The sequence below is a fragment of the Thioalkalivibrio sp. ALMg11 genome, from assembly GCF_000377905.1.
Lineage (GTDB): Bacteria > Pseudomonadota > Gammaproteobacteria > Ectothiorhodospirales > Ectothiorhodospiraceae > Thioalkalivibrio.
This window is the reverse complement of the sequence record NZ_KB898871.1, coordinates 316,241-427,553: the sequence shown is the minus strand read 5'-3', so window position 1 is coordinate 427,553 and position 111,313 is coordinate 316,241. Positions and strand designations below refer to the sequence as shown.

Annotated in this window: 114 protein-coding genes and 1 riboswitch (2 of these 115 cut by a window edge); of the genes, 37 read left to right on the top strand and 77 right to left on the bottom strand. The window is 66.7% G+C overall.

Annotated elements, in window-relative coordinates:
- Together glyS and glyQ are read right to left on the bottom strand one after the other, a co-directional pair.
- A protein-coding gene (glyS, locus tag D578_RS0102060; protein ID WP_018948353.1) for a glycine--tRNA ligase subunit beta crosses the window boundary here: on the bottom strand, positions 1–1,641 show its 5' portion. 441 nt of this gene lie to the left of the window's left edge; 1,641 of the gene's 2,082 nt are visible here — the first part of the coding sequence; the start codon lies at positions 1,639–1,641; the stop codon falls past the left edge of the window.
- Positions 1,642–1,712: 71 nt separating this feature from the next.
- Complete coding sequence (gene glyQ, locus D578_RS0102055; RefSeq protein WP_018948352.1) at positions 1,713–2,657, bottom strand: glycine--tRNA ligase subunit alpha; 945 nt, start codon at positions 2,655–2,657, stop codon at positions 1,713–1,715.
- An 86-nt stretch (positions 2,658–2,743) separates the two neighbouring features.
- On the opposite strand from glyQ, the gene D578_RS0102050 reads away from it, so the two are divergent.
- Positions 2,744–3,997 carry a cation diffusion facilitator family transporter gene (locus tag D578_RS0102050; RefSeq protein ID WP_018948351.1) on the top strand — a complete coding sequence of 418 codons (1,254 nt, stop codon included), beginning with the start codon at positions 2,744–2,746 and terminating at the stop codon, positions 3,995–3,997.
- Positions 3,998–4,215: 218 nt separating this feature from the next.
- On the top strand, positions 4,216–5,625 hold the full coding sequence (gene glnA / locus D578_RS0102045) for a glutamate--ammonia ligase (RefSeq protein WP_018948350.1): 1,410 nt from the start codon (positions 4,216–4,218) through the stop codon (positions 5,623–5,625).
- 262 nt (positions 5,626–5,887) lie between these two features.
- Here the strand turns inward: glnA and asnB are convergent, their stop codons facing one another.
- From asnB to D578_RS0102005, 8 genes are all read right to left on the bottom strand, one after another.
- Positions 5,888–7,906: an asparagine synthase (glutamine-hydrolyzing) gene (asnB, locus tag D578_RS0102040; RefSeq protein WP_018948349.1), complete on the bottom strand. Its 2,019-nt coding sequence runs from the start codon at positions 7,904–7,906 to the stop codon at positions 5,888–5,890.
- A 96-nt stretch (positions 7,907–8,002) separates the two neighbouring features.
- The gene (locus D578_RS0102035; RefSeq protein WP_026289124.1) at positions 8,003–9,085 is read right to left on the bottom strand and encodes an aspartate carbamoyltransferase; all 1,083 of its coding nucleotides are present in this window, start codon (positions 9,083–9,085) and stop codon (positions 8,003–8,005) included.
- The gene (locus tag D578_RS16245; protein ID WP_018948347.1) at positions 9,073–9,195 is read right to left on the bottom strand and encodes a hypothetical protein; all 123 of its coding nucleotides are present in this window, start codon (positions 9,193–9,195) and stop codon (positions 9,073–9,075) included. Before D578_RS16245 ends, D578_RS0102035 begins: the two co-directional genes overlap by 13 nt.
- A complete protein-coding gene (locus tag D578_RS0102025) occupies positions 9,192–10,649 on the bottom strand; it encodes a sodium:solute symporter family protein (protein WP_018948346.1) in 1,458 nt (485 codons plus the stop codon). The genes D578_RS16245 and D578_RS0102025 overlap by 4 nt, the downstream gene beginning before the upstream one ends.
- Positions 10,646–11,389, bottom strand: a complete 744-nt coding sequence (locus D578_RS0102020; RefSeq protein ID WP_018948345.1) for a cysteine hydrolase family protein — start codon at positions 11,387–11,389, stop codon at positions 10,646–10,648. The genes D578_RS0102025 and D578_RS0102020 overlap by 4 nt, the downstream gene beginning before the upstream one ends.
- A 25-nt stretch (positions 11,390–11,414) precedes the next feature.
- Positions 11,415–12,656: a Zn-dependent hydrolase gene (locus tag D578_RS0102015; RefSeq protein WP_018948344.1), complete on the bottom strand. Its 1,242-nt coding sequence runs from the start codon at positions 12,654–12,656 to the stop codon at positions 11,415–11,417.
- A gap of 81 nt (positions 12,657–12,737) precedes the next feature.
- Complete coding sequence (locus D578_RS0102010) at positions 12,738–13,145, bottom strand: hypothetical protein (RefSeq protein ID WP_018948343.1); 408 nt, start codon at positions 13,143–13,145, stop codon at positions 12,738–12,740.
- A 22-nt stretch (positions 13,146–13,167) separates the two neighbouring features.
- Positions 13,168–13,704, bottom strand: coding sequence for a MarR family winged helix-turn-helix transcriptional regulator (locus D578_RS0102005; protein ID WP_018948342.1), 537 nt, complete (start codon positions 13,702–13,704; stop codon positions 13,168–13,170).
- Between the two features lie 389 nt (positions 13,705–14,093).
- Here D578_RS0102005 and D578_RS0102000 point away from each other — a divergent pair, with 389 nt between their 5' ends.
- Positions 14,094–15,134: a porin gene (locus tag D578_RS0102000; RefSeq protein WP_018948341.1), complete on the top strand. Its 1,041-nt coding sequence runs from the start codon at positions 14,094–14,096 to the stop codon at positions 15,132–15,134.
- An 87-nt stretch (positions 15,135–15,221) separates the two neighbouring features.
- On the opposite strand, the gene D578_RS0101995 is transcribed toward D578_RS0102000, so the two are convergent.
- Both D578_RS0101995 and D578_RS0101990 read right to left on the bottom strand, forming a co-directional pair.
- Positions 15,222–16,631 (bottom strand): AmpG family muropeptide MFS transporter, encoded by a 1,410-nt coding sequence (locus D578_RS0101995; RefSeq protein ID WP_018948340.1) that lies wholly within the window; start codon positions 16,629–16,631, stop codon positions 15,222–15,224.
- 36 nt (positions 16,632–16,667) lie between these two features.
- Positions 16,668–17,444: an exodeoxyribonuclease III gene (locus tag D578_RS0101990; protein WP_255349546.1), complete on the bottom strand. Its 777-nt coding sequence runs from the start codon at positions 17,442–17,444 to the stop codon at positions 16,668–16,670.
- Between the two features lie 103 nt (positions 17,445–17,547).
- Between D578_RS0101990 and pyrE the strand changes: the two genes are divergently transcribed.
- Positions 17,548–18,183: an orotate phosphoribosyltransferase gene (pyrE, locus tag D578_RS0101985; protein WP_018948338.1), complete on the top strand. Its 636-nt coding sequence runs from the start codon at positions 17,548–17,550 to the stop codon at positions 18,181–18,183.
- Positions 18,184–18,249: 66 nt separating this feature from the next.
- Here pyrE and D578_RS0101980 read toward each other — a convergent pair whose 3' ends face one another.
- The 14 genes from D578_RS0101980 to D578_RS16015 form a co-directional block, all read right to left on the bottom strand.
- Positions 18,250–18,606 carry a cupin domain-containing protein gene (locus tag D578_RS0101980; RefSeq protein WP_018948337.1) on the bottom strand — a complete coding sequence of 119 codons (357 nt, stop codon included), beginning with the start codon at positions 18,604–18,606 and terminating at the stop codon, positions 18,250–18,252.
- A 13-nt stretch (positions 18,607–18,619) separates the two neighbouring features.
- A complete protein-coding gene (gpmI, locus tag D578_RS0101975) occupies positions 18,620–20,170 on the bottom strand; it encodes a 2,3-bisphosphoglycerate-independent phosphoglycerate mutase (RefSeq protein WP_018948336.1) in 1,551 nt (516 codons plus the stop codon).
- A gap of 102 nt (positions 20,171–20,272) precedes the next feature.
- The gene (gene tatC / locus D578_RS0101970; RefSeq protein WP_018948335.1) at positions 20,273–21,463 is read right to left on the bottom strand and encodes a twin-arginine translocase subunit TatC; all 1,191 of its coding nucleotides are present in this window, start codon (positions 21,461–21,463) and stop codon (positions 20,273–20,275) included.
- Positions 21,460–22,161 carry a Sec-independent protein translocase protein TatB gene (tatB, locus tag D578_RS0101965; RefSeq protein ID WP_018948334.1) on the bottom strand — a complete coding sequence of 234 codons (702 nt, stop codon included), beginning with the start codon at positions 22,159–22,161 and terminating at the stop codon, positions 21,460–21,462. Before tatB ends, tatC begins: the two co-directional genes overlap by 4 nt.
- 44 nt (positions 22,162–22,205) lie before the next feature.
- Complete coding sequence (tatA, locus tag D578_RS0101960) at positions 22,206–22,496, bottom strand: twin-arginine translocase TatA/TatE family subunit (protein WP_018948333.1); 291 nt, start codon at positions 22,494–22,496, stop codon at positions 22,206–22,208.
- 72 nt (positions 22,497–22,568) lie between these two features.
- A complete protein-coding gene (locus D578_RS0101955; RefSeq protein ID WP_018948332.1) occupies positions 22,569–22,937 on the bottom strand; it encodes a phosphoribosyl-ATP diphosphatase in 369 nt (122 codons plus the stop codon).
- Positions 22,934–23,728: an imidazole glycerol phosphate synthase subunit HisF gene (hisF, locus tag D578_RS0101950; protein ID WP_018948331.1), complete on the bottom strand. Its 795-nt coding sequence runs from the start codon at positions 23,726–23,728 to the stop codon at positions 22,934–22,936. Before hisF ends, D578_RS0101955 begins: the two co-directional genes overlap by 4 nt.
- 1 nt (position 23,729) lies before the next feature.
- Positions 23,730–24,458: a 1-(5-phosphoribosyl)-5-[(5-phosphoribosylamino)methylideneamino]imidazole-4-carboxamide isomerase gene (gene hisA / locus D578_RS0101945; protein WP_018948330.1), complete on the bottom strand. Its 729-nt coding sequence runs from the start codon at positions 24,456–24,458 to the stop codon at positions 23,730–23,732.
- 10 nt (positions 24,459–24,468) lie between these two features.
- Positions 24,469–25,125 (bottom strand): imidazole glycerol phosphate synthase subunit HisH, encoded by a 657-nt coding sequence (hisH, locus tag D578_RS0101940; protein WP_018948329.1) that lies wholly within the window; start codon positions 25,123–25,125, stop codon positions 24,469–24,471.
- Positions 25,126–25,149: 24 nt separating this feature from the next.
- Complete coding sequence (gene hisB, locus D578_RS0101935; RefSeq protein WP_018948328.1) at positions 25,150–25,743, bottom strand: imidazoleglycerol-phosphate dehydratase HisB; 594 nt, start codon at positions 25,741–25,743, stop codon at positions 25,150–25,152.
- Between the two features lie 129 nt (positions 25,744–25,872).
- Complete coding sequence (locus tag D578_RS0101930; RefSeq protein WP_018948327.1) at positions 25,873–26,250, bottom strand: hypothetical protein; 378 nt, start codon at positions 26,248–26,250, stop codon at positions 25,873–25,875.
- Between the two features lie 137 nt (positions 26,251–26,387).
- On the bottom strand, positions 26,388–26,672 hold the full coding sequence (gene soxZ, locus D578_RS0101925; protein ID WP_018948326.1) for a thiosulfate oxidation carrier complex protein SoxZ: 285 nt from the start codon (positions 26,670–26,672) through the stop codon (positions 26,388–26,390).
- A gap of 46 nt (positions 26,673–26,718) precedes the next feature.
- Positions 26,719–27,189, bottom strand: a complete 471-nt coding sequence (gene soxY, locus D578_RS0101920; RefSeq protein WP_018948325.1) for a thiosulfate oxidation carrier protein SoxY — start codon at positions 27,187–27,189, stop codon at positions 26,719–26,721.
- Positions 27,186–27,446, bottom strand: coding sequence for a hypothetical protein (locus D578_RS16015; protein WP_196800650.1), 261 nt, complete (start codon positions 27,444–27,446; stop codon positions 27,186–27,188). Before D578_RS16015 ends, soxY begins: the two co-directional genes overlap by 4 nt.
- Before the next feature lie 79 nt (positions 27,447–27,525).
- Between D578_RS16015 and D578_RS15175 the strand changes: the two genes are divergently transcribed.
- From D578_RS15175 to hslU, 8 genes are all read left to right on the top strand, one after another.
- Entirely contained in the window at positions 27,526–27,660 is a 135-nt protein-coding gene (locus tag D578_RS15175; RefSeq protein WP_018144932.1) for a lipoprotein, read from the top strand.
- Complete coding sequence (gene lysA, locus D578_RS0101910) at positions 27,661–28,950, top strand: diaminopimelate decarboxylase (protein ID WP_018948324.1); 1,290 nt, start codon at positions 27,661–27,663, stop codon at positions 28,948–28,950.
- Positions 28,947–29,621 carry a trans-aconitate 2-methyltransferase gene (locus tag D578_RS0101905; RefSeq protein ID WP_018948323.1) on the top strand — a complete coding sequence of 225 codons (675 nt, stop codon included), beginning with the start codon at positions 28,947–28,949 and terminating at the stop codon, positions 29,619–29,621. Before lysA ends, D578_RS0101905 begins: the two co-directional genes overlap by 4 nt.
- Positions 29,621–30,457 carry a diaminopimelate epimerase gene (gene dapF, locus D578_RS0101900; RefSeq protein WP_018948322.1) on the top strand — a complete coding sequence of 279 codons (837 nt, stop codon included), beginning with the start codon at positions 29,621–29,623 and terminating at the stop codon, positions 30,455–30,457. Before D578_RS0101905 ends, dapF begins: the two co-directional genes overlap by 1 nt.
- Positions 30,454–31,197, top strand: coding sequence for a DUF484 family protein (locus D578_RS0101895; RefSeq protein WP_018948321.1), 744 nt, complete (start codon positions 30,454–30,456; stop codon positions 31,195–31,197). Before dapF ends, D578_RS0101895 begins: the two co-directional genes overlap by 4 nt.
- Positions 31,169–32,092 carry a tyrosine recombinase XerC gene (gene xerC / locus D578_RS0101890; protein WP_018948320.1) on the top strand — a complete coding sequence of 308 codons (924 nt, stop codon included), beginning with the start codon at positions 31,169–31,171 and terminating at the stop codon, positions 32,090–32,092. Before D578_RS0101895 ends, xerC begins: the two co-directional genes overlap by 29 nt.
- A 95-nt stretch (positions 32,093–32,187) precedes the next feature.
- The gene (gene hslV, locus D578_RS0101885) at positions 32,188–32,730 is read left to right on the top strand and encodes an ATP-dependent protease subunit HslV (protein WP_018948319.1); all 543 of its coding nucleotides are present in this window, start codon (positions 32,188–32,190) and stop codon (positions 32,728–32,730) included.
- Between the two features lie 41 nt (positions 32,731–32,771).
- Positions 32,772–34,106, top strand: a complete 1,335-nt coding sequence (gene hslU / locus D578_RS0101880) for an ATP-dependent protease ATPase subunit HslU (protein ID WP_018948318.1) — start codon at positions 32,772–32,774, stop codon at positions 34,104–34,106.
- A gap of 43 nt (positions 34,107–34,149) precedes the next feature.
- On the opposite strand, the gene D578_RS0101875 is transcribed toward hslU, so the two are convergent.
- On the bottom strand, positions 34,150–35,061 hold the full coding sequence (locus D578_RS0101875; RefSeq protein WP_018948317.1) for a lysophospholipid acyltransferase family protein: 912 nt from the start codon (positions 35,059–35,061) through the stop codon (positions 34,150–34,152).
- Positions 35,054–35,842, bottom strand: coding sequence for a tRNA 2-thiocytidine(32) synthetase TtcA (locus D578_RS0101870; protein ID WP_018948316.1), 789 nt, complete (start codon positions 35,840–35,842; stop codon positions 35,054–35,056). The genes D578_RS0101875 and D578_RS0101870 overlap by 8 nt, the downstream gene beginning before the upstream one ends.
- A 230-nt stretch (positions 35,843–36,072) precedes the next feature.
- Between D578_RS0101870 and D578_RS0101865 the strand changes: the two genes are divergently transcribed.
- The 3 genes from D578_RS0101865 to dtd all read left to right on the top strand — a co-directional run bounded on the left by D578_RS0101865 (position 36,073) and on the right by dtd (position 37,902).
- Positions 36,073–36,384, top strand: a complete 312-nt coding sequence (locus D578_RS0101865; RefSeq protein WP_018948315.1) for a hypothetical protein — start codon at positions 36,073–36,075, stop codon at positions 36,382–36,384.
- Between the two features lie 88 nt (positions 36,385–36,472).
- Entirely contained in the window at positions 36,473–37,459 is a 987-nt protein-coding gene (gene pip, locus D578_RS0101860) for a prolyl aminopeptidase (protein WP_018948314.1), read from the top strand.
- Positions 37,456–37,902: a D-aminoacyl-tRNA deacylase gene (dtd, locus tag D578_RS0101855; protein ID WP_018948313.1), complete on the top strand. Its 447-nt coding sequence runs from the start codon at positions 37,456–37,458 to the stop codon at positions 37,900–37,902. Before pip ends, dtd begins: the two co-directional genes overlap by 4 nt.
- A gap of 327 nt (positions 37,903–38,229) precedes the next feature.
- On the opposite strand, the gene D578_RS0101850 is transcribed toward dtd, so the two are convergent.
- The 21 genes from D578_RS0101850 to rpmH all read right to left on the bottom strand — a co-directional run bounded on the left by D578_RS0101850 (position 38,230) and on the right by rpmH (position 57,292).
- Positions 38,230–38,526, bottom strand: coding sequence for a hypothetical protein (locus D578_RS0101850; RefSeq protein ID WP_018144945.1), 297 nt, complete (start codon positions 38,524–38,526; stop codon positions 38,230–38,232).
- Positions 38,527–38,629: 103 nt separating this feature from the next.
- A complete protein-coding gene (gene glmS / locus D578_RS0101845) occupies positions 38,630–40,480 on the bottom strand; it encodes a glutamine--fructose-6-phosphate transaminase (isomerizing) (protein WP_018948312.1) in 1,851 nt (616 codons plus the stop codon).
- Between the two features lie 3 nt (positions 40,481–40,483).
- Positions 40,484–41,818 (bottom strand): bifunctional UDP-N-acetylglucosamine diphosphorylase/glucosamine-1-phosphate N-acetyltransferase GlmU, encoded by a 1,335-nt coding sequence (gene glmU, locus D578_RS0101840; protein ID WP_018948311.1) that lies wholly within the window; start codon positions 41,816–41,818, stop codon positions 40,484–40,486.
- Positions 41,819–41,945: 127 nt separating this feature from the next.
- Complete coding sequence (locus D578_RS0101835; RefSeq protein WP_018948310.1) at positions 41,946–42,365, bottom strand: F0F1 ATP synthase subunit epsilon; 420 nt, start codon at positions 42,363–42,365, stop codon at positions 41,946–41,948.
- Positions 42,366–42,378: 13 nt separating this feature from the next.
- Positions 42,379–43,755, bottom strand: a complete 1,377-nt coding sequence (gene atpD / locus D578_RS0101830; protein ID WP_018948309.1) for a F0F1 ATP synthase subunit beta — start codon at positions 43,753–43,755, stop codon at positions 42,379–42,381.
- 58 nt (positions 43,756–43,813) lie between these two features.
- Positions 43,814–44,674: a F0F1 ATP synthase subunit gamma gene (gene atpG / locus D578_RS0101825; RefSeq protein WP_018948308.1), complete on the bottom strand. Its 861-nt coding sequence runs from the start codon at positions 44,672–44,674 to the stop codon at positions 43,814–43,816.
- A 12-nt stretch (positions 44,675–44,686) separates the two neighbouring features.
- The gene (atpA, locus tag D578_RS0101820; protein ID WP_018948307.1) at positions 44,687–46,228 is read right to left on the bottom strand and encodes a F0F1 ATP synthase subunit alpha; all 1,542 of its coding nucleotides are present in this window, start codon (positions 46,226–46,228) and stop codon (positions 44,687–44,689) included.
- A 13-nt stretch (positions 46,229–46,241) separates the two neighbouring features.
- Positions 46,242–46,778, bottom strand: a complete 537-nt coding sequence (locus D578_RS0101815) for a F0F1 ATP synthase subunit delta (RefSeq protein WP_018948306.1) — start codon at positions 46,776–46,778, stop codon at positions 46,242–46,244.
- Positions 46,779–46,787: 9 nt separating this feature from the next.
- Positions 46,788–47,258 (bottom strand): F0F1 ATP synthase subunit B, encoded by a 471-nt coding sequence (locus D578_RS0101810; protein ID WP_018948305.1) that lies wholly within the window; start codon positions 47,256–47,258, stop codon positions 46,788–46,790.
- Positions 47,259–47,312: 54 nt separating this feature from the next.
- Positions 47,313–47,549 (bottom strand): F0F1 ATP synthase subunit C, encoded by a 237-nt coding sequence (gene atpE / locus D578_RS0101805; RefSeq protein WP_012983953.1) that lies wholly within the window; start codon positions 47,547–47,549, stop codon positions 47,313–47,315.
- A gap of 53 nt (positions 47,550–47,602) precedes the next feature.
- Positions 47,603–48,445 (bottom strand): F0F1 ATP synthase subunit A, encoded by an 843-nt coding sequence (gene atpB / locus D578_RS0101800; protein WP_026287973.1) that lies wholly within the window; start codon positions 48,443–48,445, stop codon positions 47,603–47,605.
- Between the two features lie 31 nt (positions 48,446–48,476).
- The gene (locus D578_RS0101795) at positions 48,477–48,863 is read right to left on the bottom strand and encodes an ATP synthase subunit I (RefSeq protein WP_018948304.1); all 387 of its coding nucleotides are present in this window, start codon (positions 48,861–48,863) and stop codon (positions 48,477–48,479) included.
- Positions 48,864–48,972: 109 nt separating this feature from the next.
- Positions 48,973–49,815, bottom strand: coding sequence for a ParB/RepB/Spo0J family partition protein (locus D578_RS0101790; RefSeq protein WP_026289123.1), 843 nt, complete (start codon positions 49,813–49,815; stop codon positions 48,973–48,975).
- A 46-nt stretch (positions 49,816–49,861) separates the two neighbouring features.
- Positions 49,862–50,617: a ParA family protein gene (locus D578_RS0101785; protein WP_018168793.1), complete on the bottom strand. Its 756-nt coding sequence runs from the start codon at positions 50,615–50,617 to the stop codon at positions 49,862–49,864.
- The gene (gene rsmG, locus D578_RS0101780; RefSeq protein ID WP_018948302.1) at positions 50,614–51,243 is read right to left on the bottom strand and encodes a 16S rRNA (guanine(527)-N(7))-methyltransferase RsmG; all 630 of its coding nucleotides are present in this window, start codon (positions 51,241–51,243) and stop codon (positions 50,614–50,616) included. Before rsmG ends, D578_RS0101785 begins: the two co-directional genes overlap by 4 nt.
- On the bottom strand, positions 51,233–53,107 hold the full coding sequence (gene mnmG, locus D578_RS0101775; protein ID WP_018948301.1) for a tRNA uridine-5-carboxymethylaminomethyl(34) synthesis enzyme MnmG: 1,875 nt from the start codon (positions 53,105–53,107) through the stop codon (positions 51,233–51,235). The genes rsmG and mnmG overlap by 11 nt, the downstream gene beginning before the upstream one ends.
- 387 nt (positions 53,108–53,494) lie before the next feature.
- Complete coding sequence (gene mnmE / locus D578_RS0101770; RefSeq protein ID WP_018948300.1) at positions 53,495–54,811, bottom strand: tRNA uridine-5-carboxymethylaminomethyl(34) synthesis GTPase MnmE; 1,317 nt, start codon at positions 54,809–54,811, stop codon at positions 53,495–53,497.
- Between the two features lie 7 nt (positions 54,812–54,818).
- Positions 54,819–56,519 (bottom strand): membrane protein insertase YidC, encoded by a 1,701-nt coding sequence (yidC, locus tag D578_RS0101765; protein WP_042798305.1) that lies wholly within the window; start codon positions 56,517–56,519, stop codon positions 54,819–54,821.
- A gap of 8 nt (positions 56,520–56,527) precedes the next feature.
- Positions 56,528–56,785 carry a membrane protein insertion efficiency factor YidD gene (gene yidD, locus D578_RS0101760; protein ID WP_018948298.1) on the bottom strand — a complete coding sequence of 86 codons (258 nt, stop codon included), beginning with the start codon at positions 56,783–56,785 and terminating at the stop codon, positions 56,528–56,530.
- Positions 56,782–57,135 carry a ribonuclease P protein component gene (rnpA, locus tag D578_RS0101755; protein WP_018948297.1) on the bottom strand — a complete coding sequence of 118 codons (354 nt, stop codon included), beginning with the start codon at positions 57,133–57,135 and terminating at the stop codon, positions 56,782–56,784. Before rnpA ends, yidD begins: the two co-directional genes overlap by 4 nt.
- Positions 57,136–57,157: 22 nt before the next feature.
- The gene (rpmH, locus tag D578_RS0101750) at positions 57,158–57,292 is read right to left on the bottom strand and encodes a 50S ribosomal protein L34 (RefSeq protein WP_018141118.1); all 135 of its coding nucleotides are present in this window, start codon (positions 57,290–57,292) and stop codon (positions 57,158–57,160) included.
- 154 nt (positions 57,293–57,446) lie between these two features.
- Between rpmH and dnaA the strand changes: the two genes are divergently transcribed.
- The 9 genes from dnaA to D578_RS0101705 all read left to right on the top strand — a co-directional run bounded on the left by dnaA (position 57,447) and on the right by D578_RS0101705 (position 69,764).
- Complete coding sequence (gene dnaA, locus D578_RS0101745; RefSeq protein ID WP_018948296.1) at positions 57,447–58,820, top strand: chromosomal replication initiator protein DnaA; 1,374 nt, start codon at positions 57,447–57,449, stop codon at positions 58,818–58,820.
- A gap of 242 nt (positions 58,821–59,062) precedes the next feature.
- A complete protein-coding gene (gene dnaN / locus D578_RS0101740; RefSeq protein WP_018948295.1) occupies positions 59,063–60,166 on the top strand; it encodes a DNA polymerase III subunit beta in 1,104 nt (367 codons plus the stop codon).
- A 13-nt stretch (positions 60,167–60,179) separates the two neighbouring features.
- Positions 60,180–61,262, top strand: a complete 1,083-nt coding sequence (locus tag D578_RS0101735) for a DNA replication/repair protein RecF (protein ID WP_018948294.1) — start codon at positions 60,180–60,182, stop codon at positions 61,260–61,262.
- A 115-nt stretch (positions 61,263–61,377) separates the two neighbouring features.
- Positions 61,378–63,807 (top strand): DNA topoisomerase (ATP-hydrolyzing) subunit B, encoded by a 2,430-nt coding sequence (gene gyrB / locus D578_RS0101730; RefSeq protein WP_018948293.1) that lies wholly within the window; start codon positions 61,378–61,380, stop codon positions 63,805–63,807.
- A gap of 36 nt (positions 63,808–63,843) precedes the next feature.
- Positions 63,844–64,362, top strand: a complete 519-nt coding sequence (locus tag D578_RS0101725; RefSeq protein ID WP_018948292.1) for a hypothetical protein — start codon at positions 63,844–63,846, stop codon at positions 64,360–64,362.
- A 93-nt stretch (positions 64,363–64,455) separates the two neighbouring features.
- Positions 64,456–66,507, top strand: a complete 2,052-nt coding sequence (locus D578_RS0101720) for a M3 family metallopeptidase (RefSeq protein ID WP_018948291.1) — start codon at positions 64,456–64,458, stop codon at positions 66,505–66,507.
- A complete protein-coding gene (xth, locus tag D578_RS0101715) occupies positions 66,504–67,271 on the top strand; it encodes an exodeoxyribonuclease III (protein WP_018948290.1) in 768 nt (255 codons plus the stop codon). The genes D578_RS0101720 and xth overlap by 4 nt, the downstream gene beginning before the upstream one ends.
- A gap of 45 nt (positions 67,272–67,316) precedes the next feature.
- Entirely contained in the window at positions 67,317–68,780 is a 1,464-nt protein-coding gene (gene ubiD, locus D578_RS0101710) for a 4-hydroxy-3-polyprenylbenzoate decarboxylase (RefSeq protein ID WP_018948289.1), read from the top strand.
- A 3-nt stretch (positions 68,781–68,783) separates the two neighbouring features.
- Positions 68,784–69,764 carry an alpha/beta fold hydrolase gene (locus D578_RS0101705; protein WP_026289121.1) on the top strand — a complete coding sequence of 327 codons (981 nt, stop codon included), beginning with the start codon at positions 68,784–68,786 and terminating at the stop codon, positions 69,762–69,764.
- Here the strand turns inward: D578_RS0101705 and D578_RS0101700 are convergent.
- Positions 69,761–70,345 (bottom strand): hypothetical protein, encoded by a 585-nt coding sequence (locus tag D578_RS0101700; protein ID WP_018948287.1) that lies wholly within the window; start codon positions 70,343–70,345, stop codon positions 69,761–69,763. The genes D578_RS0101705 and D578_RS0101700 overlap by 4 nt on opposite strands.
- Before the next feature lie 155 nt (positions 70,346–70,500).
- Between D578_RS0101700 and D578_RS0101695 the strand changes: the two genes are divergently transcribed.
- Complete coding sequence (locus D578_RS0101695) at positions 70,501–71,529, top strand: CDP-6-deoxy-delta-3,4-glucoseen reductase (protein ID WP_018948286.1); 1,029 nt, start codon at positions 70,501–70,503, stop codon at positions 71,527–71,529.
- 282 nt (positions 71,530–71,811) lie between these two features.
- Here D578_RS0101695 and D578_RS0101690 read toward each other — a convergent pair whose 3' ends face one another.
- The 4 genes from D578_RS0101690 to D578_RS0101675 all read right to left on the bottom strand — a co-directional run bounded on the left by D578_RS0101690 (position 71,812) and on the right by D578_RS0101675 (position 75,433).
- Positions 71,812–72,642 (bottom strand): uroporphyrinogen-III synthase, encoded by an 831-nt coding sequence (locus tag D578_RS0101690; protein ID WP_018948285.1) that lies wholly within the window; start codon positions 72,640–72,642, stop codon positions 71,812–71,814.
- Positions 72,643–72,646: 4 nt separating this feature from the next.
- On the bottom strand, positions 72,647–73,591 hold the full coding sequence (gene hemC / locus D578_RS0101685; protein WP_081617312.1) for a hydroxymethylbilane synthase: 945 nt from the start codon (positions 73,589–73,591) through the stop codon (positions 72,647–72,649).
- A gap of 103 nt (positions 73,592–73,694) precedes the next feature.
- The gene (locus D578_RS0101680; protein WP_018948283.1) at positions 73,695–74,417 is read right to left on the bottom strand and encodes a LytTR family DNA-binding domain-containing protein; all 723 of its coding nucleotides are present in this window, start codon (positions 74,415–74,417) and stop codon (positions 73,695–73,697) included.
- A complete protein-coding gene (locus tag D578_RS0101675) occupies positions 74,414–75,433 on the bottom strand; it encodes a sensor histidine kinase (RefSeq protein WP_018948282.1) in 1,020 nt (339 codons plus the stop codon). The genes D578_RS0101680 and D578_RS0101675 overlap by 4 nt, the downstream gene beginning before the upstream one ends.
- A gap of 113 nt (positions 75,434–75,546) precedes the next feature.
- On the opposite strand from D578_RS0101675, the gene argH reads away from it, so the two are divergent.
- The gene (gene argH / locus D578_RS0101670; protein WP_018948281.1) at positions 75,547–76,995 is read left to right on the top strand and encodes an argininosuccinate lyase; all 1,449 of its coding nucleotides are present in this window, start codon (positions 75,547–75,549) and stop codon (positions 76,993–76,995) included.
- Between the two features lie 67 nt (positions 76,996–77,062).
- Here argH and D578_RS0101665 read toward each other — a convergent pair whose 3' ends face one another.
- The gene (locus D578_RS0101665) at positions 77,063–77,566 is read right to left on the bottom strand and encodes a hypothetical protein (RefSeq protein ID WP_026289120.1); all 504 of its coding nucleotides are present in this window, start codon (positions 77,564–77,566) and stop codon (positions 77,063–77,065) included.
- A 145-nt stretch (positions 77,567–77,711) separates the two neighbouring features.
- Between D578_RS0101665 and D578_RS0101660 the strand changes: the two genes are divergently transcribed.
- Positions 77,712–79,220: a YdiU family protein gene (locus D578_RS0101660; RefSeq protein WP_018948279.1), complete on the top strand. Its 1,509-nt coding sequence runs from the start codon at positions 77,712–77,714 to the stop codon at positions 79,218–79,220.
- A gap of 54 nt (positions 79,221–79,274) precedes the next feature.
- Here D578_RS0101660 and D578_RS0101655 read toward each other — a convergent pair whose 3' ends face one another.
- Both D578_RS0101655 and D578_RS0101650 read right to left on the bottom strand, forming a co-directional pair.
- Complete coding sequence (locus tag D578_RS0101655) at positions 79,275–80,528, bottom strand: inorganic phosphate transporter (RefSeq protein WP_018948278.1); 1,254 nt, start codon at positions 80,526–80,528, stop codon at positions 79,275–79,277.
- Between the two features lie 31 nt (positions 80,529–80,559).
- Positions 80,560–81,240, bottom strand: coding sequence for a TIGR00153 family protein (locus tag D578_RS0101650; RefSeq protein WP_018948277.1), 681 nt, complete (start codon positions 81,238–81,240; stop codon positions 80,560–80,562).
- A 101-nt stretch (positions 81,241–81,341) separates the two neighbouring features.
- Positions 81,342–81,439: riboswitch (TPP riboswitch) on the top strand.
- An 81-nt stretch (positions 81,440–81,520) separates the two neighbouring features.
- On the opposite strand from D578_RS0101650, the gene thiC reads away from it, so the two are divergent.
- Positions 81,521–83,410: a phosphomethylpyrimidine synthase ThiC gene (gene thiC / locus D578_RS0101645; protein ID WP_018948276.1), complete on the top strand. Its 1,890-nt coding sequence runs from the start codon at positions 81,521–81,523 to the stop codon at positions 83,408–83,410.
- Positions 83,411–83,774: 364 nt separating this feature from the next.
- Here thiC and D578_RS0101640 read toward each other — a convergent pair whose 3' ends face one another.
- Positions 83,775–84,161, bottom strand: coding sequence for a DUF5362 family protein (locus D578_RS0101640; RefSeq protein WP_018948275.1), 387 nt, complete (start codon positions 84,159–84,161; stop codon positions 83,775–83,777).
- Between the two features lie 213 nt (positions 84,162–84,374).
- Between D578_RS0101640 and D578_RS0101635 the strand changes: the two genes are divergently transcribed.
- Together D578_RS0101635 and D578_RS0101630 are read left to right on the top strand one after the other, a co-directional pair.
- On the top strand, positions 84,375–84,860 hold the full coding sequence (locus tag D578_RS0101635; protein WP_026289119.1) for an FHA domain-containing protein: 486 nt from the start codon (positions 84,375–84,377) through the stop codon (positions 84,858–84,860).
- A 20-nt stretch (positions 84,861–84,880) separates the two neighbouring features.
- Positions 84,881–86,602, top strand: coding sequence for a serine/threonine-protein kinase (locus D578_RS0101630; RefSeq protein WP_018948273.1), 1,722 nt, complete (start codon positions 84,881–84,883; stop codon positions 86,600–86,602).
- Here the strand turns inward: D578_RS0101630 and D578_RS0101625 are convergent.
- From D578_RS0101625 to D578_RS0101615, 3 genes are all read right to left on the bottom strand, one after another.
- Positions 86,599–87,648, bottom strand: coding sequence for a LysM domain-containing protein (locus D578_RS0101625; RefSeq protein WP_018948272.1), 1,050 nt, complete (start codon positions 87,646–87,648; stop codon positions 86,599–86,601). The two genes, D578_RS0101630 and D578_RS0101625, sit on opposite strands and share 4 nt — an antisense overlap.
- Positions 87,649–87,695: 47 nt before the next feature.
- Positions 87,696–88,532, bottom strand: coding sequence for a PP2C family serine/threonine-protein phosphatase (locus D578_RS0101620; RefSeq protein WP_026289118.1), 837 nt, complete (start codon positions 88,530–88,532; stop codon positions 87,696–87,698).
- A 94-nt stretch (positions 88,533–88,626) separates the two neighbouring features.
- A complete protein-coding gene (locus D578_RS0101615) occupies positions 88,627–89,577 on the bottom strand; it encodes a PDC sensor domain-containing protein (protein WP_018948270.1) in 951 nt (316 codons plus the stop codon).
- A 170-nt stretch (positions 89,578–89,747) separates the two neighbouring features.
- Here D578_RS0101615 and D578_RS0101610 point away from each other — a divergent pair, with 170 nt between their 5' ends.
- Entirely contained in the window at positions 89,748–90,251 is a 504-nt protein-coding gene (locus tag D578_RS0101610; RefSeq protein WP_196800652.1) for a GNAT family N-acetyltransferase, read from the top strand.
- Positions 90,252–90,253: 2 nt separating this feature from the next.
- On the opposite strand, the gene D578_RS0101605 is transcribed toward D578_RS0101610, so the two are convergent.
- The 8 genes from D578_RS0101605 to D578_RS0101570 form a co-directional block, all read right to left on the bottom strand.
- Entirely contained in the window at positions 90,254–90,460 is a 207-nt protein-coding gene (locus D578_RS0101605; protein ID WP_018948268.1) for a hypothetical protein, read from the bottom strand.
- A 52-nt stretch (positions 90,461–90,512) separates the two neighbouring features.
- Complete coding sequence (gene hypE, locus D578_RS0101600) at positions 90,513–91,517, bottom strand: hydrogenase expression/formation protein HypE (RefSeq protein WP_018948267.1); 1,005 nt, start codon at positions 91,515–91,517, stop codon at positions 90,513–90,515.
- The gene (hypD, locus tag D578_RS0101595) at positions 91,514–92,599 is read right to left on the bottom strand and encodes a hydrogenase formation protein HypD (protein WP_018948266.1); all 1,086 of its coding nucleotides are present in this window, start codon (positions 92,597–92,599) and stop codon (positions 91,514–91,516) included. The genes hypE and hypD overlap by 4 nt, the downstream gene beginning before the upstream one ends.
- Complete coding sequence (locus D578_RS0101590; protein ID WP_018948265.1) at positions 92,596–92,850, bottom strand: HypC/HybG/HupF family hydrogenase formation chaperone; 255 nt, start codon at positions 92,848–92,850, stop codon at positions 92,596–92,598. The genes hypD and D578_RS0101590 overlap by 4 nt, the downstream gene beginning before the upstream one ends.
- 4 nt (positions 92,851–92,854) lie before the next feature.
- Positions 92,855–95,134, bottom strand: coding sequence for a carbamoyltransferase HypF (hypF, locus tag D578_RS0101585; RefSeq protein ID WP_042798317.1), 2,280 nt, complete (start codon positions 95,132–95,134; stop codon positions 92,855–92,857).
- Positions 95,135–95,160: 26 nt separating this feature from the next.
- Positions 95,161–95,421: a hydrogenase maturation nickel metallochaperone HypA gene (locus tag D578_RS0101580; protein WP_018948263.1), complete on the bottom strand. Its 261-nt coding sequence runs from the start codon at positions 95,419–95,421 to the stop codon at positions 95,161–95,163.
- Between the two features lie 60 nt (positions 95,422–95,481).
- A complete protein-coding gene (locus tag D578_RS0101575; protein ID WP_018948262.1) occupies positions 95,482–95,775 on the bottom strand; it encodes a DUF3024 domain-containing protein in 294 nt (97 codons plus the stop codon).
- Between the two features lie 146 nt (positions 95,776–95,921).
- Positions 95,922–96,854: a sigma-54-dependent Fis family transcriptional regulator gene (locus tag D578_RS0101570; RefSeq protein ID WP_026289117.1), complete on the bottom strand. Its 933-nt coding sequence runs from the start codon at positions 96,852–96,854 to the stop codon at positions 95,922–95,924.
- 333 nt (positions 96,855–97,187) lie between these two features.
- On the opposite strand from D578_RS0101570, the gene D578_RS0101565 reads away from it, so the two are divergent.
- From D578_RS0101565 to D578_RS0101555, 3 genes are all read left to right on the top strand, one after another.
- Positions 97,188–99,170 (top strand): TonB-dependent copper receptor, encoded by a 1,983-nt coding sequence (locus tag D578_RS0101565; RefSeq protein ID WP_018948260.1) that lies wholly within the window; start codon positions 97,188–97,190, stop codon positions 99,168–99,170.
- Between the two features lie 53 nt (positions 99,171–99,223).
- The gene (locus D578_RS0101560; RefSeq protein WP_018948259.1) at positions 99,224–99,745 is read left to right on the top strand and encodes a copper chaperone PCu(A)C; all 522 of its coding nucleotides are present in this window, start codon (positions 99,224–99,226) and stop codon (positions 99,743–99,745) included.
- 100 nt (positions 99,746–99,845) lie between these two features.
- Entirely contained in the window at positions 99,846–100,163 is a 318-nt protein-coding gene (locus D578_RS0101555) for a response regulator transcription factor (protein WP_018948258.1), read from the top strand.
- Positions 100,164–100,196: 33 nt separating this feature from the next.
- Here the strand turns inward: D578_RS0101555 and D578_RS0101550 are convergent, their stop codons facing one another.
- Positions 100,197–101,330, bottom strand: coding sequence for an acyl-CoA desaturase (locus D578_RS0101550; protein ID WP_042798316.1), 1,134 nt, complete (start codon positions 101,328–101,330; stop codon positions 100,197–100,199).
- A gap of 270 nt (positions 101,331–101,600) precedes the next feature.
- Between D578_RS0101550 and gdhA the strand changes: the two genes are divergently transcribed.
- Entirely contained in the window at positions 101,601–102,950 is a 1,350-nt protein-coding gene (gene gdhA / locus D578_RS0101545) for an NADP-specific glutamate dehydrogenase (RefSeq protein ID WP_018948256.1), read from the top strand.
- Positions 102,951–103,089: 139 nt separating this feature from the next.
- On the opposite strand, the gene D578_RS0101540 is transcribed toward gdhA, so the two are convergent.
- From D578_RS0101540 to D578_RS0101510, 7 genes are all read right to left on the bottom strand, one after another.
- The gene (locus tag D578_RS0101540) at positions 103,090–104,097 is read right to left on the bottom strand and encodes a chemotaxis protein CheB (protein WP_018948255.1); all 1,008 of its coding nucleotides are present in this window, start codon (positions 104,095–104,097) and stop codon (positions 103,090–103,092) included.
- 229 nt (positions 104,098–104,326) lie between these two features.
- Positions 104,327–104,989, bottom strand: a complete 663-nt coding sequence (locus D578_RS0101535) for a hydrogenase maturation protease (protein ID WP_026289116.1) — start codon at positions 104,987–104,989, stop codon at positions 104,327–104,329.
- A 42-nt stretch (positions 104,990–105,031) separates the two neighbouring features.
- Entirely contained in the window at positions 105,032–106,330 is a 1,299-nt protein-coding gene (locus D578_RS0101530) for a Ni/Fe hydrogenase subunit alpha (protein WP_018948253.1), read from the bottom strand.
- Positions 106,327–107,139 carry an oxidoreductase gene (locus D578_RS0101525; RefSeq protein WP_018948252.1) on the bottom strand — a complete coding sequence of 271 codons (813 nt, stop codon included), beginning with the start codon at positions 107,137–107,139 and terminating at the stop codon, positions 106,327–106,329. Before D578_RS0101525 ends, D578_RS0101530 begins: the two co-directional genes overlap by 4 nt.
- Entirely contained in the window at positions 107,136–108,011 is an 876-nt protein-coding gene (locus tag D578_RS0101520) for an FAD/NAD(P)-binding protein (protein ID WP_018948251.1), read from the bottom strand. Before D578_RS0101520 ends, D578_RS0101525 begins: the two co-directional genes overlap by 4 nt.
- A complete protein-coding gene (locus tag D578_RS0101515) occupies positions 108,001–108,474 on the bottom strand; it encodes a cyclic nucleotide-binding domain-containing protein (protein WP_018948250.1) in 474 nt (157 codons plus the stop codon). Before D578_RS0101515 ends, D578_RS0101520 begins: the two co-directional genes overlap by 11 nt.
- Positions 108,471–109,583, bottom strand: coding sequence for a sulfite reductase subunit A (locus D578_RS0101510; protein ID WP_018948249.1), 1,113 nt, complete (start codon positions 109,581–109,583; stop codon positions 108,471–108,473). Before D578_RS0101510 ends, D578_RS0101515 begins: the two co-directional genes overlap by 4 nt.
- A 188-nt stretch (positions 109,584–109,771) precedes the next feature.
- Between D578_RS0101510 and D578_RS0101505 the strand changes: the two genes are divergently transcribed.
- Both D578_RS0101505 and D578_RS0101500 read left to right on the top strand, forming a co-directional pair.
- Positions 109,772–111,094, top strand: coding sequence for an acetyl-CoA carboxylase biotin carboxylase subunit family protein (locus tag D578_RS0101505; protein ID WP_026289115.1), 1,323 nt, complete (start codon positions 109,772–109,774; stop codon positions 111,092–111,094).
- A protein-coding gene (locus D578_RS0101500; protein WP_018948247.1) for a CocE/NonD family hydrolase crosses the window boundary here: on the top strand, positions 111,091–111,313 show its start. It continues 1,805 nt past the right edge of the window; 223 of the gene's 2,028 nt are visible here — the first part of the coding sequence; the start codon lies at positions 111,091–111,093; its stop codon lies off the right edge, out of view. Before D578_RS0101505 ends, D578_RS0101500 begins: the two co-directional genes overlap by 4 nt.

Below are 111,313 nucleotides of genomic sequence, written 5' to 3'. Positions count from 1 at the left end.
GGTCTCGTGCGCCTGACCCTGCTCCAGCAGGTAGCCGCGCAGGCGCTCCAGGATGTACTCGCGCACCGGTTCAACGGCCTGATCGGCCTCCGGCACACGCTCGCGAATCGGTTCGGCGGCGGCCTGCAGCAGCGGGGTCAGGGCCAGCGGCACTTCGCGCTCGACCAGGATACGCACCAGCCCCAGCGCGGCGCGGCGCAGGGCAAACGGGTCCTTGGTGCCACTGGGCTGCTTGCCGATCGCGAAGATCCCGACCAGGGTGTCGAGGCGATCGGCCAGCGCCAGCGCCTGGGCCAGCGGGGCGTCCGGCAGCTCGGAGCCGGACTGGCGCGGCCAGTAATGCTGCTCGATCGCGGCGGCGACGGTCTCGTCCTCGCGGTCGTGCAGGGCGTAATAGCGACCCATCGTGCCCTGCAGATCGGTGAACTCGAACACCATCTGGGTGACCAGGTCGCACTTGGCCAGGCGTGCCGCGCGCGCGGCGAGGTTCGCATCCAGGTCCATCAACCCGGCGAGGCGCTGCATCAACGCCTCGAGCCGCGCCGACTTGTCGCGCAGCGTGCCCAGGCGCTTCTCGAACACCACCGAGTCCAGCGCCTCCAGACGTTCCTCCAGGCGCTTCTTGCGGTCCTGCTGCCAGAAGAACTCGGCATCGGCGAAGCGCGGGCGTAGCACGCGCTCGTTGCCATCGCGCACCGCGTGCGGGTCGCGCGACTCGATGTTGCTGATCACGATGAAATGCGGCTGCATCCGGCCGGCCTCGTCGACCACCGGGAAGTATTTCTGGTTGTCCTGCATGGTGGAGATCAGCGCCTCCTGCGGAACATCCAGGAAACGCGGATCAAAGCCGCCGGTCAGGGCCACCGGCCACTCGACCAGCGCAGTCACCTCGTCCAGCAGGTCCGCATCCACCAGCGCGCGCCCGCCCAGGGCCTTCGCCTGCTCGTGGACCTGCTCGAGGATGCGCTCGCGGCGCGCCTCGAAGGACGGCTCGACAAACCCCGGACTGCGCAGCCGCTCCGCGTAGTCACTGCCGCGCTTGAGCTCCAGGGCGCCGGGCTGATGGAAGCGGTGGCCGTGGGTCACCCGACCGGACGCTTGTTCCAGCACCGTCATCTCCAGCACGTCGGGCCCGTGCAGGACGACCAGCCAGTGCGCGGGCCGCACGAATTCGGTACGGCTGCTGCCCCAGCGCATGCGCTTGGGTGTGGGCAGGGCGTCCAGCGCGGCCTCCAGCATCTCCGGCAGCAGTTCACCGAGGGCGCGCCCCGGCTGCAGCTGGCGAAACACCAGGTACTCGCCCTTGTCGGTGGTCTCGCGCTCCAGGCGCTCGACCTCGACACCACAGGATCGGGCAAAGCCCAGTACCGCCCTGGTCGGCTCGCCGGCGTCGTCAAAGGCCGCTGCCACCGCCGGGCCGCGGCGCTCCTGCAGCTGATCCGGTTGGCGCGCAGGCACGTTCGGGAACAGCACGGCCAGGCGCCGCGGGGTGGCGAAGGTCTCGGGATCGCCCGGTTCCAGCCCGGCGTCGCGCAGGCGGGTGGTCAGCCCCTCGGCCAGGGCATCGCGCAGGCGCGCGAGCGCGGTCGGGGGCAGCTCCTCGGTGCCAAGTTCGATCAGGAGTTCGCGGGCTTCGGCCATGTCGGGTCCAGGTTGGGTCCAGTACGCGCCACGCGACCCATGGGGGGCCGGCCGGCGCGGGATTGCGGGATTCAGGCGGCGTCGGGCTTGTTCGCGTCGTCGTCGGCACACAGCGGGAAGCCCAGGGCCTCGCGCGAGTCGTAATACTTCCGGGCGACGTTCCGCGACAGCTCACGCACGCGCAGGATGTAGCGCTGCCGCTCGGTGACCGAGATCGCGCCGCGCGCATCCAGCAGGTTGAAACTGTGCGAGGCGCGCAGCATCTGCTCGTAGGCCGGCAATGGCAGGCCCAGCTCGATCATGCGATCGCTCTCGGTCGCGTGCTGATCGAACGCGGCGAACAGGGCGTCGCGGTCGGCGTGCTCGAAGTTGTAGGTGGACTGCTCCACCTCGTTCTGGTGGTAGACGTCGCCATAGGTAATCGCGCGGCCGTCCGGGCCGTTGGTCCAGACCAGGTCGTAGACGCTTTCCACCCCCTGCAGGTACATCGCCAGGCGCTCGAGGCCGTAGGTGATCTCGCCGGAGACCGGGTGACAGTCGAGCCCGCCGACCTGCTGGAAGTAGGTGAACTGGGTCACCTCCATGCCGTTGAGCCAGACCTCCCAGCCCAGCCCCCAGGCGCCGAGGGTCGGGGACTCCCAGTTGTCCTCCACGAAGCGGACGTCATGGGTCAGGGTGTCGAACCCGAGCGCCTCCAGCGAGCCCAGGTAGAGCGCCTGGATGTCCGGCGGCGAGGGCTTCAGCAGGACCTGAAACTGGTAGTAGTGCTGCAGACGGTTGGGGTTGTCGCCGTAGCGCCCGTCGGTCGGGCGGCGGCTCGGCTGCACATAGGCCGCACGCCACGGCTCCGGTCCGATGGAGCGCAGGAAGGTCGCCGGGTGGAAGGTGCCCGCGCCCATCTCCATGTCGTACGGCTGCAGGACCACACAGCCGTGGTCATTCCAGTAGTCCTGCAGGCGACGGATCAGGTCCTGGAAGGTCGGACTGCTGCTGGGCGGGGTGCGTTCTTGCGACATGCGGGATCCCGGGTCAGGGCAAAGCCGACAGTATATCGGCCCGGCTTCGGCCGCGGCCACCGCTCGCGTTGGCGCGGGCGTTTTGCATGCAGCCGAAGCGCGCCCATACTGGGGCCTTGATTCTGTTCGGGAGAGCGGCCCTGAGCGACCCCCTCGCCAATTCCGGGCCTTCGGTCACGCCGGAGAACAGCCAGCGCTATCGCGATACCCGCCGGGTCACACTGGTGGGCGCGACCGTGAACAGCTTCCTCGCCGTGGCGCAGCTGGTCAGTGGCTGGCTGCTCAACTCCCAGGCCCTGGTGGCGGACGGCGTGCACACCCTGTCGGACCTGATCACCGACGGCGTGGTGCTGTTCGCCGCCAGCAAGGCCGCCGCCTCACCCGATCAGGAACATCCCTACGGTCACGCGCGGATCGAAACCCTGGCGACGGTGATCGTCGGGGTCTTTCTGGCGCTCGCGGGCCTGGCAATTGCCTGGGCCGCCGGCAACCGCCTGGTCGAGCCCGAGGCCATGACCGGCCCCGCGAACATGGCGATCGCCTTTGCCCTGCTGACCCTGGTGGCCAAGGAAAGCCTGTACCAGTACACCCACCGGGTGGCGAAGCGCCTGCACTCGCGGATGCTGGATGCCAATGCCTGGCACCACCGCACGGACGCGATCTCGTCTCTATTCGTACTGGTCGGGGTGGCCGCGGCGGTCGCCGGCTTCCCGTGGGCGGACGCTTTGGCGGCGCTGATCGTGGCGCTGTTCATCCTGCATGTCGCCGGGCGCCTGATCGTGCGTAGCGCGGCGGAGCTGATCGACACGGCCCTGGAGCCGGAGAAGGTCGAGCGCATCCATCGAACAATCCTGGATGTGCCCGGGGTCAAGGATGCGCACATGCTGCGCACCCGCCGCCACGGCAGCGAGGTGGTCGTGGACGTGCATATCCAGGTCGCGCCGATGATCTCGGTCTCCGAGGGTCACCGGATCGCCGATGCGGTGTTCCACGCTGTGACCGACGACCATGACCGGGTGAACGACATCACCGTGCACGTGGACCCGGAGAATGACGCGGACCAGGCCCGGAGCTCCACGCTGCCACTGCGCCCGACACTGGTGGAGGCCCTGCGCGAGGCCTGGGCCGACACCCCGGAGCTGGAGGCGGTGGAGCACCTGTCGCTGCATTATCTCGGCGGGCGGGTGCACATGACGCTGACCCTGCGCCTTGACGGGGCAACCACACCCGCTGACCTCGAGGCCCGCGCCCAGGCCCTGGCCGACCGGCTGCACCGCCATCCCGGGGTAGGCGACATGCTGGGCGATGTCACGCTACTCTATCGCCCCTGCACTCATTAGGTGCGCGCCACCAGGGTGCGCACGAAACTTGTGCAAATAAAGCACCACATTAGTGCAATCAGGACGCGGCGGGGTGCCCCAGGTGCCCGTTTTTCGCGCGCCCGGGCCAAACAGGACCGGATGGCATGATGCCTGCATAATGAACCGCGACGCCGCGCAAGGCCCGACGAGCCGGCCGGCCACCTTTGAATACCCAAGTAAAGACCAAGGAGATCCCCATGTCCGCAGCCGACGTGCTGAACCAGATCAAGGAAAAGGAAGTTCGCTTCATCGACTTCCGTTTTACCGACTCCAAGGGCAAGGAACAGCATGTGACCGTGCCGGCCCACGAAATCAAGGAAGATACCTTCGAGGAAGGCAAGATGTTCGATGGCTCCTCGATCTCCGGCTGGAAGGGGATCAACGAGTCCGACATGATCCTGATGCCTGATGCCGAATCGGCCGTCCTCGATCCGTTCTTCGAAGACATGACCATGAACATCCGCTGCGACGTGGTCGAGCCGGCCACCATGCAGGGCTACGATCGCTGCCCGCGCTCCCTGGCGCGCCGCGCCGAGGCCTACCTGCAGAGCACCGGCATCGCCGACACCGCGCTGTTCGGCCCGGAGAACGAGTTCTTCATCTTTGACGATGTGAAGTGGGGCACCACCCTGTCCGGCTCCTACTGCCGCGTGGATTCCCAGGAGGCCTCCTGGAACTCCGAGCGCGTCTACGAGGACGGCAACATCGGTCACCGCCCGGGCGTGAAGGGCGGCTACTTCCCGGTCCCGCCGGTCGACAGCCTGCACGACATTCGCTCCACCATGTGCGAAGTGATGACCGAGATGGGCCTGGAGACCGAGGTGCACCACCACGAGGTGGCGACCGCCGGCCAGTGCGAGATCGGCGTGGGTCCCGCGACCCTGACGCAGAAGGCCGACGAGGTGCAGATCCTCAAGTACGTGATCCAGAACGTGGCCCACGTCCACGGCAAGACCGCGACCTTCATGCCCAAGCCGATCGTTGGTGACAACGGTTCCGGCATGCATGTGCACCAGTCGCTGTCCAAGGACGGCAAGAACCTGTTCTCCGGTGACCTGTACGGCGGCCTGTCCGAGACCGCGCTGTACTACATCGGCGGGATCATCAAGCACGCCCGCTCGCTGAATGCCTTCACCAACCCGTCCACCAACAGCTACAAGCGTCTGGTGCCGGGCTTCGAGGCGCCGGTCATGCTGGCCTACTCCGCGCGCAACCGTTCCGCCTCGCTGCGTATCCCGTTCGTGATGAACCCGAAGGGCCGTCGCGTCGAGCTCCGCTTCCCGGACTCCACCGCCAACCCGTATCTCGCGTTCGCGGCGATGCTGATGGCCGGCCTGGATGGCATCCAGAACAAGATCCACCCGGGCGATGCGATGGACAAGAACCTCTACGACCTGCCGCCGGAAGAAGAGAAGGGCATCCCGCAGGTCTGCCATTCGCTGGACCAGGCGCTGGAAGCCCTGAACCAGGATCGCGAATACCTGACCCAGGGTGGCGTGTTCACCGACGACATGATCGATGCCTACATCGACCTGAAGATGGAAGACGTCACGCAGATGCGCATGACCACCCATCCGATCGAGTTCGACATGTACTACAGCCTGTAAGGCACCCGCTTCCGGCCCTTCGGGGCCGCGAAGCCATCAGCCGCCCCCGGCCCCTGGCCGCGGGCGGCTTTTTTGTGGCTGTCGCGGGCGACCCGTGCACGGCGGGCAACGGGTGATGGCGCCACCCGCGCGCCGGAAGAACGCCGGGCAGCGAGCGTCATCCCCTCTCGAGACCACGCCTGTCCCTGCCGGCAAGAACGAAAAGGCCCCGCGGACCAAGAGCCGCGGGGCCTTCTGTATCACTCGAGCCTTGCGCCCGTGATCAGGCGTGCCAGCCGAACTCCTCGGCCTTCTGCCGCGCCAGCGCCGGGATGTCGGTGGCGACGAACTTGTCGTGCAGCACCTGGACCCCGATCATGTGGTTGATCACCGCGTCCAGCTGAACCTGAGTGGCGGCCGGCGTGTCCTCGGACTCGTGCAGCTCGAACACCTGACGCACGCCCTCCGGGTCCAGCAGCCCGGCCTCGGCGACCTTCTCCGGGGACAGGTAGCGATCGGCCAGGGCCTTCATCGCCGCCCACTTGACCGGGTCGGTGTGCGCGGGCGGCGCCATGAAGGCGAACTTCTCGCGCTCGTAGAGCACCTTCGGCAACAGGCCCTTCATCGATTCGCGCAGCACGTACTTCTCGGTTGAGCCCTTGATGCGCATGGTCGGCGGCAGGTGGGCGGCGAACTCGGCCAGGTGATGATCGAGGAACGGCGGGCGGGCCTCCATCGAGTTGGCCATGTCCATGCGGTCGCCGCCCCAGGTCAGGATCTGGCCCTCCAGCATGGTCTTGATCCAGACGTACTGGGCCTTGTCCAGCGGATGCCGGCCTTCCAGCATGTCGTCGTCCAGGGCATTGGCAATGGCCTTGCCCGGCTTGTAGTCCTGCATGCGCTCGCGACGCTTCGGATGCAGCAGGCCCGGAACGTGGTCGGCCGCGGCCAGCCACGGCTGCAGGCAGGACGGGGTGAAGCCCATCATCTTCGTGAAATCGGGGTCGTTGACCTCGTCCTCGGCCAGCATCGCACCGGAGACCAGCTCGTTGGACTCGTTCAGCATCTGCTGCCAGGCCTGGCGGTCGGCCTCCGGCAGGGTGTCCAGGCCGTGCAGGAACATGTCGCGGCGGAAGGCCGGATAGCCGCCGAACAGCTCGTCCGAGCCCTCGCCGGTGACCACGACCTTGTAGCCGGCCTTGTTCACGTGGCGGCTCATCAGCAGTTTGGCGACACCGAGGGTGTTGTAGATGGTGCGCTCGGCGTGCCAGAGGGCCTCTTCGAAGTTGTCATAGAGGTGATTGGCATCCAGGGTCATGATGTCCTGGTCGGCGCCCACGCTCTCGGCCATCTCGCGGGCGATCGCGGTCTCGTCGTAATCCGAATTGTCGAAGCCGATGGTGAAGGCCTTGACCGGCGACTGCTGGCTGGCCGAGGCCAGCCCCAGGGTGATGCAGGAGTCGATCCCGCCGGAGAGATAGCAGGCGACCGGGACATCAGCCTCGAGGCGCAACTGCACCGCCTCCATCAGCTGGTCGCGCACGCCCTCGATCCAGTATTCCTCGTCGGTCTCGCTCTCGGGCGGGCGTTCGGAGGCCAGCGGGAAGTCCATGTCCCAGTACTTTTCCTGACGGATCTTCAGCTTCCCGTGGGCGCGCTCGACGATCACCATATGGCCGGGCTTCACCTGCTGGATGCCCTCGAACGCGGTGGTGCCGGGCACCATGGTCTGCATCAGCTGGTGGTAGAGGCCTTCATCGGAGAACTGGCGCGGCACGTCGGGGTTGGCGAACAGTACCTTCAGCTCGGAGCCGAACACGAAGCTGCCGTTGGCCTCGGTGAAGTACAGCGGCTTGATGCCGAAGCGGTCGCGGATCAGGACCAGCCGATCGTGCTTGCGATCGTACAGGGAGATCGCGAACTCCCCGCGAAAATGCCGGATCGCCTCTTCCAGGCCCTCGCGCTGGTACAGGTGCATGACCATCTCGGAGTCGCTTTTGGTGTGGAACTTGACCCCGCGCGAGGTGAGATCCGTGCGGATGCGCTTGTAGTCGTACAGCTCGCCGTTGACCGCGGTCATGATCTCGCCATTGTCCATGCAGAACGGCTGACGACCACGGTTCTCGTCCAGGTCGATAATCGACAAGCGCGCATGGGAAAAACCCACCCCGCGGTCATCCTGGGTGCGGTAGCCGAAGCCGTCGGGGCCGCGGTGGTACTGGATCGCAGCCATGTTGACCAGGGTTTGCGGGTCGACCTTGCGAGTCGGGTCGGCGTTAAAGATTCCTGCGATGCCGCACATGGCATGTCTCCTTGGGTCGATTCCTTGGTGCGAGCGGGGCGCGGGCAGGGCATGCCCGGCGCGCCACGCCACTCGCGGTTCAGTTAAAAGGTCGCGTCAGCCGTCCGGGGTGTCCATCACCGCGCTGATGCGGCGCACCACCGTTGTCAGCAGCGCCATGCGCACGAACACGGCCCCGCGAGCCTGGGCGAAGTACCAGTTGTGCGGGGTGGCATCGAGGTCGGTAGACAACTCCTCGCCCCGCGCCAGTGGGTGCAGGATGATCGCACCCTCCTTCAGCGGTGAGTTCCGATCCAGCTTCAGACCGTCACCCATGGATTCGAAGGTGTCGCCCACCCAGGCGATCGCGTTGATGTACACGACATCCAGATCCGGCAGCACCGGGTCCAGGTCGCGCACCACGCGCAGCGAGATCCCGGCCTCTTCCAGTTCCTCACGCTGGCCCGGATCGAAGTTCTCGTCCTCGTGCGAGACGAGCACAACCTCCTCGATCGCCTGAGGGAAAAGGCTCAGCATGCGCAGCAGAGAGCGCACCGTGCGCATGCGCGAGGGAACCCCGATGATCCCGACCTTAATGCGCTTTTCCGGGGGCACCTCGCCGGTGAACAACTCGGGGCGCCACTTGGCCATGGCGTAGACGTCCGCCAGCGCCTGGGTCGGGTGCTCGTCGATGCCGTTGCCGGCGTTCACCAGCGGGATGCGCAGGTTCTCCAGCATGTTGTGCGCGGCCTCGCCGTCCGAGGAGCGCAGCACCAGTACATCGCCGTAGTTGTTGAACATCTCGGCGATGTCCGCCAGCGATTCGCCCTTGGCGATCCCGGTACTCTTGGGGTCGGTGATCGACATCACCGACCCGCCCAGGCGATGCCAGGCGCTCTCGAACGACAGCCGCGTGCGCGTGGACGGCTCGTAGAACGCGCTGATCAGGATCTTGCCCGCCAGTGGCAGGTGCATCAGCGCCGGCGTGGTCTCGTACTGCGCCGCCAGGCGGAACAGCTGCAGCAGCTCGTCGCGCGAGAACTGCTGGCTGGAGACTACATGCGAGGCCGCCAGTTTGAGCAGCGGGTCGGGGTCTTCCTCCACCGCGTCCAGCAACGCCTTCGGCCGGTCGGTACCGGCGGCGCCGTCTTTCGGATGGAGCACGTGCAGGGGATCTTCGGTGTAGTTCACCAGAGGCATCCTTTTTTCCAGTCGCGGATAAACAAAGCAATCAGCAGGATCGGGGTCAGGGTTGCCACCAGGGTGGCGATGATCACGATCACGGACAGGGCTGTAGTGGAGATCGTCATGCCGGAACCTCCCCGTCAGGACGGGCCAGACGGCCCCAGTCGAACGGCCGCGGCATCAGCCAGGTACTCAGCACCATCACGGCCAGCGAGACAGCGGCCCCGACCAGCGCGGCCACATAGAATCCGATCAGGAAGTAGCTGGCCAGGCCAATGCCGGACCCCAGTATCATCGACCAGGCCGCACCCTGCGGGTTCGCCCGCTGCCAGTACAGCCCGGCGACGATCGGCCAGATCGCGGAGGCCACGAAGGCGCCGGTGAAGTACAAAAGTTCGGCCAGCGAGCCAACGATCGGCAACTCGCCACGGTAGCTCGCTGCCAGCCAAGTCACGAGGCCCAGCAGCACCACAATCACCTTGGTCGCGCGGAACTGGTGTTGTTCACTGGCATGCGGGCGGATGTGGCCGCGGTAGATGTCGCGGGTCACCAGGTCCGAGGTGGCCGCCAGCAGCGAGTCGAGACTGGAGGCGAGCGCGGCGAAGACCACGATGAACACCACGATCGCCCCGGTCAGACCCAGCACCTCGGCGGCGACCAGCGGCCCGACCATGTCCGCGGCGGGCACGTTGATGCCCAGCGCCGGCGTGGCCAGGGCGATGAAGCCGGCCACGATCGGGATGGGCAGCCAAAGTAGGCCGCCAAAGAGGTAGGCCCGGAAACCCACGTTGCGGCCAAAGGCGAAGGCGCGCGACCACCAGACATTGGAGTGGAAGATCTCGCCGACCCCGAACAGCAGGTTGTTGAACAGGAACATGATCGCGGCCGGGAACAGCAGGTTCAGCAGCTCCGGGCGCTCTTCCATCAGGTTGAAGTGGATCGCCTCGAAGCCGACCTTGTCGATGGTCAGCCAGGCGATGAACGCCGCCCCCGCGATAATGATGACGGTCTGAATGAAATCGGTCCCGATCACCGCGCGCAGGCCACCCAGCAGGGTGTAGAGCACGCAGACGGTCAGGATTACGGTCATCCCCACGCGGTAGTCGATTCCGGCCAGGGCATTAATCAGAACGCCGCCGGCCATCGCCATCGAGACCAGCCAGCCGAAGGCGTAGATCAGTGACACCACCAGGAACACCCGCCAGGTGAATTTGCCGTAGCGCAGGCGGATGAAGTCGCCGGAGGTGAAGCCAGCGGGCATCAGCTCGCGGATGCGCCGCGCCAGCGGCGCGAACAGGATCAGGCCCAGGGCACCCAGCGAGTAGCCGAGCATGCCCCAGACGCCCAGTTGCAGCGCCAGCTGCGGCGCGGTCATCGTTGTGTTGGCGGTGACCCAGGTGGCCATCGCGGTGGCGGTGGCCAGGGCCAGGCCCACGTTGCGCCCGGCCAGCATGTGGTCCTCGGCGGTCTTGTTGTGACGACCCAGCCACCAGCCCAGCACCACCCAGAGGACGCTGAACGCCGCCAGCAGCCCCCAGGCAATGGAGGTCGGGAGGATCGGGTCGTCGAGACCGGTCACGAAGCCTCCTGCACCTTCTTGATCTCGCGGATCGCCTCGTCCGTGCTCATGACCCGGGCGTAACGATCCTTGATGGTGGTGAGCGTGGCCTTCTGCATCTCGGGCGTCACCGTGGCCGTGGCGTCATCCATCAGCGTGACATAAAAGCCCAGGTCACAGGCATCGCGCACGGCGGTGGACACGCACTCGTTGGAATACACACCCACGATGAACAGCGCGCTGATGTTCAGGTTGCGCAGGATGTAGTGCAGGTTGGTGGAGTTGAAGACCCCGCTGGCGGTCTTGTCCAGCACGATCTCGTCCCCCACCGGGGCCACCTCTTCGACGAACTCGGCATCCTTGGAGCCGGGGGCGGCATGCAGATGCAGGCGCTTGTGGCCCGGGCTGCGGTCGCGACCGTCGTGCGTCAGGGAGCGGATGCGGGTATGGATCACCTCCAGCCCCTCCTCGCGGAACGCATCCTGCAGGCGGCGCACATTGGGCAGCACCGTCTGCTCCAGGCGGTTGAAGTAATACTCCTGGGCCTCCAGCGGCACGCCGGAGTCGGCGGAATTCGCGAACACCCCGTGGCCACGCGCAGCATCCAGGTACTGCAGGTCGATGCACAACAGCGCTACATGGTGTTCCCGCAGCTCCTGACGCAGGACCGGCGTGGTGATCAGACTCTCCTGGTACTGCTCGCGCAGCGGGTCCAGGGAGTCGTAATCGGTCAGGTGGGAGACGTTGTCGTTTTCGGCCATTCCAGGCAGTTCCTCTAGTCGCGTTTTATTGCCGGGCCGCCAGCGCCAGGGCACTTTGCAGGGCCAGATTGGCGCCGGTCTCGATGTCTTCCCAGTTTGTCCATTCCGCGGCGGAATGGCTACGCCCCTGCAAGCTCGGCACGAAGATCATGCCGGTGCGGGTGATCCGGCTCATGCTCTGGGTATCGTGGGCCGCGCCGCTGGGCATGGTGATGTACTCCAGGCCCATGCGTTCGGCCTGCGCCTCGATGGTCTGCACGACGCCGGGGTCACAGCGCACCGGATCGATCTCGGAGAGGACGTCGAACTCGAACATCAGGTCGCGCCGGCGCGCCAGGCTGGACAGGGTGCGGCGGGCCGCATGGGCCAGCGCAGTCAGGACCTTCTCGTCGGTGTCGCGCACCTCGAAGGAAAAGGTCGCCGTGCCCGGCACGGTATTCGCCGCACCCGGCGCCAGCTCCACGCGACCGATGGTGGCGCGCGAATTCGGGCTGCCGTGCTCCTCCAGCAGGCGGTTGATCTCGCAGCCGAATTCGGCCAGCCCCTGGAAGGGATCGATGCGCATGTCCATCGGCGTGGTGCCGGCGTGGTTGGGCTGGCCCTTCAGACGGACTTCCCACTTGAACAGCCCGGTGATCGCCTCGACCACCCCGACACTGAGGCCGCGTCGATCCAGTACCGGGCCCTGCTCGATATGGGTCTCGATGAAGGCATGCAGGCTGTGCGGATCGCGCCGTGCGGCCAGGGCGTCATCGGCGTTCAGACCCCAGTTGGCCATGGCCTCGACCAGGGTCACGCCCTCAAGATCGCGCGCATGAGTGATGCTTTCCGGGGTCAGCTTTCCGGCCATGGCCTGCGAGCCGAACATGCCGCCGAAGCGGCCTTCCTCGTCGGTGAAGTCGATCACCTCGAGCGGGTAGGCCAGATCGACGGCGTTCTCCTTGGCGGTGCGCAGCACCTCCAGCCCGATCAGCACCCCCAGCGCCCCGTCCAGCGGCCCCCCACCAGGCACGGTGTCCAGATGCGAGCCCATGGCCACTACGGGCCGCTTGCCGTCGTAGTCCAGGCGCCCGTGCAGGTTGGCCGCACCGTCCTGCCAGACATCCAGGCCGGCGGCCTCCAGACGCCCGCGAAACCACTCCCGCCCGGCGCGGTCGCCGTCGCTGAATGCGCGACGATGCAGGCCACGGTCGGCATCGCGCCCGATCTGCGCGAGATCGTTGATGTCCTGCTGCAGGCGCTGCATGTTGATCTTGAGATCCGTCATGGATACCTCCGAAAGCGGGTCCACCCAGGCTCACGCGAGAACGTTACCTCGACACGGATCGGCAGGGCTGGACCAAGTGAATCAGCTGCGCGGACGTCCGCGCAGGATGGCCCCGATCAGGACCAGAAAGACGACCGCGCCCACGGCAAAAAAGCCGAAGGCACGGGCCAGGCTGTGATGCTTCACCGTCACCGTGGCCTGGTCGGCCCACTGTTCGGCGTCGGCATCCGCGGCGCGCAAACGAAAGCGGTAGTCACCATCGGGCAGGCCGCTGATGACGGTGCTGGTATCGCCGCCCTCGTAGAGGATGCGCGCATTCGCGTGGTCGGGGCCCGAGGCCTGTTCCAGCACAACGGGGGCATCCGCCTCCCAGGCCAGGGTGAAGCCGCCATCCGTTGAGCGCTCGGGTGGCGCGTCAAACGTGGGCTGCGCCCCCGCCGCCAGCGGAAGGCAGAGAAGAAACGGCAGCAGCGCGCGAAAGAATCGCATCAGGGCCTCCGCGTCAGACGTTTCAGGCCTTGCCGTCGAACGGCTGCAGCCCGGCCTTGGGCTCGGTGGTGTTCATCGCCTCGACCAGCAGGTCCAGGCCCTGGTCCAGTTCCACGAGACGCCCCTTCGGCAACGACTGCAGGGCGCGGTTCAGTTCGCCCTGCGGAGCGGCCGGCGCCCTCTCCAGCAGTTCCAGTCCCGCATCGGTGACATAAAGCCGGACGATGCGCTGGTCCTTCTCCGGGCGCCGGCGCTCGATCAGACCGCGATGTTCCAGCTTGTCCAGCAGGTTGGACGTAGTGGAAGCGTGTACCGAGAGCCGGCGCGACAGGTCACTGACGTTCAGCCCCGGCGTGCGCTGCAACTCCCACAACGCCCACAACTGCGAGGCGCTGATGCCGCAGGCACGCTCCACCGTCCGCGAATGCCCCTGCAGGGCGCGAATGATCACGCGCAGCTGGCGGATCACCGAACGCGCGACATCCGGCTCGGCATTCGTACCGGCAGCGGCGCCAGATTCGTCTTCGGGTGCGCGGGACACGGCTTGGGTGGATGTCATCAACACTTCTCGCAGTCAAATCATTCGTCTATTTATTTTTGTACAAAAATAGTTTTATTGCAACTTGCGCCTGCGGTGCCACGGGCTGGCGAAATCGCTCCCCGCGCACTAAATGGATGGGTTGGCGAGCCGCCCGCTGGAAGAAACCCAGCTCCGGCCGGCCCGGAGTCGTGCGATCGAAATACCTCGAAGCCTGGCGGTTGCAAGCGGGAACACGGAGCGAGTGTCGTGGTCACACCACAGTAGGCTAGGCTCACGTATCCTATTTACAACGCATTAGAAACTGCTTATAAGCAGTCCCTGGACTGATCAAAATAAAGAGACACCCCCCGTGTCCGCCCAGGAAGGCCTCTGGCGACACCCGAACCGCCCGACCAGAGAGGATCGCAATGAAGAAGACGATGAGCTGGACCCTGGCACCCCTTTCCGGTGCCGTCGCCCTCGCCCTGTTCCTGGGCCCGAACGCCGCTTTCGCACAGCAGGAAGGCGCAGGCGGCGTGGAATTTGATTTCTATGGCTCCCTGCGCCTGCAGTACGAAGCCGCAGACCCGAAAGGCGCCGACAGCTACGACGGTTTCCGTGATGCGTACTCGCGCATGGGCTTCAATGCCAACTACGAAATCAACGAAGACGTGAATGCCTTCGCGCAGCTGGAAGTCCCGATCGATCTGGCCAACGGAAAGATCCAGGACCCCTTCAACGGTGAAAACGAAGATATTCGTATCGGAAAGATTGGGCTGGACGGAGCATTCGGGACCGTCGCGTACGGTCGCGACTGGATGCCCTATTACAACGCGATCGCCTTCCCGGTGGACATGTTCTACTCCTACCAGAGCGGATTCGCGACCTACACCACCTTCCGCGAAAGCGACAGCGTCATGTACTACTCGCCGGATTTTGACGGCTTTTCGTTCGCCGGCGCGTACAGCGCTAACTCCGGTGCCGATGGCGATGACCGCTACCAGATGACCGGGTCCTACACCATGGGTGACACGACTCTATCCGTCGGGGTGGACGATCTTGATGGTGCGGACAACACTCGCATCTGGGGCCTGTCCGCAATGCACAGCATGGGTCCGCTTTCCCTCGCCGCCAAAGTTGAGTACATCCAGAGCGATCAGGACGCTGCCGCCTTTGGTGACGACGGCGATGTGGCCGCCAACATCTATGCGGCCTACACCATGGGTCAGCACACCTTCCATGGTACGTACGCCAACGTGGACAACTACGGCGAAAACATTTACCACTTGGGCTATGCGTTCAACTGGATGGATGGCCTGACCTTGTTCGCCGAGTACTACTACGAAGAAGAATCCACCGGCGCCGTGCCGGAGTTCAAGGCCCGCGACACGGGCAGCGATCCGGCCGGCTTTGGTCCCGGCGACGGCAGCAACAACGTATTCATGGTCGGGATGCATTACAGCTTCTGATCGCGCGCTACCCGGAAGGGAATACTAGCCCGCACCTCTCGGTGCGGGCTTTTTTGTGTCTGCAGGAAGCCGAAGGGGTTCCGACGGCTAGTCGCGGACCGGCGGGGGCGAGGTGTCCGGACGGCCCGGCTGGGGCATTCGGTCGGGGTTGGCCCAGCGCATCAAGGCGAAGGCCAGCAGGATGGTGGGGATGCCGATCAGGGCCGAGCTGGCGAAAAACCAGACCCAGCCAATGTGCTCGGCGAGCACGCCGGTGAAGCCGGCGAGGAATTGCCCCGGCAGGGTCATGATGGAGCTGAACAGGGCGTACTGGGTGGCGGTGTAGGCGCTGTTGGTCAGGCTGGAGAGATAGGCGATGAACACCGAGATCGCCATGCCGCCGGAGAGGTTGTCGGCCATGATCGCGAACACCAGGCCGTAGGTCTCGGGACCGACGGTCGCCAGCCAGGAGAAGGTGAGGTTGGTCAGCGGTGCCAGGATCGCGGTCGCGATCAGCATGCGCATGATACCGAAGCGCACCACCAGCAGTCCGCCCAGGGCCGCGCCAGTCAGGGTCATGGCCAGGCCGAAGGCGGCGGCGATATTGGCAATCTCTTCCTTGGTGAAGCCGATGTCCAGATAGAACGGGTTGGCCATCACGCCCATGAAGATGTCGCTGATGCGAAAGACCGCGATGAATGCAATAACGATCAGGGCGATCCGGCCAAAACGCTGCCAGAACTCGACAAAGGGGCAGACCACCGCGCCGATAAGCCAGGCCTTGAGATCCCGCCACCAGCCGGTATCCGCGGTGCTGTCGAGGTAGTGGACCACGCGGTCCTCGAGCCGGGCCGTGGCGGAATCGCGCCTCGCGACCTCGGGTTCACGCACGATCAACGTGCAGACGACGCCTACCAGCATCAACGCAGCCATGGCGGCATAGGACAGGCTCCAGCTACCCACGGCGGCGATGTGCAGCGCCCCGGCCCCCGCCGTCAGCAGCGCGACGCGATAACCGAACACGTAGGCCGCCGCCATGGCGCCCTGGCGCTCCTGGCTGACGGCCTCGATGCGGTAGGCATCGATGGCGATGTCCTGGGTGGCGGCACCGAAGGCGGTGAGCACGGCCAGGACCGCAACCAGCCAGAGCTGTTCGACCGGGTCGGTCAGGGCGATCCCGACCAGCCCGAGGATGATCACGGCCTGGGCGAACAGCATCCACGCGCGGCGGCGCCCGAATACCCGGGTCAGGATCGGCAGGGCCAGGCGGTCGACCACCGGCGCCCAGAACACCTTGATGCTGTAGGCCATCCCGACCCAGGACAGGAAGCCGATGGAGGCCAGCTCCACCCCGAGGTCGCGCAGCCAGGCGGTGAAGGTCCCGCCGGTCAGCAGCAGCGGCAGCCCTGCGGCAAAGCCGAGGAACAACATCCCGATGACCCGCGGGTGGCGGTAGACCGCGAGGGCCGCGCGCCAGTCGCGGTTCGGGGAACGCTGCGCTTCAGCGACTCCGGTCATGCGCCGACGTCACCGGATGCGAGGGATATGCCCCGATCAGGGCTGGTAGTCATAGTCGATCCAGAACGGCGCGTGGTCGGAGAAACGGTCGTCGGTATGGATGTACGGGTGGTGATGCGCGGTGGCCGCGATGCCCGGGGTGGCGATCTGGTAGTCGATCCGCCAGCCCACGTTCTTCGCCCAGGCCTGGCCGCGGTTGGACCACCAGGTGTACTGCTCGGGACGTTCGTCCAGCCGGCGAAACACGTCCACCATGCCGATCTCGTCGAACAGGTGGTCCAGCCAGGCCCGCTCTTCCGGCAGGAAGCCGGAATTCTTGCGGTTGGACTTGTAGTTGGTCAGGTCGATCTCGCGGTGGGCGATGTTCCAGTCGCCGCAGATCACCCATTCGCGTCCGTCCTGCATGCGCTCGGTCAGCCAGGGCCGGAAGAACTCCAGGAAGCGCCATTTGGAATCCTGGCGATGGTCGCCGGAGGAACCCGACGGCAGGTACAGCGAGACCACCGAAAGGTTGCCGAAACGCATCTCGGCATAGCGGCCCTCGTTGTCGGCCTCCTCGAAGCCGATGCGGGTGATCACCTCGTCCGGCTGACGCCGGCTGTACAGGGCCACGCCACTGTAGCCGGGCTTCACAGCATCGACGTAGACGCTGTGGAAGCCGGGTGGATGGTAGGGCTCACCCTGGATCTGGTGGATCTGGGCCTTGGTCTCCTGGATGCAGACCACGTCCGCCTCGGTCCCCGGGAGCCAGTCGAAGAAACCCTTGCGGGCGGCGGCACGGATGCCATTGGCGTTCATCGAGAGTATGCGCATGGCGGGGAACGATACCGGCGCGCGCCCGCCCGGGAAAGGGCCTGCCTGCGGAATCCGCGTGCCCCTGTGTCAGAATACGGCGTTTTACGACCGGAGCACCCCGATGACCGCCCACGCCTTCCTGGAATACGCCCTGCAACGCGATGTCCTGCGCTTTGGCGAGTTCACGCTGAAGTCCGGGCGAACCAGTCCGTACTTCTTCAACGCGGGCCTGTTCAACCGCGGCTCCGACCTGGCCCGCCTGGGCGAGTTCTACGCCCGCGCGATCGTGGACTCGGGCATCGAGTTCGACCTGGTGTTCGGTCCGGCCTACAAGGGCATCCCGCTGGCGGCGGCGGTCACCGAGGCCCTGTTCCGCGACCACGGCATGGACCGCCCCTGGGCCTTCAACCGCAAGGAAGTGAAGGACCACGGCGAGGGCGGCAACATCGTCGGCGCGCCGCTGCAGGGCCGGGTGCTGATCGTGGACGATGTGATCACCGCCGGCACCGCCATCCGCGAATCGGTGGACCTGATCCGTGCGGCCGGGGCAACCCCGGTGGGCGTGGCGATCGCCCTGGACCGCGAGGAACGCGGCCGTGGTGAGCGCTCGGCGATCCAGGAGGTCGAGGCCGACCTGGGCCTGCAGGTCATCCGCGTCGCCGGACTGACCGATCTCGTGACCATGCTGGAGGATACCGGGCGCGCCCCCGAACACCTGGAGGCCCTGCGGACCTACCGCGCTGAATACGGGGTCTAGCGCTCCACCCGAATGGCGCCGCAGCGCCGCGGCATCACGCGGGGTGGCGGCGTATGGCGCTCGGCGCTACAGCAGTTCGGTATCGTCGTGCGAGTAGGCCGGGGAGCAGCTGCAGAGGATGTGCAGCGGCTCGGTGCCTGTATTGAGGATGTTGTGCCGCGTGCCGGGATGGATACAGACGGTGTCACCCACGGCCACCGGGAAGGTTTCCTCGCCCAGGCGCATCTCGCCCTGCCCGCGGGTCACGTGATAGATCTCCTCGGTGCGGGCATGGCGATGCAGGCGCGTGATGGCGCCCGGCTCGACCACGGCCTCGGCCAGGCTCTGAGCCGCATTGCCATGCACATCGGGGTGCATCAACTCGCGGATCTCGGAGCCGTCCTTGGTGTCGTAGGCCGGTATGTCACTGTAGTGCGTATGCATGGCGATCTCGCGCTCAGGCCGAGGCGGGTACTTCCTCGAACAGCAGGCTTTGCCCACCCATTGCGGAGGGCTTGGGCACGCCCATCAGCTCCAGCACGGTTGGGGCCACGTCGGCCAGGCCGCCGCCGGTGCGCAGACGCCAGCGCTGCGAGTCGGTGATCATGCACATCACGGGATAGATGGTGTGCTGGGTGTGGGGGGCGCCGGTCACCGGGTCCACGTACTCATCGCAGTTGCCGTGGTCGGCGGTGACGATGGCCGAATAGTCGAGCTTCTTCGACGCGTCCAGCACGCGCCCGACCTCGCGGTCCAGGACCTGGACGGCCTCGATCAGGGCCTCGCGCTTGGCCGTATGGCCGACCATGTCGCCATTGGCGAAGTTGACCAGAATGAAGCCGTAGCGGCCGCTTTCCATCGCCTGGATGGTCTGGTCGGCGACCTCGACTGCGCTCATCTCCGGCTGCTCGTCGTAGGTGTCCACCGACGGCGAGGGGACCATCACGCGCTGCTCGCCGGCGTAGGGCTCTTCCTTGCCACCGTTGAAGAAGAAGGTCACGTGGGCGTACTTCTCGGTCTCCGCGCAGTGGAACTGCGGGATGCCGGCGGAGGCGATGGTGCTGCCCAGGGTCGTCGACGGGCGCTCCGGCGGGAACGCGATCGGTGACAGGAAGCGCGGGTCGTACTCGGTCAGGCAGGTCTCGGAGACCGAGTGGAAGTCCCCGCGGTCGAAGCCGTCGAAGTCGTCCATGCCCAGGGCCGCGGTCAGCTGACGCGGGCGGTCGTTACGGAAGTTAAACAGCACGCAGACCGCATCCTGTCCCAGCGGCTCGCCGCCGTTGATGATGCGCGGGTTGATAAATTCGTCATCCTCGCCCGCGGCATAGGCCGCCTCGATCGCCTCGCGGGCGGAGCCGGCGGCCTCGCCCTCGGCGTAGGCCATCGCGCGGAAGGCCTTTTCCGTGCGCTTCCAGCGCTTGTCGCGGTCCATCGCATAGTAGCGCCCGCACACGGTGGCGATGGCGCCGCCGGCGTTCGCCAGCTCTTCCTCCAGCGGATCCAGGTAGTGGAGCGCGGAGCGCGGCGCGGTATCGCGGCCGTCGGTGATCATGTGCACCATCGGGCGCGCACCCTCGCGCTGGCAGATCTCCACCAGGGCGCGCAGGTGGCGGATATGCGAGTGCACACCCCCATCGGACACCAGGCCGATCAGGTGCAGCGGCTGGTCCTTCGCGGCCGCGGCGCGCGCGGCGCTGACCAGGGCGTCGTTCTCGTAGAAACTGCCATCGGTGATGGAGTCGTCGATGCGCACCAGGTCCTGATTGATCACGGTGCCCGCACCCAGGGTCAGATGCCCGACCTCGGAGTTGCCCATCTGCCCATCCGGCAGCCCGACGGCACGACCACAGGCGTCCAGCGTCGTGTGGGTATGCGTGGAGAGGTACTCGTCGAGACGCGGGGTGTCGGCCTCGGCGTAGGCATTGTTCAGCTTGGACGGGTTCACGCCCACCCCGTCCATGATGATCAGCAGGACAGGGCGGCGGGGGGTGGGACGCGGGTGTGCCATCGCGGGATCATTACCTGGGTCAATGGGTTACCCGGGTATTTTAGCAACTTCCGATGCTTGGCGGGGCGCAGGCCTGCACAAATACGGCCGTCTGCGAGTGACTCAGCGATCGCGCCCCGTATTGCCATCCTCCTGCGATGCGTCCGCGTCGCGCAAACCTTCTTCGGGCTGGCCGCCGTCAGCTTGGTCCTCGCCACCCTGGCCCTCGGCCGCCGGATCGGCGGGGGCGTCGGTGGCGGGCACGCTCCCGGACTGACGCGCCTCGCGCTGGCGGCGCAGATCGGCCTGCTCGTCCTCGATGCGGTCGAGCTCGGCGTCCATCTCGTCGTCGGTCAGCGGCGTGTATCCGGTGCGCGCGGCGGCGCTGGCGCCCCCACTGGTGGAGGCGGCCGCCGTGGACGAAGTGGCCCGCGTGGTGCCGGACGTCTTGCCCGAACCGCCAGGGCCACCGCGCGGCGTACCACCGCCGCCACCCGGTCCATCGTCGTCCGGACCGTCATCGGCGTCGGCCGCATCGTCACCACCCGCAGTCGCGCGGCGTTGGGCCTTCTTGCGCTCCATGATGCGCGACAGGATCAGGCCGATCTCGAACAACAGCCACATCGGCAGGGCCAGCAGCGTCTGCGAGATGATGTCTGGCGGGGTCAGCACCATGCCGACCAGGAACACCCCGACGATCACGTAGGGGCGCTTCTGCGAGAGCTTGGCCGGGGTCGTGGCGCCCATGGAGACCAGCAGAATCGTTGCCACCGGCACCTCGAAGGCGATGCCGAAGGCGATAAACAGCATGATCACGAACGATAGATAACGCGAGATATCGGTCATCACGGCCACGCCCTCGGGCGCCGTGGCCGTGAAGAACGCGAAGATCAGCGGGAAGACCACGAAGTAGGCGAACGCCATGCCCAGATAGAACAGCGCGGTCGACGAAGCCACCAGCGGCAGCGCCATGCTCTTTTCATGGGAATAGAGCCCCGGCGCCACGAAGGACCAGATCTGATACAGCAGGTAGGGGATGCTGAGCACCACCGCCAGCAGCAGGGTCAGCTTGAACGGGATCAGGAACGGCGCGGCCACGTCGATCGCGATCATGCTGGTGCCTTCCGGCAGGTGCTGCATCAGCGGGCCGGCCAGCCAAGTGTAGATCGGGTTGGCGAACGGGAACAGGATCAGGAACATCACCAGGATGGCGATGAACATCCTGAGGATGCGGTCGCGCAGCTCGATCAGGTGCGTGAGCAGGGTCTCGGTCGCTTCCGGACTCGGCTCGACCCCCGGTTTGGTCTTGCTCATGAGTGCTTGTCAGGGGTCGGGTCGTCGTGGGTGGTATCCGCTTCGGGATCAGAGGCCTCGCCCCCTCGCGACTCGGCGGGGTCCGGGGTGCGCCGTTCGCGCACCGCCGGTTTCTTCCGCTCCGGACGCGGGCCTTCGGCGGCGCGCGCCTTTTGCTCGGCGGCCAGCGCCGGGTCGTCGGTCATCAAGTTGCCATCCAGATCGCCCTGGGTGGGCACACGCCGAACCTCGGACGCATCCGCGTCGTCGGCCGCCTCCGGCGCATCCTCGCCCGAGTCGCGAACCTCGGCATCCGGGCTCCGCATGGACGGCTTGTCGCGTACGGCGGGCTTGGCCTTGTTCTCCGCCAGGGCCTTTTGCTCCTTGTCGGAGAGATCCTTGCGGGTCTTCGGCTTGCCCTCGATATCTTCGCGCAGGTCCCGCTCGGTATCCTCGATGTCCTCGCGCAGACTGGTCTCGGTCTCGTCCATCATGTCCTTGAGCTGACGGATCTCGCGATCCTGGCTCTTCAACATGTTGCGCAGTTCGTCAGTCTGCAGCTCCTGCTCGAAATCGGAGCGCACGCTATGGACGAAGCGCCGCGTCTTGCCCACCCAGCGCCCGATCTCGCGCGCAAGCCCGGGCAGACGCTCCGGCCCCACGACCAGAAGCGCCACCAGCACGATGATGATGATTTCCCAGAAACCAATGTCGAACATGGGCTACCGCCGCTCGGGCCTGGCCGCCGCGCAGGGCGCGAGGCTCAGGACTTCTTGTCCGATTGCGAGGCGTCGGAATCCTTTTCGCTGCTCTTCTTCACCTCGGCGTCGACCACCCGGCCTTCGCTGTCCGTCTGGTTCTCGACCTCGCGCTGCTCGTCGTCTTCCTCGCCTTCCTTCTTCTCGGCGTCGGGATCCTTGACCGCCTGGCGGAAATTTTTCATGGCCGAGCCGATATCCCCACCCATGTTGCGCAGCTTCTTCGTGCCGAACAGCAGCACGACGATGAGCAGGACGATGAGGAGCTGCCAAATGCTGATACCACCAATACCCATGAACTCTGTCTCCAGTCAAACAACTTTGGGGCCAGCCTGAACGGCGCCAGGCCCATAATCAACAATACGCCGCTAATGATCCGAGCGGCGTCCACTCGTTTCTCGTGAGGCCTTCTCGGCGACGCCCGACAGGCCGAAGCGCCGCGCCAGTTCGTCGAGGACATCGTCCGGGTGCCGCCCACGGGCCACGAGCACCACCAGGGCATGAAACCACAGGTCGGCCATTTCCGACACCAAGGCGTCCGTGTCGTCGTTCTTGGCGGCAATCAGCGTCTCCGCCGATTCCTCGCCCAGCTTCTTGAGCATCTCGTCCAGGCCGCGGGCGTGGAGCTTCGCTACATAGGACTGCTCCGGGTCGGCCTGGCGGCGCTGCTCGATCACCTCGGCCAGCGCGGAAAGCACCTCGGCACCACCGGGGCGAGCGGGCGTCGAATCGGTCATTGCGCAGCCACCCCGGCGTCGTTCGGCCGCACAGGGACACCGGCCGCCGCCATCGCGTCCTTGGCCTCGCCCACCGTGTGCTGACCGAAATGGAAGATACTGGCGGCCAGCACCGCATCGGCATGACCCTCGGTCACCCCCTCCACCAGATGCTGCAGTTCGCCGACCCCGCCGGAGGCGATGACCGGCACGCCGACCGCGTCGCTGACCGCGCGGGTCAGGGGCAGGTCGAAGCCGATGCGGGTGCCGTCGCGGTCCATGCTGGTCAGCAGGATCTCGCCGGCACCCAGAGACTCCATGCGCTGGGCCCATTCAACCACGTCCAGCCCGGTCTCGCGGCGCCCACCGTGGGTAAAGACTTCCCAGCGCGGCGGTTCATTCCCGCTGCTGACCTGCTTGGCGTCGATCGCGACCACAATGCACTGGCTGCCGACCCAGTCGGCGGCCTCGCGCACCAGCTCGGGCCGATGCACCGCGGCGGTGTTGATGGAGACCTTGTCGGCCCCGGCGTTCAGCAGGCGGCGGATGTCTTCGACCGCGCGCACGCCACCACCCACGGTCAGCGGGATGAAGACCTCGCGCGCGACCGCCTCGACCACGTGCACGATGGTCTCGCGATCGTCACTGGAGGCGGTGATGTCGAGGAAGGTGATCTCGTCCGCCCCCTGGGTGTTGTAGCGCCGGGCGATCTCCACCGGGTCCCCGGCATCGCGGATACCGACGAAGTTGACGCCCTTGACCACGCGGCCGGCATCGACATCCAGACAGGGGATGATGCGCTTGGCGAGCATCTCAGTTCGCGAGGGCCTTGCGGGCCTCCTCCAGGGTAAAGGCGCCCTCGTACAAGGCCCGCCCGACGATGGCGCCGGTAATGCCCTCGTCCTCGCGCGCGGCGAGGTTGCGCAAGTCGTCCAGCGAGCTGATGCCGCCGGAGGCGATCACCGGCACGCGCACGTTGCTCGCCAGGCGCGCCGTGGCCTCCACGTTGGGGCCCTTCATCATCCCGTCGCGGGCGATGTCGGTGTAGACGAAGGCCACCACGCCGTCGGCCTCGAAGTGCTGGGCCAGGTCGACCACGTCGTGATGCGACAGCTTGGACCAGCCATCCACCGCCAGCTTGCCGTCCTTGGCATCCAGCCCGACGATGATACGGCCGGGGAATTCCAGACACAGGTCATTCACGAAGTGCGGCGCGCTGACCGCGCGGGTGCCGATGATCACGTATTCGACCCCGGCATCCAGATAGGCCTGCACCGTGTCCTCGTCGCGCACGCCGCCGCCGATCTGGATCGGCAGGTCGGGGAAGGCCTTGGCGATCGCGTGAACCGCCTTGGCATTGCGCGGCTGACCGGCAAAGGCACCGTCGAGATCGACGATATGCAGGCGTTCGGCCCCGGCGTCCACCCAGCGCTTCGCCATCTCCACCGGGTCCTCGCCGAACACGGTGGAATCGTCCATGTTCCCCTGACGCAGGCGAACGCACTTGCCTTCCTTCAGATCGATTGCGGGAATGACCAGCATCTTCGGCTCCTCACGACGCCCCGGGACCGTCACCGTCCCAGCGCAGAAAGTTATGCAGCAGGCGCAGCCCGCAGGCGGCGCTCTTCTCCGGATGGCACTGCATGGTGAACAACGAGCCCCGCGCCAGTGCCGAGGCAAAGGTCTCGCCATAATCGGTGCGCCCGGCCACATCGGCCTCGCGCTCGGGCTGCACCCGATAACTGTGGACAAAGTAGAACCACGGGGTCTCCGGCAGGCCATGCCACAGCGGATGCTCCTGCGCCGGCAGCACACGGTTCCAGCCCATGTGCGGGATCTTCAGGCGCCGACCGTCCGCGCCCTGCATCTCGGGAAAGCGTGCGACCCGGCCCGGCAGGATGCCCAGCAGGTCGACCCCGCCGCTCTCCTCGCTGGCGTCCATCAAAATCTGCTGGCCCAGGCACAGGCCAAGAAAGGGCCGGTCGGCCGCGAGCTCCGGCAGCAGCCGGTCGAGCCCGCGGCCGGACAGCGCCTGCATGGCGTCACCCGCCGCGCCCTGGCCGGGAAATACCAACCGGTCGGCCTCGCGCAGGGTCTCGGGGTCGTCGGTCAGCAGTACACGCTGGTCGCCCGCGGCCTCGTGCTCCAGCGCACGCACCACCGAGTGCAGATTCCCCATGCCGTAATCGATGACGGCAACAGTTTCCATGGCCGGGTCTCGTCCGTTGGTCCGTTACAGACTGCCCTTGGTGGACGGCGTGATCCCCGCAGAGCGCGGATCAAACTCCGCCGCCACGCGCAGGGCGCGCCCGAAGGCCTTGAAGATGGTCTCGGCGACATGGTGCGCGTTGTCGCCGCGCAGGCAGTCGATGTGCAGGGTCATCCAGCCGTGGTTGACCAGGCCCTGAAAGAATTCGTGAAACAAGTCGACGTCGAATTCGCCGATGTGCGAACGGCGGAAATCGGCGTGCATCTCCAGCCCCGGGCGACCGGAAAAATCGATGACCACGCGCGACAGGGCCTCGTCCAGCGGGACATAGGCATGGCCATAGCGGCGGATGCCCTTCTTGTCCCCCAGGGCCTTGGCCAGCGCCTGCCCCAGGGTGATCCCGACGTCCTCCACCGTGTGGTGCGCATCGATATGCAGATCACCCTCGGCGCGTACGTCGAGATCCACCAGTCCGTGACGGGCCACCTGGTCCAGCATGTGGTCGAGGAACGGGATGCCGGTCTCGAGATGGCTCTGACCGGTGCCGTCGAGGTTCAGCTCGACGGCGATCCGGGTCTCCAGGGTGTCGCGGCGGACAGATGCAGTACGTTCAGTCATATTCCGGTTCGGGCACGGTAAAAGGCCAGTGTAGCAAGGCTTGCCGTCGCCCGGTATGACACAGGGAAACACGGGCCTATTAACAGCGGAGTAGCGCCTCCCAGGCGGACTGCGGCTTCACCCCCTCCACTACACGCCGGAGGTCAGCTTCGGCCCCACCAGTAACGCCTCGGGCACCACCGCCTGGATCGCCCCCGGCACTTCAGTGCAAAGCCCTGGCCGCGCGGTCAGCGAGACCCACAGGGTGTTCAGCTTCAGGTTCAGCTCGACGAACGCGATATCGTCCCCATAGCCGTTTAGCACCCGCTCGATGGCGCGCGCCCGGGCATGGAGTTCGTAGCGCGGGCGCTGGCGCAGCCCGGGGATCAGCATCATGAAGTCCGCCAGTCGGCGGCCTTCGGCGTCGCGCCGGGGCAGGCGTTGCCACAGGGGCTGGTGGGGTTCGAGGAGCAGGGCCGGGCGCAGCGCCGGATCAGCGTCACGGGGCGCGGGGGCATCAGGGGACATGGCGGTTCGCTCGGCATGGACCTGTCTGGAGTGTAGTCCACGCCAGGGAGACACTCACTGCAGAAACCCCGATGACCGGGCACAAAAAAGCCGGGGACCAGCCCCGGCTTCTTCAAAGAGAGTGGGAACCCTCTTTATTACCGCACTTCGACCTCGGTCGAATCGGATTCACCCTTGTTGTCCGTCCAGGAGATGGACACGGTGTCACCGGCGGAGCCGTCGATCTCAACCTGCAGGAACGGGTTGCGGGAGACGGTGTAGTTCCAGTTGGCGGTGATGGCAGTGTTGCCATTGCGCGCCACTTCAACCGTTTCGATGAAGTGCGGGCCACCGTCGTCGTCGGGGACGAGCATGTCGTGGCTCATCAGCGCACGGATGTTGATAACGCCGTTGCTTTCTTGGGCGCGAACTCGAATAGACATATCTTAAACCTCCAGTAGTGTTCGGATCAGCGGTTCGGGGTCGGCGTTAGCCGCCGCAGCCACCAACCGTGACCTTCACTTCTTGAACCGTCTTGTACCAGGTGTCGCCGGACTTCACAGCGGCGATCACGTTGGAGGACTCGCCCATGCGGATACGGCCGGAGACGTTCGCATGCGCGCCGTCACCCAGCACGTAATGTGCGACCAGCGGCAGGTTGTTCAGCTCGACGAACACGGCCATTTCGGTCACGTTGTCCAGGCTGGACTCGACCGACACCGGGACCACGGCGCCATTTTCGGCGATTTCCGGGGCGCTCAGGGTGACGTCGCCATCGGCGATGTCGCTGGAGCCGGTGACGGCTTCCATGGCGTTGGCCAGGCCTTCGGCACCGAAGGCTTCGGACGGCCAGGCGGCAAGCAGCTTGCTCGGGGCGAGCAGACCGGCCCCGACGGCGACACCGACAGTACCGGCGGCGAGAGTGCCCTTCAGGAAGACACGGCGCTTGGTGCTAATCATGGATGATCTCCTCTCATCTTGTGGGTCAGATCCGGATTATCCGGGACGTCTTGGCGGCGAACCGCGGTGACGCCTGTTGCTTTGGACGGCGAGCTGCAGGTCTCTATTCCCTGCGGATCGGGCTCCGCCCCCTGACCAGCTTCAATGGTCTTTTGCTGGTCTCGCAGATGCATCGTCCCAAATCTGGCTGAATCATTGATGAACGAATCATCGCCGTTCACGATCGGGTGAATTTCGTCGGGCAGATACCGCAGCATCTACCGCTAGCACCTGAAGCCAGGGGCGTATCAATGGCACACTAGCGTCCCTTGATGCAACGAACCCCGGACCCGAACCATGTTCTCCTGCAAGGCCCAGTGGCTCCTGATTGCCGTGATCGTCGTGCTCGGCACGATGCAGATGCTCTCCGCCTGCGGTCAGAAGGGCGATCTCTACCTGCCCGATGACGACGAAACCGAGGAGCGTCGCTGAATGGACTACTTCGATTACCACCGCGGAACCCTGTTCTGCGAAGGCGTGGCACTGGACCGCCTTGCCGAGCTGGTCGGCACACCCGCCTACGTGTATTCCCGCGCCACGCTGGAGCGCCACTTTCGCGCGTTCAGCGAGGCCCTGATCGGCACCCCGCACCAGGTCTGCTTTGCGGTGAAGGCGAACTCCGCGCTGGGCGTACTGAACGTGCTGGCGCGCATGGGCGCCGGTTTCGACATCGTCTCCGGCGGCGAACTGGAGCGCGTGCTGCGCGCCGGTGGCGATCCGGCGAAGGTGGTGTTCTCCGGCGTCGGCAAGACCGCCGCCGAGATGCGCCGGGCGCTGGAGGTCGGCATCCACTGTTTCAATGTCGAGTCCGCCCCGGAGCTGGACCGGCTGGAGGCCGTCGCGATGGAGATGGGCGTGCAGGCCCCGGTGTCGATCCGGGTGAACCCGGACGTCGACGCCGAGACCCATCCCTATATCGCCACCGGGCTGCGCGAGAACAAGTTCGGCGTCGCGATCGAGGAGGCGCCGGCGCTGTATGCCCGGGTGCGCGACAGCCAGCACCTGGAGGCGACCGGCGTCGACTTCCACATTGGCTCGCAGCTGACCCGCATCGACCCGTTCACCGACGCGCTCAAGCGCGTGCTGGCCCTGGTCGACCAGCTGGCCGCAGACGGCATCGAGCTGGAACATATCGATGTCGGCGGCGGGCTGGGCGTGCGCTACCGCGACGAGACCCCGCCGGAGCCGGATGCCTGGGCCAGCGCCCTGCGCGAGGTCCTGGCCGATCGCCCGCTGAAGGTCCTGCTGGAACCGGGGCGCGCGATCGCCGCGAATGCCGGCGTGTTCCTGACCCGGGTGGAATACCTGAAGCACACCGAGGCGCATGACTTCGCGATCGTCGACGGCGCGATGAATGACCTGCTGCGCCCGGCCCTTTACGGCGCCTGGCAGGAGATCGTCCCGGTGGTACCGCGCAGCGACACCCAGACCCGCACCTACGACATCGTCGGCCCGGTCTGCGAGACCGGCGACTTTCTCGGCCGCGAACGCGAACTGGCCCTGGCCGCCGGCGACCTGCTCGCGGTACGTTCGGCCGGCGCCTACGGCTATGTGATGGCCGGCAACTACAACTCGCGCCCGCGCCCGCCGGAGGTAATGGTCGACGGCGACCACTTCCAGATCATCAACCGCCGCGAGCAGGTCGATCACCTGATGATGCGCGAGAGCATGCTGCCCCGGGACGCAGAGGACGAGGACCCGCCAGGGAGCGTCGAGCCGTGATCCCGCGGCGCCCGGAGCCTGAACTGATGCTGGAGCCGCAGCAGGCCCGTGCCTATGCCGAGGCCGATTTCGCCGCCCCGCACGAGGCCTTCGTCGACGCCTTCGCCGAGGCCTTCCGGGGCCCTGTGACCGGGCCGGTGCTGGATCTGGGCTGCGGCCCGGGCGATGTCTCGCTGCGCTTCGCCACGCGCTACCCCGACTGCGAGGTCGACGGCCTCGACGGCGCCCCGGCAATGCTGGCGGCCGGCGACGCGCTGAGGGCCGGGCACCCGGCCGCGGACCGCGTGCATCTGGCCGAGGGCTGCCTGCCGGGGGCGTGCGGACCGCGCGCGCCATATGCCACGATCATCAGCAACTCCCTGCTGCATCACCTGCATGACCCGGCCGCTCTGTGGCAAACCATTGTGCGTGACGGCGCGCCCGGCGCGGCGGTGTTCATCATGGACCTGCGACGGCCGGATGCGACCGAGACAGTCCAGGCCCTGGTCGCGGAGTACGCGGCCGACGCGCCGCCGGTGCTGCGCCACGACTTCGAGCACTCCCTGCATGCCGCCTTTACGCCTGACGAGGTGCGTGAACAACTGGCAGCGGCCGGACTCGAGGGCTTCACGGTGACCGTCACCTCGGATCGCCACATGACCATTGTCGGCCGCCTGCCGGAGACCGTCTGATGCGCCTGGAATTCACCAAGATGCACGGCCTGGGCAACGACTTCGTCGTAATCGACGGTATCCGCCAGGCGGTCCGGCTCGACGAGCCGACGCTGCGCCACCTGGCAGATCGCCACTTCGGCATCGGCTGCGACCAGATCCTGCTGGTGGAGCCACCGGGCGATCCGGCGCAGGCGCTCTTTCGCTATCGCATCTTCAATGCCGACGGCTCCGAGGTGGAGCAGTGCGGCAACGGCGCGCGCTGCTTCGCCCGCTTCGTGCGCGAGCAGGGCCTGACCGAGGCCCGCGAGATCCCGGTCGAGACCCTCGGCGGGCGCATCGTGCTGCATGTCGAGGACGACGAGCAGGTGCGCGTGAACATGGGGCAGCCGGTGTTCGCACCGGAACGCATCCCGCTAATCGCCGAAAGCGAGGCCGATGCCTACACCCTCGACGTGCAGGGCCACTCGATCACCCTGGGCGCGGTGTCCATGGGCAATCCGCACGCGGTGATCCTGGTCGACGACGTGGCCGGCGCGCCGGTCCACGAGATCGGCCCGATCATCGAACGCCACGCAAGCTTCCCGCGCCGCGTCAATGTCGGCTTCGCCGCGCTGCGCGACCGCGGGCATCTCGACCTGCGGGTGTTCGAACGCGGCGTCGGCGAGACGCTCGCCTGTGGCAGCGGCGCGGCCGCCGCGATGGCCGTCTTGCGCCGCCGCGGACTGGTCGACGACAACCTCGAAGTGAGCCTGCCGGGCGGGACCCTTGTGCTAAGCTGGGCCGGACAGGCCGAGGCACCGGTTTGGCTGACCGGGCCGGCCACCACGGTATTCAACGGCTGGATCGATCTATGACTGGGCAGCAATCCTCCAACGCGTCTGCGGCAAAGACCAAGACCCCCAAGACCCGGGCTCCGGAAGACAACAGGGAAGCGATCAGCGCGGCCGACGTCGAGGCCTACCTGCGCGAGCATCCCGACTTCTTCCAGGACCACCTGCCGGTGCTGGACATCCTGCGCCTGCCGCACCCGACCGGTGGCGCGGTGTCCCTGCTCGAGCGCCAGGTCGCCCTGCTGCGCGAGAAGCACCGCGCGATGGAACAACACATGGGCGAGCTGGTCGAGCGTGCCCGCGACAACGAGCGCATGGGCCAGCACCTGCACGAACTGGCCAAGACCCTGATGCGCGCGGACAACCTGGACGCGGTACTGGCGCTGACCCAGGACGCCCTGCGCAACGAACTGGGTTCAGAACGCGTCAGCATCCGGCTGGCTCACCGCGAGGTCGACGACCTGCATGCACTCGATAGCAGCGAGCTGGCCACGTTCGAGCCGCTGTTCAGTCGCGGCAAGGCCCAGTGCGGTCGCGTCCCGGCCGAGATGCTGGACGTGCTGTTCGACGACGCCGAAGAGATCGGCTCGGCCATCCTGATGCCGCTGGGCAACGAATCCGACCATATCGGCGTACTCGGCCTGGCCAGCGAATCCGCGGACCGCTTCGAGCCTGACATGGGTACCTACTTCGTCACCCACATCGGCGACCTGCTGGCCGAATCGATCCGCTGCCATGTCGAGCGGGCCCACGCCGCTGCCTGACGCACCCGAGCAGGATGCGGATATCGCGGCCTTTCTGGCCCATTTGAGCGATATTCGCGGCCATTCGCCGCATACCGTACAGGCCTATCGGCGCGACCTGGCCCGCCTGCGCGGGCTGCATAACGGCCCCTGGGACGCACTCAAGGCGGCCGACATGCGTCGCATCGCCGGACAGCTGGCCCGCCAGGGCCGCCACCCGCGCTCCATACAGCGCTTCCTGTCCGCCGTGCGCGGCTTCTTCGCCTACCAGGTCGAACAGCGCCGCATGCCGGCCAACCCGGCCGCCGGCATGCGCGGCCCGCGCGCCGGACGCCCCCTGCCGCGCGATCTCGATGTCGACCAGACCCAGCGGGCGCTGACCCCGGCCGAGGGCCTGGAGCCAATCCTGGCCGCCCGTGACCAGGCGATGCTGGAGCTGCTGTATTCCTCCGGGCTGCGCCTGTCGGAACTGACCGGACTGGATCTCACCGATCTCGACCTGGATTCCGGGCTGGTACGCGTGCTCGGCAAGGGTCGGCGCGAGCGCAGCATCCCGGTGGGGCGGGTGGCCCGCGATGCGCTGCACACCTGGCTGAAATGCCGGGGCGACTGGGCCGCAGCGGACGAGCGCGCCGTGTTCGTCAGCCGACGAGGCCAGCGCCTCGGCAACCGCGCGGTGCAACGCCGGGTCGCCGAGGCCGGCCGCCGCGCCGGTCTGGACGTGCGCCTGCACCCGCACCGTCTGCGTCATGCCTTCGCCAGTCACCTGCTGGAGTCCAGCGGCGATCTGCGGGCAATCCAGGAACTTCTCGGCCACGCAAACCTTGAAACCACCCAGATCTATACCCATCTCGACTATCAGCACCTGGCACAGGTGTATGATGCCGCCCATCCGCGGGCCCGCCGGAAAGACTAATCCGGCCGCGATCCTACCCCCACCGGGTGAACGATCCCGGGCCGCCGCAGCCCAACACCGTGCCCCATGACACTCAGCCGTAACAGGAGAGATCCGTGGAACAGTTTCGCGGCACCACCATCGTATGCGTCCGCAAGGACGGCGCCGTCACCCTCGGGGGCGACGGCCAGGTATCCCTTGGCAACACCGTGATGAAGGGCAACGCGCGCAAGGTGCGCCGCGTCTACCATGATCGCATCCTGGCCGGGTTCGCCGGCGGCACCGCCGATGCCTTCACCCTGTTCGAGCGCTTCGAGGGCATGCTGGACAAGCACTCCGGCAACCTCACCCGCGCCGCCGTCGAGCTGGCCAAGGACTGGCGCACCGATCGCGCCCTGCGCAAACTGGAGGCATTGCTGGCGGTCTCCGATCGCGAGAACTCGTTCGTGATTTCCGGCAACGGCGACGTGATCGAGCCGGAAAACGCCCTGATCGCGATCGGCTCCGGTGGCCCCTACGCCCAGGCCTCCGCCCAGGCCCTGCTGCAAAACACGGACCTTCCGGCCCGCGAGATTGTCGAGAAGTCACTCAACATCGCCGCCGACATCTGCGTGTACACCAATCACAACATCACCCTGGAGAGCCTGGACGCGGAATAACGCGACCCGGCGCCAAGCGATTTGACCAAGGCCCTTTTGCCATGACCGACATGACCCCCCGCGAGATCGTCCAGGAACTGGACCGCTACATCATCGGCCAGGACGACGCCAAGCGCGCCGTCGCCGTTGCCCTGCGCAACCGCTGGCGCCGCCGCCAGCTGCCGCCGGAGCTGCAGCCGGAAGTCACGCCCAAGAACATCCTGATGATCGGCCCGACCGGCGTCGGCAAGACCGAGATCGCGCGCCGGCTGGCGAAGCTGGCCCACGCCCCGTTCATCAAGATCGAGGCGACCAAGTTCACCGAAGTGGGCTATGTCGGACGCGATGTCGAGTCGATCATCCGCGATCTGGCCGAGGCCGCGGTGAAGCAGCTGCGCGACGAGGCGATCAAGGAAAATCGCCTGAAGGCCGAGGACGCCGCCGAGGAGCGCATCCTCGACGCCCTGCTGCCAAGCCCGCGCAACGCCGGCTTCACCGAGTCCGAGCCGGACCACGCCAACAGCGAGACCCGCCAGAAGCTGCGCAAGCGCCTGCGCGAGGGGGACATGGACGACCGCGAGATCGACATCGAGGTCTCGCAGAACCCGCAGGGCGTGGAAATCATGACGCCCCCGGGCATGGAAGAGATGGCCAGCCAGCTGCAGTCGATGTTTCAGAATATCGGCGGGCAGAAGACCCGCTCGCGGCGGCTGAAGATCGTCGAGGCACGCAAGCTGCTGATCGACGAAGAGGCCGCGCGCCTGGTCAATGAAGAAGAGCTGAAGCTGAAGGCGATCGAGCGCGTGGAACAAAGCGGCATCGTGTTCCTCGACGAGATCGACAAGGTCGCCAAGGGCAGCGAGAAGACCGGCGGTGGCGAGGTCTCCCGCGAGGGCGTGCAGCGCGACCTGCTGCCGCTGATCGAGGGCACCACCGTCTCCACCAAGCTGGGCATGGTGCGCACCGACCACATCCTGTTCATCGCCTCCGGCGCCTTCCACCTGTCCAAGCCGTCCGACCTGGTGCCGGAACTGCAGGGCCGGCTGCCGATTCGCGTCGAACTGAGCCCGCTGTCGGTGGACGCCTTTGTCCGCATCCTGACCGAGCCCACCGCCTCGCTGACCGAGCAGTACACCGCGCTGATGAAGACCGAGGGCGTGGAGCTGCGCTTCGAGGAAGACGGCGTGCGCCGCCTCGCCGAGATCGCCTTTGATGTGAACGCGCGCACCGAGAACATCGGCGCCCGCCGCCTGCATACCGTGCTGGAACACCTGCTACAGGATGTCGCTTACCGCGCCCCGGACGTTGAAGGCGCCGTGATCGTGGACCGCGCGTTCGTCGACGAACGCCTCGGCGACCTGGTGGAAGACGAAGACCTGTCCCGCTACATCCTCTGACGCGACCGGGCTGAGCCCCCCGAGAGCGCCGCGAAGGCGAACGCTACTTGGGGGTTCCCCGGCGATAGGGGTCCGGCCAGCCTTCGGGGGACGGATGGAAGCGCTTGTAGGCCCAGTTGTACTGCTCGGGGCAGCGGCGTACCAGGGTCTCCACATGGGCGTTGATCGCAGCGGCAGCGCGGGCGAAATCACGGTCCGCGACCTCGGGGCCGGCCACGACCTCGTGATACCGAAAGCCCCGGCCCTTCGGCAGGCGCTCGGCGAACAGCAACACCACGTGATCATCGCGGCCGCGCAGCAGGCGTGGCAGCAGGGTCATGGTCAGGGCCGGGCGCCCGAAGAACGAGGCGTGCTCGCCGGAGGCGCCCTTGGGGCTCTGGTCCGGCAGGATGCCAATGATCTCGCCCCGGTCGCGGGCCTGCTGCAGGGTGCGCAGGCCGCTACGATCGGCCGGGGCGAGTTTCGCCCCGGTGGAGGCACGCGCCTCGCGTACCCAGCGGTCCACCTCCGGGGTCTTGAACGGGCTGTAGAGCGACGCCATTGGCCCATGACGCGCGGCGTGCAGCCCGGCGAACTCCCAGGAACCGAGATGCGGGGTGCACAGGAACAGGGCCCGGCCCTCGCTGCGTTCACACAGACGCGCGTAGCCCGGCGGTTGGGCCGCCAGGCGTGCCAGGGCCTCCGGGCGTGAGTGCCACAACCGGGGGGATTCGGTCAGGGCCCGACCCATCGCCATCAGGGAGCGCCGTCCCACGCGCCGCCGCCAGGTGGGGTCCTTCTCCGGGAAACACAGCGCCAGGTTGATGCGCGTGATGCGTGCCGCCCGGGTAGGCAGGTACCAGACCAGCGCACCCAACACGCCGCCCAGGGCGTGGTTCACACGCAGCGGAAGCCGCGCGAGCAGACGCAGGCCGCCGCCAATCAGGCGGTCACGCAGATGCCGACGCCTAACCATGTCCAGAGGCTTCGGGTTGATGGGTGGCGGCAGGCGCCAGGCCTCGCGGGGGAATGCCGCCCTCGGTCATTAACGGCTTGAGGGTAGTGCGCAGGTTGCGGAACAGCCGCGGGTGGCTCGCCTCCTCCTGCGCCAGCAGCTGCTTCATGTGCTCGCGCTGGGTCGGCATGGCAAAACAGGCCGGGCAGTTGTCGAGGATCACCGGCAGCCCCGCCGCCGCGGCAAAGTCGCGGGTCTGGCGCTCGCGCACGTAGACCAGCGGGCGGATCACCCGCAGGTCCCCGGCGTCGATCGCGTAGTGGGCCTTCATGGTACGCAGCTGGCCGCCATGGAAGGCGCTCATCATGAAGCTCTCGGCCAGGTCGTCGAGGTGCTGGCCCAGCGCGAGCACGTTGTAGCCGTGTTCGCGCGCCGTGCGATACATCAAGCCGCGCTTCATTCGCGAGCAGAAGGAGCAGAACGAGTCGTTGTCCATGTGCGCGTCGGCCAGCTCGGCGATCGGCTCGGACACGAAGTGATAGGGGATCCCATAGCTGCCCAGGTAGTCCATCAGCCGCTGCGGCTCGAAGCCCTCGATCTCGGGATTGATGGTAACCGCCCCCACCTCGAAGCGCACCGGGGCCCGCCGCGCGAGGTTGTGCAGCAGCCACAGCAGGGTCAGCGAGTCCTTGCCGCCGGACAGGCCCACCAGGATGCGGTCGCCCTCGCGGACCATGTCGAAGTCGGCGATGGCACGGCCGGCGAGGCGGCGAATCGAGGCAGGAACGGCGGGTGTCTCCATGGGCCCGCAACATAGGCCGGCGGTCGGCTGCACGCAAGCCCAACCCGCAATGGTGGCGCAGGATTTCGGTGCACACCGCGCCTCCCGTGCACCAGGGATGAACACCCTCCGCGCACGCACGGGGCAGGGGCTGCCACCATGAGTGCGCCGGGGCGACGGATGGTTGGGGTCTCGCCGTGGCACCCCGCTTGCATGGAGACGGAGAAGCCTACGCCCACCCGGGGGACCCGATGCACGACCGCAAGAGCCTCAGCCTGGCCGCCGAACTTCGGCGGAACCTGCGCGCCGAATTCCCCGCGGTAGCACGGCTGTCGGTTAGCGACCCGGACTTCATGGAGGCCATGCTCGATTACGCCGCACGCTCGCAGTCGAGCATGGTCCAGGCGGCGGCGCTGACCCTGCGCAGCCAGCTGGAGGGAACGGGGTATCTGCAAACACCATCACCCGCGAAGGCGGAACCGGGAGAAGGGGCACAAGGAATAAACCGGACTGCGCACAAGCGGCGCATCTATCGCGGGCGGGTAATCGAGGACCCGGAGTAGGGCCTGATCGGCGGTTGCGGGCAGAGCCCGAAGGGTTTCGCCCACGCTGCGTTTTGGCGACACTCGGGGTTTTGCCCGGAGGGCTTCCATGGACGCGCTGTATCCCGAGATCGAGCCCCACGGTATGGGTCGCCTGCAGGTTGGCGACGGCCACGAGCTGTACTTCGAGGAATGCGGCAATCCGGAGGGGATACCCGTCGTGTTTCTGCATGGCGGACCGGGCTCGGGTTGCGAAAGCTGGCACCGCCGCTTCTACGATCCGGAACGCTACCGCATCGTGTTGTTCGACCAGCGCGGCTGTGGACGCTCGACCCCGCACGCAAGCCTCGAGGCGAACACGACCTGGCACGCGGTCGCGGACATTGAGCGCCTGCGCGAGCACCTGGGGATCGAGCGCTGGGTGGTATTTGGCGGGTCCTGGGGCTCGACCCTCGGGCTGGCCTATGCCCAGAAACACCCGGAGCGGATCCTGGGCCTGGTGCTGCGCGGGATCTTCCTGTGCCGCCCGCAGGATATCCAATGGTTCTACCAATCGGGGGCCGACCGGCTGTTTCCGGAGGCCTGGGCCGAGTACGAGGCGCAGATCCCCGAGGGCGAGCGGGACGACATGGTGGGCGCCTACTATCGACGGCTGACCGCCGACGACCGCGCGGTGCGCGAGGCGGCGGCCCGCGCCTGGTCGGGCTGGGAGGGGCGCACCTCCTGCCTGATCCCGAACGACGACGTGATCGCACACTTCGAGGCGCCGGATGTGGCCGTGAGCCTCGCCCGGCTGGAGTGCCACTATTTCATTCACGACACCTTCCTGGAACCCGATCAGCTATTGCGCGATGCCGGCCGGCTGCAGGGGGTTCCCGGCACCATCGTGCACGGGCGCTACGACGTGGTGTGTCCGGTCAATCAGGCGGTGGCCCTGCACCAGGCCTGGCCCCAGGCACAGCTGGAGATCGTGCCGGATGCCGGACACTCGGCGGCAGAGCCGGGCATCGTGCGCCGGCTGGTCGCCGCCACGGACCGACTGGCAGGGGAATTGTCCGGGCGCGTCGAGCCCGGAACCGGCAGGCGGCAGGCGTGATCGCACTGATCCAGCGCGCAAGCGCGGCCCGGGTCGCCATCGACGGGGACGACGTCGGGGTGATCGGGAACGGCCTGGTGGCCCTGGTGGCCGTGGAGCCGACCGACACCGAGGCGAGCGCGGAACGGATGCTCGACCGGCTATTAGGATACCGGGTATTCCCGGACTCGGCGGGCCGAATGAACCGGAGCCTGGGCGAGACCGGAGGCGGGCTGCTGCTGGTGCCCCAGTTCACCCTGGCAGCCGATACCCGCAAGGGTATGCGGCCGAGCTTTTCCGGATCGGCAAGCCCCGAGCACGGTGCAGCGCTGTTCGAGTGGCTGGTACGGCGGGCAGGCCAACGCCATGAGCCTGTGGCCAGTGGACGTTTCGGGGCAGACATGCAGGTCAGTCTGACTAACGACGGTCCGGTCACCTTCTGGCTGGAGGCCCGCGGCCAATAGGGTTCGACCACATGCATGCCCACAATGAAGGTCAAGGGCGGTTTGCACGAAGAATGTCGAATACACCACAGAGGAGGACACGGAGACATGCTGTCGTGCTGCACGGGAAGCATAGAAGGACGGGGACGGTAGCCAGGCTGGGGCCGAGCGCCTGTCTGGCGGCTCGAAGCAGCCCTTACCCACATGATGCGGATCCTCGTGGATCGTGGCCTGCTTTCTCCGCGCCCTTCGTGTCCTCCTTTGTGGTGCAAAAGCAGGTTTGGCGAGGCCCAAACGAAAAGACCCGGCACGAGGCCGGGTCCTGGCGGGCGATGATCCGGGAGTGGATCAGGCCGCGCGGCGCAGGAACGGGCGCTGGCCGGACTGGACCGCGCGACGGATGAAGTCGGCGCGGCCGGCCTCGCGCTGGTTCAGGTTGTCGGCGCACTTCGACGGCTCGTAGGCAGCAGCGGAGAGCATGACCTCCAGCTCGCACAGGTCGACCTTCGGCTCGGTCAGTTCGTCCGGGTTGGTATTCAGCTTGCGGCCGACTTCCCAGAACATGCGGGGGTTCCACAGCTTGGTCTGGATTCGCGGGGACTGGAACAGGGTGACGCAGCGATTGTTGAGCTCTTGCTGATCCATAAGGTACTCCTGTGACAGGTTATTCGAGCGCGCAAGAATCTAGCGAACCCCGGGCGCGAATACAAGCGTGTCCTGATGGAATGAACGGTTTGGGCCCCGCGCACTACTCCACGGTCACCGATTTGGCGAGGTTGCGCGGCTGATCCACGTCGGTGCCCTTCAGCACGGCCGTGTGATAAGCCAGCAACTGTAGCGGGACCGTGAACAGAATTGGCGCCAGCCAGGGGCTGAGGGCCTCGTTCTGCGGGAGACCGACCCAGGTGTCTTCGGGTGCTAGCGCGCGCGCCGCGTTGGACTCGCCAATGACGATCAGCTGCCCGCCCCGGGCCCGTACTTCCTGGAGGTTGCTGGACAGTTTCTCCAGCTGGGCATCGTCCGGGGCGACCGCCACCACCGGCATCTCGGTATCCACGAGCGCCAACGGACCGTGTTTCAGCTCACCGGAGGGGTAGGCCTCGGCGTGGATATAGGAGATTTCCTTCAGCTTCAGCGCGCCTTCCAGGGCAATCGGGAAATACGCCCCACGCCCGAGGAACAACGCATGCTGGCGCTCCAGGAGATCCTCGGCAATTCGGGCGATCGGCGTGTCGAGCGCGAGGATACGAGCCACCTGTTCGGGCAGACTGCGCAGGGCCGCGACCGCATCGGCCCGCTCGGCGGCGGGCATACGGGCGGCGGTAGCGACCTGACCCAGCAACAGGACCAGGATGGCCAGAGCCGCCAATTGGGTGGTAAACGCCTTGGTGGAGGCAACGCCGATCTCGGGGCCGGCATGCGTCATGAGGACCAGGTCAGCCGCCCGTGCCATGGTGCTTTCGGGGACATTGCAGATGGCCAGGCGCGCCAGGAACGGCTCCTCCTGGGACTGACGCAGGACCGCCAGGGTATCGGCAGTCTCGCCGGACTGCGAGATCACAACCAGCAGGGTGCCCGGGGCGAGGACGTGGCGCCGGTAGCGATATTCACTGGCGACTTCGACCCGGGCCGGAAGGCCCAGGTGTTCCTCGATCCAGTGGGCCGCGACCATGCCGGCATGATAACTCGTTCCGCAGGCAACGATCTGAACGGCGGCGACATCGGCCAAACGTTCGTCGCTACCGGGCCCGAGGATGTTCTCGAGGATGCCAGTGTCGCCCAGGCGGCCGGACAGCGTTTGCTCCAGGGCGTGGGGTTGCTCGTAGATCTCCTTGAGCATGAAGTGGCGGTACTCGCCACGGTCGGCGATGCTGACCTGGCAACGACTCTCGCGGATGCCGCGCTCGACCGGTTCTCCGCGGGCGTTCTGGATCTCCACTCCGTCGCGCGTAAGCCGGGCGATGTCGCCGTCTTCGAGGTCGACGAACCGCTGGGTGACCGGAAGCAGGGCCTGCACGTCGGAGGCGGCGAAGGTCTCGCCAATACCCAGGCCCAGGAGGACCGGGCTCCCGGAACGGGCAACGATCAGTTCGTCGGGGAAATCGGCAAAGACCGCCGCAATCGCGTAGGCCCCATGAAGCTCGGCGCAGGCGCTGCGCGTCGCCTCCAGCGGCGACGACCCTGCCGCAAGGGCCTGCTCGAGACGATGGGCGATGACCTCGCTGTCGGTCGCCGATACGCAGGGCCAACCGGCGGCGTCGAGCCGGGAACGCAGGTCTGCGTGGTTCTCGATGATGCCGTTGTGCACGATGGCCACGCGGCCGTCGCGCGAACGGTGGGGATGGGCATTCTCTTCGGTGGGGGCGCCGTGCGTGGCCCAGCGCGTGTGGGCGATGCCCACCGGCCCCTCCAGCCCCGCGGTGTGGATCCGTTGCTGCAGGGCTGCGACCTTGCCGATGGCGCGCACGTCCGACAGGGCATGGGCGTTGACCACGGCCACCCCAGCGGAATCATAGCCGCGGTATTCCAGTCGATGCAGACCCTCGACCAGGACCGGGACCAGGTTTCGTTCGCCAATGCCTGCAACCAGACCGCACATCGATTACTTCTCCTTGTGGTTACCGCTCTTCTTCGGGCGCGGCCAGTCGCGGATCGCGCGGAGTCGGGCGCGAGTCAGCGCAAGAGCCCCCGCCTCGACGTCGTCGGACAGGGTCGACCCTGCGCCAACGGTCGCGTCGTCCCCGATGCGGATCGGCGCAACCAATGCCGTATTGGAGCCGATAAAGGCGCGTTCGCCGATTTCGGTGCGATGCTTGTTGGCGCCATCATAGTTGCACGTTATGGTGCCCGCGCCCAGATTGGCACCGGCGCCCACATGGGCGTCGCCGACGTATGTCAGGTGGTTGGCCTTGGCCCCGGGACCCAAGGTGGCATTCTTGATCTCGACGAAGTTGCCGACGCGCGCCCCGGTCCCCAGTTCGGTGCCCGGCCGCAGGCGGGCGAACGGCCCGATCCGTGCCTCTGCATGAACCCGCACCCCCTCGAGGACGCAATGGGCCGCGATCTGCGTGCCGGACCCGATGTCGCAGTCCCGCAGCACGCAACCGGGCCCGATATAAACATCGTCCGCTAGGGTCACCGAGCCCTCGATCACGACGTTCACATCGATCTGGCAGTCGCGCCCGAAATTGAGGACACCGCGCACATCCAGCCGCGCGGGGTCGGCAAGCCCGAGACCCTCGCGCATCAACGCCGAGCCCAGCGCCGCTTGGAATAAACGTTCCTGCAACGCCAGCTGCTCGCGGTCGTTCACCCCGAGTACTGCCGCCGAATCCCCGCTTTCGACCACGCCGACGGCATATCCATCGGCGCGCGCTTCCGCCACCACGTCGGTAAGGTACCACTCGCGTGGCCCGTTAGCCGGCGGTTCACAGGCCGCCAGCCATCGCCGCAGGTCACCCGCGGGGGCGGCCAGGACACCCGTATTGATCAGGTCGACGGCACGCTCACCCGCACTGGCCTCCTTGTCCTCGACGATCCGCTCGAGTTGACCCGACGAATCAAGAATCAGTCGCCCGTAGCCAGCCGGATCTACGACCCGGGCGGCCAGCACCGTGACGCCGTCGCCGCCGGCACAGGCCACAAGGTCAGCAATCGGAATGCGGGGCACGTCGCCATAGGTCACCAGGACCTGTGCGGCGTCCGGGATTTCTTCTAGGGCGCGGAACACTGCGTGGCCAGTTCCGCGGGGCTCCCCCTGGTCGACCCAGTTCAGGGCTTGCGCGGAATCGGCGAACGCCGCCCGCACCCGTTCCTGCTCGTGGCCCACGACCACGTGGCAGGCGGCTGCGTCCAGCGCCGAGACTCTTTCCAGGACATGGGCCAGCAGGGAACGGCCGGCGAGGGCTTGCAGGACCTTCGGTCGACGCGAACGCATGCGCGTGCCCTTGCCGGCTGCGAGTATCGCGATATGAAGAGGCTTGGTTTCAGGCATGGGTACAATGATAAAGGGCCAACCGAGATGGTTGGCCCTTAGCGTAAGTCATCCGTTGCAGCTTGCCGGATTATTTCCGACGCAACTTCTGGATCATCTGCAAGCGAGCGGCGGCTTCCACCAGCTCGGCCTGGGCCTTGGCGTAGTCGAAATCCGCCTTGGAGTTGGCCAGGGCCTCCTCCGCACGCTTCTTCGCCTCGAGGGCCTCGGCCTCGTCCAGGTCCTTGGCACGCACCGCGGTGTCCGCCAGAACGGTCACGTGGTACGGCTGAACCTCGAGGATGCCGCCGGACACGAACACCGGCTGCGGCTCCGCGCCTTCCTTTTCCAGGATGCGCAGTTCGCCCGGATTCAGCCGGGCGAGCATCTGCGTATGCCCGGCATACACGCCGACCTCGCCCCCTTCGGCGGGTGCGGCGATCATCAGGGCCAAACCGGAGTAGATCGACTCCTCCGCACTGACCACATCCACATGCATAGTCATGGGCATAACGCCTTACTCCTTAGCCGAGCTTCTCGGCCTTCTCGACGGCTTCTTCGATCGTGCCGACCATGTAGAAGGCCTGCTCCGGAAGATGATCGTATTCGCCGTCCACGATGGCCTTGAACGCGCGGATGGTGTCCTTCAGGGAGACGTACTTACCCGGGGCCCCGGTGAATACCTCCGCCACAAAGAACGGCTGCGACAAGTAGCGCTGGATCTTTCGCGCACGGGCCACGGCCAGCTTGTCGTCTTCCGACAGCTCGTCCATGCCGAGGATCGCGATGATGTCCTTCAGCTCCTTGTAGCGCTGCAGGGTACCCTGCACGGCCCGCGCGGTGTCGTAGTGCTCCTGCCCGATGATCTGCGGGTCCAGCTGACGCGAAGTCGAGTCCAGCGGGTCCACGGCCGGATAGATGCCCAGCTCGGCGATCTGACGGGACAGCACCACGGTGGCGTCCAAGTGGGCGAAGGTGGTGGCGGGGGACGGGTCGGTCAAGTCATCCGCCGGCACGTAGACGGCCTGGATCGAGGTGATCGAGCCCTTCTTCGTCGAGGTGATGCGTTCCTGCAAAACCCCCATCTCTTCGGCCAGGGTCGGCTGATAGCCCACCGCGGAGGGCATGCGGCCCAGCAGCGCGGAGACCTCGGTACCGGCCAGGGTGTAACGGTAGATGTTGTCAATGAACATCAGGACGTCACGGCCTTCTTCACGGAAGAATTCGGCCATGGTCAGACCGGTCAGCGCGACACGCAGGCGGTTGCCCGGCGGCTCGTTCATCTGGCCATAGACCAGGGCCACCTTGTCGAGGACGTTGGAGTCCTTCATCTCGTGGTAGAAGTCGTTGCCCTCACGGGTACGCTCCCCGACACCGGCGAACACCGAGTAACCGGAGTGCTCGATCGCGATGTTACGGATCAGCTCCATCATGTTCACGGTCTTGCCCACGCCGGCACCACCGAACAGGCCGACCTTGCCGCCCTTGGCGAAGGGGCACAGCAGGTCGATGACCTTGATGCCGGTTTCCAGAAGCTCGGTGGAACCCGCCTGCTCGTCAAATGCCGGGGCAGAGCGGTGGATCGACCAGGTTTCCTGGGCTTCCACATCGCCGGCGTTGTCCACCGGACGGCCGAGGACGTCCATCACGCGGCCCAGGGTCCCCTGGCCGACCGGCACGGAGATCGGCTTGCCGGTCGCGGTGACCGCCGTCTGACGCTTCACGCCCTCGGTCGTGCCCATGGCGATGGTACGTACCACGCCGTCGCCCAGCTGCTGCTGGACTTCCAGGGTCAGGCCGTTTTCCAGGGTCAGGGCGTCGTAGATCTTGGGCACTTCGCCGTGGGGGAATTCCACGTCCACGACGGCGCCGATGATTTCGACAATCTTTCCAGAACTCATTTGTTCATCCTCGTAAGTCGTAATTCGTGCCGAGTCGACCGATTCGTGCCGGCGGGCGCTAGACCGCAGCCGCGCCGCCGACGATCTCGGAGATCTCCTGGGTGATCGCAGCCTGGCGCGCCTTGTTGTAGACGAGCTGCAGGTCCTTGATCATCGTGCCAGCGTTGTCGGAGGCCGACTTCATCGCGACCATGCGTGCGGCCATCTCGCAGGCCACGTTCTCGACCACCGCCTGATAGATCAGGGACTCGACATAGCGCTCGAGCAGCGTATCCATCACCGGATGCGTGTCGGGCTCGTAGATGTAATCCCAGTGGTGCTTGAGCGATTCGTCCCTACTCGGCGCCGTCGGCAGCAACTGCGTGGCCTGGGCCTGCTGCGTCATGGTGTTGACGAACTTGTTCTCGAGAAGCACCACGCGATCGACCTTGCCGTCGCGGAAGTTGTCCAGCACCACCTTGACCGAACCGATCAAGTCGTTGATGTGCGGACGGTCTCCGAGATCCTTGGACTCGGCCACGATGTTGCCGCCCAGGCGCTTGAAGAACTGCAGCGCCTTGCTCCCGATCACGCACAGATCGACCTCGACGCCTTCGTCGCGGTAGCGACGCATCTCGATCACGGCCTTTTTGAACAGGTTGGTGTTCAACCCGCCGCAAAGCCCACGGTCGGTCGACACGATGATCAGCGCCACGCGCTTGACCTCGCGTTCGACCATGAACGGATGCTTGTACTCCGCATTCGCCATGGCGACGTGACCGATCACGTCGTGGATCTTCTGTGCGTAGGGCCGGGACTCCTGCATGCGGTCCTGGGCCTTGCGCATCTTGGACGCGGCGACCATTTCCATCGCCTTGGTGATCTTCTGAGTATTCTTGATACTCTTGATCTGCGTCCGGATCTCCTTAGTGCCCGCCATTGCGTGCTCCCGTTACCAGCTGTGCTTGGCCTTGAACTCTTCCAGGGCGCTTTTCAGCTTGTCCTGAATCGAGTCGTTGTAGTCGCCAGTGCTGTTGATTTCGTCCAGGAGCTCCTTCTGGGAGGAACGCGCGTAGGCGATCAGTTCCTTCTCGAAGCTCACGATCTTTTCCGCCTCGACGTCATCGAGGAAGCCTTCGTTCGCCGCGTACAGCGAAAAGGCCATCTCACCGATGGACATCGGCTGGTACTGACCCTGCTTCATCAGCTCGGTCACGCGCTTGCCGCGATCCAGCTGCTTGCGGGTCAGTTCGTCCAGATCGGAGGCAAACTGCGAGAACGCCGCCAGCTCACGATACTGGGCCAGCGCCAGACGCACGCCGCCACCCAGCTTCTTGATGATCTTCGTCTGGGCGGCACCACCGACTCGGGACACCGACAGACCGGCATTGATCGCCGGGCGAATACCGGAGTTGAACAGGTCGGTCTCGAGGAAGATCTGACCGTCAGTGATCGAGATCACGTTGGTCGGAACGAACGCGGAGACGTCACCCGCCTGGGTCTCGATAATCGGCAGCGCGGTCAGAGAACCGGTCTTGCCCTTCACCTCACCGTTGGTCTTCTCTTCGACGTACTCGGCGTTCACACGCGAGGCACGCTCCAGCAGACGCGAATGCAGGTAGAACACGTCACCCGGGTAGGCTTCACGGCCCGGCGGACGACGCAGCAGCAGGGACACCTGACGGTAGGCCCAGGCCTGCTTGGTGAGGTCATCGTAGACGATCAGGGCGTCTTCGCCGCGATCGCGGAAAAACTCGCCCATCGCGCAACCGGCATAGGGAGCGATGAACTGCAGCGCCGCCGACTCGGAGGCATTGGCGGCAACGATGATGGTGTTTTCCATCGCGCCGGCCTCTTCCAGCTTGGCCACCACGGAGGCAACCGCCGAGGCCTTCTGGCCGATCGCGACGTAGACGCACTTAACGCCGGAGTCCTTCTGGTTAATGATCGCGTCGATCGCAACCGCGGTCTTGCCGGTCTGGCGGTCGCCGATGATCAGCTCGCGCTGGCCGCGGCCGACCGGGACCATGGCATCGATCGCCTTGATACCGGACTGCAGCGGCTGATCGACCGACTTGCGCTCGATGACACCGGGCGCGATCTTCTCGATCGGGCTGCTGAGGTCGCTTTCGATCGGACCCTTACCGTCGATCGGGCGGCCCAGGGAATCCACGACGCGGCCCAGCAGCGCTTCGCCGACCGGGACTTCGAGGATACGGCCGGTGCACTTGACCGTTTGGCCCTCGGAGATGTGCTTGTAGTCGCCCAGGATCACGACACCCACGGAGTCGCGTTCAAGGTTGAGCGCCATGCCGAAGGTGTCGCCCGGGAATTCGAGCATCTCGCCTTGCATGACGTCGCCGAGGCCGTGGACGCGAGCGATACCGTCGGTCACGCTGACCACGGTGCCCTCGTTGGAGGCCTCGGAAGAGGCATCGAATTTCTCGATGCGCTGTTTGATCAGATCACTGATCTCGGAGGGATTCAGTTGCATGTTAAATATCCTCTTAGCGACTCAAATTGGCAGCCAGGCGGTTCAGCTGGCCTCGCACGGAGCCGTCGATTACCAGGTCGCCGGCGCGGATGATGGCCCCTCCAAGAAGGGCGCTGTCGACCGAATGCTCGAGATCGACTTCGCAGCCCAGGCCCTTGGCCAGGGCGTCGTGGATCTCTGTCTCCTGCGCCTGGGTGAGCTTACGAAAGGCGGTCACGTCGGCATGGACGCGGTGCTCGGCCGCGGCCTTCAATTCGGCAAAGGCTTCGCTCACGGCGTGGAGGGCCGGCAGGCGGCCGTTTTCGGCCAGCAGGCGAACCAGGTTCCCCGCCTCGGGCCCGACCTTGTCACCGGCCACGTCGAGCACGAGCTGTGCCCGGTCCGGCCGCGGGACCCGCGGGTTGGAGAGGAGACTGTGCATCTGCGAATCGCGGGCGATTGCCGCCAGCAATTCGAGCTGCTCGGCCCAGCCGGCGAGATCGTTGGCCTCGCGGGCCCGCTCGAAAGCTGCGCGAGCGTAGGGTCGGGCGACCGAAATCAGGTCTGACATAATGTCTCCTTACAGCTTGGCCGAGAGCTTCTTGAGCAGATCGCCGTGCGCCTTGGCGTCGATTTCCTTGGCCAGGATCTGCTCGGCACCGGCAACCGCCAGCTCGGAAACCTGCTTGCGCAGATCTTCCTTCGCGCGGTTGATCTCCTGCTCGATCTCGGCGTGGGCTGCCTGCTTGATGCGTTCGCCTTCTTCGTGGGCCGTGGACTTGCTTTCCTCAACCACGTCGTTGGCGCGCTTCTGCGCAGAGGCCACGATCTCGTTGGCCTGCTGCTTGGCCTCCTTGAGGACCTCGGTCGCACGCTCCTGGGCGAGCTCCTGCTCTTTCTCGCCCCGTTCCGCTGCAGCCAGACCGTCGGCAATTTTCTTGCGACGTTCTTCCAGGGCGGCGGATATGGGCGGCCAGACGTAGCGCATCGTGAACCACACGAAGACGCTGAACGCGAGCAGCTGGCCAATGATGGTCAGATTGATATTCATCCTGCTACCTCAGGTTGGACGAGTGGAGGGAACCTCGGGACTCGCTCAGCCTTATTAACCCAGGGCGAACAGGACGTACAGGCCGATACCCACGCCGATCATCGGCACGGCGTCAGTCAGGCCCATCACGATGAAGAACTGGGTGCGCAGCATCGGGATCAGTTCCGGCTGACGCGCGGCGCCTTCCAGGAAGCGACCACCCAGGGTACCCACGCCGATGGCGGCGCCGACAGCGGCCAGACCCAGAAGCAGCGAGCCAGCCAGGACGATCAGAGCGTTAGCCATTTCCATTTTTGTATCTCCAGTCGAGTGTTGAAACAGTCAGTTGAATAGGAAAGTCGAAATCAGTGGTCTTCGCTGTACGCCATGTCGATGTAGACGACGGTCAGCACCATGAAGATGAAGGCCTGCAGCGGCACCACGAGGATGTGGAAGATCGCCCAGCCCACGTGCAGTACACCGCCGGCCAGACCCAGGATCAGGCCCGCAGAGTACATGACACCGATCAGGATGAAGATCATCTCCGCGGCGTACAGGTTGCCGAACAGTCGCAGGGCGAGCGAGGCCGGCTTGGCCAGCAGGTTGATGAACTCCAGCACGAAGTTGATCACCCAGAAGAACGGCTTGATGTACACGATGTTGGTCTGGAACGGGATGCCCGTCAGTTCCTTGATAAACCCTACCGGACCCTTGATCTTGAGCGAGTAGTAGATGATCAGGATGAACACACCGAGCGCCAGGCCCGCGGTCACGTTGATATCCGTGGTCGGGACGATCTTGAAGTAGGGAATGCCCAGCAGATAGGCGATGTGCGGGATCAGGTCGACCGGCACCAGGTCCATCAGGTTGAGCAGGAAGATCCAGACGAAAATGGTCAGCGCGAGTGGCGCGACCATGTCGTTCTTGTGCTTGAACGAGCCACGGACGTTGTCGTTGACAAAGTCCATCATCATTTCGACGAAATTCTGCCAGCCACCCGGGACGCCGGCGGTGACCTTCTTGGCCGCGGCACGGAACGTGAGGATGAACAGCAGCCCGAGCGCAATCGACCACAGCATGGAGTCGACGTGGATCGCCCAGAAGCCCATTTCGGCGGCTTCGGTGCTGGTGGTGGCGAAGCTCATTCCCTTTTCGGGATGGAGCCCGAAGGTAAGATTCGTCAGATGGTGAGCAATGTGCTCTTCCATCGTAGGCAGTCCGCTTTCTGAAGCCATGCAGTTATCTCGTCATTGCTTGATCAGAAACCCGGTGCAGCCACCACAAGGGGGCCAGATGCACCAGGAGGAAGATGCCGAACAGGGCCAGTAGATCCGGCTCGTCCAGGTAAGCGAACGCCACCCCGAATGCCACCGCGATGATTGCCAGTCGTCCCATCTGGGCGCCCATCATGCGGGCGGTCAGCGAGCCCACCTGATCGGAACGGTAGGCGCGAAACACGACAACCGCGGCCACGGCGTTGCCGAGGGTCGCGGTCATGCCGCCCACCGCGGCCGAGATCGCCACGATCGGGGGGAACAGGGCCAGAAGCAGGCCCGACAGTATCAGCGTCAAGGCGAGCTGCAGACCCAGCGATTGTAAGGCGTGTCTGAAGCGTCGCGGTGTCATTCAGCGGATGGGCACACCCACCCCTCTCCCAAAAAGTGGGCGTAGTATAAGAGCGGGCTTGTACTGCGTCAAACGGTGTTCAGGGCAATCCGGTGTGCCGCTCAGGCGGTTACTGGATGTGGGCGAGAATCCCGTCGAGCTCGTCGAGGCTGTTGTATTCGATGACCAGGCGGCCTTTGCCCTGACGGTTGTAGCGAACCTGCACCGCGGCACCCAGCTGGTCGGAGAGACGACTCTCCAGCTGCCGCACCTCCGGCGAGGGTCCGGCGTCCTTCTTGGGCTCCGGGGTCGCGGCGAGGACCTTCTTGACCAGCTGCTCGGTCGCACGCACCGAGAGCCCGCGCTTGACCACGGTCGCGGCCACGCCGGGCTGGTCGTCCAGCGGTAGCGCCAGCAGGCAGCGGGCGTGGCCCATCTCCAGGCGCCCCTCGTTGACGTGGTCCTTCACCGTGTCGTGGAGTTCCAGCAGGCGCAGCAGGTTGGTGACCGCAGTGCGCGAGCGGCCGACGGCCTCGGCCGCGGCCTGGTGGGTCATCTCGAATTCGCCGATCAGGCGGCGGATGGCCTGCGCCTCTTCCAGCGGGTTCAGATCCTCGCGCTGGATGTTCTCGATCAGCGCCATCGCCGCAGCGGCCTGATCGGGGATATCGCGGACCACCGCCGGGACGGTCTCCAGGCCCGCGATCTGGGCGGCACGCCAGCGGCGCTCGCCGGCGATCAGTTCATAGCCGTCGTCCAGGCGCCGCACGACCACTGGCTGCACGATGCCCTGGGCACGGATCGAGTCCGCCAGTTCGGCCAGTGCCGCCTCCGCCATATGCACCCGGGGCTGGTACTTCCCGCGCCGGATCTGCTCGACCGGGAGCTGCTCCAGGCTGTCGCTTTCGTCACCACCGGCCTGGGCGCCGGAGAGCAGGGCATCCAGGCCTCGGCCCAATCCTCGTTTCGCCATGGTCGATCGTTCCTGCAGGCAGTCGGTAAGGGGGGCGGGCTGGCGATCAGCGCCGCAGCATCTCGCCGGCCAGGGCGAGGTACGCTACCGCCCCGCGCGAGGAGGCATCATACAACAAGGCCGGCTGGCCAAAACTGGGGGCCTCGGCCAGGCGGATGTTGCGCGGGATCACGGTGCGGAACACACGGTCGCCGAAGTGGCCGGTGAGCTGGGCGGAGACATCGCCGGACAGGCGGTTGCGCGGATCGAACATGGTGCGCAGCAAGCCCGAGATGCGCAGCTTCGGGTTGGGCCCGCGCTGGATGCTCTCGATGGTGCGCATCAGGGCGGTCAGCCCCTCGAGTGCGTAGTACTCGCACTGCATCGGGATGACCACACCATCGGCGGCGACCAGGCCGTTGACGGTCAGGAGGTTCAGCGACGGCGGACAGTCGACCAGGATGTGATCGTAATTTGCCCTGGCCGGTGCCAGCGCCTCCTGCAGCCGGTACTCACGGCGCTCGGCCTCCATCAGCCGCACCTCGGCCACAGTCAGGTCGCCGTTGGCCGGGACGAGGTCATAGCCGGCCTCCACCCGGTGGGCGGCCTCGGCCACCGTGGCCTGGCCCAGCAGGACCTCGCAGGATGTTGGGTCATCGGCGTGCTTGTCGACGCCCGAACCGGTGGTCGCGTTGCCCTGCGGGTCCATGTCCACCACCAGCACGCGCTTGCCCAGCCGGGCGAGCGAGGCGGCAAGGTTCACGCAGGTGGTGGTCTTGCCCACTCCGCCCTTCTGATTGGTGATAGCCAGCGTATCGGTCACGGGTCGGCTCTCTCGATAATGGCGATGTGCCGCTCGGCGGTCTCGCCGGGAATGGTAACCGGGTCCACGCGCCGGTACGACCACGGCGCGGGAAGCGGCTCGTCCGCTACCGAGCGCTGACCCAGCATGGCCAGCACCCGCCCGCCGTCCGCGACCTGCGGCGCAACCCGCGCGACCATGTCGGCCGGGGCCTTGAACGCCCGCGCCAGCACGGTGGTGTAGGGCGCGGAGGGCTGAAAGTCCTCGATCCGCACATGCACGGCCTCGACCCCGGACAGCCGGGCGAGTCCGATCACGTTACGCAGGAAACGGATGCGCTTGGCCGCGCTGTCGAGCAGGCAGAATCCGCGTTCGCGCTCGGTGGCCGCGAGCACGTAACCGGGCAGCCCGGCACCGGTCCCGACATCCAGCACCCGGTCCCCGTGAAGATACGGGCGCAACGTCAGGCTGTCGAGGATATGCCGGCGAATCCACTGCGCGGGGTCACGCACCGCAGTCAGGTTGTGCACGCGGTTCCAGCGCCCGAGCTGTTCCAGATAAATCGCCAGGGCCTCGATGGCCGGTGGGTCCAGCGCCCAGTCCCCGGCCTCCGCGGCGAGGACCGCACGCCAGTCGTTACTCGCCACTGGCGCGCTGCTTCAGGTGCACGGCCAAAGCCGACAGCGCGGCCGGGGTTACGCCCGGGATGCGCTGCGCCTGGGCCAGGGTGTGGGGGCGGAATTCCGCCAGCTTCTGGCGGATCTCGTTCGACAGCCCGTGGACCCGGGCGTAGTCGAGGCTGTCCGGGAGGGCCGTCTGCTCGGCCTTTGCCTGGCGGTCGATTTCGGCCTGCTGGCGCTCGATGTAGCCGGCGTACTTGGCCTGGATCTCCGCCTGCTCGCGCACGTCCGCGGCACAACCGGCGTCGAGCTCGGGCAGCGCATGCATCAACCCATCGTAATCGGCCTCGGGGCGGCGCAGCAGGTCGAGCAGCGTGGCATCCGGATCCGGCGACTTGCCCAGCAACTCGATCAGGCCCGGGCGGCTTCGCTGGTCGCGGTCCGGACGGGTTTTTCCGAGTCGGCTCATCTCGGTCTCGATGGCGGCGGCGCGGGTCTCGAAGCGCGCCCAGCGGGCATCGTCGACCAGCCCGAACTCGCGGCCCACCGGGGTCAGGCGCAGATCGGCGTTGTCCTCGCGCAGCAGCAGGCGGTACTCGGCGCGCGAGGTGAACATGCGGTAGGGCTCCTGGGTGCCGCGGGTCACCAGGTCGTCGATCAGCACCCCGATATAGGCCTCGGAACGCTGCGGGATCCACGGCGCGGCCTCCTGCACCAGTCGCGCGGCGTTGAGCCCGGCGACCAGGCCCTGGGCGGCGGCCTCCTCGTAGCCGGTGGTGCCGTTGATCTGGCCGGCGAAGAACAGATTGCCGATCTCGCGGGTCGCCAGGCTCGGGCGCAGGCCGCGCGGATCGAAGTAGTCGTATTCGATCGCGTAGCCCGGGCGCGTGATGCGCGCGTTCTCGAAACCGGCAATGCTCTGCACCAACGGCACCTGGATCGCATACGGCAGGGAGGTCGAGATCCCGTTGGGGTATAGCTCGTGGGTGGTGAGCCCTTCCGGCTCGACAAAGACCTGGTGGCTGGTCTTGTCGGCAAAGCGCACCACCTTGTCCTCGATCGACGGGCAGTAGCGCGGGCCGGTGCTGTCGATCTGGCCGCTGTACATCGGCGCCTGGTCCAGGTTCGCCCGGATCAGATCGTGGGTCTTCTCGCTGGTACGTGCGATATGGCAGGGGCGCTGCGCCGGGTGATCGTCCGTGGAACCCGTGAACGAGAACACCGGGCGCGGGTCGTCGCCCGGCTGCGGCTCGAGCCGGGAGAAATCCACGCTGCGCCCGTCGATGCGCGGCGGGGTACCGGTCTTGAGCCGCCCGACCGCAAAGGCCATCTCGCGCAGGCGCGCCGCCAGCCGCACACTCGGCGGGTCGCCCGCGCGCCCGCCCGGCTGCTGCGTGAGCCCCGTGTGCATCTGGCCATTGAGGAAGGTCCCAACGGTCAGCACCACGGCGCGGGCGTCGAACGCAATCCCGGCCTCGGTCACCACCCCGGTGACCCGGTCGCCGTCGAGGATGATATCGGCCACCGGCTGCTGGAAGATCTGCAGGTTCGGCTCGGCCTCGACGAACTGGCGAATGGCCTGGCGGTAGAGCTGCCGGTCGGACTGGGCGCGGGTCGCTCGCACCGCCGGGCCCTTGCGCCGGTTGAGGATGCGGAAATGGATACCGGCGGCGTCCGCCGCGCGGGCCATCACGCCACCCAGGGCATCGATCTCCTTGACCAGGTGGCCCTTGCCGATCCCGCCGATGGCCGGGTTGCAGCTCATCTGGCCGATGGTCTCGATGTTGTGGGTCAGCAGAAGCGTGCGCGCACCGCCGCGCGCCGCGGCCAGCGCGGCCTCGGTGCCGGCGTGTCCGCCGCCAATCACGATGACATCGAAGGAGTTCGCCATGGTCCTGCTATCCCGGCCGATGGTCCGGCCTGTGAGTGCGATCCACGCCCACCTGCGTACAGGGCGCGAAAAACGGAATTCTAGCAGGGAGTTACACGGGCGCGAAGCGGCCCTGGCGGCAGACGGTTTTCCGGGTGCCCGCCAGCAACCGCTCGCAGGTCCGCGATCGCGCTGCGGTGCGTTTCTGCCACAGTAAGAAATGAGAGGGGCACATCGTTTGCCCCGTCATTGCGAGACCCCGAAGGGGCCGCGGCGACCACCGCATTTCAAGGCGCGACGTTATGCCAGCTTCCGGAGATTGCGTCGCTTCGCTCGCAATGACGGTGAGTCGGGCCACGCGGTCAACGGAGCCCTTGCGAAACCCTGATCGCGCAGAGGGCTGCGCGTCTACTTGCCGATGCAGAAACCGGCGAAGATCTCGCCCAGCAGGGCCTCGTGGTCCTGGCGGCCAAGGAGCGCGTCCAGGGCGCGTTCGGCCAGACGCAACTCCTCGGCGATCAGGTCCGGGGGCGCGGCGGCGTCGATCGCGGCGAGATGCGTGGCCGTCGTACGCAGGCCGTCCAGATGGCGCGCGCGCACGCTGAAGCGTTGCTGGCCACCCTCGCTCACGCCCAGGCGCTCGACGATCGCCTGCTTGAGCGCGTCGATCCCGGCCCCGGTCCGTGCAGAGATCATGAGCCCGTGCTCCGCTCGGGTCGGGTCGGCAATGCAGTCGATCTTGTTCCAGACAGTCAGTCGCGGGATTTCCGCCGGGGCCGCAAGGTCCGGGGCGGCCTCCGGACGAGTGAGATCGCGCAGCTCAAGGATCAAGTCGGCCCCGGTGGCCGCCTCCCGCGCCCGCTCCATGCCGATTTTCTCCACCGGATCCTCACTCGCGTGCAGGCCAGCGGTGTCGATCAGTTCGACCGGAATCCCGTGGATCGCAATCGGCGAACGCAGGACGTCGCGAGTGGTCCCGGGGCGGTCGGTGACGATCGCGACCTCGCTCTCGGCCAGACGGTTCATCACGCTGGACTTGCCGACATTCGGGGCGCCGACCAGGGCCAGGCGCAACCCCTGGGCAAAGTAACGCGCCGGCCGCAGGCGTTCGAGGAGTTCGCGGATGGTCGTGTGGAGGATATCGGCGCGGCGTGCGATATCGGCGGCGGCCTCCGACTCGAGGTCGGTCTCGCCGAAGTCGATCTCCGCCTCCATGATCACACGCATGTCGCGGATGGCGCGCGAGACCGGTTCGAGTTCGGTCGCCAGGGCTCCGTCCAGGCTGGAGCGCGCAAGCCTGGCGGCCTGCTCGGTCTGGGCGTGGATCAGATCGGCCACCGCCTCCGCCTGCGCCAGGTCGAGGCGGCCGTTGAGGAAGGCCTGCTCGGTGAACTCCCCCGGTCGGGCACGACGCGCGCCGAGGTCCACCGCGGCGGCGACGATCGCCTCCAGCAGGACGGGGCTTCCGTGGCCCTGCAACTCGATCACGTCTTCGCCGGTGTAGGAGTGCGGTCCCGGAAAGAACAGGATCAGGCCGTCGTCCAGGGCCTCGCCACTGACTGGATCGAGGAAACCACCGTAGTGGGCGTGGCGCGGGCGCAAGACCTCGCGTCCGGTCAGGCGCCGCGCGATGGGCCGGGCCTGCGGACCCGACAGGCGGACCACGCCGATACCGCCGACCCCCGGCGGGGTGGCGACCGCGACGATGGTGTCCGTCACGGTCACGGCGGCGTCAGCTCTTCTGCTTGTCCGGATCCTCGCCGCCTTCGATCTTGCGCGTGATGTACCACTGCTGGGCGATGGAGAACAGGTTGTTGGTGAACCAGTACAGCACCAGACCCGCCGGGAAGAAGGCGAAGAACACGGTGAACACGAACGGCAGTGCCATGAAGATCTTCTGCTGCACCGGGTCCATCGGCGGCGGGTTCAGCTTGTACTGCACGAACATGGACACGCCCATCAGGATCGGCAGGATGAAATACGGATCGCGCGAGGACAGGTCCTGGATCCACAGCCACCAGGGCGCCTGGCGCAGTTCCACACTCTCGAGCAGTACCCAGTACAGGGCGATGAACACCGGGATCTGCACCAGGATCGGGAGACAGCCACCCAGCGGGTTGATCTTCTCCTTCTTGTACAGGTCCATCAGCGCCTGGTTCATGCGCTGCTTGTCGTCCTTGTAGCGTTCCTTCAGTGCCTGCAGCTTGGGCGCGACCTTGCGCATGCGCGCCATGGAGCGGTAGCTGGTGGCGGAGAGCTTGAAGAAGGCCAGCTTGATCAGGATGGTCAGCAGCACGATGGCCCAGCCCCAGTTCCCGACCACGCTGTAGATCTTGTCCAGCAGCCAGAACAACGGCTTGGACAGGAAGGTGAAAATGCCGTAGTCGGCCGTAAGCTCCAGCCCCTGAGCGATCTCGGAGAGCTCTGCCTGGAGCTTGGGTCCGACCCACAACCGGGTGGAGAACTCGCCGCTGCTCCCCGCTGGGATCTGGCGCGATTCGGAGTGCAGACCAATCAGATACTCGTCACCCAGATCGCTGGGTACGGCACGGGCATACAACGCATTGACCTCGTCCTCACCCGGGACCCAGGTGGAAACGAAGTAGTGCTGAATCATCGCGATCCAGCCCCCCTGGATGCGTGCCTGGATGGGGTCGTCGCGGAAAGACTCGAGGCTTTCGCGTTGGTAACTGCCGTCGAAATAGGCCGCTCCGGTGAAGGTGTACAACCACCAGGACTCCCGATCCGGCGTCGGACCGTGGCGGAGCTGTCGGTACTGGCGACCGCTCCAGGTGGAATCGGACCGGTTGGAGACCTCGTAGTCCAGCTCGATCAGATGCGAGTCACGAGTAAAGGTGTAGGTCTTGGTGACCTCGATCTCGCCATCGTCGGAGGTCCAGCGCAGCGGGACCTCGAGCTGTTCCTGGCCTTCGGCGAGCTCGAAGCGGTCCTGGTCAACCTGGAAATTGGCGTGGTGCGACGGTGCACGCCCCTCCATTGACTGGTCATTCACCCGGTCGTGGGTCAGGCCACTCTGGGCGACATAGCCGCGCACGCGATGGTCGAACAGGCGGACCGGCACCAGCGGATCGTCCTGCAGGTCCCGCGGATACTGCAGCAGGTCGGCGCGCAGCAGGGTGCCCCCGCGGCTATCGATCAGGATCTCGTGGGTATCGGTACGCACGGTGATCTGCTGACGGTCCGGCTCCTGCAGGGTGCTCACCTGCGGGGCATCTGCCGCCCGCGCGTCCGGTTCCGACTCGAATTGCGGCGCATCCGGCACGTCCTCCGGACGGGCATCGGGGTCTTCCGCGGCGCGCTCGGCGGCGAGGTCCGGCTGGGATGTGCTGCCGTAATCCTGGTTCCAGGCCTGCCACATCAGGAACAGGACGAAGGCCAGGGTCAGCCACAAAAGGGGGCGAAGGTTATCCATGAGCGCGACTACTTTGAGGGTCGAGTGCTGGGAGAATCGGAACGCGGGTGCGGGACCGGATCATAGCCACCGGGCGACCAGGGATGGCAGCGCAGGATGCGCCGCACACCGAGCCAAAAGCCCCGCAGGACCCCGTGAGTCTCGACCGCCTCGACGGTATAGGCCGAGCAGGTCGGGTAATGACGACAGTGGGGCGCCATGAACGGCGAAATGCCGTACTGGTAGGCCCGCACGGGCAACAGGGCGATCTTGCGTGGCAGAGTCATTGCAGACGTTCCAGCAGGCTGTCGATCTCGGCGCGCAGGGCGCGGCGATCGGTGGTCGCCGCGCCGCCTCGGGCCAGCACGATCATGTCGACCGGTGGCAGTCCGGCCCGGCGCCGGCGGAAGGCCTCGCGGACGATGCGCTTGATCCGGTTGCGGTCCGATGCCTGGCGGACATGCCGCTTGGCAATCGCTAGGCCCAGGCGCGCCTCGCCGGATTCCGAATGCCGATAGAGCAGGGTCAGATCGCGACCGCGCTGGCGCCGGGCATCCTTGAAGACGCGCTGATAGTCCGCACCGGTCAGCAGACGGACGCGGCGCGGAAAGGTCTCGATAGCTGGCGCCGCGGTCACGGGAGCCGGCGCACCGCCCGGATTACGGGCAGAGGCGCTTGCGGCCCTTGGCGCGGCGGGCGTTCAGAACCTTGCGACCACCACGGGTGGCCATGCGGGCCCGGAAGCCGTGCGTGCGGGCGCGAACGAGCCGGCTGGGTTGAAAAGTGCGCTTCATGAGAGTTCCCGTGACGCTTGGTTAAAGGGCGGTGAAAACTAGCGCCATCCGGGCGCAAAGTCAATCTCGGGGGTCGGGAAGTCGCTGGCACCGGGTGCCTCCATCGGCGTAGACTCGGTGGCTTCCAATACCCCGTCGCCCCGGAGACGAACGCGTGTCAGCCAATGCCCTGTGGACAGCCTGTCTGGATCGCCTGCAGGGGAAGGTCAGCGAACAGCAACTCAATACCTGGCTGCGGCCGCTTCATGCCGAAGAGTCGGAGGGCGGGCTACGGCTGCTCGCGCCGAACCAGTTTGTGTTCGAACACGTTCGCGATCACCTGCTGGACTCGATCGAGCAGACCGTGGGCGAACTGCAGCCGGCGGATAGCCAGGAGGGGCGCCGCGTGCGACTCGGGATTGGCGGTGCGCAACTGCCGATACCGCCGACCCCCAGTGGTCGCGAGACACGCCATGAGCGCGGTGCTTCAGACAAGAGCGCAAGCACTGCGCCACGCCCCCAGGGGCCCGTAAGCAACCTGAACCCAGCCTTCACCTTCGACAGCTTCGTCGAGGGCAAGTCGAACCAGCTCGCGCGCGCAGCCAGCCTCCAGGTCGCGGAAAACCCCGGGGTAGCCTACAACCCGTTGTTCATCTATGGCGGGGTCGGGCTTGGCAAGACCCATTTGATGCATGCCATCGGGCACAGCATCCTGGCCCGGCACCCCGAGGGGCGGATCATCTATCTGCACTCCGAGCGCTTCGTGGCGGACATGATCAAGGCGCTGCAGCACAACGCGATCGACGAGTTCAAGCAGCACTATCGCTCCGCCGACGCGCTACTGATCGACGACATCCAGTTCTTTGCCGGCAAGGAACGCTCCCAGGAGGAGTTCTTCCACACCTTCAACGCGCTGCTGGAGGGCCAGCAGCAGATCATCCTGACCTCGGATCGCTACCCGAAAGAGGTCGAGGGGCTGGAGGAACGGCTGAAGTCACGCTTCGGCTGGGGGCTGACGATCGCGATCGATCCGCCGGAACTGGAGACCCGGGTCGCCATCCTCCAGCGCAAGGCCGAACAGGCGGGGATCGAGCTGCCCTCCGAGGTCGCGTTCTTCATGGGCAAGCGGATCCGTTCCAACATCCGCGAACTGGAAGGCTCGTTGCGACGGGTGATCGCCAACGCGCACTTTACCGGGAAACCGATCACGGTCGAGTTTGCCAAGGACGCGCTGCGCGACCTTCTCGCGGTACAGAACAAGTTGATTACACTGGAGAATATCCAAAAGACGGTCGCGGACTACTATCGCGTGAAGGTGGCCGATCTGCTGTCGAGCCGGCGCAGCCGATCGATTGCCCGTCCGCGCCAGATCGCGATGGCACTGGCAAAGGAACTGACCCAGCACAGCCTGCCCGAGATCGGACAGGCCTTCGGCGGGCGCGATCACACGACGGTCATCCATGCCTGCCGAAAGGTCGCCGAACTGCGCGAGGCGGACGCCAGCCTGGACGAGGATTACTCGAATCTGCTGCGGACCCTCAGTAGCTGAAGTGGCTATCCGACCGGCGGCAAAGCTGTGGATAAGCTGGGTGCAACAACGGTATGGAAAGGTGGAAAACGCGGACCGCGAAACTGTCCACAGGTTGGGAACAGGCTTCACAGAGGTTCGGGAGAGCTAAAAATCGTCGTCAAGTAACTGATTGTGAATCGAAATTAGGGTTTCCTGCACAGGGCGACGTGCCCCTTATTACTACTATTTAAATATCTAAACACTAGATACAGGACATCGCCATGGAACTGTCTTTCAATCGCGAGACGATGACCGAAGCGCTGCAACGGATTGTGGGCGCGGCCGAAAAACGATTGACGATGCCGATCCTCGGGAATGTGCGTCTGCGACCGGACGACAACGGCGCGATCCGGATGGACACCACCGATCTCGAACTCGCCTGGCAGGCGGGTGCGGAAGGCACCATCCCTGGCGAATGCGATGTCACCGTATCGGTGCGCAAGTTGCTGGATGTCGTGAAGGCCGCTCCGGGGGACAGCGAGATTCGGGCTCGGGTGGAAGGCGAGCGCATGACTGTGGGATTCGCCGGGTCACGCTTCAGCCTGGCGACCCTGCCCGGCGCGGATTTCCCGGACTGGGAAGCGCGAGGGTCGGAGGTCGTTCTGGATGTACCGCAGAACCGGCTGCGGCGTCTGCTGGAATCCACGATGTTTTCGATGGCGCAACAGGATGTGCGCTATTACCTTCAGGGCTTGCTGCTTGTAGCTAGTGGGACCAGCCTGCGGGCGGTCGCGACGGACGGGCATCGTTTGGCGCTCGCCGAGGTAGAACTCGAGCAGCCGGTCGAGGGCCGAGTCGAACGCATCGTCCCGCGCAAGGCCGTGGCGGAGCTGCGGCGCAATCTGGCCGACGACGAATCGACGGTCCGGATCGGATTCGGGGAAGACCAGGTGGTTTTCGAACTGGGCAAGGCGGTGCTGCGCAGCAAGGTGATCGAGGGCCGCTTCCCGGATTACGAACGGGTCATTCCCTCGGATCTGCCCTCCACGCTGCGGGTCGACCGGGAAGTCCTGAAGCAGGCGCTGGGCCGGGTGGCGATTGTTGCGAGTGACAAGTATCGCGGCGTACGCATGGCCCTGGGGGGCAACGGTTGCCAGGTGATGACGCACAACGCCGATCGCGAAGAGGCCCAGGAGTCGGTTGAGGCGGAATACGACGGGGGGCCGATGGAGATCGGGTTCAACCTCGGGTACCTGGCGGACGTGCTGAATGTCCTTGAGACCGAGCAGGTTCGGATCGGGCTCCGCGACGGGAACTCGTCGATCCTGATTCAGGCGGAACCACCGGGCGGTGCGCGCTACGTGGTGATGCCGATGCGCCTGTAGTCCCGGGGTCTGCGTGCTGGAGTCGCTGTGGTGGCAGGGGGTCCGCAACCTTGAGGAACAGGCCTTGACGCTGGGGCCGGGAATCAACCGGCTCGTCGGGCCGAATGGCGCTGGCAAGACCTCGATCCTAGAAGCAGTGCATATCCTCGCGGCTGGGCGCTCGTTCCGTACCCAGCAATTACGTCGTGTGGGGCGGACCGGGGGCGAGGGGTTATGGATTGGGGCGGTGGTGAAGGACCCGGCCGGAGGTTCGCATCGGTTAGGGATTACCTGGGATGGGGCACGCCGGTCGCGCCTCGATGGCCGCTGGATGGAGGGCCATGCGGCGGTCGCCGAGTGGTTGCCGGCGCGAACGCTGCACGCCGGGTCTTTCGAATTACTGACGGGCGGACCGGAAGAGCGCAGGCGACTGTTGGACTGGGGTTGCTTCCATGCGATCCCGGGTTACCGGGCCCAGTGGCAGCGCTGGAAGCGAGCCCATGATCAACGTAATGCCGCCTTGCGCGCTGGGGACCGTGCGGGTGCGCGTGAGTTCGAGCGCCCCTGGCTGGAGTTTGGCGAGGCGATCAGTGACGCGCGGCGTCGTTACGTGGGGTCCTGGCAGGCGGCAACTGCGGAGGCCGCCTGCCAGTTTGGATTCGGGGACCGGCTAGCCGATTTGAACTTGAATCCGCGGATGGGCTGGGATCGGGAGCGAAGCCTGGGCGAGGCGCTGGAGCGTAGCCGGGAGGGCGACGAGGAACGGGGCTTCGCGCAGGCGGGCCCGCAGCGAGCCGACATCGATTTACGGCTTGCGGGTCGTCTCGCCGCCGAGGCCTCCCGGGGTGAGCAGAAGCGACTGGTCACGGCCCTCGTGGGCGGGCAGGCAAGGATGCTCGAGGCGGAGACCGGGCGGGCGCCGGTTATGCTGCTGGATGATGTGGTCTCTGAGCTGGATCGCGAGGCAGTGGAGGGGTTGATGGCCGGGTTGTGTGCGTCGGGCTGGCAGATCCTGGTGACCGCCGTGGGAGATGATATCCCCGGACTCGACGGTGATGCCGCAGGGCAATTGTTCCACGTGAAACATGGTCGCGTAACGCCCGAATCCCCAGCTTGAGGCGCCCGGGCCTTTGCCCTCGTCGCCCTCCTGGATCCCCGTACGTGACCTCACCGGTGCCCCCCGCCTTTGCGCTATACTGGCGTGTCTGCAACTGGCCGGATGATTGACCCGCATGTCCGAAACTGAAGCCCAAGATCCCTCCGTTTACGATTCCTCTCAGATCCGCGTCCTCAAGGGCCTGGATGCCGTTCGCAAGCGACCGGGCATGTACATCGGTGATACCGATGACGGCACAGGCCTGCACCACATGGTCTTCGAGGTTGTCGATAACTCGATCGACGAGGCGCTGGCTGGTCACTGCGACAGCATCGAGGTCACGATCCACGAGGACAATGCGGTCTCTGTCACCGACAACGGTCGCGGCATTCCCGTGGATATCCATGAGGAAGAGGGCATGTCGGCCGCCGAGGTCATCATGACGGTGCTGCATGCGGGTGGGAAGTTCGACAACAACTCCTACAAGGTCTCCGGCGGCCTGCACGGCGTGGGCGTCTCGGTTGTGAATGCCCTGTCGGAAGAGCTGCGTCTGGATATCCACCGTGACGGTCAGCTCCACCAGCAGATCTATCACCTTGGGGTGCCGGATGCGCCGCTGGCGACCACCGGAACCACCGAGCGCAAGGGTACGAAGATCTGGTTCCGTCCCAGCCCGACCATCTTTACCGACATCAACTTTCACTACGAGATCCTGGCCAAGCGCCTGCGCGAGCTGTCCTTCCTGAACTCGGGCGTGCGCATCACGCTGCGTGATCACCGGGACAATCGCGAGGAGACCTTTGTCTTCGAAGGCGGCATCCGCGCCTTTGTCGAACACCTGAATCAGAAGAAAACCGCGCTGCATCCCACGGTCGTCTACGCTGACCAGATGCGCGAGGACTACGCAGTCGAAATCGCCCTGCAGTGGAATGACTCCTACCAGGAGAACATCTTCTGCTACACCAATAACATTCCGCAACGCGACGGTGGCTCGCACATGGCGGGCTTCCGCGCCGCGCTTACGCGAACGATCAATCAGTACCTGGAGAAAGAGGGCCTGATCAAGAAGGCCAAGGTCGCCACTGCGGGCGACGACATGCGCGAAGGCCTCACGGCCGTGCTGTCGGTCAAGGTGCCGGATCCCAAGTTCTCCTCGCAGACCAAGGACAAACTGGTTTCCTCGGAGGTCAAGCCGATCGTTGAGAGCGTGCTGTCGGACGCCCTCAACAACTTCCTGCTGGAACACCCGCAGGAGGCCAAGGCCATCACCGAGAAGGTGCTGGATGCCGCGCGGGCGCGAGAGGCCGCCCGCAAGGCGCGCGAGGTCACCCGCCGCAAGGGAGCGCTGGATATTGCCGGTCTTCCGGGCAAGCTGGCCGACTGTCAGGAGAAGGACCCGGCACAGTCCGAGCTGTACCTGGTGGAGGGAGATTCCGCCGGTGGTTCGGCCAAGCAGGGTCGCGATCGCCATTTCCAGGCCATTCTGCCGCTCAAGGGCAAGATCCTGAATGTCGAGCGGGCGCGCTTTGACCGCATGCTGGGTTCGGCCGAGGTCGGTACTCTCATTACCGCGCTGGGCTGTGGTATTGGCAAGGACGAGTACGATCCGGACAAGCTGCGTTATCACCGCATTATCATCATGACTGACGCGGACGTGGACGGCTCTCACATCCGTACCCTGCTCCTGACCTTCTTCTTCCGCCAAATGCCGGAACTGATCGAGCGCGGCCACGTGTATATCGCGCAACCTCCGCTGTACAAGATCAAGCGCGGCAAGCGCGAGCAGTACGTGCGCGACGAGGCGGAAATGGGCGAGATCGTGATCTCCCTCGCCCTGGACGGCGCCGCGCTCTATCCCAGCCCGGAAGCACCTCCGATTACCGGTGAGGCCTTCGAGGACCTGGTGAAGGGCTATCAAAAGGCCGCGCGCGCTGTGCAGCGCCTGGGCCGGATGTACGACTCGCGGATCCTCTGGGCGATGCTCGAGGCCGACGCGATCCCCGAGCCCCGAAGCGTGACCAACGCCGCGGTTCAGGCGTGGTTTGCACGCATCCTGGAGAATCTATCCAGCGAAAAGGCGGGTGCAACCCGCTACAGCCTGGGACCGGTGACGCAGCATGAAGGCACGGCCCAGCTGAGCCTGGACCGCATCGAACACGGCGCAGCCCTCTCGCAGTACATCACGGATGACACCCTGGCATCGCGTGACTTTCAGGCGGTACTCGACCTGTCCGCCCGGCTGAATGCCCTTCTCGACGAAGGTGCGTACATGAAGCGCGGGGAGCGCGTCCATGTGATCGAGGGCTTTTCCGCAGCCATGGAATGGCTCCTGCAGGAAGGGCGCCGCGGTCTGGCAACCCAGCGCTACAAGGGTCTAGGCGAGATGAATCCCGACCAGCTTTGGGACACCACGATGAATCCGGAATCCCGCCGTCTTCTCCAGGTCCGGGTCGAAGATGCCATCCGTGCCGACGAAATCTTCACCACCCTGATGGGCGATCAGGTCGAGCCCCGCCGCGAATTTATCGAGTCGCGAGCACTCAGTGCCGAGAACGTCGATATCTGACGTTCTCGCTCCCAAGGTACGGATCCCGCCGGCACCATGCAGGTCCTGGGCGTACTCCTGCTCCTGGTGATTCTGGCGCTGGTCACGTTTCGCCTGTACACCCATCTTGCGGTCCATGAACGCCGGGTCGTTGCGGCCTGGGATCGACTCGATACGCTGCTCACCCAACGCAATGGCCTGTTGGACCGGGCTTGTACCGCGACCCGGGACGATCCGCCCCTGGACCTGCGGGCACTCCGACAGGTGGTACAGGAACAGGAGCGAGCGCGACGCAGCGGCGATCTTCCAGGTCTGGCCCAGGGCGAACGCACCATCCGCGCCGAATGGGACGGGATACGCATACAACTCATTGATAATGATAATATTGTATCGAGTTCGCCCGATCGACTCGCCTCTCGGGTAGCGGCACTGGACCAGGCAATTACTGACGCCCTGGGACGCTACAATGCCGCGGTGGATACCTATGCTGCGTTGCGCCGCCAGTGGGCCTACGGACTGCTCGCGCGCCTCGCCGGCCATACCGTCTTTCACCCCGTGCGTCCGCCGCGGCCGTAAGCTTCGCCCCGACGCCCGAGTTGCGGGGAACGCCCTGCCGGGCTCCCTGTCCGAATGGCATAATCCACTGCTGGCCCGACCCCTGGAGATACCGTGTCCAACCCCTTGCTGCAGACCGACCGGCTGCCCGCCTTTCGCTCGATCGAACCCGAACATGTCCTGCCCGCAGTGGAAACCGTCCTGGTGGAGAATCGCGCGGAGATCGATCGCCTGGTCGAGGCCGTCGGGGATCAGCCGACCTGGGCCACGCTGGTCCTGCCGCTGCAGGCGCTGGACACGCGCCTGGATGCCGTATGGTCTCCGGTCGGTCACCTCAATGCGGTCATGAACGGTCCCGAGATTCGTGCGGCATACAACGCCAGCCTCCCTCTGTTGTCGGACTACGGAAGCTGGGTCTCGCAGCATCAGGGCCTGTACCGGGCGGTGCGGTGCCTGGCCGACAGCGAAGAGTACGCGCAGGTGTCGCTCCAGCGGCGAAAGGTGCTGGATGACATGCTGCGCGATTTCCATCTGAGCGGCGTCGATCTGCCCGAAGCCGAGCGCGAACGCCTGCGAGCCATCAACGCCCGCCTGTCGGAGCTGACTGCACGTTTCGAAGAGAACGTGCTGGACGCCACCCAGGCCTGGACCTGGCAGACCGATGATCCCGCCGCGCTCGCCGGCATCTCCGAGTCCGACCAGGCGATGCTGGCGCAGAACGCGCGTGATCACGACCAGACGGGCTTTGTCGTGACCCTCGACATTCCCAGCTACCTGGCGGTCATGACCCACGCCAGGGATCGCGACCTGCGTCACCGCGTCTACGAGGCATTCACGACGCGGGCGTCTGACCTCGGGCCCGGCGCCGGCAATCACGACAACAGCGAGATCATGGTCGAGATCCTCCAATTGCGGGAGGAAAAGGCGCATCTGACAGGCTTTGGCCACTATGCCGAGCGCTCGCTCGCGACCAAAATGGCCGATAGCGCCGAGCAGGTCGAAGGCTTCCTGCAGGATCTGGCTCACCGCGCGCGCCCCCAGGCCGAGCGCGACCTGGACGAGTTGCGCGCATTTGCGCGTGATGAACTTGACCTGGAAACCCTGGAGGCCTGGGACATGGCCTTCGCGGCCGAGAAAATGCGCGAACGGCGCCTGGGCCTCAGCCAGGAGATGCTGAAGCCCTACTTCCCCGCCGACCGGGCGGTCAGCGGCTTGTTTGGTCTGGTCCAGCGCCTGTTCCAGGTCCGCTTCGAGCCCGACGACAGCATCGAGACCTGGCACGACGACGTCCAGTTCTATCGCATATATGACGCGAATGGAATCGAACGTGCCGGCTTCTACTTCGATCTATACGCCCGTAAGAACAAGCGCGGCGGGGCCTGGATGGATGTCTGCCGCAACCGCTTCATCTCCGAGGACCGCGCCCAGCTGCCGGTCGCCTACATGACCTGCAACTCGACCCCGCCGGTCGACGGCAGGCCGGCCCTGTTCACCCATGACGAAGTGATCACCCTGTTCCACGAGTTCGGGCACGGCCTGCATCACATGCTGACCCGGGTGGACGAACCCGACATCGCCGGCATCAACGGCGTTGAATGGGATGCGGTCGAACTCCCCAGCCAGTTCATGGAGAACTGGTGCTGGGAACGCGAGGCGCTGGATCTGTTCGCGCGCCATCACGAGACTGGCGAGGCGATGCCCGAGGACCTCTTCCAGCGCCTGCAGGGGACGCGCCACTTCCACGCGGCGTTGCAGCTCTTGCGCCAGGTCGAGTTCTCTCTCTTCGACATGCGCCTGCATGCCGGGCCCGCCCCTGCGGAGGCCGCGAACATCCAGCGCCTCCTGGAGACCGTGCGCCAGGAGATCGCGGTGGTTCATCCGCCGGAGTTCAATCGCTTTGCCCACGGCTTCGGCCACATCTTTGCCGGCGGTTATGCCGCGGGGTACTACAGCTACAAGTGGGCCGAGGTCCTGTCGGCTGACGCATTCGGGCGCTTCGAAGAGGAAGGTCTGTTCTCGCCCGAGGTGGGGGCGGCCTACCTGCGCGAGATCCTCGAGGCCGGGGCCTCGCGCCCGGCCGCGGAGTCCTTCCGAGCCTTCCGCGGGCGCGATCCGCAGATCGATGCGCTGTTGCGTCATAGCGGCCTGGAGGAAAAAGCCGCGTGAAGATTGCCAGCTGGAACGTCAATTCGCTCAAGGTCCGTCTGCCGCAGGTCCTCGACTGGCTGGGGAGCTCGCGGACCGACGTCCTGGCCCTGCAGGAGACCAAGCTGACCGACGAGAACTTTCCGGCCACGGCCATCCGCGATGCGGGCTACCAGGTCGTGTTCTCCGGGCAGAAGACCTACAACGGCGTCGCCATCATCTCGCGCACCGAGGCCACCGACGTGGTCACCGATCCGCCCGGGCTCGAGGATGCGCAGCGGCGCATCCTGGCCGCCACCATCGGTGCGGTTCGCGTGGTTAACCTGTATGTAGTGAACGGCGAGAACGTCGGTACCGAGAAATACGCCTACAAGCTGGATTGGTTGGCACGGCTACATGCCTGGCTGGCCGACGAGATCGCGAAGCACCCGAATCTCGTGGTCCTCGGCGACTTCAACATCGCCCCGGATGATCGCGACGTGCACGATCCCGAGGCCTGGCACGAGCGCATCCTTTGCTCCACGCCGGAACGCGAGGCCCTGACCGCGTTCACCGATCTCGGCCTCACGGATACCTTCCGTGCCTTCGAGCAGCCCGCGGAGGAGTACTCCTGGTTCGATTATCGAGCTGCGTCCTTCCGTCGCAATCGTGGCCTGCGCATCGACCTGGTCCTGGCCAGCGCTCCATTGCAGGCTCGCCTGCAGGCCGCGGGCATCGACCGCGAACCGCGTGGCTGGGAGCGTCCGTCCGACCATGCCCCGGTCTGGGCGGAATTCTCCGCCTAACCCTGGCCCGGGTCGCACCAACCGGCCATTCCCGAGGGAGACCCCGTGAAGTACAAGGATCTGCGCGATTTCATTGATGGCCTCGAACAGCGCGGCGAGCTGCGCCGCATCACCCGCGAGGTGGACCCGAACCTGGAGATGACCGAGATCGCCGACCGCGTCCTGCGCGCCGGCGGCCCGGCCCTGCTGTTCGAAAACCCCACCGGCTCCGACATCCCGGTGCTCGCCAACCTGTTCGGCACCCCGGAGCGGGTGGCCATGGGCATGGGCGAGGATTCTGTGGAGGCCCTGCGCGAGGTCGGGCGCCTGCTCGCCTTCCTGAAGCAGCCGGATCCGCCCAAGGGCTTCAAGGCGGCCTGGGAACAGCTACCGATCTTTCGCAAGGTGCTGGACATGGCGCCGAAGAAGGTCCGTGGGGCGCCCTGTCAGCGCCATGTGCTGGAGGGCGATGCGGTTGATCTCGACCAACTCCCGGTCCAGACCTGCTGGCCGGAAGACGCCGGCCCGCTGATTACCTGGGGCCTGGTGGTCACCCGTGGCCCGGAGAAGTCGCGCCAGAACCTCGGGATCTATCGCCAGCAGGTCATTGGGCGCAATCGCGTGATCATGCGCTGGCTGTCGCATCGTGGCGGTGCGCTCGATTTTCGCGAGTGGTGCCAGGCGCACCCCGGCGAGCCCTTCCCCATCGCTGTGGCCCTGGGTGCCGATCCAGCCACCATCCTCGGCGCTGTGACCCCGGTGCCGGACACCCTGTCGGAGTACGCCTTCGCCGGCTTGTTGCGTGGCAGTCGCACCGAGGTCACCCGTTGCATCGGTTCCGACCTGGAGGTCCCGGCCTCGGCCGAGTTCGTCCTCGAGGGGCATATCCACCCGGGGGATACCGCCCCCGAAGGCCCGTTCGGGGATCACACTGGTTACTACAACGAGGTGGACGAATTCCCGGTCTTCACCATCGACCGCATCACCCATCGCGATCAGCCGATCTACCATTCCACCTACACCGGGCGCCCGCCGGACGAGCCCGCCGTGCTCGGGGTGGCCCTGAACGAGGTGTTCATTCCCATCCTGCAGAAGCAGTTCCCGGAGATCGTGGACTTCTACCTGCCGCCCGAGGGTTGTTCCTACCGCCTGGCTGTCGTCTCCATGCGCAAGCAGTACCCGGGCCACGCCAAGCGCGTGATGATGGGTGTGTGGTCCTTCCTGCGTCAGTTCATGTACACCAAGTTCGTGATCGTGGTCGACGACGACGTGAACACCCGCGATTGGAAAGACGTGATCTGGGCCATCACCACGCGCATGGACCCGGCCCGCGACACCACCCTGGTGGAGAACACGCCCATCGACTACCTCGACTTTGCCTCGCCGGTCTCGGGCCTGGGATCGAAGATGGGCATGGATGCGACGTCCAAGTGGCCGGGCGAGACCACCCGCGAGTGGGGCCGGCCGATTGCCATGGACGAGGCGGTCAAGCGCCGCGTGGACGAGATCTGGGATGAACTGGGGCTATGAGCCGTGACGCGCCGCCGAACCCCGGGTGTAGCCGGTCTCCTGGCCGTGCTGGTACTGACCCTGACCGCCTGCGCGGCGACCCCGGAGCCTGAAATCGTGCGCGCGGCGGGGACCCCAGTGAAGGAAGCCCACACGGACGTACCGATTGCCCCCGAGCGCGTCCGCCGCTGGTCGGCCGAAGAACCCATCGCGGTGGTGATCGCCCTGCACAGCTTCCGCGATCACGCCGGTGCCTATGAAGCCCTGGGCCCCTGGCTGGCCGATCGCGGCTACAGTGTCCAGGCGCTGGATCAGCGTGGCCATGGCACGAGCCAGCCGCACGGCCGCTGGCCGGGTGCCGAGCCATTGATCAGCGATGTAGCCACCATGGTTCGAGCAGCGCGAGCGGAGCACCCCGAGCGGCCGGTCTTCCTGCTGGGGGAGAGCATGGGCGGGTCCGCCGCGTTAGCGAGCCTCGCCACTCACCCCGAGCTGAAGGTCGCCGGGGTCATGGCCGTTGCCCCGGGCCTGCGTGGCGGGATCCCCGCGCGCGGTTTCTGGGATGCCGCCGTACGCACCGGCGAGGTTCTGGCCGCAGGGCTCACCTTCACCATCAATCCCAGCTATTCCGACAGCCTCGCACCGGAGGCAGTCGAGCGTTTCTCCAGGGACCCACAGATCATCCGCCGCGTCCGCATGGATACCTATGCCGGCGTCGTCTGGTTGGCACAGTACGCCACCGACCACATCGACCGCGTCGCGGTGCCGGTGGTGTATCTGTGGGGCGAGCAGGACGGCACGATCCTGCGGGAATCGGTCTGCGCCGCCGCCCGCGCGCATCCGCAGGGGCAGGCCGAGGTCTGGACCGATCCCGACTGGCCGCATCTGCTCCTGCACGCGCCCGACTGGCAGACCACGGCCACCCGTCTGGTCGATTGGATGCATCGGGTGGCCGACCCGGGCGGGCTGCCCGATGCTTCGAACGCGAATCCCTGCGCGGGCTAGTCGCCCAGGTGGGCGCCATCCTCCGGCGCCGTCGACCAGGCCGCGATGTCGCGACCCATCACCTGCACGGTACGTCCCAGCACCGAACACGAGCCCTTGAAGCCGCCGAACGCCCCGCCGCCGGAGAAGCGCCGCGAGGTGAAGCTGGCCTGCTCCTCGCCGTCCGCGTACAGCGTGCCCGCCGCCTCGGTGACCTTGCGGTGGCCGATCCAGGCGTTGCCACCGCTGACTGCGTTGGTCAGCTCGACCATCAGCACCTGGCCACCCGCCGCCGGATCGAGATCCTGGCTGCGCTGGAAGCGGATGCCCTGATCGGCCCCGTAGTGCTCGATGAACTCGGAGAACTGTTCCTCCAGGTTGCACTCCTGGCGGATGTTGTTGGCGATGGTGGCATCGGCGCTGTAGGGCACCGCGTGCGCAACCCGGATCACCGCCGCATCCGCCGCGACCTCGACGGTGGCGGCCGGGGCGTCCGTCTGCGTGGCCGCAGCATCCCCGGAATCGGTGGAACGGGTCTCGTTGGAGGCGCAGCCGCTCGCAAGCAGCAGCCCGGCCCCGGCGGCAATCAGTAGATGACGCATGGCATTCCCTTGTCTTTTTTGTGGTTCGGGCCCGATTCTGCCGAACCCGTCCGTGCGAGGGAACCCCTGCGGGTACGACCCGGCCGGACTGCGGTTGCTTGCGTTCGGGGCAGCAGCGGCGAGAATGACGGCCTTTCCGCGACCGAGGGTTCCCGATGGCGTTCGATGTCACCATTCAGCCCAGTGGCCATGTATTCGAGGTCGAAGACGACGAGACCGTCCTCGAGGCCGGCCTGCGCCAGGGCTTCGCCTTTCCCTATGGCTGCCGCAATGGCGCCTGTGGCTCCTGCAAGGGGCGGGTGCTGCAGGGCGAGGTCGATCACGGGCCGAACAAGCCACCGGGCATCAGCGAGGCGGAACTGGCCGACGGCATGGCGTTGTTCTGCCAGGCGGTCCCGGTGGACGACCTCGAGATCGAGGTGAAAGAGATCGGCGCGGCCAGGGACATCGTGGTCAAGACCCTGCCGTGTCGCGTGGCGGCCCTGAACCGTCTGGCCGACGACGTGATGGAGCTGCGTTTGCAGCTCCCGGCCGCCGAGCGCCTGCAATTCCTCGCCGGGCAGTACCTGGACATCCTGCTCAAGGGGGGCGAGCGCCGCAGCTATTCCCTGGCCAACGCCCCGCACGATGACGCGCAGCTGTCCCTGCATGTCCGGCACATGCAGGGCGGGCGCTTTTCCACCATGGTGTTCGAGGAGCTCAAGCCCAAGGCGCTGCTGCGTATCGAGGGGCCGCTGGGTAGCTTCTTCGTCGACGAGGAATCCCCGCGTCCGCGCCTGTTCGTCGGCGGGGGCACCGGCTTCGGTCCGTTAAAGGGGATGCTGGATCACCTGGCCGCCGAGGGACTGGGCCGCCCACACCACCTGTTCTGGGGCGCCCGCGGCGCCGATGGCATCTATGCCCCGGACTGGCTGCAGCATATGACCGCCGAGCACGCCGGACATTTCCGTTTCACGCCGGTGCTGTCGGATACCCCGGCCGAGACCGCCGCCGGCTTTGCCGCCGTCAGCGGCTGGCCTCATGACGCGGTGCTGGCGGAGTACCCGGACCTGTCCGGCTTTGATGTCTACATGGCCGGGCCACCGGCGATGATCCACGCCGCGCGCGAGGCGTTCCAGGCGGCCGGGCTGCCGCCGGAGCAGCTGTGCTACGACAGCTTCGAGCCTGCCACCCCGGCCGAGTGATCTCACAGGAAGACGCGCAAGAACGAAGAAGGGCTAGGTCAAAATCGGTTGAACCACAGAGGGCACAGGGAACACGGAGAAGGGAAACCATTTGAACGGTGTCAGGGTCGCAGCAGACGTTAAGCCAGTTGAAACGCGTCAGGGGTCGACCGACCCGCAGAATCGATGCGATTCGCTGCGCTCATCCGCATCCTACGGTTCTACCCGAGGCCTGTCCGCCTCGTAACACCTTCTCCGTGACCTCTTGGTGCAGCCGCCTATCTGCGAGCCGTTCTGGTGAAACTAGCTTCCGTGCGCGCGTAGCTGATCCGCGAGGCGGTGGACCGCGGCCAGCATGGCGGCGTCGGTGGGGTCCTCGGCGGTCTCCACTGCGGCCTTGAAGCCCAGCTCCTGCGCGATCTCCGCGATGCGCTCGCTGCCGACCACCAGCGGGGTCTTGCGCAGCCACATGCGTCCCAGCTTGCCGACCATCTCGTACAGGTTGCGCAGCCCTTCGCCACTGGTGATGGTGATCACGCCGATCTGCCCGCGCGAGAAGGCGTACATCAGCTCGCCGGTATCGCCCTCGGGGCGTCCGCGGCGGTAGGCCTCAGCAAAGGTGACCTCGGCCCCGCGGTCCTTCAGGGTGTCGCCCAGCAGCTCGCGGCCGCCATCACCGCGGAAGATCACCACGCGCTTGCCGGCCACGTCCTGCATCGCCTCCTGCGCCAGCAGGGCCTCGCTGTCGAAGCGGCGCGGCGGCAGGATGTCGGCCGGCCGCCCGAAGCCCTTCAGCTCCTGCGCCGTGCGGTTGCCGATCGCCGCGATCTTGGTGCTCGCGGGCCATGTGCGTTCCGCCAGGGCCAGATTGAGCACGCGCTGGACGGCGTTCGGGCTGATGAACACCGCGATGTCGAAGTCCTCCAGCCGGTCCAGTACCTCGCGCAGGTTGGTGGGATCACTGGGGGCCAGGATTTCCAGCACCGGAAAGCGGATCACGCTTGCACCCTCGGCCGTCAGGGCCGTGCAGAACGGCTCCGCCTGGGCGGCCGGCCGGGTGACCAGGATGCCCAGGCCGGCCAGCGGGCCACGGGCCTCTTCGACCACAGTGTTGTCGTTTGCGGATGCGGTCATGCGTCTACCCCTTCGTGTCCTGGCCGTGTTCGCGATGCGCGGCCGCGAGCAGTTCGCCCGCACCGAGCTCCAGCAGCATGTCCGCCAGGCGGATCCCCAGGGCCTGGGCGTCGCTGCGCGGCCCCTCGACCTGGCGGCGCAACAGGCGACTGCCGTCCACCGCGCCGACCAGGCCGTCCAGGTGCAGTTGATCCCCGACCAGCGTCGCATGCGCCGCCAGTGGGACCTGACAGCCGCCTTCCAGGCGGCGGTTGAAGGCCCGCTCGGCGCGCACGCGGTCGGCGGTATCCGCATCGTTCAGCGGCGCGATCAGCGCGCCAATGGAGGTATCGCCGGCGCGGCACTCGATGGCGATGGCGCCCTGGCCGACCGCCGGCAGGCTGACGTCCGGCTCCAGGCAGCTGCGAATTCGCTCGTGAAACCCGAGGCGCTTGAGCCCGGCCGAGGCGAGCAGGATGGCGTCGTATTCGCCGGCATCCAGCTTGCCCAGGCGGGTGTTCACGTTGCCGCGCAGGTCGCGGACCTCCAGATCCGGGCGCCGCGCGCGCAGCTGGCACTGCCGGCGCAGGCTGGAGGAGCCGACCCGGGCCCCCTGCGGGAGCTCGTCGACATGCGCGTACCGGTTGGAGACGAACGCATCCAGCGGGTCCTCGCGATCCAGGATCACTGGCAGTTCCAGCTGCTCGGGCAGCTCCATCGGCACGTCCTTCACCGAGTGCACCGCGATGTCGGCGCGGTCCTCCAGCAGCGCGATCTCCAGCTCCTTCACGAACAGGCCCTTGCCGCCGATCCGCGCCAGCGGGGAGTCCAGCACGCGGTCGCCCTGGGTGGTCATGCCCACCAGTTCGACCGGGCGCTCCGGCTCGCGCGCGCGCAAACGGGCGGCGACATGTTCTGCCTGCCACATGGCAAGCGGGCTCTTTCGGGTGGCGATGCGTACAGGCTTCATGGATTGTCCGGGCGAGCCACGGCGCGAGCGGCCGGGCGTTCAAACGGCCTAGTATAACGGTGAATGCTTCGCGCCCCGAATCCCGCAGGGGTGTGCGGCCCTCTCAGGTCCCGTTGCGCAGGTAATCGCGCACTCGCGGCAACTGGCGGCGGCTGATGGGGATCGGGTCCAGGTCGTCGTGGAACAGCAGGCGGTGGTCGGTCTGGCCGAGGCTTTCGACCCCCTTGATCGAGGCCTTCACCGCCAGGCAGCCGCGGTGCACCCGCAGCAGGGCCGGGCCGTACAGGCCTTCCAGTTCGCGCAGGCGGGCGTCGACGAAGCCGGCCAGGCGTGCCGAGCGCGCCATCACGTAGCCGCCCTCCGCGATGAAGATGTCCACCCGTTCCAGCGGTACGCGTTCCTCGCGCCGGCCGACGGTGATGTGGACCTCGTTCGGGAAGGTCTCGGGCCGGCCCTGTTTTTGCTGCACCGCACGTTGCAGCGCCTGTTCCAGCCGCTCGCGACGCACCGGCTTCAGCACGTAGTCGCGCACCCCGGCCTCGAACGCCTCCAGCGGAAAGCGGTCGTGGGCGGTGACCAGGATCACCGTCAGCGCGGGATCTTCCGCATGCAGACGCCGCGCGAGTTCCAGCCCGGTTTCCCCGGGCATGTCGATATCCAGCAGCAGGGCATCCGGCGCGTGGTCCTGCAACTGCATCTCGACCTCGCCGGCATGGGCAGCTTGCGCCAACACCCGATGCCCCAACTCCTGCGCGAGCGTGGTCAGGCGTTGACGGGCGATCGGCTCGTCGTCGGCAATCAATAACTCCAGTCGCCCGTTGTTCATGTGGTTCCCCCCCGGTTGGCGAGCGGCAAACGGATCCGGACCTCGAACCGCTCGCCCTCGCCCTCGGCCTCGAAGTGTACCTGCCCGCCGAAGGCGTGCTGCAGCCGCAGGCGTACCGCATCGGTGGCCGTGCCGGTCCCCTCGCCGCGTGCGTGTTGATCTACGGTGTTGCCGATGGTCACCGTGACCCGTCCGGAATCCATGCGGCAGCGCACCCATATGCGTCCTGCGCCGCGTGCGGGCGCGATCCCGTGCTGGATCGCGTTCTCCGCCAGCGGTTGCAGGATCAGCGTGGGCACATCGAGGTCCAGGCCCGGGTGGTCGGGGCAGTCCCAGTCGAGCACCAGGCGTTCGCCGAAACGAGTCTGTTCGATCCCGAGGAACGCGCGGACCAGGTCCAGCTCCTCGCGCAGCGAGTGGCGATCCCCGGTGGCGAAGGTCGCACGGAACAGGTCCGCCAGATCCAGGGTGATCTGTTCTGCACGCGCAGGATCACTGCGGCACAGCCCGGCAATGGTGTTCATGCTGTTGTAGAGAAAGTGCGGGCGCAAACGCGCGCGCATCGCCTGTTCCCGGGCCGCCGCCACGGCCCGGGCCTCGCGTTGCCAGGCTGCCTGGAGGTAGAGGTAGTGCATGGCCATCAGGCTGAGGATGATGGCGACGCCGATCACCGGCCAGCGCAGCGCCGGGTCGGCCAGCACCAGTTCTTCCGCCAGGCGATAGACGATGGCGGTGTTGGCGATGGGTACCAGGGGCGGCAGTACGATCTGGGCGGTTAGTGGCAGTCGGCGCAGGGGCCCCTTGAGCCCGCACAGGATCAGCAGGCTGGTCAGCGCCACCCAGAAGATGAACAGGGCGTGCAGGGCCAGGGCCGACAGCCAGTCCTGGCCGCCACCACGCAACAGGGCCACGGCCAGCGCCAGCAGCACGGCCACCATCAGCACGCGCAGCAGTGTCTCCGCGCTGCAGAAATCCGGCAGCGGCGAGAGTTCCCCGGTGGTCGGCCCTTCGGCCATGCGTAACACTCTCCCCTGGTTCCGGGCGTCGCCGGGCGCGGGACCGCGCCATGTTCACCCCCCGGCTGTGCCCGTATACTTCCGTGTCTGTCCCACCCGCTTCAGGATGCACCATGACGCAGGATTCCCCGCACGACAAGCCAGCCGCCACGCCTGCCGCCTCCGGCGAGGCCAAGCTTTGGGGCGGTCGCTTTTCCGAGCCGACCGATGCCTTCGTCGAGCGCTTCACCGCGTCGGTGGATTTCGACCGCCGTCTGTACCGCGAGGACATTCAGGGCTCGCAGGCGCATGCGCGCATGCTGGCGAAGGTCGGGGTGCTGACCGCGGACGAGGCGGAGCAGATCCTCGCGGGGCTCGACGCGATCCGCGACGAGATCGCCGCTGGCGAGTTCGACTGGCAGGTCGGGCGCGAGGACGTGCACATGAACATCGAGGCGCGCCTGATCGAGCGCATCGGCGATGTCGGCAAGAAGCTGCACACCGGGCGCTCGCGCAACGACCAGATCGCGACCGACATTCGCCTGTGGCTGCGCGCAGCCATCGACGACGTCCTGCGCCTGATCCGCGGCTATCAGGATGGCCTGGTCGCCCTGGCCGAGCGCGAGGCGGATACTGTGATGCCCGGCTTTACCCACCTGCAGACCGCGCAGCCGGTCACCTTCGGCCATCACATGCTGGCCTGGTACGAGATGCTGGAGCGCGATGCCGAGCGCCTGCGTGACACGCGGCGCCGGGTGAACATCCTGCCGTTGGGTGCCGCCGCCCTGGCCGGTACGCCGTATCCGCTGGACCGCGAATATACCGCCGAGCTGCTGGGCTTCGACAGTGTCACCCGCAACTCCCTGGACGCGGTCTCGGATCGCGACTTTGCCATCGAATTCACCGCGGCCGCGGCGACCCTGATGATGCACCTGTCGCGTCAGGCCGAGGAGCTGGTGCTGTGGACCAGCGCCCAGTTCGCCTTCATCGAGCTGCCGGATCGCTACTGCACCGGCTCCTCGATCATGCCGCAGAAGAAGAACCCGGACGTACCCGAACTGGTGCGCGGCAAGACCGGCCGGGTCTACGGCCATCTGATGTCGCTGCTGACCCTGATGAAGAGCCAGCCGCTGGCGTACAACAAGGACAATCAGGAAGACAAGGAACCGCTGTTCGACACTGTCGATACCCTGCTGGGCTCGCTGCGCGCCTTCGGCGACATGGTGCCGAACCTGGAGGTGCGGCGGGAGAACACCCTGGCGGCCACGCGCAAGGGCTTCGCCACGGCCACGGATCTGGCCGATTACCTGGTCGGGCGCGGTGTGGCCTTTCGCGATGCCCACGAGGTCGTAGGGCGGGCAGTGCGCATTGCGCAGGACCGCGGGGTCGATCTGGCGGAGCTGCCGCTGGCGGACCTGCAGGCGATCAGCCCGGCGGTCGGCGAAGACGTCTTCGCGGTGCTGACGCCCGAGGGCTCGGCCGCCGCGCGCAACCTCACCGGAGGCACCGCCCCGCAGCAGGTGCGCCGCCAGGCGGCCGCCGCCCGCGAGCACCTGGCCGCGCTGGCCCGCGACGACCGCTGAATCCGCCCCGCGCCCCGGTTCCCGTTGTGCGGGGGCGGGGCGCGCCTGTGTGCCGCCGGGCCCGGCTTCAGATCCGGTCCAGCGTGGACTCCAGCACTTCCCAGTGGACGTTGCCGTGGATGACCTCGTAGGCCAGCAGTAGCTGGCCGTTCGCGGAATCACCCTCGAAGTTCGCCAGGACCCACTGGTGGTTCAGCACGTGGATGCCGTCGCGACGGAACTCGTATGCGTCGCCTTGCGGCGCCTCGTGCGGAATCAGGCCGGTCTGCTGCATCAGGTCATCGGCGAGGCGCTCGTTCGGGCGCACCATGCCGCGACGCTGCAGGTCCTGGAGGTGGGCATTGGTCAGGCCCAGTTCCACCGGACGCGGGATCTCGTGGCGGGTGTACTGCTGCAGCTGCATCTGCGCCTGCAAAAGATCGCGGTTGGCCTCAGCCAGGTCCTGCTCGAGGCCATCACCGCGCGCGATGTAGATCGCCAGCGCGACCACGAAAAACAGCATGAAGCCGATCCAGACAAGGCGTTCGCTGGTCTTCAGGTTCTGCGGCTTGGGGTTGTCTTGTTCGGACACGGGGCTTGCCTCCGGAATGCTGGGGTGCCGGCTGCCGCGGGGCATCCGGCCGGAAAATGAACGCGCGACCGCCGTGGGTTCCTGAACCCGGGCCGATGCGACGCGCATGATAACCCCTGACACCGCAACCTGCCGAGAATGTCCCATGTCGGTCCCAGACCCCGTCAACGCCGCCGTATCCGAGAACGAACTGGAGTGGATCAACCACTTTGCCCGTCTGCCGGAGGCCTTTCACGAAAGCCCGGCGCCCGCCCCGTTTCCGGATGCGGCCTGCCTGGCGAGCAGCCCCGCGATGTGCGAGCGCCTGGGCCTGGAGGCCGTGGCCCTGGACCGCGACCCGTGGCTGGGTGCCTGCACCCGGGGTAGCGAGCTGCCGGGGGCCGAGCCGCGCGCCTCGGTGTACGCGGGGCACCAGTTCGGCGTCTTCGTGCCGCAGCTGGGTGACGGGCGCGCCAAGCTCCTGGGCGAGGTGCGCACGCCGCAGGGCGAGACCTGGGAGTTGCAGGTCAAGGGTGCCGGCCCGACGCGCTTCTCGCGCGGGGCGGACGGGCGGGCGGTCATGCGTTCCTCGGTGCGCGAGTATCTGGTCTCCGAGGCGATGGCTGCGCTGGGCGTGCCGACCACCCGCGCGGTGGCGCTGTTCGGTTCCAGCCTGCCGGTGTACCGCGAGCGCATCGAGCCGGCGGCCATTGTGTTGCGTGCCGCGCCGAGCTTCCTGCGCTTCGGGCATTTCGAGTACTTCCACTACAACGGCTACAGCGCCCGCCTGCAGGAGCTGATCGACTACGCCCTGGCGCATGACTATCCGGAGCTGGCGGGGGCCGACGATCCCGTGGCCGCGATGCTGGAGGCGGTGATCGCCCGCACCGCGTCGATGGTTGCCGACTGGCAGGCCATCGGCTTCTGTCACGGCGTAATGAATACCGACAACATGAGCCTGGCCGGCCTGACCATCGACTACGGGCCGTTCGCGTTCATGGATGCCTTCGATCCCGGCTACATCTGCAACCACACCGATCAGGGCGGGCGCTATGCCTTCGACCAGCAGCCGCAGATCGCCCAGTGGAACCTGATCCGCCTGGCCGAGACCCTGGTGATCCATTTCGCCGACCCGACCCGGGATGCGGCGATCGAGCGCGCCAAGGCCCTGCTGCAGGACTTCCAGCCGCAGTACCGGAGCGCCTGGCTGGCGCGCATGCGCGCGAAGCTCGGGCTGCAGACGCCACAGGATGACGACGAGGCCCTGATCCAGGAGCTGCTCGCACGCATGGCGGCCGAGGGCGTGGACTACACGCGCTTCTTCCGCCAGCTGCCGGACCTGGAGCAGGCGGAGACCCGCGCGCAACTCGAATCGGAGCTGGAGGATGGGGCTGCCTGGCAGGCCTGGTGGTCACGCTATCAGGCGCGGTTGGCACTGGAGGGGCTGTCCTCGGGCGAGCGCCGGGCGGCGATGAATGCGGTCAATCCCAAGTACATCCTGCGCAACCACCTGGCCCAGGCCGCGATCGAGCAGGCCGAGGCGGGGGATCCGTCCGAGGTATTGCGTCTGCAGCAGATTCTGGCGCGGCCGTTCGACGAACAGCCGGAATTCGAGGCCTATGCGGACCTGCCGCCGGAGTGGGCGAGCGGGATCCAGCTAAGCTGTTCGTCCTGAGAGGGGTGTGCAGGCCGAATCCCGGGTTGGAACGCCCCGAGACCGGGCGTCCGCCTACCCGAAGATGCTGCGCAGGATGTAGAAGTAGACCACCGCGAGGATCGCCCCGGCCGGCAGCGTCACGATCCAGGACAGGAAGATCATCCGCACCAGGCCCAGGTTGATCGCGGCGATCCCGCGCGCCAGGCCAACGCCGAGGATCGCGCCCACCAGGGTATGGGTGGTGGAGATCGGCAGTCCGGTGCCGGAAGCCAGCACCACGGTGGCGGCCGCTGCGGCGGTGGCAGCATAGCCGCGGCTGGGGGTGAGCTGGGTAATCCCGGTGCCCACGGTCGCGATCACCTTGTGGCCATAGGTGAACAGGCCGAATACGATCCCGACCCCGCCCAGCAGCAGCACCCACACCGGCACCACAGTCTCCGTGCTGACCTCGCCGGTCTGGATCACGTCCACGACGGCGGCCAGCGGGCCGACGGCATTGGCGACGTCGTTGGAGCCCAGGGCAAAGGCCATCGCGCACCCGGTCACCACCATCTGGATGCCAAACACCTTCTCGACGTTGGCAAAGTGGGAACCGTCTTCCCCCTCGACCTGGTCAAAGCGCAGGCGACGAATCGCCATCATCCCCAGCACGACCACGATCGCGCTGATCAGGATGGCGAAGCCATAGGCCTGGACGGGCGTCAGGTCCAGGCCGACGTGGGTCAGGCCCTTGAACATCGTCACCAGCGCCGTGACGAAGGCCGTCAGAAAGATGTACAGCGGCGCCCAGCGCTTGGCGTTCTTCAGCGGATCGACGGTATCGAGGATCAGGATCTGCACACTGCGGAACAGGGCAAAGGCGATCATGCCGCCCACCATCGGCGAGATCACCCAGGACATGGCGATGGTGCCGACGCGCTCCCAGCGCACCACCTCGAAACCCAGCCCCACCACGGCAAAGCCGACGATCGCGCCGATGATGGAGTGGGTCGTGGAGACCGGCCAGCCGAAATAGGAGGCGACCATCAGCCATGTCCCGGCGGCCGCCAGGGCCGCCAGCATCCCGTAGACAAGCAATTCGGGGTTGTCGGCCATCAGGCTGGAGTCGACCATCCCGCTACGGATGGTCTGGGTGACCTCGCCGCCCGCCAGCCAGGCGCCGGAGAACACGAAGATCGCGGCCACGAAGACCGCCTGGCGAATCGTCAGTGCGCGCGAGCCCACCGAGGTGCCCATGGCATTGGCGACGTCATTGGCGCCGATGCCCCAGGCCATAAACAGGCCAAAGATCACTGCAAGGCCGAGCAACAGGGTGCTGTATTCCATGCGGTCCTCGCGGTGCCTTGGGTGCCGGTGGCTACTTGGCCAGCATCAGCTGCAGGCGGCTGCCCACACGCTGGGCCAGGTCGGCCAGCTCGCCGATGGAGTCGATCACGCGATACATGAACATCACGTTGACCGGCGGCAGTTCGGCTTCCTGCGCGAACAGGATCTCGCGGACCTCGCGCTGAGCCTCGTCGGACTCGTGCTCGATCTGGTCCAGCTCAGTGAGGATGCCGTTGACGACCTCGACCTCGTGGCCGCGGAAGCCCGCCTCCACCAGTTCGTCCAGCTCGTTGATCGCCCGGCCGGCCTGATCGACCGCATCCACACTGCGGTCGAGGAAGCGCTTCAGCGACTCGCTCATGTTGTCGGGGAACTGCATCTGGCGGCCCAGCATCAGCCCGGCGATATCCTTCGCCATGTTGGCGATGCGGTCCTGGATCAGCAGGGTGTCGAGCACGTCGCGGCGCGACATGGCCAGCATCATGCCCTTGGGCAGGTGCAGGCGAAGGTCCTTCTTCAGGCGGTCCGCCTCGCGCTCCAGCTTCGAGATCTTCTTCTGCTGTACGCGCGCGGTCTCCCAGTCATCGCGGGCCATGGCCTCCATGAACGGCGGGAGCTCCGCAATACAGGCCCGCACCTTCTCCATGTGCGCCTGTAGCGGGCGCACCGGGGAACGGCCAAACAGTTCGAAGACGAAGTTCTTGGGGGACATAGCGCCGCGGAGGTTGTCACAAAGTCATAATCTAACGCAAAACACCGGAATGTGCGCGGCCTTGTTGCCCCCGCCGACGCCCGCTGTGCGTTACACTCGTTCGTCAGAGCTGGGGGTGCCCGCTATGGATGCGAGCTGAGAGAGTCCCCTTGAACCTGAACCAGTTAACGCTGGCGGAGGGAAGCTCGGTGCTCGATCCAGTCCGCGCGCGCCCCGCTCGCAGTCTGTCCGGCCCGTTCCGTTCCCTCTGCTGCCACAGCCGCACCGCAGAGGTCACCGTATGAGCGCCATCCCCGAGTCCTTCGCCCGCAAGACCGCCCAGGTCTCCGCCGACGTCACGCGCCCGTTCCCCAATTCCGAGAAGGTCTTCGTGCAGGGTTCGCGCCCGGACATCCGCGTGCCGTTCCGCCAGGTTGCACAAAGCCCCACGCTGACCTCCGGCACCCCGGAAGAGAACCCGCCGATCCCGGTCTACGATACCTCGGGCCCGTACACGGATCCGGACGCGACCATCGATCTGCGCCAGGGCCTGACGGATCTGCGCGGCGGCTGGATCGACGAGCGTGGCGACACCGAATGGCAGGACGGCCCGAGCTCCGAATACGGCCGCGTCCGCGCCGCCGACCCGGAACTGGCCAGCCTGCGCTTCGAGCACATCCGCCCGCCGCGGCGGGCCCGGGCCGGCGCGAACGTCTCGCAGATGCACTACGCCCGCCAGGGGGTTATCACCCCGGAGATGGAGTTCGTCGCCATCCGTGAGAACAACCGCCTGCAGGAGCTGCGCGCCGACCCGCGCTACAAGAAGCTGCTGCGCCAGCACGCCGGCGAGTCCTTCGGGGCGTCCATCCCCGAGGCGATCACGCCCGAGTTCGTGCGTGACGAAATCGCCCGCGGCCGCGCGATCATCCCGGCCAACATCAACCACCCGGAGCTGGAGCCGATGATCATCGGCCGCAACTTCCGGGTGAAGGTGAACACCAACATCGGCAACTCCGCGGTCTCCTCCTCGATCGAGGAGGAGGTCGAGAAGCTCGTATGGTCCGCGCGCTGGGGCGGCGACACCCTGATGGACCTGTCCACCGGCAAGAACATCCACGAGACCCGCGAGTGGATCCTGCGCAACTCGCCGGTGCCGATCGGTACCGTGCCGATTTACCAGGCGCTGGAGAAGGTCGACGGCAAGCCCGAGGACCTGACCTGGGAACTGTTCCGCGACACCCTGATCGAGCAGGCCGAACAGGGTGTGGACTACTTCACCATCCATGCCGGCGTGCGCCTGCAGTACGTGCCGCTGACCGCCGATCGGGTGACCGGCATCGTCTCGCGCGGTGGATCGATCATGGCCAAGTGGTGCCTGGCGCATCACGAGGAGAACTTCCTCTACACCCGTTTCGACGAGATCTGCGAGATCATGAAGGCGTTCGACGTCTCGTTCTCCCTCGGTGACGGGCTGCGCCCCGGCTGCCTGGCCGACGCCAACGACGCCGCGCAGTTCGGCGAGCTGGAGACCCTGGGCGAGCTGACGCAGAAGGCCTGGGCGCACGACGTGCAGGTGATGATCGAAGGCCCCGGCCACGTCCCGCTGCAGAAGGTGAAGGAGAACGTCGACAAGGAGCTGGAAGACTGCTTCGAGGCGCCGTTTTACACTCTCGGCCCGCTGGTCACCGATATCGCCCCGGCCTACGACCACATCACCTCCGGGATCGGCGCGGCCAACATCGGCTGGTACGGCACCGCGATGCTCTGCTACGTGACGCCGAAGGAGCATCTGGGCCTGCCCAACAAGCAGGACGTGCGCGACGGCATTATCACCTACAAGATCGCGGCCCATGCGGCCGATCTCGCCAAGGGCTTTCCCGGCGCGCAGCTGCAGGACAACGCGCTGTCCAAGGCGCGCTTCGAGTTTCGCTGGGAGGACCAGTTCAACCTCGCGCTGGACCCGGAGCGCGCGCGTGAATTCCACGACGAGACCCTGCCCAAGGACGCGCACAAGGTCGCCCACTTCTGCTCCATGTGCGGCCCCAACTTCTGCTCGATGAAGATCACCCAGGACGTGCGCGACTACGCGGCGGCCCAGGGCGTCTCGGAAGACGAGGCCCTGAAGAAGGGGATGCAGGAGAAGGCGGTCGAGTTCGTCGAGAAGGGCGCGCGCATCTACCGCGAGGTCTGACCGGCACCCCCGTCATTGCGAGGGGCCGAAGGCGACGTGGCACAAAAGTGCGGCGCGTCTTGAACGGCCGCAGGCCGGCCCGAAGGGCGAGCGCAGCGAGCAACCTCCCGAACCCCGCATCCACAGGCGGGGTTCGGTGGCTGCGGACGGGGATTGCTTCGTCGCTGCGCTCCTCGCAATGACGGCGCTAGCAGCCCGTCGGGTTTGGGCGATCATCGCGAGCGTGGTGGGAGAGCGAGACCCTTTTCCGGTCTCTCGAAGCGCATAGTGGGGAAGATGTAACGAGAGAGAGCGGGAGAAGGGGCCACTCTCCCGCACGCGCAGCAGATCAGTCCCAAATCCGACAGGCTGCCAGGGTGGGTCGCTACTGCATGTGGCCGAAGCCCCCGAAGCCCCCGGTGCCCATCAGCCCGGCCCCGATGCCGAACAGCATGCCGACCACCATCAGGATCAGATAGATCAGCAACAGCACCCCGAAGATGGTGAAGTAAATGCGCAGCCGGCTCATTGCGTATTTCATTTCCAGCGGGTCGGCACTGTCGAAGGCGCGCTGCGAGGCGCTGGCGGCCTGCATCAGCACCACGCCGGCCCAGATCGGGATCCAGGCAATGATGATCCCGACGATCGACAGGGCCGTCAGCACGCCCGAGATGATCAGCATCACTCCGATCAACTGCATCCAGAATTTTCCGCGAACCAGAGGTTCGATCAGTTCCCTGAGCGGGGCTCCGTTGGTGGCTTCCTGTTCCATGGTCAAACTCCCTTCGTGGTGGATCCGGTGAATCGAGCATAGCAGGCCGTTTCATGCTGTGACGCGTTCGTTGTTTTGGCGCGCGGCGGCCGTGCATACTCGGCCAGTACGCTAGGACGACCAGCAGAGCCACCAATGGCCGATGGATCAGGGGGAGCGATGAGCGATCAGGGACGACGCAAGGACACCGGGCGCAATGGCCCGCAGGGCACGATGCTGTTCCAGGGGCAGGAATTGCCGGATCAGGAGACCGCGCCCGACATGGCCCGCGACACCGCGCCGCCCGGTGGCCACCCGGTGCTGGTGGGTATATCCGAGCCCTTCGCCCAGCAACGCCTGACGCTGAAGCCGGGCAAACGGTCGGTGGGGCGCCAGGCCGCCAATGACATCGTGTTGCAGGAGGGCAGTGTCTCCTCGCAGCATGCCTGGCTGGTGAACGACGGCGGCGAATGCCGCGTGGTCAATCTGTTGTCCACCAATGGCACCTGGGTCAATGACGAGAAGGTGCACGAGGCGACCCTGAAGGACGGCGACCACGTGCGCTTTGGTCGTGTGGAATTCGTCTTTCGCCGGCGTGATGATGGGTCCGACGTCCGTGCGCAGGGCGGCGGTCGCCGGCGGCTGTGGCGCTGGCTGAGCGTTGCGGTGGTGGTGCTGGTGCTGGCCGCCATCGCGCGCATCCTGCTCGAGACGGCCTGAGGCCCGGCCCCGCGTTCCTCATGCAGCGGATCGGGCGCTACGGGGTCGGCGACGAGATCGGACGCGGGGCGATGGCCGTGATCTACCGCGGCTATGACCCCGACATTCGGCGTCCGCTGGCGATCAAGTGCTTGCAGCCCGACTATGCCTGTCGCCCTGAATATCGGCGCCGCTTCCTGGCCGAGGCGCGTGCCGCAGGCACCCTGACCCACCCCGGGATCGTCACGATTTTCGACGTGGGCGAGTCGGATCATCAGCCCTTCATCGCAATGGAGCTGCTGGACGGGATCACGCTCGCGGAGTTTGCCGCGCAGTTTCGGCCGCTGCTGCTGCGCAATGTCCTGAAGATCGCCATCCAGCTGGTGGAGGCCCTGGACTATGCGCACCGCAACGGTGTGGTGCACCGCGACATCAAGCCCGAAAACATCATCGTCACCAGCGCCACCGCGAATATCAAGGTGATGGACTTCGGCATCGCCCGCACCCTCAGTGACCCCGACTGGCGTTCCGACGACGACTGGCTTGCCGAGGACGACGACGGCTATATCGCAGGGTCGCCGCACTATATGGCGCCGGAGCAGATTCGCGGCCGCGATACCGACGCGCGTAGCGACCTCTATTCGGTGGGCGTGGTGCTGTACGAGCTCCTGACGGGGGCCACCCCGTTTCGCGGGCATGATGTCGAGACCCTGCTGACCCGGGTGGTCAAGGATCCGGTCCCCGCACCGCGGGTCATCGTGCGCGACTGTCCACAGGAACTGATCGAGCTGGTGCTGCGCCTGCTGGCGAAGGAGCCGGACGAGCGCTACCAGTCGGCCGGCGAGCTGCTGGTGGACCTTGACCGGATCGACGAGGAACGCGCCGAGCGCGAACGGGCGGGGGCCGGCCGTCGGATTGTCCCGCTGCGTCTGCGCTGGGCCGCGGTGATGGGGGTCCTGGTGGCGGTTACCCTGGTTGTTGGCGGGACGCTGGTGCATCAGAAACAGAACGCCGTAATGACCGACCTGGCGTTCGACTACGGGGCTACGCTGGCGCAGATCATCTCGGTGGAAAGTGCCGAGGACCTGTTGCTGGAAGACACCATTGCGGTACAGGGACGCCTGCGCGACATGCAGGCGAACCGGGAGATTGCCCTGCTGAGCGTGTCGGACCGCCGCGGCGAGGTGGTCGCCAGCAGCGACCCGGAGGCCCTGGGCCAGCCCTACGAGCCGCCTTCCGAGGACCGTCTGCTTCAGCGTCGCGACGGCCAGGCCGTGTGGTCCATTACCGGGCGGGATGGTGGAGAGCTGTTCATGTTCGAGGCCCCGGTTCGCTACCAGGATCATCACATTGGGCAACTCCAGGTCGGGCTGTCCACGGGGTCGTTGCGCGCTGCGAACGAGGCCACCTTCATGGCCTTGCTGATGCTCACGCTGGTCACCCTCCTGGCGGTGCTTCTCGGGGCCTACGTGCTTGCCCGGCGTCTCCAGGCGCCGCTGGAGCGCCTGCGTGGGGCGCTGGACCAGATCGGTCAGGGGCGGCTCGATACCCGGATCCGTGCCCGTCGACACGACGACTTCGAGCGGGTCTTCAGTGCCTACAACGCGATGGCGGACTCGCTGGAGGCGCGCATGAAGCGCCGGGTCGCCGCGACACCTGAACGCGGCGCCGCTGCGCCGGTTGCCGACGGTGACCGCACCCAGGAGATTGCGCCCGAAGATCTGCCGACCGAAGTCCCTTCCAGGCGGACCGGTAAGGGCTAGCTCCGGCCGTTCCCTAGGGCATCCAGGCGGCGCTGCAGTTCCATGGCTCGCAGGCGATAGCCGCGCGCCGCGTCGAACCCAGGGTCGATCTCCAGGGCCTCGTCCCACAACGCGATGGCGGTCTCCAGGTCCTGGTTGCGGTAGCGCACGATGGCCTCCGCGTGCAGGGCCTCCTTGCGCTGTTGTTCCAGCTCATCAAGGTGCTGGCGCGCGGTCGCGTGTTGCGGGTCCTGCTCGAGTACCCGGCCGAAGGCCTCCAGCGCCTCTTCGGTCGCGCCTGCCGAGCGCGCCTCCAGGCCCTGCTGGTGCCAGTAGCCGATCGTCGCGGCGCTCGAAAGGGGGGCTAGCCAGCTGGCCCACTGGTTCTGCGCCTCGGGATGCTCGCGGGCCAGCTCCACCACCTCCAGCGCCGCGCCGTAACGCGCCGCCGCCAGGTCGGCCTCGATTGCGCGGCGCAAACCGTCCTCGCTGACGCCGGGCGCGGCGTCGGGGTCCAGGGCCATCAGCTGTTCGTCCAGATCGGTCTCGCCACGTTGCAGCCCCGATACATCCCGCGGGATGCGCAGCCGTTGCCCGACGAGCAGCCGGTCCGGGCGTTCGATGTCGTTGTAGCGTGCGAGGATCACAAAGCGGGTGGCATCGCCGAGATGCTCGCGCGCCAGCCCACCCAGGCTGTCGCCCGGCTCCACCGTGTGGAGGAAATAGGCCTCGCCCAGGGTCGCCTGCGGATCCCCGGAGAGCTGTTCGCGCAGGCCGCGCGCGGCGCGGTGGTCCGGGTCGTCTGCGAGGATCCGGTCCAGTGCCGAGCGCGCCCGGTCCATCTCGCCGCCCTGCAAGAGCTGCACGATCTCGGCGATCTTGAGGCGTTCGTCCGGTTCCTCACGGGCAACCGGGTCGGACCGGGCCTCGTCGGTCGCGACGACCTCGTCCTCGGCGCCCTCCGCCTCGGGGTCGAACAAGCCTTGTAGCTGCGCACAGCCGGACAGTAACGCTGTCAGTGCGGCGAGCAGGACGAGGCGAAGCAGCGTGCTGTGGACTGGCATCATGGCAAGGACTGGTGCGGCTCGGCGAGACCGCGAGTATACGGTCGGCATCAGTCCAGCGGCCACAGCAGGATCGCAAGGGCCGCAGCCAGTAGCACCAGCAGGCCCAGCGTGGGCGCGATGCGCGCCTTCAGGTGCCGGCCCCAGAAATGCCCGCGCGGCGGGCCGGTCCGCCATGCTGCCAGGGCCACGTTGTCACCCTTGGGTCCGCCGCGTCGCGCCGCTTCGACGGCGGCGCTCGCGGTGGCCGTGTCGAGGTCCGGGCTGTTCAGCAGTTCCGCGATCTCGACCGGTCCGATCTGTTCCCAGAAGCCATCCGAGCACAACAAGAAGCGCGTGTGACGGGTGACGGGGGCTTCGCCGTAGTCCACCTCGATCGGGTCGACCACGCCGAGGCCTCGCAATAGCCGGTTCTGCTCCGGGTGCGTTGCCATCTGCGCCTCGCTTATTACCCCCTCGTCGACCAACTGCTGGACCCGGGTGTGATCGCGCGTGCGCCGCTGAAGGGTGTCGCCTTCGAAGTGGTACAGGCGGCTGTCGCCGCAATGGGCCCAGCAAGCGGAGGTCGGGGTCACATACAGTGCCACCAGCGTGGTGCCGGGGCGTTGGGACGGATCGGTACCCCCGGCCTCCAGCAAGGCCGCATGGGTCTCGTGGAAGAGAGCGTTGAGCAGGGCACGGGCATCGGCAGCCTGCCCCGCGTAGCGGGTCCACAGGCGTTCGGCGGTCGCAATCGCGGCGTGCGAGGCGCGTGCCCCGCCCTCGTGGCCGCCCATCCCATCCGCGACCAGCAGCAGGGCGCTTTGCCCGTCCGAGTTTTGTAGCACGGTCACCGCGTCCTGTTGCTCGGCGCGGCCACCCATCTCCCTGGCGTATCCGGTTTCCATGTGCGTGTGGCCCCGGTGATCCCGTGACCATGATGACCGAGTTGATCGGCGCGCGACAGCCCCGGGGGAGAGCAGCGCATCGATCCGTGTCTCCCTAGCCGGTGGCGCCGATCCAGAACTGGATAGACCGGCCGAGGAAGTCGTCCCAGGTCATGTAATGCGAGCCGTCGCACGAGAAGGTCAGGCTGATCATGCCGTTGAACAGGTTGATCGAGGCGGAACGCAGGTACACGGTTTCGTCGGCATAGCGCAGCGCGCGCAGTGCCTCGAGCACGCGGCCGACGTCCTCCCTTGGGATCAGCGCCTCCGCGGGGTACGGCTCGTGCGGAAACGCCAGGCAGACGTCCGGGTCGCCCAGGGATTCGTGGGTCAGGATGCGGTAGCGGTACGGGTCCTCGGTGGTCCATAGCGTGGCGCGCGAACTGGAGAAGTGGAACACCCCCTGGAACACGCCGCGCTCGGTGAACAGTTCTTCCAGAATGGCCAGGGCGGTGTCCATGTTCTGGTCCATCAGGCTCTCGGTTCGGCTCTGCAGGAACAGCGTCCCGCGAATCGACGGATCGCCCTTGATCTGGCGCCACTCGCTGGGCTCCTCGTACAGGTCCTCGGAGAAGTCGGGCAGGTTGCGCAGGTCGAAGTCCGCGCCGAGAAAACCCAGTGCGTTGCCCTGGTCGTCGCGCACCAGCTGCAGCGCGGTTAGCGATGGGCGCCGCCCGAGCAGGCTGATGTAGGCATCCGACAGCAGGAAGCCGTCCGCGGGCACGGCCTCCTTCATGTATGGGCGCTGCGATCGATCGCGCCCGAAGTGTTCCGGCAGCACGCCAGTGCGCGAGATGTTGTCCGAGAGCTGGACCCCCTCGGTATTCAGCGCATACACAAAGGTCGCCTCCGGGATCTGGCGGATCGCCTCCTCCAGGATCGAGTCCAACGCCTCGCGGCGTGGCCACGCCGCGCTCAGGCGGCTGGCGATCTCCGCCAGGGGTTCATGCAGCTTGTCCTCGAGGTAGTCGCGCTGGTGCTCGATCGCCTTTTTCAGTTCCGTCATGGTGCGGTGTCGTCTCCTTTCAGTGCGCCGCGATTATCCCCGATCGGGGATGGCATTGTCGTGACGGCCCGCGCGCGCCGTTTGTCCCGGCACTTCGGCCCGTCCAACAGGTCCGAGCAGGAACCATGCCGACGACGAGCCCGCCCGTGTCCGATACTGCAGCCACCACCATGATGAAATCTACAGAATCCCTCCGCCGGGCCCGCGCCGGCGATCTCGACGCTATCAACGGGCTGGTGGCCGAGGCGGTCGAGGACTGGCCCTTGCCCGAGCGCGTGCGCCGGCTCGCCCTGCCGGCCTACCGCTATACCGAGGCCGATCTGATGTTCCTCGAGGTGACGGTGCTGGAGCGTTTGGGGCAGGTGGTCGGCACTGCCGCCTGGGAGGCGGCGGAGACCCGTGAGCTGCCGGAAGGCGCCACCGATGGGCTGCTGCTGCACGGCCTCTATGTAGGGCGAGCGGCCCGCGGGCAGGGTGTGGGCCGGCAACTGGTCGAGGCCTGCCGCACCGCCGCGCGCGAGGCCGGGGTGGCCGGGGTGCTGGTCAAGGCCCAGGCCTCGGCTGCTGGCTTCTTTGCGACGATGGACTTCGTCCCGGTACCGGTGCGCGATCGCGACCGTGACTACGAACAGCGCTACTGGTGGCCGGTGGAAGGTTCGCCCGTCGCCGGCTGACGTCAGCGTCGCGCCCGGTGGCGGTACCAGCGGGCACCGAACAGGCCCCCGATAATCGCCAGCACCAGCAGCCCGAGGGGCCAGAGATGCTCGGGTGAACTCAGGAAGTGGAGCAGCGAGAAGGCGTCCCCGTGACCGTGCCCGGGGTGGGCCAGGACGGGCGTGGTGGCCAATGCCAGGGGGGTTCCCATGAGGGTGCGCAAGTTCATCTCGAGGTCCTCCTGTCGTTGTGACCCACCATAGCGCGGCACGCAGGCCGCTTCAGCAGATACGCGGCAGCTGCTCGCCGGCCGGGAGGATCATGCGGCGCTCCACGCCGGTCGCCAGGCGTCGGATGACGGCGGGCTCACCCGGCTCCGCCCGTCCGATGGCGACGGTCCCGGCTGCTTCCGCGCGGCCCCGGAGAATGGTCAGGGCCTGAGCGGCCGCGTGTTCCGGAACGGCCGCCAGGAAGCGGCCCTCGCAGGCGGAGTGCAGGGGGTCCAGTCCGAGGATCTCGCAGGCCCCGCGTACGTCGTCGCGAACAGGGATCGCGGCGTCGTCCAGCACCAGCCGGCAGCCGGAGGCGTCGGCCAGCTCCTGCAGTGCCGCCACGGCGCCGCCGCGGGTCGGATCGCGCAGCGCGTGGACCGGGACGCCGGCGGCTAGCAACGCGGCCACGGCCCCGGCGACCGACGTGCTGTCGCTGGGGATCGGCGGGTCCAGGCCCAGGCCCTCGCGGGCGGCGAGGATTGCGACGCCATGGCGGCCAAGATCGCCACTGGCGAGCAGTACATCACCGGGCCGGATCGCCCCCGGCGCGATCTGCACGCCGTCCGGCACGACGCCCACCCCGCTGGTGTTGATGTAGACCCCGTCGCCGCGCCCGGCCTCCACCACCTTGGTGTCGCCGGCCACCACCTGCACGCCGCACTCCTGCGCGGTCGCGCGCACGGAGGCGAGGATGTGCTGCAGGTCGGCCACTGCGAGCCCCTCCTCCAGGATCAGCCCCAGGGTCAGCCACAGGGGATGCGCCCCGGCCATCGCCAGATCGTTCACCGTGCCATGCACCGCGAGGCGCCCGATATCGCCGCCGGGGAAGAACAGCGGGCGCACGACGAAGCTGTCGGTCGTCAGCGCGAGGCGTCCGCCCGGGTGGTCGAGCACGGCGGCATCGGGGGCGCCGAGGGCGCGCGCCTCCAGCGCCGGCAGGATCACCTCGTCCAGCAGCTTGGCCTGTAGCCGGCCCCCGCCGCCATGCGCCAGCCGCACGATCTCGATGGTCATCCCTCCCGGTAATGCAGGTAGGCGGCACAGGCCCCTTCGGAGGAGACCATCGGCGCGCCCAGCGGGGTATCCGGCGTGCATTCGCGGCCGAAGGCGGGGCAGTCGGTGGGGCGGCGCAGCCCGCGCAACACCTCGCCGGCGATGCAGGGGCCGTCCCCCGTAGCCGCGGGTGCGGCGATCTCGAAGCGCGCCACGGCATCGAACCGGGCGTACTCCGGCCGCAGGCCGAGACCGCTGGCGGGCAGGCGCCCCATGCCGCGCCATTCGCGCTCGACCGGCTCGAATACCCGCGTGACCGCCTCGCGCGCGGCTGCGTTGCCGTCGTCCCGGGCCGCCCGGTCGTAGCGGTTCTCCACGCGGGCCTCGCCGCGTTCCTGCTGCTCCACGCAGGCGTGGATCCCGGCCAGCAGGTCCACCGGCTCGAAGCCGGTGACCACGATCGGGATGCGGAAGCGTTCGGCGATCGCCTGGTAGGCCGTCGCTCCCTCGACCGTGCAGACATGCCCGGCGGCCAGAAAGCCCTGGATGCGGTTGTCCGGGTCGGCCAGCAGCGCCTCCATCGCCGGTGGCACCAGCGAGTGCGAGACCAGCAGTGACAGGTTGCCGAGGCCCAGGGCCTCGGCCTGCAGCACCGCAATGGCCGCGGCCGGTGCGGTGGTTTCGAAGCCCACGGCCAGCAACACGACCTCGCATTCCGGGTGTTCGCACGCCAGCGCCACCGCATCCAGCGGCGAGTAGATCACGCGCACGTCGCCCCCGGCCGCGCGCGCCGCGTTCAGGTCGCCCAGCGCCCCGGGCACGCGCAGCATGTCGCCGAAGGTGCACAACGTCACTTCCGGGCGGCGGGTGAGCAGCACGGCCTGGTCCAGGGTCTCGGCCGGCGTCACACAGACCGGGCAGCCGGGTCCGTGGATCAGCTCGACACAACCCTCCAACAGCTCGTCCAGACCATGGCGCAGGATCGCGTGGGTCTGGCCGCCGCAGACCTCCATCAGCGTCCAGCGCCGGGTGCAGGCAGCGCGGATCGCCTCGACCTGGCGCAGAATCAGCGCCGGGTCGCGGTATTCGTCCAGGTGCTTCACCTGCGCTCCGGTGCGGGCGGATCGTGACGGGGGATCTCGCGCAGCGCTGCCAGGGTGCGCTCGGCGGCCGTCTCGTCGAGGGTCGCGATCGCGATGCCCGCATGCACCAGCACGTAGTCGCCCACTCCCGCCTCCGGCGTGCAGGCCAGCGACACCGTGCGCGTGACGCCAGCGAACGCCACGCGTGCCTGGCGGAACAGCGGGTCGTCGCCTTCCACCGTGTCGATGCGGCCGGGGATGGCAAGGCACATGGTTTCAGTCTCCTCTCATGGGCGCTGCGGCCCGGCGTGCGATCACCGCCTGGCCCAGGGCCAGCCCGCCATCATTCGGCGGGATGCGTTGCGGCCAAAACGGGTGGAAGCCGGCTTTTTGAAGCGCATCCGAACAGTGTTCCAGCAACCACCGATTCTGGAAGCATCCGCCCGTTAGTGCCACGCTGTCCATGCCGCCGGCCCGGGCCGCGTCCACTGCAAGCCTTGCCAGTGCCGCGTGCAGCCGGGCGGCCATACGCCCGGGCGAGGCGCTCGCCGCATGGTCCGCCAGCAGGCTCTCCATCAGCGGGCCCCAGTCGGCCCGCCAGGGTGTCGCGGCCGGTTCCAGTGGCAGGCCGGGCGCGTCGAACGCCTCCCCTTCGGCCTCCGCCGCCTGCTGCACGAGCATCGCGGCCTGCCCCTCGAAGCCGGCCTTGGTGCGCAGTCCGCTCAGGGCCGCAACCGCGTCGAACAGCCGCCCGATACTACTGGTCCAGGGCGCGTTGATCCCGCGCCCCAGCGCCATCGTCAGCGTGCGCCATTCGTCCGGCGTGAACAGCCCCCGCGCCGGACTGGCGTCCAGCGCGTCCGGGTCGCCGTCGAAATGGGCGTGCAGTAGGCCCAGCAGGGCCCGGCGCGGCTCGCGGATGGCGGCCTCGCCGCCGGGAAGGCGGAAGGGTCGCAGATGGCCGATGCGCCGATACCCCCCGTCGACATCGATATCCAGGCACTCGCCGCCCCACAGCGTGCCGTCCTCGCCCAACCCGGCCCCGTCCCACACCAGTGCCAGGGCCGGGCCGCGCACCCCGTGCTCGGCAAGGCAGGCCACCGCGTGGGCGTGGTGGTGTTGTACGGGGAAGACCGGCGTCCCCCAGGCCTCGGCCAGGCGCGTGGAGGCGTAGTCGGGGTGTTGATCGCAAGCGACCTGGTTGACCGACACCCCGCAGAGTGCGCCCAGTGCCCGGGCCTCGCCCTGGAGTCGGCGCAGCGACGGGTCGCTTTCCAGATCGCCGACATGGGCGCCGACCACCACCTCGCTCGCCAGGGCCAGCGCGGGGGCAGCCTTCAGGTGGCCACCCAGGGCCAGGGTGACGAGGCCGGGTTCCGGCACGGGCACGCGCAGCGGTGCGTAGCCGCGCCCCAGGCGCAGGCATTGCGCCCGACCGGCGGCGACCTGGAATACCGAGTCATCCTGCGCCCGCGCGATCGGCCGGTCGTGGTCCAGGATGAGATCCGAAATCGCTCTGAGCCGGGCCACCGCCTCCTCGCCATCGACGCAAAGCGGCTCGCCGTGGCGGTTGCCGGAGGTGCAGACCACGGGGCGGGCCAGGTCGTCCAGCAGCAGCTGGTGTAGTGGGGTGGCAGGCAGCATCAGGCCCAGGCGCGAGAGGGCGGGAGCCACGCCCGTTGCCAGCGGGCCGCCGAGCTGGCATTCGACCAGAACGATGGGGGCCTCGGGCGCGAGCAGCAGCGCCCGTTCGCTCTCGCTGACCCGGGCCAGGCGTTCCAGCCAGCCGGAGTCGGGCAGCATCACCGCCAGTGGTTTCTCCGGGCGCTGCTTGCGCGCGCGCAGGCGTGCGACCGCCGTTTCGCTGCCCGCATCCACCAGCAACTGGAAGCCGCCCAGGCCCTTCAGCGCCAGGATCTGCCCCTCGCGCAGCGCGGTCACCGCCGCGCGCAGGGCCGCGTCGCCGGTGGCCCGCTCGGCCCCGTCCGACGCGCGCAGCGTCAGTTGCGGCCCGCAGTCCGGGCAGGCCAGGGCCTCGGCACGAAAGCGCCGGTCGGCCGGGTCGGAATACTCCGTCTGGCAGGCCGGACACAACGGGAAACCGGCCAGCGTGGTGTGCACCCGGTCCCAGGGCAGGGCCGTCGCGATGCTCCAGCGCGGGCCGCAGGCCGTGCAGGCGGTGAACGGATAGCCATAGCGCCGGGCTGCCGGATCGCGGAGCTCGGCAATGCAGTCACGGCAGGGCGCGCGGTCCGGGGCCAGCGCCGGGGCGCCGCCCTGGTTGGGGCTCTGCACCACGCGGAACGCGGTCGCTCCGGACACGGGGGCAGTGGTTACGGTGATTGCATCGACGCGCGAGGCCGCCGGAGCCTCGTGTTCCAGCGTGGCGCGGAACGCAGCCAGTGCCGCGTCCATCCCCTCGACCTCGATCACCACGCCCTCGGGGGTGTTGCCGACCGTTCCGGTGAGCCCCAGCCGGTGGGCCCGGTCCGCGACGAATGGCCGGAACCCCACCCCCTGCACCCGGCCCGTGACGACCAGGCGCCAGCGCGCCATCGGCGGGGTCCGCGCCGCGGTGTCGTTCACGCCACGTCCAGGCTCCGCAGCAGGATCTGCTGGGCCTCGGGGTGGGCCTCGTCGTCCGAGGTTTCCACCTCCAGCTCGGCCCCTTCGGCGACGGTGCCGCGGGTCCCGTCCTCGAAGTGCTCGCGGAAATGTTCCGGCGTGATGTGCGCCAGCGCGCCCAGCCATACCCGCACCCGGGTGACCCGCTCCGCGTTGTTGTCGACCGCCACCTGCTCGATCTTGCGCATCAAATCGGCCATCAGCGAAAACTCGTGCATGCATCCTCCTCCGGGGACTCGTCGTGGTCCCGGTTGACGGCCTCACCGGCGTCCGTGGTGCTACCCGAAGAAGCAGGCGTGGTCGTCCGCGCCGATGATCTTCAGGGCCTCATCCAGCGACGAGGCTTCCGGTTTCGGATCATAGCGGTGCCAGGCGAGATCCGATCGCTGCCAGAAGATCTTCCAGGCGCCCGATTTTTTGACCAATGTGGTCTTGGCAATGGGTATCTCCAGCGTACGTCCCGAGTCGTCCCAGGCAGGCCGCCGCTCGAACAGCAGCACGCTCTGACCCTCGATGCGATAGGCAAGATCGACCTGATCCCGGAGATGCGCGGGAGGCCTGCGGCGCTCCACGAAGGCGTCGACGGCTTTTCTATCCGCTTTCGTTCGAACTCACTTAATGGCATCCATGACTCCCGAACATCAAGTCACCCAGGGAAACACATTGTCTCGGAACAAACGGGGCACCAGCGTGGGCGTGGACACCGGTCCATGTCTCCCTAGCTGATGGCGTGTTTCTTCATACGGTACAGCAGGGTGTCGCGGGTCAGGCCCAGCAGGCGCGCGGCGCGCGAGCGATTGCCGCGAGTCTGTTCCAGTGCCTGGCGGATCAGTTCCATCTCCACCCGTTCCAGACTCAGGCCGTCCGGAGGGATAATCCACGGCCCGCCCGCCTGACCCGGGGGTAGCTGCATCCAGTGGTCCGGGATGTCGCCCGGCGCCACCTGCTGGCCCGGCATGAAGATCACGCAGCGCTCCACTAGGTTCTTCAGCTCGCGGACATTGCCCGGCCATGGCCACTGGGCCAGCCACCTGCGCAGCGCTGGGGCAAAGGTCGGCGGCGTCAGTCCATGGTGGGCGGCCAGCGTGTTGCGAAAGTGCTCGGTGAGCAGCGGGATATCGCCCTGGCGCAGGCGCAGCGGCGGCATCTCCAGTGGCACCACCTGCAGGCGGTAATAGAGATCAGCGCGAAACTGTCCGGCACCGACCCACGCATGCAGGTCCTGATGGGTGGCGGCGATCACGCGCACGTCCACGTGTTCGGTCGTCCCCGCGCCCAGGGGTTGGCATTCCCCGGCCTCTAGGAACCGCAGCAGCTTGGCCTGCGCCCCAGCCGGCAGCTCGGCGATCTCGTCGAGGAATAACGTGCCCCCAGCCGCTTGCTGTACCAGCCCGGTCTGGTGGGAGTTGGCACCGGTAAAGGCCCCGCGCCGGTGGCCGAACAGCTCCGATTCGACCAGTTCTGCGGGCAGGGCCGCACAGTTCAACGTTACCAGCGGCCCGTCCGGCCGTCGGCTCTGTGCATGAATGCGCCGCGCCAGTCGCTCCTTGCCGGTACCACTTTCGCCGAGCACCAACACGGTGGCATCGGTGGCCGCCACCATGCTGACCTGGCGCAGCACGGCCTGCAGTTCCGGGGAATTGCCGATGATTTCAGCGCCCGTCTGATCGGATCTGGTTTCTATCCCCACCGTCCGTACCTATTCAGCCAGCCGCCTTGGCCGGCAGTTCCTGTGGATTGCCTTCAATATAGCCTGCCTAACCCCGCGAGTACTGACAAACCAGATCGCTGGCACATGTGCGATATAACCCATGCCCTGTGGCAAATGCCACACGCGGGTGAACCCGGTTATAGCCCCTGCGGTTACCCGTTCGCCAAAAAATCATGCCAATTCATAGCGCTGCATTCGATGGCCCGCCGCTTGACCGGTTTGGCCTGGCCCTTGCTCTGATGCCTTCGATATCACGACAAGGGAGAGGTAGTAATGCTGAATGTAACGCTGCGTCGCGCACTGGCTATGGTACTTGGGGCCAGTGTACCCATGTGGCCCAGTGCGTCGTTGGCCGATGGGACGTCCGAACCAGCGGCCGTCCTTCTGCCGCCGGTGGTGATCACCGCACCGGCAATGGAAGGGCCCGGCGTGGTCACCACCGACCCACGCCAGCCACGCCTGCCGTTGCCGGCACACGATGGAGGTTCGTACCTAGCGTCCATCCCCGGCTTCGCGGTCAGCCGCAAGGGTGGCACCAGCGGCGATCCGGAGTTGCGCGGTCTGGGTGGCTCGCGGCTGGCCATCCTGCTGGACGATGACCTAATCCTTGGCGGCTGCGGCGGACGCATGGATCCGCCCACCGCCTACGCCTATCCGCAGGCCTTCGACCGCATTGAGGTGCGCAAGGGTCCCCAGACCGTGCGGTATGGCGCCAATCCCGCCGGCACGGTGCGTTTCGAGCGGGATGCCCCGGTGTTCGATGCCGACGGCGGTGTGACCGGTTTTGCCGGGATCACCGTCGGGCGCTTCGACCGTTTCGACCTGATCACCGATGTTGCCACTGGCAGCGAGCAGGGCTTCATCCGCGGCATCGGCACCCTGTCCGACCAGGCCGATTACAAGGACGGCGACGGCAACACGGTGCACTCGCAGTACTCGCGCTGGAGCGGCACCGGGATCCTCGGCTGGCGGCCGGATGCCGACACCCTGGTGGAACTCACCCTCGACCGCTCGGATGCTGAGGCGGCCTACGACGACCGCGGCATGGACGGCACGCAGTTCGAGCGAACCGGCTACAGCCTAGCGCTGACGCGCGAGCGCATCACGCCGTGGTTGGATCAGGTCGAGGCCCGGGTGTTCTACAACGAGATCGACCATGTGATGGACAACTATAGCTTGCGCGAGCCGCCGAACATGCCAATGGTCAGCTACCCCGATCGCGTGACTACCGGCGCGCGCATCGCCGCCGATTTCGCCCTGCCGGGAGATATGCTGCTACACGCCGGAATCGAGCACCAGCGCAACCGGCACCGGGGCAATCGCCTGATGGGAATGGACGCTTTCGTCTGGCGCGATGTCCCGCGCCAGGATACCGCCCGATTCCGCGATACCGGCGTGTTCGCGGAACTGGAGTACCCATTCTCGGACTCCCAGCGCCTGGTCACGGGGCTGCGTGTCGACCGGTCGCGGGCCGACGCACAGGACGCCGATGGCTTCGGCGGCGCCGGGCCCGGGGAACACGACCGTACACACCAGACCAGCGGGTTTCTGCGCTACGAGGAGGATCTCCACGCGGCCCCGATAAGCTGGCACATTGGTCTCGGGCGCGCCGAGCGTGCTGCCGATTTCTGGGAACGTCGCCGCGTGTTCGACCTCGACACCGAGAATCTGACCCAGCTGGATGCGGGTTTGCAGGTTCATCACGGAGATCTGACCGGCTCGGTTGCCGTGTTCTACGGCCAGTACGACGACTACATCCTGATCGCCAACGAGGCCCCGGCTGCGCGCAACGTGGACGCCACCACCTATGGCGCCGAGATGGATCTTGCCTGGGCCATGAACTCACGTTGGACGGCGCGCGCCAGTGCCGCCTGGGTTCGCTCCAGCAACGATACCGATGGTGTGCCCCTCGCGCAGACGCCGCCGGCTGAAATGACCCTGGCCCTGGAGTACCAGTCCGGCGGGCGCTTTGCCGGGGCCCAGGTACGAGGTGTCGCACGTCAGGACCGGATTCATCCCGGCCATGGAACCATCTACAGCCTCGACCAGGAAGAAACCCCCGGTTTTGCCACCGCCGCGATGTACGCTGGCATGGAGGTGTCCTCCGGATCGCGGGTGATGCTGGGTGTGGACAACCTGTTCGATCGCACTTACAGCGAACACATCCAGCGCGGTACGGCCGATCTCGGAGCCAGCACCCAGCCGATCAACGAGCCAGGCCGCACCCTCTGGGCGAAGTGGACCGTGGAATTTTGATCGATCGCCGGACGCGGCTCCGGCTGGTCCGGCCTTACCCAAGGAGAAAAACGATGATCCCTCTGTACCGAACGCTGAGCGGACTGGCGCTTGTGGGCCTGTTGTGCGCGGCAACCCCGGTGGCTTCCGAGCCGACCCATGACGCTGCAGAGCATGCTGCCTGCGACTGCCCGGACGGCATCAAACTCGAGGGCCAGCCGTGGGTGCGGCTGATGCCGCCGATGATGCCGAGTACTGCGGCCTATCTGACCCTGCGCAACACCACCGATCGCGACATCGAGATCGTTTCCGCTGAGTCGCCGGTGGCTGCGGTCACCGAGTTGCACGACCACGTCGAGGACGAGCACGGCGTCATGCGCATGCGCGAGGTTCCATCAATCACCATTCCCGCCAACGATCGTGTGGAGCTGCAGCCCGGCAGTTTGCATGTGATGCTGATCGATCTGTTGGAGCCGCTCGAACAAGGACAGCAGGTGCCGATCCGCCTGAAGCTGGAGGGCCTTCGCGACCTGCATCTTCAGGCCGTGGTGCGGCGGGCGGAGCGTCCCGCAGCAGGCGGGCATCATCAACACTGACATGGCGGGTGTGTTCTCGGCGCTCGAATGACTGACGCTGAGCCAGAGAGGGGCTAAAGTGTGTTCGTTCCACGCCTTCGCTTCGTGCCCGGGTCCGACTATGCATATCCACCTCGACACCCCCGACCTGATGACCCGCGTGCGGCTGGAGTCGCGCTGGCGTTCGGCCGGCGCATCGGTTTCTAGCAGTCAGGCGCCGGAGCAGTCCGACCTGGTGGTAGTCGACCTCGGCAGTCGTGGCGTGGAAGCGGTGTCGACCTGGCGCGAGCGCTACCCGGACGCAAAGATTCTCGCCTTTGGCCCGCACGTGGAAGGGGCGATGCTCAAGGCGTCGCGCCAGGCGGGCGCCGACGAGGTCGTGGTCCGTGGCAAGGTGGCCGACCGGGTCGCAGCCAAGCTGGGGGGTGATCGCGCCTGAAGGCGCTCCGGCCCCGCAATCCGGGGCCCGCGTTCACGCCGTGGTCGCGCGACGAGAGGCCGACAGGGCGCGCAGGCGGCGGCGCTGCATCTTGAGGCGATACTCCAGCTCCTTGAACTGGGTGCGCAGTTCCGTGCGCACCCAGCGATCGTTCATGGCCTCGCGCCCGGCCCGCATCTTGCGCGCCTGCACCTTCTGCCACTGGTTCACGGTATCGCGGAAACGCTGATACTCCCGCTCCACGGTTGCGCGCCAGGAGTCGTGCGCTGGCTCGGCCTGGTCGGCATTGAGCAGCCGGCGAAACTCGGTGTGCAGCCGTGCGCGCATGATCTTGAAGCGCGGTGTCCAGCGCCGGTCATACACCAGTCCCGTCCAGGCAAAAAGGTTGATCAGCCACTTCGAGGGGTCGTACTGCCACCAGCGCACCCCGTTGCGGTAGTCCGCCTGAAAGGCGTGGTGGAAGTTGTGGTACCCCTCGCCCCAGGTGAGCAGGGCGACTAGTCCGTTGTCCACGGCGGTGCTGTCGTCACTGTAGGGACGACGGCCCCACCAATGCGCCAGGGAGTTGATGAAGAACGTGAAGTGGTGGCTGAGCACCATGCGCAGAATGCCGGCCAGTAGCAGCATGCCGATCACATCCCCGAATGCCAGCCCCAGCAGCAGAGGCAGGCCCAGGTTCAGTCCCCATGCCAGGGTCCAGTAATGCCGGTGTTGCCACATCACCACCGGGTCCTTCGCCAGGTCCTTCACCCGCGAATAGTCGGGCTCGCTGGTGGGCCAGTTGCGCAGCATCCAGCCCATGTGGGCATGCCAGAAACCGCGCTTGATGGAATGCGGGTCGCGTTCCACATCATCCACGTAGCGATGATGCACGCGATGCCGCGCGCCCCAGTTGTAGATGCTGTTCTGCAGCGCCAGGGCACCGCTCAGCGCCAGCAGAACGCGCAATGGCCCCCGCGCCTTGAAGGTGCGGTGCGCCCAGAGCCGGTGATAACCCACCGTGATGCCCAGGCCGCTTAGCACCAGGAACAGGCCAAAAAACAGCCAGGCCGCGCCGCTGAAGCCCTGGGTGAGCCACCACCACGGCACCAGCGTGACCGCGGCCAGGTTGGTCAATGCAAAGAAAACGGCCGGCGTCCAGGCAATCGGGGGGGCACGTTCGGACATGGTGGAGACCTGCAGGCGACCGGGGCGAGCGAAGATGCTCACCTATTCATAGCAGATGAGACCGCGACCGGCGAGTAAAAGTGCCCTCGTTCCGGACGGTCGGCCCCAGAGCGTTGCCGGTCGATGGTTTCCATCGGAGGCGCTGCTCCCTGGCTCCCTTCCGGTGCTGCACGGTCGGTGACGGAATGCACCATCATGGGGCGATCGGGATTGTCTTCTCGGCACCCGCATGCCTAAATGCGTCCGAATCAGACCATCAGGATGCGATCCATGAACGGAAGTCTCGACGAAAAGCTCGAACCCATTTACCAGGAAGTGCTGCACCGCAACGCCGGGGAGACGGAATTCCATCAGTCCGTCCATGGCGTGCTGGACACGCTGGGGCCGGTACTGGTGAAGTACCCGGAGTTCGCCGAACTCAAGATCATCCAGCGCATCTGCGAGCCCGAGCGGCAGATCATCTTCCGCGTCCCCTGGCAGGACGACAAGGGCGAGCTGCACATCAACCGGGCCTTCCGCGTCCAGTTCAACAGCGCCCTGGGGCCGTACAAGGGGGGTATGCGTTTCCACCCCTCGGTGTACCTCGGCATCATCAAGTTCCTCGGCTTCTCGCAGGTGTTCAAGAACGCCCTGACCGGCCTGCCGATCGGCGGCGGCAAGGGCGGCAGCGACTTTGATCCGAAGGGGCGCTCCGATTCCGAGATCATGCGGTTCTGCCAGAGCATGATGACCGAGATGTACCGCCACCTCGGCGAGTACACCGATGTGCCCGCGGGCGACATCGGCGTTGGCCAGCGCGAGGTCGGCTACCTGTTCGGCCAGTACAAGCGCATCACCAACCGCTTCGAGTCCGGCGTGTTCACTGGCAAGGGGCTCGACTGGGGCGGCAGCCGCGCCCGTACCGAGGCCACTGGCTACGGAGCGGTCTTTTTTACCCAGGAGATGCTCAAGGCCCGCAACGACTCGCTGGAGGGCAAGCGCGTGGTCATCTCCGGGGCCGGCAACGTGGCGATCCATGCCACCGAGAAGGCCCAGCAACTGGGGGCCCGGGTGATCGCCTGTTCCGACTCCGGCGGGGTTATCCTCGACGAGGACGGGCTCGATCTGGACCTGGTGCGCCAGATCAAGGAACGCGAACGCGGCCCGATCAGCGCCTACGCCGAGCGCAAGAAGGGCGCGAAGTACAGCGAAAATGGCTGCATCTGGGAGATCCCCTGCGATGTCGCCCTGCCGTGCGCCACCCAGAACGAGCTGACCGGCAAGGATGCCAGGGCCCTGGTCAAAAACGGCTGCATCGCGGTCGCCGAGGGCGCCAACATGCCGGTCACCCCGGAGGGTATCCAGGCCTTCCGCGCGGCCGGGATCGCCTTCGGCCCCGGGAAGGCCGCCAATGCCGGCGGTGTGGCGACCAGCGCGCTGGAGATGCAGCAGAACGCGAGCCGGGACTCCTGGACCTTCGAATACACCGAGGCCCGACTGCAGGAGATCATGGCCAACATCCACCGCACCTGCCACGAAACCGCGGAGGAGTACGGCTCGCCCGGCAACTACACCGTCGGCGCCAACATCGCCGGTTTCGTCAAGGTCGCACGCGCCATGGAGGCGATGGGCCTCATCTGAGCCTCCCAACGCTGGACTCGCCTGGGGCCCCACGTGGGGGCCCCAGCGCGAACGTGCGAATTGATCAGCGTTTCGCCGCTATGGCGAGGCGAGGGGCAACAGCTGGCCCGAGGCACGTGTGGCGAGATTGACGAAACCTTCATCTCGCCTCTTCGCCGTAAGAATCCTGGTCGGTCGCCTTCAACATGGCACGAATGCGGTCAATGTGGACCTGAGAGTCTTTCGCTCGCTGGGAGACCGATGAGGTAGCCCTTTTGCTTTCATTCTTGCTCATGGTTACCAGAAGATTCTGGCGCTCCTCGAACATCCTCAGTGCAACCCAGAGCGTTTCTTCAATCCTTTCATTTTGTTGTGTTAGAAGAACCGAAGAGGTAAAGGCATGGCCTGTATGACAGCGATATCTTAGAATGTCCCCCTCCTCTATTTGCCATAACACGCCGCCACAGTCCGGACAGTTGTAGGGCACCTGATCGCCGAGCGCCTCTACAGAAGGCAAATCGCTCAAAACCCGCTCTGCGATCCTTGCCTCGATCATGATGTCTTCCGGAACTTCCCCCCTTTCCGGTAGCTCTCTCCTCAAAAGATCGGATAGCAGCGCGCCCATGCCGGCGATCGGCAAACAATGATCGGCTCCGACATTCGCGATTACCGATTGCGGCATGTCCGGATAAGCCGCATCCTCGGGATCCTGTGCAATGCACACCCCGCCGCATCTTTTGATGGCCATCATGCCGCTGGTGCCATCATCCAGATATCCTGTAAGGATGACTCCTATGACTCCGTTCCCATAGGCCACTGCTGCGGAGCGAAATAAGGGGTCAATGGCGGGCCGTGAACGGTTTTCTCTGGCACCCTTTGTAATGCGGATCTTTCCCTTCGCAACCAGCATATGCTGGTCTGATGGCGCCAGATAAATCGTACCGCTTTCGAATGTCTGTTGATCGTGCGCCTGTACACAGGCAAGGCTGCTGCTCTCATTCAAGACTTTGACCAGCGCTTCTCCGGTCGTGTCGGCGCTCATGTGAGTAACTATAAAAATGGGAGCCGGAAAATCCTTCGGAAATTGTGCCGCGAGTTTCTTTAACGCTGCCATGCCTCCAGCGGAGGCTCCAATAACAATGACCATTGGGTTTTGGTTGCTGGACATCACTACCTCCATCGATGGAGCAGGTTCGAAAGGCCGAGTTGGGCATTGCGCAACCTAAACCGAGACCGTCTATAAATATATCGGCTTTGTTTAATATAGCTCTGAGCACCCGCAGTCGCAAAAGGGTGCGCGCGAAGCGCGAAGGGGGTCCGCTTTTACCGTCTTCATCTCCCCTCGCTGAAGGGGAAATGCGAGATTTGAACCCGAAGATTCGAATGTGTGGAAGGCGTTACCGGGCACAGCGGTCCGGGGATATCGCCAGTGTGAGGTCGTCGAGGATTCGGCGGGCGGCTCTTGGGATGGCGTCGATGGCTTGCAGCGAGAGTCCGGTACCGTCTTCCAGGTGTGCGGGCTCGATTCCGTGAACGATGAGGGTGGGCGGCAAGGCGTCGAGCGCACGGGCGAGTTCGACGGCTTCGGCGAGGCCGATGCCGTGGGAGGAGTAGCGGGCCCCGCGCGGCAGGGGTTCGCGGGCGTCGAGGCGGTGGAGGGTGCCGGGGGCGGCGCCGGTGACGATGGCGTCGACCAGGATCACCGGGTCGTGGTCCTGCCACAGGTCCATCAGTTCGGCGGGTTCGCCGCTGCAGGTGGCGGTGGTCAGGCCCGGAGTGTCCCGCAGGGCCTCAACCACGGCGTGGCCGATTCCGTCGTCACCGCGCCAGGGGTTACCGATGCCGAGGACGATGGGGCCTTTGCCGTTGGTTTTTGGCTCGCGACCTGACTCCGTGGCTCCCTGGTGTTGTTTAGGGGTTCTCGGTGGCTTGCGGGATGCCTTTTCCGCGGATGTGGCAATGGCCGTGCGGCGTTTGGCGTCCAGGTCCGATTCGAATGCGCCGGCTTGGTAGGCTTCGAGTAGTTCCTGGTCTTCCGGGCTTGGTTCTGGCTTTCCCATGCTATCCCCTCCGAGCGTGGTGGTTTGCTTTACCACCGACGTTCACTGGCGCTCGACCGTGAGGTCGAGGAAGTGGGTGGCGCAGGAGATGCAGGGGTCGTAGTTGCGGATGGTGACTTCGCAGCGGGCGCGCAGTTCGTCGTCCGGCAGGTCGAGGTTGTTCTGTACCAGTTCGCGCAGGTCGGCCTCGATGGTCGGTTGGTTCACGGAGGTGGGCGGGACGATCTTGGCGTCGGCGATGAGGCCCGCGTCGTCCAAGGTGTACCGGTGGTAGCAGATGCCGCGCGGGGCCTCGGTGGCGCCGAAGCCGGTGCCGGCGCGGGGGGTGACCGGCAGGGCCGGCTCGGTGGGGGCCGTCCGGTAGCCATCGACCAGGCGCAGGGCCTCCTCGAAGGCGAGCACGATCTCGATCATCCGGACCTGGATGCTGCGGAACGGGTTGCGGCAGACCGTCCCCAGCCCGGCGCGTTCGGCCAGCTCGGCGGCGCGCGGGGTGAGGCGTTCGCGGTTCAGCGCGAAGCGCGCCAGCGGGCCCATGAACACCGGCTCGCCGGAATCCGAGCGGTGGCTGTGCAGCGCGTTGGAGTGGGCGACGTGTTCCTCGGTGAAGATAGCGTCGTAGTCGCGGATGGCCGCGTCCAGGCCGCTGCTGGAGCCGAGGCGGCCGTGGGTGATCGGGTATTCGTCCGGGTGCACCAGGGACACGAATTCGTAGTCGCGTTCCAGGTCCGGGTAGTCGAGGGTGGCGAGGAATTCGGCGACCTCGCAGGCCGCCTCCAGGCCCCAGGCCAGTTCCTCGCGCAGGCCGACGACCTCGGCGGGCGTTGGCGCGCGGTAGAAGCCGCCGACGCGCAGGTTCACCGGATGGATCTCGCGCCCGCCCAGCAGGCGCAGGATGGAGTTGCCGATCTTCTTGATGCGCAGGCCGTTGCGCACCATGTCCGGGTGGTCCTTGGCGGCGGTGACCGCGTCCGGATAGCCGAGGAAGTCCGGCAAATGCAGCATGAACACGTGCAGGGCGTGGCTCTCGATCCACTCGCCGCAGTAGGCCAGCCGCCGCAGGTCCTGCAGTACGCCGTCCACGGTGATGCCGCAGATGTCCTCCATCGCCAGCGAGGCACCCATCTGGTAGGCGATCGGGCAGATGCCGCAGATGCGCGCGGTGATGTCCGGGGCCTCGCGGAAGTCGCGCCCGCGCAGGAAGCCCTCGAAGAAGCGCGGCGCCTCGAAGATCGAAAGTTTCACCTCCTCCACGCGGTCACCCTCGGTGCGCACGTACATCGCGCCTTCGCCCTCCACGCGGGCGAGGTAGTCGACTTCGATGGTGCGGGTCTCGCTCATGGCCGGTTTCCTGATTCTTCGGGCGGTGCCGCGCCGCTCTCCTGACGCTCGCTTTCCTCGCGGAAGGCATCGGCGCCGGCGTTGAAGGTGCGATAGAAGCGGACGCGCGTGGCGCGGTCCATCCCCAGCGTCTCCAGCTGACCGGACAGGCCAGGGGCGTTGGGGGTCTCCTTGGGCCCGAAGCACCCGTAGCAGCCGCGGTTGCACCCGGGGCACAGCGCGCCGCAGCCGGCATGCGTGACCGGGCCGAGGCAGGGCGTGCCGTGGGCAACCATCACGCAGACATGCCCCGCCCGCTTGCACTCCTCGCAGACGCTGGCGTTGGAGACCTGCGGGCGCCGGCCGTAGAGGAAGGCGCTGATGACCTCGAGGAGCTGGTACTTGTCGATCGGGCAGCCGCGCAGCTCGAAATCCACCGGCACGTGCTGGCTGATGGCATCCGAGGTGGCCAGGGTCTCGATGTATTCCGGGTGGGCGTAGACCTGGCGGGTGAACGCCTCGACATCGGCGAAGTTGCGCAGCGCCTGGATGCCGCCGGCGGTGGCGCAGGCGCCGATGGTCACCAGGAACCTGGAGGCGCTGCGGATCTCGCGGATCTGTTCGGCCGCCTCCGGCGTGGTGATCGAGCCCTCGACCAGGGTCAGGTCCCACGGCCCGTCGATGCGCTGGCTGCTGGCCTCGGGGAAATGCGCGATGCGCACGCGGTCAGTGACCGCCAGGAGCTCGTCCTCGCAGTCCAGCAGGCTCAGCTGGCAGCCGTCGCAGGAGGCGAACTTGAACACCGCCAGGGTAGGCTTTTCCCGACTCATAGCTCGCGTATCCGGAAGGCCGGTTCCATCACCGGGTAGGGGAAGACGGGCCCGTCGCGGCAGACGAAATGCGGCCCGATTTGGCAGTGGCCGCAAAATCCCACCGCACAGCGCATGTTGCGCTCCATCGATACGAAGATGTCCTCCGGCTTCAGCCCGCGGCGCTCCAGCGTGGCGGCGGTGAAGCGCATCATCACCTCCGGGCCGCAGGTCATCGCGAGGGTGTTGCGCCGGTCGAAGCCGCCACGCTCCACCAGCTGGGTCACCACGCCGACATCGCCGCGCCAGGCCGCGGTGCCGCGATCCACGGTGATGCGCAGATCGAGATCATCGCGCCGGTCCCAGGCGTCCAGCTCGTCGCGGAAGAGCATGTCCCCGGGCGAACGCGCGCCGTAGCAGACCACCACGCGCCCGAAATCGGAGCGCCGTTCGAGGGCCGCGTGGATCACCGGGCGCAGCGGGGCCAGGCCGATGCCACCGGCGACCAGCACCAGGTCGCGGCCTTTGGCCTGCTCCAGTGGCCATTGCGAGCCGAACGGCCCGCGCAGGCCGACCACCGCGCCCGGTTCCAGTCCCTGCATCGCGCGGGTCACGCTGCCCACCGCGCGCGTGGTGTGCACCACCCCGCCCTCCGCGGTGGTCGCGGAGACCGAGATCGGCACCTCGCCGACCCCGAACAGATAGAGCATGTTGAACTGCCCGGGTGCCGGCAGCGGCCCGGGTTCCACCCCCGGCTCCGGGCGCAGCTCCCAGCTGAAGACCTCGTTGCTGGCCACGTCGCGGCGCACCGAGTGGATGCGCCACGGCTGCGGCGCCATCGCCTGCTCCGGCAGGGCGCTGCCCGGCGGCGGCTGGACGGTGTCAGGCGCCATGACCCGGCCCTCCCGGCTGGTAGATATCCAGGCCCTGCAGCCGCGCCGCCTGCAGGCGCTGAACGATCAGCGCGGCGAAGTGCTTCATCAGCCGGTAGCCAAACGCCGGGTCGGCCTCCATACGGTCACGCAGCACGCCGGCGTCGAAGCGCAGCGTGTGAATATCGGTCACCGCCCTGGCGTCGTAGCTCGCGCGGTACGGCGGCAGCAGCCAGGACCAGCCGACGATTTCGCCGGGGCCGAGGGTTTGGAACGGCACCGTTCCCTCGCGCAGCGGGCTTTCCAGCGCGACCTGGCCGGAACGGATCAGCCAGAAGGTCTCGGCTGGCTCGTGATCGCGCATCAGGCGGGTGTCGGCCTCGTAGCTGCGCTCCGCCGCGCAGGCCGCCAGCAGGCGCTTATGGGCGGGTTCCATGTCCTCGAAGAACGGCTGCTCCTCGATGATGGCCAGCAGCTCCTTCATGCTCGGCCCTCCGGGTCGCGGCGCACCGCGGTGACCTCCTCGGTGATGTCGATCCCCACCGGGCACCAGGTGATGCAGCGCCCGCAGCCGACACAGCCGGAGGTGCCGAACTGGTCATGCCAGGTGGCCAGCTTGTGGGTGATCCACTGGCGATAGCGCGCGGCCACCGAGTCGCGGTGCGCGCCACCGACCAGGTGCGAGTGTTCCTGGTTGAAGCAGGAATCCCAGCGCCGCACGCGCTCGCTGCGCTGGCCTTCCAGATCGGGGACCTCCTCGACCTGCGAGCAGAAGCAGGTGGGGCAGACCAGGGTGCAGTTGGAGCAGGACAGGCAGCGCTCGGCGGTCTCCTCCCAGCGCGGGTGTTCCAGGGCCCGGTTCAGGACCTCGCGGGCATCCGCCGGCATCTGCCGGCCCATCTTTTCCGGTGCCTCGGCCCACACCCGCTCGGCGGCGGCCTGCTCGGCATCGCTGGCCGGGCGCGGATCGAGCCGGTCGAGCATCGCGCGACCCGCCTCGGATCCCGCCTCGGCGACCAGAAAGTGCTGGGTGGCGTCGATCACCTCGGTCAGCGCTAGGTCGAAGCCCTCGCGCGCGCGCGGGCCGGTGTCCATCGAGGCGCAGAAGCAGGTGCCCCCCGGCTCGGCGCAGCTGACCGCGACCATGAACAGGTCCTGGCGGCGTGCCGCGTAGCCGCGGTCCTGCACCGCCTGGTCGAGGAACACCCGGTCCTGCACGTCGATCGCCGCCAGCTCGCAGGCGCGCATGCCGATGAAGGCGCGGCGTGGGGCCTCGGATATGCCGGGCTCGGTCACGAAGCTGCCGTCCGGCTGGCGGGTCAGCCGGAACAGGGTGTCCTCGGGGGGGAACAGGTATTTCTTCCAGGAATGCGGCCCGACCACATAGCCGAACAGGGCCTGGTCATCGCGCTCGCGCAGGCGGTAGTGACCGGGGGCCTGCTCGTCGGTCCAGCCCACCGGTAGGTCGTCGAGACCGCCCACCCGGTCGTAGACGATCGCACCGTCGCGCCGCGTCGGCCCCACCACCTCGTAGCCGTCCCCGGCCAGCAGGCGGATCAGCGTGTCCACGGCTTGTGGTGCGATCACTTCCACAAAAGACTCCTGCGTCTCGGAGGCGCTGCCCGTTACGGTCAACCGCCCACACGAACTCATAGTGCGACAAGACCGCGGCACGATCCAGCGGCATCCCGGGCTGGAAATAACCCCGATACCTGCCACACTCCAAAGAGGGCGTCGTGCAGCCCTGGCGACCCGCTTGTCCGGAGGAAGCGATGGCGGTTCTGGATGCGCCGGGGAGGCGCAATATCTTCGTAGTGGGTCTGGACGACTTCCATCTGGCCCAGCTACAGACCCTGCCCGGGGCGGAGGGCTATATCTTCCATGCGCTGTTCACGCGCGAGGAGGTCAAGCCCTTAACCCGGTTTCCGGTGCGTCGGCTGCTGATCGAGGGTCGCGAACGGTTGAGCCAGTTTCCCGGCACGGTGGATGCCGTGGTCGGCTTCTGGGATTTCCCGGTCAGCACGATCCTGCCGATCCTGCGCCAGGCCGCGGATCTGCCGGGGCCGACCCTGGAAAGCGTGCTGAAGTGCGAGCACAAGTACTGGAGCCGTCTCGAACAGGCCCGGGTGGCGCCCGAGCACATCCCAGCCTTCTGTGCCGTCAACCCGTTTGTCAGCGACCCGCTGAGCGAGGTGACCCTGGACTTTCCGTTCTGGCTCAAACCGGTGAAATCGGTGCTCTCCTACCTCGGCTTTCGCATCAACGATGCGCACGACTTCCGGCGCGCCATGGAGCGGATCCGCAGGGAGATCGATCGCTTCGGCGAGCCCTTCAACCACCTCCTGGGGCACGCGACGCTGCCCCAGGAGGTGGCCGCCATCGACGGCAATCACTGCATTGCCGAGGCGCTGATATCGGAGGGTCGCCAGTGCACGCTGGAAGGGTATGTCTGGCAGGGCGAGGTCCGGATCTACGGTGCCATCGACTCCCTGCGCGAGGGTGCGGCCGGCTCCTCGTTCTCCCGCTACCAGTACCCGTCCATCCTGCCGCAGACGGTACAGGCACGGATGGAGGACATAGCGGACCGCGTGATCCGGCAGGTGGGCTACGGCTGCGCCCCGTTCAACGTGGAGTTCTACTGGGATGAGGCCACGGACCGGATCTGGCTGCTGGAGATCAACACTCGCATCTCCAAGTCTCATGCCCCGCTGTTCCGGATGGTGGATGGCTGCTATCACCAGCAGGTGATGATTGATCTGGGTCTGGGGCGCGCGCCGACCATGCCCCATCGCCAGGGGGCCTTCCGATGTGCGGCCAAGTTCATGGTTCGCCGGTATCAGGATGCACGGGTCGTGCGGATGCCCACGCCGGCGGAAATCGCGGCCGTCGAGGCCGAGTTCCCGAGTGTGGCCATACAGATCGAAGTCCAGGAGGGCATGCTGCTGTCGCAGCTTTGTTATCAGGACAGCTACTCCTACGAGGTCGCGACCCTGTTTATCGGGGCCGCAGACAACACCGAACTGGAGCGGACCTACACACGCGTGATGGAGCGGCTACCCATGGAGTTCGAGCCCGCCACACCCCCGAGCGAGGTACAGTCATGAATGTTGTCCACGACTTTCCCTGCGCGGTGGAGGTCGAGGAATACATCCCGATCCCGCTTGCCGATGGCACGCGCCTGGCCGCCCGTCTGTGGCGCCCTGCGGGCGCCGGGCAGCAGCCGGTACCTGCGATCCTGGAATACATCCCCTACCGCCGCCGTGACTCGACCCGGCTGCGCGACGACACGATGCATCACTACTTTGCCGGTCACGGCTACGCCT

Excerpts from the sequence above, each read along its gene's own strand:
- D578_RS0101695 (WP_018948286.1), top strand. The coding sequence starts at position 70,501 with ATGGCGTTCGATGTCACCATTCAGCCCAGTGGCCATGTATTCGAGGTC.
- D578_RS0101650 (WP_018948277.1), bottom strand. The coding sequence starts at position 81,240 with ATGTCCCCCAAGAACTTCGTCTTCGAACTGTTTGGCCGTTCCCCGGTG.
- glmS (WP_018948312.1), bottom strand. The coding sequence starts at position 40,480 with ATGTGCGGTCTGGTTGCAGGCATTGGCGAACGAAACCTGGTCCCGGTC.
- atpA (WP_018948307.1), bottom strand. The coding sequence starts at position 46,228 with ATGCAACTGAATCCCTCCGAGATCAGTGATCTGATCAAACAGCGCATC.
- D578_RS0101565 (WP_018948260.1), top strand. The coding sequence starts at position 97,188 with ATGCTGAATGTAACGCTGCGTCGCGCACTGGCTATGGTACTTGGGGCC.
- gyrB (WP_018948293.1), top strand. The coding sequence starts at position 61,378 with ATGTCCGAAACTGAAGCCCAAGATCCCTCCGTTTACGATTCCTCTCAG.
- xerC (WP_018948320.1), top strand. The coding sequence starts at position 31,169 with ATGTCGAGCGGGCCCACGCCGCTGCCTGACGCACCCGAGCAGGATGCG.
- soxY (WP_018948325.1), bottom strand. The coding sequence starts at position 27,189 with ATGATTAGCACCAAGCGCCGTGTCTTCCTGAAGGGCACTCTCGCCGCC.
- D578_RS0101680 (WP_018948283.1), bottom strand. The coding sequence starts at position 74,417 with ATGAACAACGGGCGACTGGAGTTATTGATTGCCGACGACGAGCCGATC.
- D578_RS0101995 (WP_018948340.1), bottom strand. The coding sequence starts at position 16,631 with ATGACCGGAGTCGCTGAAGCGCAGCGTTCCCCGAACCGCGACTGGCGC.
- D578_RS0101630 (WP_018948273.1), top strand. The coding sequence starts at position 84,881 with ATGCAGCGGATCGGGCGCTACGGGGTCGGCGACGAGATCGGACGCGGG.
- hslU (WP_018948318.1), top strand. The coding sequence starts at position 32,772 with ATGACCGACATGACCCCCCGCGAGATCGTCCAGGAACTGGACCGCTAC.
- D578_RS0102000 (WP_018948341.1), top strand. The coding sequence starts at position 14,094 with ATGAAGAAGACGATGAGCTGGACCCTGGCACCCCTTTCCGGTGCCGTC.
- D578_RS0101610 (WP_196800652.1), top strand. The coding sequence starts at position 89,748 with ATGATGAAATCTACAGAATCCCTCCGCCGGGCCCGCGCCGGCGATCTC.
- D578_RS0101535 (WP_026289116.1), bottom strand. The coding sequence starts at position 104,989 with ATGGGAAAGCCAGAACCAAGCCCGGAAGACCAGGAACTACTCGAAGCC.
- D578_RS0101580 (WP_018948263.1), bottom strand. The coding sequence starts at position 95,421 with ATGCACGAGTTTTCGCTGATGGCCGATTTGATGCGCAAGATCGAGCAG.
- D578_RS0101875 (WP_018948317.1), bottom strand. The coding sequence starts at position 35,061 with ATGGTTAGGCGTCGGCATCTGCGTGACCGCCTGATTGGCGGCGGCCTG.
- D578_RS0101815 (WP_018948306.1), bottom strand. The coding sequence starts at position 46,778 with ATGTCAGACCTGATTTCGGTCGCCCGACCCTACGCTCGCGCAGCTTTC.
- thiC (WP_018948276.1), top strand. The coding sequence starts at position 81,521 with ATGAGCGCCATCCCCGAGTCCTTCGCCCGCAAGACCGCCCAGGTCTCC.
- rpmH (WP_018141118.1), bottom strand. The coding sequence starts at position 57,292 with ATGAAGCGCACTTTTCAACCCAGCCGGCTCGTTCGCGCCCGCACGCAC.
- tatA (WP_018948333.1), bottom strand. The coding sequence starts at position 22,496 with ATGGGTATTGGTGGTATCAGCATTTGGCAGCTCCTCATCGTCCTGCTC.
- D578_RS0101835 (WP_018948310.1), bottom strand. The coding sequence starts at position 42,365 with ATGCCCATGACTATGCATGTGGATGTGGTCAGTGCGGAGGAGTCGATC.
- asnB (WP_018948349.1), bottom strand. The coding sequence starts at position 7,906 with ATGTGCGGCATCGCAGGAATCTTTAACGCCGACCCGACTCGCAAGGTC.
- gdhA (WP_018948256.1), top strand. The coding sequence starts at position 101,601 with ATGAACGGAAGTCTCGACGAAAAGCTCGAACCCATTTACCAGGAAGTG.
- pyrE (WP_018948338.1), top strand. The coding sequence starts at position 17,548 with ATGACCGCCCACGCCTTCCTGGAATACGCCCTGCAACGCGATGTCCTG.
- D578_RS0101550 (WP_042798316.1), bottom strand. The coding sequence starts at position 101,330 with ATGTCCGAACGTGCCCCCCCGATTGCCTGGACGCCGGCCGTTTTCTTT.
- D578_RS0101555 (WP_018948258.1), top strand. The coding sequence starts at position 99,846 with ATGCATATCCACCTCGACACCCCCGACCTGATGACCCGCGTGCGGCTG.
- D578_RS0101515 (WP_018948250.1), bottom strand. The coding sequence starts at position 108,474 with ATGAAGGAGCTGCTGGCCATCATCGAGGAGCAGCCGTTCTTCGAGGAC.
- D578_RS0101640 (WP_018948275.1), bottom strand. The coding sequence starts at position 84,161 with ATGGAACAGGAAGCCACCAACGGAGCCCCGCTCAGGGAACTGATCGAA.
- tatC (WP_018948335.1), bottom strand. The coding sequence starts at position 21,463 with ATGAGCAAGACCAAACCGGGGGTCGAGCCGAGTCCGGAAGCGACCGAG.
- D578_RS0102050 (WP_018948351.1), top strand. The coding sequence starts at position 2,744 with ATGCAGCCGAAGCGCGCCCATACTGGGGCCTTGATTCTGTTCGGGAGA.
- gpmI (WP_018948336.1), bottom strand. The coding sequence starts at position 20,170 with ATGGCACACCCGCGTCCCACCCCCCGCCGCCCTGTCCTGCTGATCATC.
- hemC (WP_081617312.1), bottom strand. The coding sequence starts at position 73,591 with ATGAAGCCTGTACGCATCGCCACCCGAAAGAGCCCGCTTGCCATGTGG.
- mnmG (WP_018948301.1), bottom strand. The coding sequence starts at position 53,107 with ATGGCGAACTCCTTCGATGTCATCGTGATTGGCGGCGGACACGCCGGC.
- D578_RS0101810 (WP_018948305.1), bottom strand. The coding sequence starts at position 47,258 with ATGAATATCAATCTGACCATCATTGGCCAGCTGCTCGCGTTCAGCGTC.
- D578_RS0101930 (WP_018948327.1), bottom strand. The coding sequence starts at position 26,250 with ATGTCCCCTGATGCCCCCGCGCCCCGTGACGCTGATCCGGCGCTGCGC.
- hypF (WP_042798317.1), bottom strand. The coding sequence starts at position 95,134 with ATGGCGCGCTGGCGCCTGGTCGTCACGGGCCGGGTGCAGGGGGTGGGG.
- D578_RS0101895 (WP_018948321.1), top strand. The coding sequence starts at position 30,454 with ATGACTGGGCAGCAATCCTCCAACGCGTCTGCGGCAAAGACCAAGACC.
- D578_RS0101615 (WP_018948270.1), bottom strand. The coding sequence starts at position 89,577 with ATGACGGAACTGAAAAAGGCGATCGAGCACCAGCGCGACTACCTCGAG.
- D578_RS0101660 (WP_018948279.1), top strand. The coding sequence starts at position 77,712 with ATGTCGGTCCCAGACCCCGTCAACGCCGCCGTATCCGAGAACGAACTG.
- D578_RS0102010 (WP_018948343.1), bottom strand. The coding sequence starts at position 13,145 with ATGCGATTCTTTCGCGCGCTGCTGCCGTTTCTTCTCTGCCTTCCGCTG.
- D578_RS0101955 (WP_018948332.1), bottom strand. The coding sequence starts at position 22,937 with ATGACCGATTCGACGCCCGCTCGCCCCGGTGGTGCCGAGGTGCTTTCC.
- D578_RS0101990 (WP_255349546.1), bottom strand. The coding sequence starts at position 17,444 with ATGCGCATACTCTCGATGAACGCCAATGGCATCCGTGCCGCCGCCCGC.
- hisF (WP_018948331.1), bottom strand. The coding sequence starts at position 23,728 with ATGCTCGCCAAGCGCATCATCCCCTGTCTGGATGTCGATGCCGGCCGC.
- dapF (WP_018948322.1), top strand. The coding sequence starts at position 29,621 with ATGCGCCTGGAATTCACCAAGATGCACGGCCTGGGCAACGACTTCGTC.
- D578_RS0101625 (WP_018948272.1), bottom strand. The coding sequence starts at position 87,648 with ATGATGCCAGTCCACAGCACGCTGCTTCGCCTCGTCCTGCTCGCCGCA.
- D578_RS0101790 (WP_026289123.1), bottom strand. The coding sequence starts at position 49,815 with ATGGCGAAACGAGGATTGGGCCGAGGCCTGGATGCCCTGCTCTCCGGC.
- D578_RS0101865 (WP_018948315.1), top strand. The coding sequence starts at position 36,073 with ATGCACGACCGCAAGAGCCTCAGCCTGGCCGCCGAACTTCGGCGGAAC.
- D578_RS0101675 (WP_018948282.1), bottom strand. The coding sequence starts at position 75,433 with ATGGCCGAAGGGCCGACCACCGGGGAACTCTCGCCGCTGCCGGATTTC.
- D578_RS0101540 (WP_018948255.1), bottom strand. The coding sequence starts at position 104,097 with ATGTCCAGCAACCAAAACCCAATGGTCATTGTTATTGGAGCCTCCGCT.
- hisA (WP_018948330.1), bottom strand. The coding sequence starts at position 24,458 with ATGCTGGTCATTCCCGCAATCGATCTGAAGGAAGGCAAGTGCGTTCGC.
- hypE (WP_018948267.1), bottom strand. The coding sequence starts at position 91,517 with ATGACCATCGAGATCGTGCGGCTGGCGCATGGCGGCGGGGGCCGGCTA.
- atpB (WP_026287973.1), bottom strand. The coding sequence starts at position 48,445 with ATGGAAGAGCACATTGCTCACCATCTGACGAATCTTACCTTCGGGCTC.
- hisB (WP_018948328.1), bottom strand. The coding sequence starts at position 25,743 with ATGACTGAACGTACTGCATCTGTCCGCCGCGACACCCTGGAGACCCGG.
- D578_RS16015 (WP_196800650.1), bottom strand. The coding sequence starts at position 27,446 with ATGCTGCGGTATCTGCCCGACGAAATTCACCCGATCGTGAACGGCGAT.
- atpG (WP_018948308.1), bottom strand. The coding sequence starts at position 44,674 with ATGGCGGGCACTAAGGAGATCCGGACGCAGATCAAGAGTATCAAGAAT.
- D578_RS0101655 (WP_018948278.1), bottom strand. The coding sequence starts at position 80,528 with ATGGAATACAGCACCCTGTTGCTCGGCCTTGCAGTGATCTTTGGCCTG.
- D578_RS0101700 (WP_018948287.1), bottom strand. The coding sequence starts at position 70,345 with ATGCGTCATCTACTGATTGCCGCCGGGGCCGGGCTGCTGCTTGCGAGC.
- D578_RS0101725 (WP_018948292.1), top strand. The coding sequence starts at position 63,844 with ATGCAGGTCCTGGGCGTACTCCTGCTCCTGGTGATTCTGGCGCTGGTC.
- yidC (WP_042798305.1), bottom strand. The coding sequence starts at position 56,519 with ATGGATAACCTTCGCCCCCTTTTGTGGCTGACCCTGGCCTTCGTCCTG.
- D578_RS0101980 (WP_018948337.1), bottom strand. The coding sequence starts at position 18,606 with ATGCATACGCACTACAGTGACATACCGGCCTACGACACCAAGGACGGC.
- D578_RS0101590 (WP_018948265.1), bottom strand. The coding sequence starts at position 92,850 with ATGTGCCTTGCCATCCCCGGCCGCATCGACACGGTGGAAGGCGACGAC.
- soxZ (WP_018948326.1), bottom strand. The coding sequence starts at position 26,672 with ATGTCTATTCGAGTTCGCGCCCAAGAAAGCAACGGCGTTATCAACATC.
- D578_RS0102005 (WP_018948342.1), bottom strand. The coding sequence starts at position 13,704 with ATGACATCCACCCAAGCCGTGTCCCGCGCACCCGAAGACGAATCTGGC.
- D578_RS0101795 (WP_018948304.1), bottom strand. The coding sequence starts at position 48,863 with ATGACACCGCGACGCTTCAGACACGCCTTACAATCGCTGGGTCTGCAG.
- lysA (WP_018948324.1), top strand. The coding sequence starts at position 27,661 with ATGGACTACTTCGATTACCACCGCGGAACCCTGTTCTGCGAAGGCGTG.
- D578_RS0101560 (WP_018948259.1), top strand. The coding sequence starts at position 99,224 with ATGATCCCTCTGTACCGAACGCTGAGCGGACTGGCGCTTGTGGGCCTG.
- D578_RS0101525 (WP_018948252.1), bottom strand. The coding sequence starts at position 107,139 with ATGAGTCGGGAAAAGCCTACCCTGGCGGTGTTCAAGTTCGCCTCCTGC.
- D578_RS0102015 (WP_018948344.1), bottom strand. The coding sequence starts at position 12,656 with ATGACGGATCTCAAGATCAACATGCAGCGCCTGCAGCAGGACATCAAC.
- D578_RS0101635 (WP_026289119.1), top strand. The coding sequence starts at position 84,375 with ATGCTGTTCCAGGGGCAGGAATTGCCGGATCAGGAGACCGCGCCCGAC.
- hisH (WP_018948329.1), bottom strand. The coding sequence starts at position 25,125 with ATGGAAACTGTTGCCGTCATCGATTACGGCATGGGGAATCTGCACTCG.
- dnaN (WP_018948295.1), top strand. The coding sequence starts at position 59,063 with ATGGAACTGTCTTTCAATCGCGAGACGATGACCGAAGCGCTGCAACGG.
- D578_RS0101870 (WP_018948316.1), bottom strand. The coding sequence starts at position 35,842 with ATGGAGACACCCGCCGTTCCTGCCTCGATTCGCCGCCTCGCCGGCCGT.
- tatB (WP_018948334.1), bottom strand. The coding sequence starts at position 22,161 with ATGTTCGACATTGGTTTCTGGGAAATCATCATCATCGTGCTGGTGGCG.
- yidD (WP_018948298.1), bottom strand. The coding sequence starts at position 56,785 with ATGACTCTGCCACGCAAGATCGCCCTGTTGCCCGTGCGGGCCTACCAG.
- D578_RS0102020 (WP_018948345.1), bottom strand. The coding sequence starts at position 11,389 with ATGGCCGAAAACGACAACGTCTCCCACCTGACCGATTACGACTCCCTG.
- glyQ (WP_018948352.1), bottom strand. The coding sequence starts at position 2,657 with ATGTCGCAAGAACGCACCCCGCCCAGCAGCAGTCCGACCTTCCAGGAC.
- D578_RS0101690 (WP_018948285.1), bottom strand. The coding sequence starts at position 72,642 with ATGACCGCATCCGCAAACGACAACACTGTGGTCGAAGAGGCCCGTGGC.
- glnA (WP_018948350.1), top strand. The coding sequence starts at position 4,216 with ATGTCCGCAGCCGACGTGCTGAACCAGATCAAGGAAAAGGAAGTTCGC.
- argH (WP_018948281.1), top strand. The coding sequence starts at position 75,547 with ATGACGCAGGATTCCCCGCACGACAAGCCAGCCGCCACGCCTGCCGCC.
- glmU (WP_018948311.1), bottom strand. The coding sequence starts at position 41,818 with ATGCGTTCGCGTCGACCGAAGGTCCTGCAAGCCCTCGCCGGCCGTTCC.
- D578_RS16245 (WP_018948347.1), bottom strand. The coding sequence starts at position 9,195 with ATGACGATCTCCACTACAGCCCTGTCCGTGATCGTGATCATCGCCACC.
- D578_RS0102035 (WP_026289124.1), bottom strand. The coding sequence starts at position 9,085 with ATGCCTCTGGTGAACTACACCGAAGATCCCCTGCACGTGCTCCATCCG.
- atpE (WP_012983953.1), bottom strand. The coding sequence starts at position 47,549 with ATGGAAATGGCTAACGCTCTGATCGTCCTGGCTGGCTCGCTGCTTCTG.
- D578_RS15175 (WP_018144932.1), top strand. The coding sequence starts at position 27,526 with ATGTTCTCCTGCAAGGCCCAGTGGCTCCTGATTGCCGTGATCGTCGTG.
- D578_RS0101605 (WP_018948268.1), bottom strand. The coding sequence starts at position 90,460 with ATGAACTTGCGCACCCTCATGGGAACCCCCCTGGCATTGGCCACCACG.
- D578_RS0101530 (WP_018948253.1), bottom strand. The coding sequence starts at position 106,330 with ATGAGCGAGACCCGCACCATCGAAGTCGACTACCTCGCCCGCGTGGAG.
- D578_RS0101850 (WP_018144945.1), bottom strand. The coding sequence starts at position 38,526 with ATGGATCAGCAAGAGCTCAACAATCGCTGCGTCACCCTGTTCCAGTCC.
- pip (WP_018948314.1), top strand. The coding sequence starts at position 36,473 with ATGGACGCGCTGTATCCCGAGATCGAGCCCCACGGTATGGGTCGCCTG.
- D578_RS0101520 (WP_018948251.1), bottom strand. The coding sequence starts at position 108,011 with ATGGCGCCTGACACCGTCCAGCCGCCGCCGGGCAGCGCCCTGCCGGAG.
- D578_RS0101620 (WP_026289118.1), bottom strand. The coding sequence starts at position 88,532 with ATGGAAACCGGATACGCCAGGGAGATGGGTGGCCGCGCCGAGCAACAG.
- atpD (WP_018948309.1), bottom strand. The coding sequence starts at position 43,755 with ATGAGTTCTGGAAAGATTGTCGAAATCATCGGCGCCGTCGTGGACGTG.